Genomic DNA, 115,343 nt, shown 5'->3' with positions numbered 1-115,343 from the left:
CAATTATTTTTAAGACTTGCCCTTGCTGTGACCATGCTTTCTGCGGTGGCAGACAGATTAGGTTTCTGGGGCAAAAACTCTGCATGGGGAAACTGGGCAAATTTTGAGACCTATACAAGGAAACTCACATTTTTTCTTCCGGAAATTTTAAGCACATTTTCTGCTTATACTGCGACATTTTTTGAAATACTTTTTCCTCTGATGCTGATTTTAGGCTGGAAAACCAGAATCGCAGCTTACGGAGCTGCATTTCTGCTGCTCATATTTGCTTTGTCGATGACTCTGGCATTAGGATTTAAAGCTCCTCTGGATTACTCTGTCTGGGTAGGTTGTGCAGGAGCTTTTTTACTGGCGGTTCAGCCGAAGTATTTATTAAGTATAGATCATTTAACCAACAAATTATAATATTATGAGCGCAAGATTAAACATCGCCAACGTAGATTCGGCAGCTTACAAAGCCATGCTTGGACTGGAAGGATACCTTCAGACCATTTCTTTAAACCACATTCAGAAGGAATTAATCAAGATCAGAGCTTCACAGATCAACAAATGTGCTTTCTGCCTTGATATGCATACCAAAGATGCCCTTAAATACGGTGAAACCACTCAGAGAATTTTCATCCTTAACGGCTGGAGAGAAGCGAAAGATTTCTTCACAGAAGAAGAGCAGATGCTTTTGGCTATGACAGAAGAAATTACCCTGATCAGCGATAAAGGTCTGACAGAAGAAACATTCCAGAAAGCAAAACAGTATTTTGATAATGCAAAGATTGCACAGATCATTATGGCTATTGTAACGATCAATGCATGGAACAGGATTGCAGTAAGCACTCACTTAGAAGTTCCAAAATAGTTTTTGCTTATAAAATTACACAACAAAAAATCCGTCTCACAATAATAAAAGTGAAACGGATTTTTTATTTAGGGCTTCAGCATAATTAATTTTATGCATTCAAGATTAATAAACTAAATCTGATTATTGATTAAGTTCCTTCAAAATTGCTTCACCTACACTTTTTGCAGACTGAGGATTTTGTCCTGTGATCACTCTCTGATCGGTCACTACATGATTCTGCCAAAGTCCTGATTTTTCAAATTTTGCTCCTCTTTCTTTCAGTTTATCTTCCAGAAGGAAAGGAACTACATTTGTTAATTTCACTTCAGATTCCTCCTCGTTAGTAAAAGCATTGATTTTTTTGCCGTCTACTAAATACTTCCCATTGTTGAGTTTAATATTGACAAGACCGGCCGGGCCGTGGCAAACACCTGCTACAATGCCGCCGTTCTCATAAATCTTTGAGGCAATACCTGCTAACTCAACATTGTCTGCAAAATCCCACATGGCACCATGGCCTCCAGCATAGAATATAGCACCGTAATTGTTTGGATCTACCTGGGAAGGCTGTAAAGAATGATCGATCTTATTTTTGTATTTCTTGTTTTCCCAGAATTCCTTATTTACAGGATCCTTTAAATCAAAGCCGTCTACCGGAGGGGTTCCGCCTTTAGGGCTTACAAAATCAATTTCATATCCTGCTTTGTGAAGGACTTCCCATGGATGAGAAACTTCGCCAAGATAATATCCGGTATCTTCACCGGTACTTCCTTTTTTGTCATGACTGGTCACGACAAATAAAATTTTCTTTTTCATATGTTTAGATTTTTGATGTTGTGCCTGAATGAATACTATTGTAAACAGGGCTAAAAACAGAAATGCTAATTTTTTCATAGAATATAGGAGGTATAAATTTGTGGTTTTTCCTGTAATTTTTTTTCAGCGATGGCTCCGAAAGCCTGAATATAGGGCTGCTGGTTATGCTGTGCAAGTCCTTCCTCACTTTTCCAGATCTCGTAGAAGATAAACTGGTTTTTGTTTTCAATTCCCTGATGAAGACTGTACAGTTCGCAGGCTTCTTCTTTTCTGGTTTCTTTTACCATATTCTGAAGAACTTCCAATACTTCAGTCTGGTACTGCTCTTTAGATTTTATAACTGCTGTAAGATAAATTTTCATAATTAAATAAAATTTTCAATGGATTGATATTGGGGACTCCAACCCAGTTCTGTTTTTGCCTTGTCAGAATTACACACACTGTTGGACGCAAACCCGAAATATCCGCCTGCGGGACCAAATGTATTGACTGCTTCCTGTACGCTGACAGACTGGGCAGGCTGTAAATGATATTGTCTGCTTATGTTTTCTGCCAGATTCTTGATTGTTGAGGATCCGTTTTCTGCATAATAAAGGGAACCTGCCTTTGCTTTTTCCAATGCAAGCACATACAGATCTGCTAAATCTTCAATGTGAAGGTTGGACCATACATTTTCACCTTTTCCAAAATAAACTCCAAATCCTTTTTCCTTAGAGAAATTAATTAAAGCCGGAAGTTGGATACTGTCTTTTTTCAAGCCCAGCCCATCACCATAAACCATGGTAGGAACAATAACAATGCTTCTTATATTTTTTTGGGCAGACTGAAGAATATAATTATTGATCAGTACCCTGGAAGCCATTTCCAGCCTTGGGTTCAGGGGAATATCTTCTGTGTACACAAAATCATTTTTTTCTCCGTTTTCTTTTCCTCCAAAAATAGCGGATCCTGAGGTGAAAATAAAAGTTTTGCTGCTTCCCTCCAGTGCATTGATAAAACTGTCTGCAGCATAGGGGTCATCTGCAGAATCAGCAGTATGGATAACGGCATCTGCATTAGAAATGGCAGCATTCAAAACAGTTTCATCATGTATATTTCCTATGATGGATTCAATTCCTAATTGCTTCAGTTTTTCTGCTGCATCTGCATTGCGGACCAATCCTGCTACACTGTAGTTCCTTTCTAATAGTTTCCGGGCAACGGTCCCCCCGATATAACCGGTAATTCCTGTGATCAGTATTTTTTTCATTAGACTAAATGAGGTTTAAGTTCTTTTTCGAAAACATGTTCAAGGTGCTCTCTGTAAAGTTTCATATCACGCTCTATATTGGCATTTTTCTCTACATCATGGAAGTGAAAGCTTTCCATTTTTTCTAAAGAAACAAAGGCATTCATTCTATGGAATCCAAATAATGGTCCATTATCTACACTGGTTTCATTGAAAAATTCTCCCGGAAGTGTAAAAGCTGTTTCCGGAGCATTCCAGCTTGTAGTTACCATATATTTTCTTCCTCCCAGCATTCCTCCCGTACCATAATTGATTTCAGGGTTTTCAGCTTTTCTTCCGTCACTCATATAGATTCCTTTGGCATGCCCGGCTGTAAAAACTTCGTCAATGTATTTCTTGAAACCGTTTGGAAGCTGGAACCACCAGATAGGGGTGTGGTAGATGATAAAATCTGCCCAAACAAATTTCTTTACTTCCTCGTCCTTATCGAAACCCTCAGAAATCTGAGTCGTTTTTATTTCTATATTTCCAATTTTTTTAAGTGTTTCTAATGTATTTTCTGCAATAGTATCATTATATTTTCCTCCTGAATGTCCGAAATTTTGTCCTCCGTTGATGATCAATACTTTTTTCATTTTATGATTGTTTAAATTTTATGATGCAAAGTTACTTTGCAGTATTGTATAATAAAAATAGTATAAATTATAATCATCTATCAGAATAATAATAGATTAAATTGTCATTCATGGTTAAATGTCATATAGGCTATAGACCAAGTTGTCAAACTTCTCCAGTAATTTTGTTATTGAAATAGTGAAAATGATACAGATTGCGGTTTTTAGTGACGTGCACGGAAATCTTCCTGCATTGGAAGCAGCACTTGCAGATATTGAGAAAAGGGGGATTCAGCAGAAGTTCTGCCTGGGAGATCTGGTGGATTTTGCTCCGTGGGGAAACGAAGTGATCGAAAGGATCAGAACCCTGAATATTCCCTGTCTCATGGGAAACCATGACGAAAGACTTGCTTTTGATATTCCTGTTATTCCTCTGTCCAAACACTCAGAAGAAGAAACCGAAGCAAGATTCATAGCCATTGATCATTCTAAAAAAGACATTACGGAAGTAAACAAACGATTTTTATCAGAGCTTCCTTTTCATTTAAAATTAAACTATAAAGTAGGAAAGAAGCACTGGAATGTTCAACTTATGCATTCAAGTCTTGCCAGCAATGATATGTATCTTTATGAATCTGAAAATGATGACGTTTTCATCCATATGCTGGAAGAATCCCAATCTGATATTGTTGTAATGGGACATACCCATTTATCATTTAAAAAAGATTTCAAAACTAAAGGATGGGCGGTGAATTGTGGATCTGTAGGCCGTTCCAAGGAAGAAAACCGTCTGGCATCTTATCTCATTCTGACATTGGATGAGGAGCAGGCTATTCCGGAGATCGTTCAGATTGTTTACCCGATTGAAAAAACGGTCCGTGGAATTGAGGAAAGTGGGATTCCGGATTATTATGCTGCTTTTTTGAAAAATGAAAAAATATCAGCATTTTAAAATTGAACCTTGGTTTTATAGAAAGGCGGCTTGATTTTAAGCTATTAAAGTAAATATAAAAAAAGTTCTTTTTATATCAGTATTATAATTATTTTGTAATTTTGTATCAGAATATTTATAATAAAGCTATGGTCAATTTAGAATGGTACCGCACTTTTAAAGCGATATACAAAACCGGAACGCTTACCGGCGCTGCAGACTCTCTGTTTATTTCGCAGCCGGGTGTCAGTCTGCATTTAAGCTCGCTTGAAGCCTATGTCGGCTATAAGCTATTTGACAGGACCGGAAGAAAAATGATTCCGACTGAAAGAGGAAAAGTTTTATTTAATGCTGTTTCTGAACCAATTTCCAAGCTGGAAGATGTAGAGAAAAATTTTCAGAAATCTACGGAAAAACTAACCCCTACGATCAGCGTGGGAATGTGTTTTGAGACCTTTCAGACTACACTGGAGCAGTATGTTTCTACTTTGCCTTTCAACCTGATCATCAGCTTCGGAGAATATCCTGAAATGCTGGACCAGCTGGATAAAGGAATTTTAGACCTGATTATTACGCCTAAAAAAGGAGTTTCACCCAATATCGAGCATGAGGCATTTTCTTCTGAACAGATCATTCTTGTAGGCGGAAAAGATATAGACACGGAAAGTTTCCGTAAAACGCTTGAAACAAAAGGTATCGAACATGCCGAAGAATGGCTGAAACAGGAAAAATGGTATGGAACGACCGGCGATATGGAGCATCTTTTTCAGTTCTGGATCATGAATTTCGGGCATAAGCCAAATTTCCGTCCCAATTATATTGTCCCGAATTTAAACTCGATCATCCGTTGTCTGAAAGGTGGAACCGGATTGGCTGTTATTCCTAATTTCCTCTGCAAAAATGAAATAGAGAGCGGTGAAGTGAAACTGATCTGGGAAGGCGAGAAAAAACTGGAAAATACCCTGTATTTCGGCTGCCGGAAAAAAACAAATTACCAGTCAGAGATTGATCATATTAAAGGATTATTCAGAAAGGTCATGGGAAAGAACAACCATGTCGCGCATCTGTAATCCGTTTTCATAAATAGGGAATGGGTAATGGTTTATAAAAAAGTCCTTACGTATTCCCTTCTTTACAAAACCGTTATTTTCGTAAAATCTGATTTGCTGGAAACCTGTATCTGAAGTTCCTACAGTCAGGGTTGTATAGTTATTTTCCTTGGCTATTTCTTTTACTTTATCAATAAGAATACTGCCGATTCCCTGGTTTCTGCAGCTTTCAATAACTGCTATGTTCTTGATCTCCAATTCTGTATTTCCGTTTGGGTGCAGGGCCATTACGGCAACATTCTGAAGACTGTCATTCAAAAGGTAGACAGAACAGTCAAAAATATATTGGTTGATGGCTTCAACGGTTTCATCAGCAAGCAACAGTAATTCATACGGAATATCCGTTCCCGGCTCTATTTTATTAAAAACAAGATTTTTCATTACAGACTCATATGGATAAGAGGATAATCTTTTCCTGAACCATCCTTCTCCGATCTTCCAATCCTTTTGAACCCCATTTTTTCATAAAACCCGATAGCTTGTGGGTTCTGTTCGTTAACATCCACTGTGGTCAGTCCTGTGGTCTGCTGCATAAATTCGTAAAGTTTCCTGCCGTATCCTTTTCCCCGCCTCTCATTATGAATAAAAAGCATTTCCAGATTACCCTCAACTGCAGAAGCAAAACCTGCTGCTTCTCCTTTTTCCAAAATCAAATAAACTTCCATATTCGGGAGGTAGTCTTTTGGAATAGCTTCTTTAAAATAGTTAAAATCTTCAGCAGAAAGAAAATCATGGGTTGCTCTTACAGCAGATTCCCAGATCTCCATAATTCCTGGATAATCTTCAGCTTTAGCCAGCCTGATTTGATGGGACATTGTTATGAATTTACTGCAAAAATAAGGAAATTAGGTTATAAGTTAGAAAGAGTTGTGAAATAGTAATTTTCTTGCTTCAAAGGGGTGAATTTTTGCGGAGCAAAAAGGCGGGATGGTTTGAAATATTTTTCAACAGTCTCTAATTAGTTTAAAAACAGTAAAAATGGTAAGCAGGATTTCCAAATTTTTATTGCAAATTTGTTAGGCTTTACCTTAATATTAAAAAATTAAATTACAGAATTATGCAAAAGAAAATATATGCAGGGCAGCCTGTAGTGACCTTAAATAATGGAGTGGATATTCCGGCTCTGGGCTTTGGAGTATGGCAGATGGAAAATCTGGACGAATGTGAAAATGCAGTCGTAAAAGCCATTCATACAGGATATAGAATGATTGATACGGCGGCTATATACCAGAATGAAACAGCAGTGGGACAAGCGGTGAAGGACAGCGGTGTAAGCAGAGACGAGCTGTTTATCACTTCAAAAGTATGGGTTCAGGATCATGGTTATGAAAAAGCTAAAAAAGCGTTTCAGCGAACACTGGACAGACTGCAGATGGATTATCTGGATATGTACCTTATTCACTGGCCATATGGAGATTTCTTGGGTACCTGGAAAGCTTTGGAGGAATTATATACAGAAGGAAGGATCAAAGCTATCGGAGTATGTAATTTTACTGTAGAGAAATTAGAAGAACTGAAAGCCAATTCAGCAGTTCATCCGGTGATCAACCAGATCGAGCTTCATCCGGTTTTTCAACAAAAGGAGCTTCAGGTATATGACAGGGAGAACAATATCGTAACGCAGCCATGGAGTCCTCTTGGAAACGGAAATGCAGATCTTTTAAATAATTCCCAGCTAAAAGCGGTTGCTGAAAGATATGGCAAAACAGTAGCACAGGTGATCCTGAGATGGCATCTTCAGGAAGGCTTTGTTGTCATTCCAAAATCGGTAACGCCTTCCAGAATCGAAGAAAACTTTAATGTTTTTGATTTCGAAATTACTGAAGAAGAAATGAATATTGTCCGTTCTTTAGATACAGGAAAAAGGCTATTTTTTGATCCTAAAGATCCTGAGTGGGAAGAAAAGATGCTGAAATCCGTAGCGGATATTTAATATAATATTTCTCCATTATCTCCCGCAGATCAAACGGAACACAGATTTAATATAATAGTCTGCTGGATCAGTTGATCTGCGGGAGTTTTTTAATAGATAAAAATTATGACTGCAGCAAAATTCATAGAAAAACTGTCTACTTTCAGAAATGAGAAGGAAACAGACAAGGTTGAAAAATTTTTCAAAGGAAATGATGGTAGTACAAAGCATTTTAGGGTAAAGTTCGGAGATATTTTCAAAACGGCAGAAGAATTTTCTGCTTTATCGCTGGAAGAAATTAATAAGCTTCTGGATAATGATTTCTATGAAGTGAGAATGGGTGCAGTGAGTATCATGAGCTTTCAGGCCGGGAATAAAAAAACATCTGAAGAAAAGAAGAAAGAACTCTTCGATCTGTATTTACAGCGTCACGACCGTTTAAACAACTGGGATTTTGTAGACCGTGGGGCCAGGAATATTATCGGGAATTATCTGATTGATAAGCCAAGAAATATTTTGTACCAGCTGGCCGAATCTGAAGATCCATGGGAAAGAAGGACAGCCGTTGTCAGTACACATGCTTTTATCAGGAAAAATGATATTGAAGATACTTTTAAGATTGCGGAAATCCTTGTTCATGATCCTCATGAGCTGGTAAATAAAGCCGTTGGAAGCTGGATCAGGGAAGCTGGAAAGAAAAATTCCAAAAGACTGTATGATTTTCTTGATCAGTATGCGAAGACAATGCCCGCTGCTACTTTTTCCTATGCTATAGAAAAGCTCGATCCTGAAATGAAAAAGCAGTTTAAGGAACTGCGGAAGGAAAAATAAACGAATCACCTGTAGATGTTTGTGAGCAATATCATGCTTTATAAACTTAGCATATCAACAGATTTTTGTAAATTTTAAATAAAATAATTCCTATGTTCTGGCCGGATACAATCAGTAAAATCTTAGATGTAAAATATCCTGTAATTCAGGCTCCGATGTTTGGAGTAAGTACTCCTCGGATGACTGCAGCAGCTGCAAAAGCCGGATGTATGGGGTCACTGGCATTAGCAGATCTTTCTGCAGCTCAATCTGCTGAACTTATCAGAGAGACCAAAAAACTCACTGATCAGCCGTTTGCTGTCAATATTTTTGTCCACCATATTCCTGAGCTAACAGATTCTTTGAGAGAAAAATTTGTTAAAACCAAACAATTTATTACCCTATTTGCAAAAGAAAATAATATAGAAGTTAACCTTCCTGATCCTGAAGAGATCAAAGTGAACGGTTACCATGAGCAGATAGAGGCTATTATTGAAGAAGGCTGTAAGATTCTGAGCTTTACTTTCGGAAACCTGGATGATAAGAGCATTCAGAAGCTAAAAGATAATGAAATAACGCTTATCGGAACCTGTACTTCTGTAGAAGAAGCATTAATCCTGGAGAAATCGGGAATTGATATCATCTGCGTGCAGGGAATTGAAGCCGGAGGACACAGAGGAACGTTTGATGCCGATACTATTCCTGAGATCGGAGGTATGTCTTTATTTTCTAAGGTTTATGATCATGTGAAAGTTCCGTTGATTTATGCAGGCGGTGTTTACAATGGAAAAACTTTAAGGGCTGCAAAAGAACTTGGAGCCCAGGGATTTCAGGTTGGAAGTATTTTACTGGCATCATATGAGAGCGCTTTACAGCCGTTTGAAAAAGAAAGACTGAAAAATGTATCCGAAAAGGACATTGTCCTGACAAGAAGCTTTTCGGGACGGTATGCGCGAGGGATTAAAAATAAATACATCGAAACGCTGGAAAACTCAGCATATATTCTGCCTTATCCTTATCAGAATAAGCTGACGAATGAATTGCGAAGGGTTTCAAAAACATTGAAGAATACTGATTTTGTGGGCATCTGGGCTGGACAGTCAATTCATGATTACAGTGAACTTTCTACAGAGGATATATTGGAAAAGCTTATTCATCAAGCTGAAATTATTTACATATTTTAAACACTGTAAATAATGAAGGAATACCCTGAATTGCTTTAAAAAAACCACCTTTAGGAATGTTCCAAAGATGGTTTTTGTATTTCTGATCAATCATAAGAGGTGATAGATGCAAAAAGAACTCTACATTCTGCTAAAATGTTAATATTCTACTGAAGCGGTAAGAATCTGTCCAACATCTATGCTTTTTTTTACCAAAACTCCATTTACATAAATCTCCACATTCAAAGTGGAAGTGTCATTAAGACCTATTGCCTTTGCTTTAATTTTGGTAGGGAGGCTAACGTTACCAGGTGCCGGGGCCATTGTCTTATACTCAAATTCTGAACTCGTCCATGAAGTACTGTTAATTCCTGTAACTGAAATAGGCTCGACACCATTAGGGTTAGGATTCTGATAAATAATATTAGTTATAACAGAACCAGGAGATGCTTCTACTTTGTAATACCATTTAAAATTAAATTCTTTAAGCTCTGGGTCATCATCTTGATGACATGAAGAAAGGATTGAAAATAACCCCATTATTATAAAAAAAATAATTCCTTTGCTCTGTCTTTGTGTGTTGTTTGTCATTTATATTTTCTTTGCATAATTGTGATGCAAGAATACTTGTTTTAAACAAGATAGTAATAAAAATAAAGTATCACATAGATATGACATCTACTTAGTAATATAATAATATTCTGTAATTATTTTATTTTGAGGATGATATAAAATAAGTAGATTGTTTCCAAAGATAGGGAATACTAATAAAAATTAAAATAAAAAAACGTTCTTCAAATAAAGAACGTTTTTAATTGATGTGGAAGATATTATTTTGTAAGATCTAATCCTCCGAAGTTACCGGAGCTCATCATCAGGAAAACACCGTCAGTTTTATCCAGTGTTTCCCAATAGGCATGAAGTTCCTCAGCATTGGTAAATACCCTCAAGGCATCATTTTTGAACTTTTCTTTAATAAATTCCGGGGAAATAGGTTCCATCCTTTTGATCTTTAAAGCATCTTCAGAATAGAAAACTATGGCTTCATCCAAGCCATCCATAGCATGATCATATTGCTCAAGGAATAACGGATTTAAGCTTGAATACGTGTGAAGTTCCAGGAAACCGTATTTTTTCTCTTTTTTAAACTGCTCGCAGAAAGCTTTTACCGCAGCTTTTACTTTGCTCGGCGCATGGGCAAAATCTTTGTATAGAATTCCCTGATCTTCTCTTTCTACTTTTTCAAGGCGTTTGGAAGCTCCTTTGAAGCTCATAATGGCCTCGTAGAAATCTTCATCCATAATACCCAGCTGGCGGCAGATATGCCTAGCCCCTTCCATGTTCAGGAGATTGTGAGCGCCAAAAACAGAAAGAGGAACGTCACCCATTTCCGTTTTTAAATATACTTTTCCATTGCTGATCTCATATTCAGGTGTTTTGTAAGGGATTTTTCTGAAATAATTTTCAGCCGCTTCCACTACTTTTACCACTTCTGCATCTTCTTCATTGTATACCAGAACACCGCCGGGAGTAATGCTTGCAACGAATTTTCTAAACTGCTCTATATAATCGTCAAACGTTTTGAATACATTAATATGATCCCATGCAATACCGCTCATTAAAGCAATATTAGGCTGGTACAGAAGAAACTTTGAACGGAGATCAATAGGAGAGGAAAGGTACTCATCACCTTCCAGCACCATAAAATCATTCTCCTGGGTTAGCTTTACCATACAGTCAAAACCTTCCAGCTGGGCCCCCACCATAAAATCCACTTCTTTCCGGTGAAAGTTCAGCACATGAAGAATCATAGAGGTGATCGTTGTTTTACCGTGTGATCCGGCAATGACTACTCTTGTCTTGTTTTTTGACTGTTCGTAAAGAAATTCAGGATATGAATAAATTTTTAAACCCAGTTCTTTTGCTTTTGCCAGCTCAGGATTATCCTGATGTGCGTGCATTCCAAGGATAACTGCGTCAATCTCCGCAGTGACCTTTTCCGGAAACCAGCCCATTTCCTGAGGCAGAATTCCTTTCTTTTCCAGTCTGGATCTTGAAGGCTCAAAAATAGCATCATCTGAACCTGTTACCTGATATCCTTTGTCCTTTAACGCAATAGCAAGATTATGCATGGCGCTTCCGCCGATAGCAATGAAGTGGGTTTTCAACTTTATTTATTATTTTTTTTTACATTGTTATTAATAACTTCCTGGAAAACATTCAGAATATTGTTCCAATTCGTCGTAAAGTTTGGCATCATCATGCTGGCATCAGACTTGCTGCCTTCATTTGGGCCTTTCTTTACATTGATGGAAGTAGTCACATGATCATACAGCTTTTTGTGATCTTCCTGTATCCTTCTGAAATTATTCTGGGAAAGTGTCTGATCCAGTTTCTTTAAATCTTCATCGGAAATTTTAAAGTCCTGTTTATGCTTTTTTCCCTCTTTCTCCAAAGAATAATGGGCATTATTACCTTTGATAAGTAAATTTTCGTATATAGGAGCATAACCTCCGCTTCTGGAATAGCTTATATCAAAATCTGAATATACTTTCTGGCTGTTACACGAAACTAATACTAAGACCGTGAATAAGATCCCTAATATTTTGTTCATAATTTTCTACTTACTTTAATTATTTGAATCCTTTTGTTCTAATTTTTTAGCTTTAAGTTCTTCATCATAATTGTGTAGTACGTTGAAATCTTCAGTCTGCTCAATGGCAGTCATGATTTTCAATAAAATTTCAGGTGCCTTTTCATTGTCATAATCAATATCCAAAGGTGCTTTGAACTCCATGGTAGGTTTTACGCCTGTAACCTTTACCCGAAGCCCTTTCTTGTCAAACGCTCTTCTGAAACCGTTGATTTTGATAGGAATCACAATCGGGCGCTGATTTTTGACCAGCTTGGCTGTACCTCTTCGTCCTTGGGCAAAAGCAGATGTAGTACCCTGAGGGAAAGTAGCTACCCAGCCATTGTCCAAAGCTTTCATAATATTGTCAACTTCTGTAAGATCTACCATTCTGTTGACCGTTTTACCCTCTGCTCTCCAGGTTCTTTTTACCGTTACAGCCCCCGCAATTTTGAAAATTTTAGGAAGAATCCCTTTATTCATGGTTTCTTCTGCTGCTACATAATAAAAGTCGATCTTTGGATTGAGCAGGTAGATAGGATTTTTAATCGTGTCCAGATATCCGTTGTTCACAGCACAGAATGCGTGATACATTGCTGCTACATCTGCGAAATAGGTTTGATGGTTAGATACAAAAAGCACGTTGGAATCGGGAAGATCCACAAGGTGTTCCGTACCGGTTATCCTTAATTTATTAAAGCCGTTGAACCTTCTGTAGGATACAACTCCTAAAATAAAAATGATAAACCTTTTTAAAAAATAAGGTGTTCCGAATGCATCGGTGAAAATATTTTTCTTCGCCATCTCTCAATTAAACACGGTAGTGCAAAGTTACATTTTTTTCAACAACTGGCTAAACTCGCTCAATATCATTGCTGTAGCGCCCCAGATAATATATCCGTTGAAATTAATAACCGGAACTTCATGTCCGGCAGCACTTGGAAGCGCCATAATTTCTGGGTTATCCGGAAGGCTGAGAAAAGAAGTGATAGGAAATTCTATAGTTTCTACTGCTTCACTCTGCTGAAGAACGAAAAGAGGATTCTTTTTAGTATATGAAATGTAAGGATAAACATAAAAATTACTCGGCGGAATATAAATAGGAGACATCTCCCTGATTACTCTTATATAGTGCTTGTCTATTCCAATCTCTTCTGAGGTTTCACGTACTGCAGTTTCAGAAAAGTCCCTATCCATCTCTTCACGCTTACCGCCAGGCAGTGAGATCTGCCCGCTGTGTCTGTCATGTTCGTTAATAGTTCTTTGAATCAGCGGAAAATACCATTCATTATCTTTTAGATAGAGAACAATATTAACGGCTGCAAATTTTGGATTTTTCGCCAACACTTCATCATACGTGAATATTGGTCGAGAAGGAGGCGAAAATACTCCATGGGCATTTATTCCCGGGAGCTCTACATTTGTAATTTTCCTCAATAAATCTTTACCAAAACTTTCCATACCTCAAATTTAGCAATATATACTGAAGAAAAGAATAGGCATTAACATTAATTAACCATTGGAAAAAATTAAAAGATTTAAAAATTCAAGAATTTAAAAATTCCGGGATTGATGAAATGAGTATTTTTATTATTCTGTAAAATTAGAGTTATTTAGTTTATTTATATGAAAATCAATATATTATAATATTTATTTTTATATAACTGAAATACGTTACACAGCGAAAACGGTAAACAGTTACATCGGGAACGGTAAACCGTGATTTTTAAAATTTACACTTTAGCAGTGGTTTTTCGCTTGGGTTTAGAATATACCTTTGTCATACTATTAACCAATTAATTTTTATCAAAATGAAAAACTTTATTACTGGTGTATTTACACTAATGGCCATGAGTTTCAGCTTCGCACAGTCAAATATTGATGTTACTGCTCAGATCGGAAACTTGAATATTGCTACTGTTGATCAGACAGGTTTTTTGAATATCAACTCTCTTGCACAGGATGGAAACCGTAATACGGCAGACATTGACCAGATCGGCGCTCTGAATGTTAACACTGCTGAAAGTATAGGTAACAGAAACTCAATTGAAGTAGACCAAACAGGGCTAGGTAATACCAATGATGTAAGCCAATTGGGAAACAGAAATGCTGCAGTAACCTGGCAGCTTGGTGCATTTAACTCTACAGAACAGACTCAGATCGGAAGAAGAAATGAAACATCCTCTATACAGCTGGGTGTAGGGAATGCTGTAGTACAGTATCAGGACGGAAGACGAAATGATGCTTCTGCTATTCAGCTAGGTAATGATAATGATGCTTACCAGATTCAGCTTGGAAGAAGGAATATGGCAATTGGTCTTCAGGTAGGAAGTGATAACCTTTTAGCACAGTATCAGGACGGTAACGATAACAGTGCAGTACATGATCAGGTAGGCAATGATAATATTGCTGCTTCTGCTCAGATCGGTGACAGTAATATGGCTTTGGGAGTACAGGTTGGAAACAGCAACCAGTTATACCAACTACAATTAGGAGATTCCAATACAGCGATTGATGTTCAGATGGGTAACAATAACTTTACCTGGGTAGCTCAAAGCGGAGATTCCCACATCCATGTAGGAACTCAGATGGGTAACGGAAACTCAATGGTTATAAATCAGTCCAATTAAAATATGTACTGTAATTTAAAATAAAAGGAGAGGCCGCGGTTCTCTCCTTTTTTAAGCTAACGTACCCGGAAACTGTGATTTTCCAGATACTCTGTTCATATATCTTTTTAAAAATTAATGCCATGTTTAAACCGGGGTGGGGTGCCTTTACACTTTTCTCAGTACTGTATATGCAGGCACAGCAATTAGACTGGGATAAGCTCAACAGCAATACGGTTCTTAGTCTTATGGCAATACAACAGACGGAACAGCAGAGACTTTACGGTTCCAGTATTATTCAGATTGGAGATTACAACAATGCCGAACTTTCTCTTAATGCCAGAACAAATATTGCCATACAGCAGCTAGGAGACTTCAATACACTTTATTTTATCAATTCTTTTACAGATAAGGAAACTAAAACAGCTGTTACTGCACAGGGAAATAACAATATCATTGATATTACCGGAAGCAACAGCGTCTCAGACGGAATGCAGGTCAATATAAAGGGTGACAACAAAACCATTTTCATGAGAAATTATTAAAACACAAGTGATGAAATTTTTATATTCTTTAAGACTGTACACTTTATTTATCTTCCTGTCTGCAATGGTTGATGGGCAGGAAGATAAAAAAGTAAATGCAAAGATCGAAAGCAGTATCCTTGAAAATCAGATCAGACTCAAAGCCGTGGTCACCAATAATACGGCAGTTTACAAAGAATTGAATTACCTGTTGATCTCCATTAAAAAAGGAAGTGTGGGAAACCTTTCCAATAACCAACAGAGCGGAAAATTTTCCATTAATCCCAATGATGTAAAAGTATTATCCGAGATCAATGTTAATCTTCAACAGAAAGATGCTCTGAAAGCCTTTCTTTATATAAAAGATGAAGAAACTCAGAAACTGATTGCAAAAGATAGTCTTGAAATTAATACTGATCTGTTTAAAAAGAAAACAGCAAAGGTGGAAGAAGATGCCGTCTTTGAACTGAAAGGTCTGACCATAGATGAGACCAAGACAAAAATTGGAAAAGATTTTTACGATCTTTTCTATCTCCAGTACAGCCAGATTCCTGACAAAAGCAGCAGTGCAGTTACCATTTCAGAGCTTCCTCTTCGCGGCACCAGCGGTCAGATAAATATCCAGATCGATGATAAAGTGATTTACAGTTTTATGACCAACCCAAGCGAAGATTATCTGAAGGATCATCTGGCAGCCAGCTTAAGATACATCAAAGAATTTAATGCAAAGAAAAATCTAATTAAAAATGAATTTATCTACTAAAAACGTCCGCCATGAAAACTTTTATCATTATTTTAATCTTTATTGCAGATATTTTCTCCGGAAAATCCCAGCAGCTCGTTTATAAGCCAGTTAATCCGGCATTCGGAGGTGATACTTTTAATTATCAGTGGCTTTTAAGTTCAGCAAACGCTCAGAATCAGTTTGACGAAAAAGACGATTACGGCAGTTTGCTCGATGATATTAATTCTCTAGACAGCTTTAGCCAGAGCCTTAATAGGCAGGTAATGAGTGAGCTGTCCAGAAAATTATTTGAAGATCAGTTCGGGGAAGGCAGTATAAAGCCCGGAAATTATCTTTTTGGTTCGCTTTATCTGCAGATCACTACTACAGCCCAGGGACTTTTGATTAATATTTTGGATACCAGTACAGGTGATCAGTCCGAGATCGTAATTCCAAAATAAAAATAACTAAAAACCAAACTTACCATGAAAACATACACTTACACCAGAATTTTTTTCTGTATGTTCCTGCTGTGCTTAATGCAGGCCTGCAGCTCGATCCTGGGCCTTTCTTCTGATCCTGAAAGATCCACAATGGGAGAACTCACTCCCTCTACTACGGAATTGAGGAGTCTTCCTCTTCCCAAAGAAAAGATCGTCATAGGTGTTTACAAATTCAGAGACCAGACAGGCCAGTATAAACCCTCAGAAAATGGGAACAACTGGAGTACGGCCGTTCCGCAGGGAACCACAACCATACTGATCAAAGCACTGGAAGACAGCCGGTGGTTTATCCCTATTGAAAGAGAAAATATCGCCAATCTTTTAAATGAAAGACAGATCATCCGGTCCACAAGGCAGGAATACAGCAAAGATGCCGATAAAAACAGCCAGTCACTTCCCCCTCTTCTGTATGCAGGAATTCTCCTTGAAGGTGGCGTCATTTCTTATGACAGCAACGTCATGACCGGAGGTTTGGGAGCAAGATATTTCGGAATAGGAGCTTCTACACAGTACCGTCAGGATAGAATTACCATTTATCTGCGTGCTGTTTCTACCCTTAACGGAGAGATCCTCAAAACCGTTTATATTTCCAAAACAATTCTTTCCACCAGCATAAATGGTAGCTTTTTCAGATATATTGATACAGAAAGGCTGCTGGAAGCGGAAGTTGGACTTACCCAAAATGAACCGGTACAGCTAGCTGTGACCGAAGCAATAGAAAAAGCAGTACGATCTCTGATTGTTGAAGGAGTCAGGGATAAAATATGGGGGAAATCATCCGAAAACTTAACAGGCTATCAGGCTCTGATCAATGATTACAATAAAGAACAGGAAGAAAATATAGGCAGAACAGTTGGCAATAAATTTCCTGAGAATTACAGACAGAAAATGTCCGTTTTTGCCAATGTAGAAGCTCAGAAAATTAAAGACGATTATGTAAATCCTAAAATGAATGTCGGTGGAAAACTGGGCGTCAAATATTTTATAAGCCCCAATTTTAATATTGAAACCAGTGCCAGCTATTTTACTTTAGAGAATCAAAATATTATTAAAAGAAATTATATCGTTCCAGAGCTTAATCTTGAATTTCTTCTGTTCCCGAAATACAGGTTCAGTCCATACGTTTACGGCGGAATAGGAGCTATGCTTTCAAAATATAAGCCTCAATACAAGGGCCAGGTTGGCGGCGGACTGGAATATATGATAGGAAATAACACTGCAGTCCGTGCTTCATCACAATATGATATTGGCTTTAAAGATGACTGGGAAGGAATGGTGAACGGGAAAAGAAAAGATCAGGCACTCCGGTTTGCTCTTGGAATCAATTTTTACCTTGGAAACAAATAAAAACATGAACTATGAAAACTCTAATTAAAATACTCAGCATATTCATCCTTACTTTTTGTCTGTTTTCATGTGATGAAGATCTTATAGAACAGGCTAAGACAGGATCATTAACAGGAAAAGTTGTAAAAAGAGGTACCAATGTACCTATTCCTAATGTGAAAATTTTTACAGCGCCCACCACGCAGACGGTTTTCAGTAAGACAGACGGCACATTTGAAATTGCTGCCATGCCGATAGGAAATTACTCTGTGAAGGCCGAACTATCGGGCTATGTTACCAATTTTCAGGGTGTTAATATACAAAATGAAAACCAGGTTATAACTGTGGTTTTTGAAATGGATGATGATGAATCGCTTAATTCTCCTCCTTCTGCACCGCAGCTGCTAAGTCCGGTAGACAATGCAGTAAACCAACCTTTAAACGTTGAGCTGACCTGGACTGCTACTGATCCTGACACAGCTGATGTTTTAAAATATAGTTTAACAATTAAAAATAACCTTGATACGAACGTGATCCAGGTTGATGATTTGGCGGCGAAGCATTATTCGTTGTCCAATTTGAAGTTTGGTGTTAGTTACTTCTGGCAGGTGTCTGTTTCGGACGGCATTCACCCGCCAGTTTTAAGTTCCATCAGTAAGTTTACTACCAATACTGTTCCGGCCAACCGGTATCATTATGTACAGAAGCAGAGCGGAAACTTTGTGATCATGTCAAGTGATGCGCAGGGAAATAGCTTCCAGTTTACCAATTCATCCTACAACAGCTGGAGGCCAAGGAAAAATAATAATGCAGGACTGATCGCGTTTCTGCGGACTGAAAGCGGAAGTACCCATGTTTACACGGCAAATCCAGACGGATCTAATCCTTTTAAAGTAACTACGGTAGCAGCAGGAGGATTTAATAATTATGAACTGGATTTTGCCTGGAGTACCAACGGTCAGGAAATTCTTTATTCAAATTTTAATAAATTATACAGGATCAATAAAGACGGAAGCGGGCTGGCTCTGGTGTACACAACGCCGGACGGAAACATGATCTCTGAATGCGACTGGAGCTATGACGGAAGCAGGATTGCCCTGAAAACGAATGACTACAGTGGCTACAATACAAAAATATTTGTGATTGATATGACAGGAAGTGTTTTGAAAACTATTGTTTCAGGACTATCCGGGGCCGCAGGCGGACTGAATTTCTCTGTGGACGGACAAATGCTTGTATACACCAGGGATATGTCAGGATATCAGGACGGAAGTGGAAATTACCGCCAGCTGGATTCTCATATTTTTATCTATAACCTGGTAAACGATACAGCTTATGATATTTCTGTGGAAAGCGAAAAACCACTGGGAACTAATGATCTTGATCCTAGATTTTCTCCGAATAATGCCCAGATTATCTTTATGAATACCTCCAATGACAATATTTCACAGAAGAATGTAATGGCCATTGATCTCAACAGTTCTATGACAGATCTTTCCAGAGCAGCTCTTTTTATCAATGCTGAAATGCCGGATTATGAGTAGGAAAGATGTGAGTTGTGGATGGTCAGTTGTCAATTATAGTAATTGGCCATTCATTGGTGAAGAAAAATTCACTTTTTGAATGTGAGGTTGGGGATAGAGTTTCAGACTGTTAGGGATGTTGAGAACTCTTTACTCTTTATTCATAAGGTATATTCATCCTTTATTTGCAGAAAAGCCATAACTGCTGTATTTTAAAATTCACTATTCAATTGCAATGTAAAGTGACCATTCACTTCGATTAACTCCAAAAAAATTCCAAACCTGAAGGTTTGGAATTTTTTTGGAGTTAATCGAATAGGTTTTCATCAGTCGATAATGTGATTTTCTAAGGCATATTTTACAATTCCTACGGAATTTTTTGCGTTTAATTTTAAGAGAATCCTTTTGCGGTGGGTTTCTACAGTATTGATACTTATAAAAAGCTTTTCAGAAATATCTTTACTGCTGAATCCGTCGCATATCAGTTTAAGGATTTCCATTTCTCTACGTGTAAGGGGTTCTTTCATGTGCAGGTTCGGCTTCCCTTCGTCGCTGCTGATAAAGTTGATCATTCTTTCCTTTGCATTGTCACAGATGTAGATTTCGTTCAAAAGCAGAACATTGATAGATTTCAGGAATTCATTGTATGTGCTGTTTTTGTCAAGGTAGCTTTTTATGCCTTTGTTAAAAAGCTTCCGGATGTCTGTCATATCATAACTATTGCCTATGACAATAATTTTGATTTTTTTGTTTGTGGAGGTAATGTCTTCTACAAGTCTGAAAATATCTGTAAGCATCAGCATATTGGAACTGATAACCAGAATTTCCGGTGGATCATTTTTTAATTGTTCAAATAAGGGTTCATAAGAATTACAAATGTCAATCGTGTTAAAAATTTTGCTCTGAGAGAGCAGTTTTGACAAACCTTCTGTATACAGTAGCGGTTCATCAAAAATGATTAATCTAGGTTTCATCATGGTTAGTTTTTATTTATATAAAAATATAAAAAAAACTTCATATTTTAAATAAAAATAATAGATAATTGTATTTTTTTACGAAAAAAATGATTATAAAACATAAATTTTATTGATTATTTGATAAATAAATCTCTTATTGTGGAGTTTTGAATCCTAATTTTAGAGTTATTATAGTTAAAACTCAATGTTAATGATGATTTTAATTAAATTGAAATTGCAATAAAAATTATTTAATTAACACGGTAGGGATATGTTGTACCGGAAAATTTACCGACCTAGCAATAAAGCAAAATTGTCCTGCCTTGTGATGAAGCTCCTTTGCTTTTTCAATCATTGATTCTTCCTCTATCATCACTGTGGGATGCAAAATAACTGACGTAAAGTGTCCGCTTCCATCTGCTGTTTCGGTCATAGTTCCTGTAGCTTCATCCGTGTAGTGCGTCACGGTAATGCCTTCCTCGGAACAGAAATGAAGATACCATAACATATGGCAGGAAGAAAGTGAGGAAAGAAAAAGGTCTTCGGGATTGTGCCTGGTTTTGTCTCCGCGGAATGCAGGATCAGAAGAGCCTTCAATGAGAGTCTTGTTTTCAATTTGAATTGTATGGCTTCTTTCGTAATCTCTGTAGTTGCTGGTTCCTGTTCCCTTGTTGCCTGTCCAGTTAATTGTTGCTTTGTAGTGATGTTCTTTGCTCATTTTTAGTTTGGAAATAAAAAAAAGTATCTGCTAAAATTAAGCAAATACTTTTTTAAAAGAAATTGATATTTTTTTCTTTAATTCTTTATTAGTTTTTTCGCAATCATTCTTCCGTTTTCGAATGTAACTTTTGCTATGTAAGTTCCTTTTAACAATCCTGCAAGATTGGTATTGTTATCTTTTAGAGTTTTTACGATTTTTCCATCTGTGGAATAGATTTCTATTTTGCTTACTTTTTCTTTTGTGATGAACACTAAGTTTTGTTTAACAGGATTTTCAAAAGAAATATCAGGATTGGATTTTATCGTCTCTGTTGTTGACAACACATTGTTAATTAAATACTTTACAACGTAACCACCCCCGCTAGCCATAATATTATTATCATTCACGATCATATCTTCAATTCCTGTTAAAGCGATATCCGTTTCTATAAAATAGTTAAAAACAGGATCTACCGAACCATTTTGAGTAAGTCTAGAAATAAAATATGTACGGTCAAAGTCTTCATTCGTTCCTCCAATGTAATAATAACCATTTTTCTCAATAATATTTACAATCCATGTAGAGGAAGGGAGTAAGGCCGGATCGAAATTAAAAGTATTATCCAATGTTCCGTTTGGCTTGATTCTATTAATTTCAGCATTGAAATTAGAATAGACGATATTATTATTACTATCCATAAATGCAGTACCAACAAAGTCGCTTAAGGTAAAGGACATTTGTAAGACACCATTATTACCAAAATTTATTAATGGTTGGCCATTTAAATCAAACTTTTCCATAATGCCACTATTAGTAAGATTGATTATATTAGATTGATTATCTATTAGTACAAATGACCCGATTGACCCAGTACCTTGTGTTAATACAGAACCATTATTTCCAAAGGTGCTATCGATACTTCCTGTAGCATTTAGTCTATAAATTTTATGACGGATTTGGCCGGCTGGGCCGCTCACGCCATGAACAAGTATTTTTTCATTTTGCAGGATAAGTCCATAAGAACGATCATTTACATCGGAACCAAGTTCCGGTATTGTTGAGGAACCATTAACGCCAAAAGCATTATCTAATTGTCCATTTGGAAGAATTCTGGTGGTGGCAGCTCCTCCATTATAAAAACCAAAAGCTAAAAGTTTACCATCAGGTTGTTTTTTTAACTGGCTATCGGCAGAAATATAGGGTAATTCCAGTTCTCCGTTGGTTCCAAAAGATGTATCTATAATTCCGTTTGCAGTAAGTTTTGATAAGAAAGATTTTTCAATTCCGGAACTATTAATTTTATTATAGATAAAATAGATGCTTCCGTCTGAATTTTGGATCATTCTAGACCAGTAATTATTGTTACCTGAGATTGTAAATTTTCCACTTGAAGCAAAACTGTTGTCTTTGGAGATAACCTGTGCAGATACACTTTGAATTACCATGAGTAATCCAAGTAATAAAATTTTTTTCATTATTTATGATTTAAAGATTGTTTATATTAAATCTCCCATAACTAAAATTACTTTTTATAGTTCTTAAAGTTTGGTTGTTTAGTTTTGCAATTTTACGAAGAAGGTTTACTTGATACCAAAATAAGAGCTATTACATAATTATTACATGTTTTATAACTTACATATAATCAGTTTGTTACTTTGTTTGGATACTTTGAGTATTAAATCTGTTTAATCGATTGTCCAAAATGAATTTAAGATTATATATCATGCTTAAATATAATTATCCTAATAGGATCAGGGGGTATTTGCATAATTTCGGACAAAAAAAATAAAAAAAACCTCCAGAGAATCTGAAGGCTTAAATTTTGTTTTAATTAGAATATCCAACCAATTCTTCTTTTTTCGAATTGTAAATCTTGTATTCTAAATATTTGAAAGAATCCCGTGGGATGATGGTTACCCATTTTTTATACTTCATAAACCATTTCATCTGGATGCTTTTGATTCCTTTGGTAAGGTAAGCTTCAACGAAAGGGTGTACATGCAGGTAAAGTTTACCTTTATCCTTTTGTATAATATTCCTTATGGTTTCCTCCATTCTTTCCACGATTACGATCGGAGCTATAATTTCTCCATCTTTGTTCGGGTTTTCTTCTTTGGTTTCGATCTGCTTTTCCGGGCGGTTCCTTTGTCTGGTAATTTGGATCAGTCCAAATTTGCTCGGTGGAAGAATTTTGTGTCGTGCTTTGTCACGTTTCATTTCTTCTTTCAGGTGTTCGTACAGATCTCTTCTGTGTTCAGGATTCTGCATATCGATGAAGTCGATTACAATGATACCTCCCATATCTCGGAGACGAAGCTGTCTGGCAATCTCGGTAGCTGCCATTTTGTTTACTTTCAGAGCGTGCTCCTTGTTTACGGCGGCTCCGGTTGTAATATTATTTCCGGAGTTTACATCAATCACGTGAAGTGCTTCTGTATGCTCTATAACAAGGTAGGCACCTTTTGAACTTGGAATATTAACGTGCTTTCCAAAACTCTGTTTGAGCTGTTTTTCAACGTTGTAATATTCGAGAAGAGGAATGTGGGAATTGTAAAACTGGACAATATTCTTTTTTTCAGGAGCTATAACCTCCACATAGTTGGTCATTTCGTCTACCATCTGTTCATCGTCGCAGATGATACTCACGAAATCCTGGTTGAAATTGTCTCTTAAAATAGCTGAAGCTTTGTCTTCTTCGCTTAAAACCCTGGCCGGAACTTTACTTTTTTGAATGTTTTTGAAAGTGCTTTCCCATTTTTGGATCAGCTGATTCATGTCATTGTGAAGGTCTGCTACTTTTTTTCCTTCCGCTACAGTTCTTATGATAACACCGAAACCTTCAGGCTTAATGCTGTCAATAAGCGTTTTCAGTCTTTCTTTCTCCTCAGTGGTCCTGATTTTTTTGGAAATGGAAACTTTATTATCGAAAGGGATCAGAACGAGAAAACGTCCTGTTAAAGAAACCTGGGTAGAGATCCTCGGACCTTTAGTAGAAATAGGTTCTTTAGTAATTTGAAGCAGGACAAGATCATCTTTTGCAATGACTTTGTCTACGGTTCCGTTTTTGTCTATTTCGGGCTGTATCTCGAAATTTTTTAAGCTTGAAGTGCTCTGTTTTTTAGAAATAGTATCTTTTAAAAACTTCCTGTAGGTGAGATACTGTGGCCCCAGATCCTGATAATGCAGAAAAGCATCCTTATCGTACCCGATATTTACGAATGCAGCATTCAGGTTGGGTGCAAGCTTTTTTACTCTTCCTACAAACAGATCTCCAACTATAAATTCGCTTTTGTCCTCTTGCTCATGAAGTTCACATAGTCTTCCGTCTTCCAGCAGTGCAATCTTTGTAAGATCATCTTCATGCGAAACTATTAGTTCTTTCTTCATTTTGTATAAGATAAAAATTTATTAAGATTATAGGAAACTGGCGTATTTTTTTGCGAATAAATAGTTTTAAATATAAGAATTTAGAATGAAATTGCTGTATATTTTAAAAAAAATATCTGCAAAAGCCTTTTTTCCTTAGGAATCTTATAGTTGCAAACAAAAATATAGTCGGTGAACTCTAAATAATTAAAACCACCAACTATATTATTATATTGTAAACCTCGAAAAAAAGAGATTATTTTTTCTTATGTCTGTTTGCTCTTCTTCTTTTCTTTCTTTTGTGAGTTGCAACCTTGTGTCTTTTTCTTTTCTTTCCGCTTGGCATAATTTTAATTTTTTAGTAACTAGTTAATATTCAGTTAATTTTTATTTTACTGCGACTTTTGTTTTTACTTTCTCTACAAAAGATTTTGAAGGTTTGAAAGCAGGAATATTATGAGCAGGAATCTCAATTGCAGTGTTCTTAGAAATATTTCTTCCTGTTTTAGCAGCTCTTGTTTTAATGATAAAAGATCCAAAACCTCTCAGATAAACGTTATCCCCATTATACATAGAAGTCCTGATCTCCTGCATAAAAGCTTCTACAACTTTCTGTGTTTCATTCTTTTCTGTTCCCAACTTATTTGAGATGGTGTTTACCAATTCTGCCTTTGTCATTTCCTTTTTTAATTTTAAATTTTAGGTGTGCAAATTTAGTTAAAAAAATTGAATACTAGCAAATTAGTGGCAAAATATTTTTGTTTAAAGAGTTGGAGTTTTTATGTTTAGTCTATATTAATATTACGTTAAATCTCTCTACATGCTGGAATTGTAGTAGCCATTCTCCACACAGAAACGGATGAGGTGCAGCTTTGTTTTCAGCCCCAGTTTTTCCGTAAGCCTGTTAATATAGGTGTCAATCGTACGCGTGCTAAGATTCAGTTTTTCAGCAATTTCCTTGTTGCTGTAGCCTTCGTAGCAGAATTTCATGAGCTGTATTTCAGTTGGGCTCAGCTCTTCTTGGCCTTTCTTCTGCCTTTCCATATAATTCTGTACTGCCAGCGGCTGCTGTTCCCATTCCTTAGAATATTTTCCGTAATCGAAGCCGTCAGAAGCAATACTTCCTTTGATGATATCTTTTATAATGGTGCTCTTTTTCTGGCAATAGTAGATATTCGGGATTTTTGAAAGAATTTCTGCCATATCTTCCTGATAGGTGCTGGAATAAGTTACAATGGGAGTTTCCGTATTGTTTTTCCTGATGTATTTGATAGCCTCTATTCCGCTTAATACCGGCATGAACAGTTCTATGATAAACACATCTTCCTGTCTCCTGTAAATCCTGTTCACAAGTTCATGGCCATTATTACAGTCATTCAGAAGCATATAGAAGGGGTTTTCCATAAGTGTTTTGATCATGATCTTCTTAAAGTAGAAGTCACTGTCAGCTATAGAAAACCGGACTGTGTTTGATAATAATTTACTCACTTTTAATATCGATTTGGTATTTGATATTTAAAATTCAGAGGCCTAATTTATGAAAAACTTATGAAAGGTAAAATTAATCTTAGCTTAATTAGGGTTTTCACGAAATTACATTAGGGAAAATACGTATTGTGCATAAATTTTTTTTTTTATATTTTCACAGGCCAAACAAATCACAAACATATGTCTTCTAACAGAGAAAAAAAACTAAACAAATCTGATGTCAGAGCAGGCATTTGGAAGTTTATTCTGTCTTTCACCGTTTTGTCGGTGGTGTCTTTTCTGTGTTTATTCTTCTTTTTTAAAAGCTACAGTATACAACGGGAAGGAATTGTACGGGAAGCTGATGCTTACAAAGAGCTTATGATGCGGGGTGATGTTCTCAGGACTCATGTAGATAAAATATATGACCAGATGAACCAGCTTAACATCAATAAGGTAGAAAATGATGTTTTCCTCAGAACCAGAATTATGGATGATGTGACGGAAGCGAAAAACATTATGGGCAAAGACAGTGCTGATAATTTTAAGCATTATGCCGTTCTGATGAAACAGATAGAGCCTATGCTGAAATTGAAGAATGACATCATAGGGGTGGAATCCCAGAAAAAGATAGTTCTCAGGGATCTTGAGGAATGTATAGCAAAAGTAGGAAGGGCTAACGGCCAGCTTAAAAAAGATCCTACAAGGAATTTTACAGGAGGAAGAAGAAGATAATAAAAAATAAGTATATGCAGGGATCTATTATACTATCTAAGAAAGAAAGGCATTATCAGTTTTTTTATTTAATACTGATGCTTTTAGCAGCTATGATATTCTTCGGAATCATCTTTTTAAAAGGTTACGATTCTCCATTCTCCGAAGAAGATGTAAGAGGAATACAAAGTCTTGAGCAGAAAGAAGCATTCGAAAGCCAGCAAAAGATCTTACAGCCCGAAATGGACAGTACGTATGTTCTCATCAGCAGAATTGCAGACAAATCTCCGGAACCTTTTGCCGAAAACAATATTTTTAATGGAATTAATGGTCTTGCCAGTCATTTTCAGGGTAATAGCAATGTCATGGATATCCGTAAAGATGCCTATCCGCAGATCGCTAAATTCTACAAAATGTATTTTGAAGACAAAAAAGTTATTTCTACCACTACAGAAGATGTAAAAAGATTCGAAAAAGAAGTGGAAGACTGCAGAATCGGTTTTAAAGATAAGCAAAACCGGCTTTATGAAAGAGAAAATGCATTAAGAGCAAGAACCCAGTAGAAGAAATAAACATTATAGGAATAAACACATCACAATCACTTAACTATGAATTATTTTCAAAAAAACAAAAAGAACATTATTATTGGTGTTATCGCAACGCTGCTTATTGCGGCACTCATTGCGTTATGGCTGCAGAAAAAGGTAATCCATTCTGCCGATGATATTGTAGGAGTAGTCTATCCTTCCTCACTATCCGTAGGAGATACCCTTTTATTTGAGGATAAGACCCAGTTTGCAAAAACCAAGAGATGGAATTTTGGAGATGGAACAACTTCAGACAAAAGTACCGGAATACACTTTTATAATAAACCGGGCTATTATTCGGTAAGCTTGATTATTGATAACAAATATAGCAAGACTTTCCCTGTGATGGTTTCGGCCAGATATCAGAAGCCAAAAGACAGTGCGAAAATCAGTACCGTTATTGAGGCCCCTACACAGGCGATGCAGAATGAAAATGTACAGTTCCGTGCAGTTTCGGAAGCTACACAGTTTGCGTGGAAGTTCGGTGAAACAGGCAATATAGATGCTAAAGAGAAAATGGCCATTTATTCTTATAAAAAACCGGGAGATTACCGCGTGGCACTATTCACGGAGGAAAGCCAGGAGCCTATTTATCACCTTATCAAGATTCTTCCGGCTTACAACTCTTTGCAGGAAGATGAAATACCTGTAGAAGATTCCTATAAAAAGGTTGATGATGACTTCAAATATCACCTACAGCAGATTGCCAACGGAAACAGCTTTAATATGCATTATAACTACCTGTTGAGAACTTATCTGTGCAACAACGAGAATACGGTAGTAAAAGTAAGTGACAGTAAGGCAAATAACTTCTACATGTACTGCGCAGGGCTTCAGTTTGACAAAAACGTTGTGATCCAGAGTGTAAAGGTGAACTTAGACGATAAGCAGAACTGTGTAACGAAGGTAGATATAAACCAAAGCAAATAATAAAGTCCGGCATCACGGATACACCAATCATTAAAATAAAATAGGATGAAAAATAAATTTCCTCTAGCAGCATATTATATAGGATTATCAGTATTGTTAGCAAGCTGTCAGGTGAAGCTGCCGTCTAAAAGAACTCCTGAGCCGTCTCAGTACGGTCAGGTAGATAATTCGCCGGTAGTGAACGGGTACCCCAAAAAATCCGTCCCGTGGATCGTTATTTCAGACAGATCCAGAAATACGGCCTATCTTGATAAAAGTGACGAAAAATCTTACAAAGAAGTTAAATTCCTGGAACCTTTGATGGTTTTGAAACATAGGGATGGAATGGTAAAAGTTGCAGAATACGTTCCGGATGCTCTGATGAAAAAGGTTTCGTCAAAATCTATTAAAACCTATGGCTGGATCCCGGAATCTGATCTGCTTTTATGGAACAATTCTTTAAAAAGCGAAAAAACAGGTTTCCCCGTAAGAGTCGCTGTAGTTCCGAATCACAGTGAAGTGATCCGAAGTGCAGAAAGATACTATAAGAATGATTCCATCATGGTATTCAACTCACCAAGCCTTATAGAAGCTGCCAATGTCAAAATTCCAAACGGACAGATGGTATATGTTTACAAACAGGCAGAAAATAATAAACGTTTTCTGGTAGGTAAAAAGCCTTCTATTGATATAGACAGCATCAGCACTAACCTTTACGGATGGGTAAATGCCAACGTGATCTCTGCATGGGGTGAGCGTTCTGCCGTAAAACTGAAAAATGATACACAAGTTACAGAATCAGCGCTTGGAGTACATGAAGGATATCCTGGTGCAGCAGACGCAGAAAGCAGAACTGCAATTCTTCTTACAGACACAAACAAGAGAACACCTCTTGAGAATATTTATCCGGTAAATTTAGCATTGAATGAAGCTCCAACACCGGACTCCAAAACAAAATACTTCACCAATATTTTAGATTACAGTAAAAATTATGTATTTAATGTTTTAGGGGAAGAGATTTATTTTGACCGTTACAGGGAAATCACGGAAAGAGATAAAAATATCAACATTGTTTTTGCTCTGGATGTAAGTGCTCCGAATGCCCCGTATACCCCGATCGTTAAGTCCCTTCTTCAGGATCTGCAGCTCAGATTTGAAAAACCTTCTTATTTCAATGGCGTAAAATATGGCGTTGTTTTATATAAGAACAATCCGTGTGGAGAAAATGTCATGGCATCCAATTTAAGTACAGATTACAGTAAGATCACCAAATTCATTGATGAGAAAACCAATGAAATGAACTGTGCAAGCAACAGTGGATACCAGCCGGTTGGCGAAGCGCTTTCTGCTGCAGGAAACCTGCTTTCTAATGTTCCGGATGAAACCAATATTGTCGTAACCGTAGGTACTTCAGCCAATCAGAGCGGAAATATGTACAGTGTAATCAGCTCCCTTACGCAGGCACAGGCCAGGGTGATTATGTTCCAGACCAGCGCAAGATCATCCGATACTTACAACGATTTTGTATTAATGGCTGAAAATGTGGTAACCAATACTGCCAAAAATATTGCCGAACTGAAAAAACAGAAGATCATTAACCAGAGTGATGTTCTTACCAAGAATAACTTTAACCTTGTGGAAGGCGATGCCGGATTCTTCTCACTGGATTATCCAAAACAGAGTATGTCCCAGGGATTTGTTATCTTCCCTAAAAAAGGTGATGTTGCAACCCCTGGATACCTGAAAAAATCTGTAGACAGCCTTATTGCACAGGTGACTTTAGACAATGAAACGATTGATAAATCACTGAATGAGTATTTCCATTCCTCGGTAGGAGCCGGAAGAACAGATGTAGATCTGAAATATAAATATCTCTTCCCTGGTCTTACCAATCCGGTTTCTGCAGGAATTGCAGCACAGTTGATCAACTACGGAAATCCATTCCTTGTAAAAGGATATATCCCGAAAAGTCTGAAAGATTACAAGCCGGGTATAGAAAAAGGGATCCTTATTTCTGAAACGGAATACGATAACTTAAAGAACTTCTATACCGAAGTTTATCATAAGACCGAGCCTGAAAGAGCAGATTTTAACCAATCCAGAGCAGTTAAGGAGTATATCAAACTTCTGAAAAAATATAACCCTACCTTAAAATTCCTGGATAAGTCTGAACTGTATGAAAAACCAATGGCTTACGCAGTAGGATTAAGTACCGGTTTTGATAATTCTGAAGATGAGCTGATGTCGAAATACAAACTGAAAGGCTGGAAAAAATCTAAAATTGTTTTAAAAGAAACAGCAAGAGCATATTTTAAGAACTATAAGAATCTGGCAGAACATATGCTTTCCCACAGAAACAATCCGGCTGTGAAGATCCAGCAGAACGGGCAAACCTTCTACTGGCTTAATGAATACTTTATGCCGACCACTCAGACCGTTGATGAACCGGAATACACAAAGCATTAACCATTAATGATCTCATAACAAAAGCAGGAGTATAACTTCTGCTTTTTTTGTGTTTAAAAAATTTAAGGATAAGAATAATTTTTAAACAACAAGATTTACAAACCTGCATTCCGGAGCTCAAAAAAGAACGCCAAAACTTTCCTATTTCTCAATTAAGTGTAAAATTCCTCTTTTTTCTATATATTCCAATAAATTGTGACCCTTGTTCTAATGACGTATGACGGCGATTTTTAAATCCAAAGTCGTAGAATTACTACAAAATATGAAATTTATATCAAAATACTTTTAGAATAGAAATAAGCTCTATATATTTGTTAAACAAACACCACATCACAAAATATTAATAGTGAATAAAATTTACTGTTATGGCAGAAAATTAAGGGAAATCATAACATTCAATGGCGGGAATAACAGAAGTTATTGAAGTTTAGAATATAGATGATCATCAGATTGCGGCCATATAACTAAAGATGCACTATTACACATCAACATTCATAAGAAAAGATCGTCCCCTAAAGACGGTCTTTTTGCTTAAATATTTAAATAAATGCTCTTTAGGCACACAGAAATATGCAACTAAAACCACAGAATACCACGGAAATTCTTCATTTCAGCCATCCAAAAATATCGGAGGAATTTCAGAAACATTTGATTTCATCACCCGAAAACTTATTACTTCTCTAATCAAAGAATTAACTATCTTTATCTTACACACATTTTGCATAAAAAAGATATATTTGTAAAAAGTATATTTTGACAGATTGCACCAAATAATCTGATAAAAAAGAAACACAAACATATTAATATTAGAAAATTATAATGGGAGTACTAGTAACCAACGAAACAGTAAAACAGCTATTTCATATTGCTCAGTCGATAGCGAAGGAAAACTATAATGCCACATACGGTGGCCCGCATATTCTGCAGGCCTTAATGCATAAAGATATTGGCCTCAGTGAATTTCTCAAAAGTATTGATAAAGATCCCGGCTACTTTTATGAATGGGCAGACGTCCGCATTGAAGACTATCCAAAGACAGCACATCTTCCGGATGAGGTACGTCAGGATGAAGCTGTGGACACCCTTACAGAAGAAGCGGACGACATTCGCTTAAAATTGGGGCTGGATGAGATCACACCCATCTGTATTCTTACCGCTATTGTCAAGCCTCAGGTGATTTTTTCATTGCAGCAGCTGAAATCGCTTCCCCTGAGAGAACATGAAATATTCAACTTATATAGAAAAGATACCCCTTTTGCTGTATCTGAAGACGGTGACTTTTCATCACTTTTTTCGAACGGTTCAGATTTCACAGATTCATCATTTCCGTCAATAAAAAGTTACTGTGTAGACAGAACTGCACAGGCCAGAAAAGGTGACCTTGAAAACATTATAGGAAGAGATAAAGAACTGAGAATGCTCGTTGAGATCCTTTGCCGCAGAAGCAAGCCGAACGTCATCATCATTGGTGAGCCCGGTGTAGGAAAAACAGCACTAGTAGAGGGCTTTGCTACAGAAATTACCAAAGGAAATGTTCCTGAAATGCTGAAAAATGCAACCCTTCTCGAATTGGACACCGGAGCATTATTAGCCGGAACTTCTTATAAAGGCGAAATTGAAGACCGTCTGAAAAAAGTCATCACTGAATGTAAAAAAATCGAAAAGGCAGTTCTTTTCATTGATGAAATTCATACCCTTCTTGATCCGAAAGGAAGCATCGGAAATGTAGCCAACCTTCTTAAACCCGAGCTGGCAAGAGGTGAAATTACAGTGATTGGAGCCACAACACAGGAAGAATACAGAAAAATCATTGAGCCGGAACAGGCTTTCAACCGTCGTTTTGAAGTATTGACAGTCAATGAGCCGGATGAGCAGACCTGTGTGAAAATGATCGATGTGCTTCTTGACGGCTACAAAAAGCACCATGGCATCGAAGTAGAAAAAAACTCCATTCCCGAATGCGTACGCCTTGCAAAAAGATATGCAAAAGGCAAAAAGCTACCTGATGCAGCAATTGACCTGCTGGACCGAACTATGGCAGCCATTAAAATGCTGGATGAGCTTTCGGAAAAAGAATTGGCAAGCTGGAAAGAAACTTATGAGGCCATTTTAAAAGAAGAATTTACCGACAGCAAAGACCAGGCTAATGAACTCATCTGGAACTATAATCTCCTGAGAGATAAAATAAGTCCTATTCTTTGGGGATCATTAAACGAACAGCCGGTTATCGACAATTCCATGCCTGTTGACCAGATCCACAAGATCATTGATGATACCTATGCAGAGCTTTTAAAGCATGCCGCTGTAAAAAGAGAAAAAGTAGACCGTTTAGAGCTGGCAGCAGTAATGGCGGCAAAAACAAATATTCCGATCGGGAAGATCCAGGCTCAGGAAAAAGAAAAGCTTCTGAATATGGAATCCCTTTTACTGAACAGAGTGGTGGGGCAGGATCACGCTTTAAAAATCCTGTCAGATGCTATTGTTGAAAACCGAAGCGGATTGAATAAGCCAGGTCAGCCTATCGGATCATTTTTCCTCCTGGGACCTACCGGAACAGGGAAAACCGAGTTGGCAAAATCTATGGCAGAGCTTCTCTTCAATGACGAAAAAGCCATGGTACGTTTTGATATGTCCGAATTTAAAGAAGAACATTCTGCAGCATTACTGTATGGAGCGCCTCCGGGTTATGTAGGGTATGAAGAAGGAGGAATGCTGGTTAATAAAATCAGACAGCAGCCCTATACCGTTGTTTTATTTGATGAAATCGAAAAAGCCCATCATTCCGTTTTTGATGTTTTCCTGCAGATTATGGATGAAGGAAAAGTTCATGACAAACTGGGAAAAGAAGGTGATTTCAGTAATGCCATCATACTATTTACTTCAAATATCGGAAGTGAAGAAATTGTAAAACAGTTTGAAGAAGGAAAAGTTCCGGAATCATCTTCACTGATGCAGATTATGTCCAATTCAGGAAGATTCAGGCCGGAGTTTCTAGCCAGGATTACAGAGATCATTCCTTTTGCCCCGATCACAGAATCTATTGCAGAAAGAATTTTCAATATCCAGCTCAAATCACTTCATACTTCACTGACAAGATTGGGAATGACCTTAAAGATCAATGATGAAGCCGTGAAAAACCTTGCATTAGGAGGATTCAGCAGCAAATACGGAGCAAGACAGATCTCCGGCGTAATCCGTGCACAGCTGGCAAGACCAATCTCTAAAATGATCGTAAGGGAAGAAGTGAAATCCGGGCAGACCATCCATGTAGACTGGAATAATGAAGAAGAAAAACTAAGCTGGGAAGTAGATTAAAAATAATATTAAGAAAGCTCCTGTTAAGAAAGCTTTCTTGCCAATAACCATAAGAAATTAAAATGAAAACTGTATTCAAAAATATCTTTACAGGACTGTTGCTTGCAGGAACTTTTGTAATGGTGAACGGACAGTTTCTTGCGGCTTCCGATACTTCGGAAAGCAGCGTGAAAAAGTATAACAGCATTATAAATGCCAATAAGGAAATCGTTGAATTTATTGAATATTCATTGGTACAGAAAGGGCTGCCCAGACATTTGAGAAACCTGGCCCTGATTGAGTCACATTTCAACAGAAATATAACCTCAGGTGCCGGAGCAGTGGGAATATGGCAGTTTATGACCTCCCATGCCAACCAGTATGGGCTTACAGAGCAAAACCGAACGGATGTGTATAAAAGTACAAAGACCGCCGTAGTTTCCCTGGCAAATCTCTATAGGAAGTATGGCGATTGGATTACCGTTGTAGCAGCCTACAACTGTGGTGAGGGAAATATTGCCAAAGCTATGCAGAATGCAGGTTCAACGCAATATCATATATTTTCTAAATACCTTCCCGGTGAAACGATTAATCATGTTAAGAAATACCTGAATGCATGCTATGCAACCGGCGAACTGGAAAGCGTATTGAACAACTACAATTCTTCAAGGCTTAATAAAATTTTCTTTACAGAAGGCGGAAGCGGTAAAAATAATGCTGCACCGCTTCAGGAAACAGAAATTAATGCCGGATTTAATCTGGATGTCATTGCTGATGAACTGGATGTAGAAATGAATGAAATTCTAGCCTGGAACCCTGGAATCGTTGAGGAACTGCAGAAAAAAGGGGAGAGCCCTCTGTATCTTCCTACCGATCTCATGCCGGATTTTCTTTTGAAAAAAAATAAAATTCTTTCCCGTTCTATCAAAGAAGGAAGCCGTATGCAGCAGCAGTAAATCTGAATAGAAGATAATATTAAACCGTAATCTTAGTACGGTTTTTTTTGTTTCAATGGGTTATTGTTAAGGACCAGCTAACTATTCTAAAATTCTTAATATTTCTCTTTTAAGTGTGAAATTTCTGCTGCGGATGCTGTTGTGGATTTAATTTTAAGATGTTTTAAATCAATGTATTATATATGATTTTAAATCTATTATCGTAGAATTACTACATCAAATCGTAGAATTACTACAAAATTTCAAATTTATATTCAAAAGCTTTTTTATCAAAATACGACGTTATATATTTGTTCCACAATCAATCACCAAATCACAAAATATTAACGATTAAAATTTACGAATCATGGCAGCAAATTCAAGAGGAATCTTAAAATTCAACGGAGGAGAAGGTCAGAAGCTATTAAAGCTTAACTACAGCGTGTCAAGATCTACAGACGTTTCAGGGCGCGTAGCATCAGATCCTTCCAATGCTCTTATCAAAATTACAGTAGAAGCTACTGAAAAATCTGATATCCTTGAGAGCTTATTGAACGGAAAATATAAGCCGACGACAGGAGAAGTTACTTTCAACAAATCCCATGAAGAAGGAACATTGATTACTTTAAACTGGAACAATGGATACGTAATTCAGCACCAGGTAGAATTCAATGCGGTAGACGAAAACAGTATGCTGATCAATTTTGTAGTGAGCGCAGAAACAATTGACTACGGGACTTCTAAATTTAACGGGCTTTGGCCTATAGAAGGCAAATAATCCAAACAATCATCTTAGTAAAAATAAATTGGTACAGAATAGTGTATTCGAAAGAATGCACTATTCTTTTTTGTCGTTTTGGGACGATCGGATCTAAAATAATCCAGCCGAAGTTCTCAATAATCCATCCATCTGTCATAGAAAATAAGGGATGGTCAAAACAGCCACCAGATACATTAAAAGCTACATATCTTAGCTGCCTTATTTCTTTGTATAGTGTTTAATTTTGTCTTTTTTAATCTTTTAAAATCCCTTATAAATAAACCATTTCAACATTATGTTAAGTCAAAAATCGTAGAATTACTACATCAAATCGTAGAATTACTACAATATTTCAGATTTATATTCGAAAACTTTTTCTTTATGCATATCGATTCTATCTTTGCTCTGTAATCAATCACTATCCACATCATATATAACAATTAAATTCACAAATCATGGCAGCAAATTCAAGAGGAATCTTAAAATTCAACGGAGGAGAAGGTCAGAAACTATTAAAGCTTAACTACAGCGTATCAAGATCTACAGACGTTTCAGGACGTGTAGCTTCAGATCCTTCCAATGCTCTTATCAAAATTACAGTAGAAGCAACTGAAAAATCTGATATCCTTGAAAGCTTATTGAACGGAAAATATAAGCCGACGACGGGAGAGGTTACTTTCAACAAATCTCACGAAGAAGGTACACTGACTACTTTGAAATGGGAGAACGGATACGTGATCCAGCATGAAGTAGATTTCGATGCGGTTGACAGCAATAGTATGCTGATCAGCTTTGTAGTGAGCGCAGAAGTTATCACTCTTGGTAACTCTGAGTTCCACGGAATGTGGCCTTTAGGTAATTAACAAGACCCAAGTCTTTTAGTAAAAAAATAACATCAGAACAGAGCAGCAAAAATGTTGCTCTGTTTTTTTATGGACATCATAAACACTTTTGGAAGGCATATCCTGAAAACTTATCACTACACAATTCATAATTATAACTCGATAAAATATTCCTATTTTCTTATATTTGTTCATTATAGACATTATGGACGCAACACAAGATAAAAGACTCTTTCTCATCGATGCTTATGCGATGATATTCAGAGGATATTACGCATTGATCAGGAATCCCAGGCTGACCAGCAAAGGTGTAGATACCTCTGCTATTTTCGGTTTTACCAATTCCCTGATCGAACTGATCAGAAGAGAAAAGCCAACCCATCTCGCAGTAGTTTTTGACGTAGGCCAGGCAAGTGTAAGAACTGATGACTATTCAGACTACAAAGCAAACAGAAGCGAAACTCCTGAAGCAATTAAAATAGCTGTTCCATACATTCACAGAATTTTGGAGGCAATGCATATCCCTATCTTAGGAGTAGAAGGTTATGAAGCAGATGACGTAATAGGAACCATTGCCTGCAAAGCAGAAAAAGAAGGTTATACCACTTTCATGGTAACGCCGGATAAAGATTTTGCCCAGCTGGTTACAGATAAAATTAAAATCTATAAACCAGGTTTAAAAGGAGGCGATATAGAAATTCTTGGAGTAGAAGAAGTAAAGGCAAAATATGAAATAGAGGACCCAAAACAGGTCATCGATTTCCTTGCAATGATGGGAGATGCGGTGGACAATATCCCCGGATTGGACGGTGTAGGAGAGAAAACTGCTATGAAATTCCTTAAAGAATTTGGCAGTATAGAAAACCTTTTGGCCAATACAGATCAACTGAAAGGAAAACTGAAAGAAAAAGTAGAAGCCTCTGCAGAACGTGGAATTTTATCAAAAAAATTAGCAACCATCATCTGTGATGCACCCGTAGAATTCCATCAGGAACAATATGATCTTGATACCCCGGATTTCGAAAAAGTAAAAGAAGTTTTTGACGAAATTGAATTCAGAAGATTATACGAAAATCTGTACCGGGCATTTGCTTCTGCACCTGCAGAAACGGTGATCGTAAGTGAAGTTGAAGTGACACAGACCTCTGCCGGCACCGAAATAAAAGGACAGGTGATGCAGCTTGACCTGTTTGCCAATTTTGAAGAATTGGATCAGGCGACTTCTACCAAAACATCCATTGACAAGAACGACCATTTATATCAGTTTGTAAATAATCCGAAAGCACAAAAAGTACTGGTCAGTAACTTATTAAAGCAAAAAGCAGTCTGCTTTGATACAGAAACCACTTCACTGAATGAATTGGAGGCAGAACTTGTAGGGATGAGCTTTTCCTATAAAAAAGGGCTGGCTTACTATGTTCCTTTATCTGAAGACAAAGGGGAAGTACTCCAGACACTGGAAATTTTCAGACCGTTCTTTGAGAAAGAAGACCTGTTGAAAATTGCCCACAATTTAAAATTCGATTATAAAATATTAAAGCAGTATGATATTACGGTAAAAGGTGCCATGTTTGATACCATGATTGCCCATTATCTGCTGAACCCGGACGGAAGACACGGCATGGATTATCTTTCTGAAGTTTACCTTAACTACAAACCCGTTTCCATTGAAACCATTATCGGGAAAAAAGGTAAAAATCAGGGGACTTTCAGAGATGCAGATCTGAGAACACAAACCGACTATGCTGCGGAAGATGCTGATGTAACTTTCCAGCTGTACGAGCTGTTTGCCCCACAATTGAAAAAAGAGAACCTGGAAGACCTTTTCTTTAAAATAGAAATGCCTCTGATGGAAGTTCTTGCCAAAATGGAGCTGGCGGGAATTTCACTCGATGAAAAATGGCTGGCACAGGAAAGTATTGATCTTGAAAATGACCTGAGACAGCTGGAAACCAAAATTTTTGAACTTTCAGGTGAAGAATTCAACATGAATTCACCTAAACAGCTTGGAGAAATCCTGTTCGAAAAAATGCAGCTGGATCCCAAAGCAAAGAAAACAAAAACCGGACAGTACGCAACTTCAGAAGATGTTCTTCAGAAACTGAGCTCAAAACATGAGATCATCAAGCATATCCTGGAATACAGAACCTATCAGAAATTAAAATCTACCTATGTAGATGCTTTGCCTTCACAGATCGATAAACTGGACAGCAGGGTACATACCAATTTTTCCCAGACTACGGCTGCTACAGGACGTTTGGCAAGTGTAAATCCTAACCTTCAGAATATTCCGATCAGGACACTGCGCGGACAGCAGATCAGAGGAGCTTTTGTTTCAGGAGAAGGGAAAAAGATCATCTCCGCCGATTACTCTCAGATCGAGCTTCGTCTGATTGCCGAGATCTCGGGAGAAGAGAATATGATCAAAGCTTTTCAGGACGGAGAAGATATCCACGCTTCAACAGCTGCAAAACTGTTTAAAATTCCTTTGGAAGAGGTTTCCAAAACCCAGCGAAGCCAGGCAAAGACCGTGAATTTCGGAATCATCTACGGACAGGGAGCCTTTGCGCTGGCCGAGCAGACCGGGCTTTCAAGAACAGAAGCCAAACATATGATCGAAGCTTACTTTGAAACCTATCCGAAATTAAAAGAATATATGGCAGAGCAGGTCAGCAAAGCCCGCCAGATAGGATATGTAGAAACGATATTAGGAAGAAAACGTCACTTAAAAGATATCAATTCCAATAATTTCGTAGTGAGAGGCCATGCAGAAAGGAATGCCGTCAATGCGCCGGTTCAGGGAAGCGCAGCAGATGTTGTAAAGCTGGCGATGATTAAAATTGATCACGAGCTTAAAGCACAGCAGCTGCAGACGAAAATGCTTCTTCAGGTACATGACGAACTCATATTTGAAGCTCCGATAGATGAGGTTGAAGCAGCTTCAAAACTGATCAAAACTGAGATGGAAAGTGCTTTGGAGACAAAGGTTCCTTTATTGGTAGAAGTGGGAGTCGGGAATAACTGGCTGGAAGCACATTGATAGAATATAAAAAGGTGGGTTTTTAAAACCCACCTTTTATTTTGCTTTTATCTGAACCCGGGATTACTCAATCTGATTATCCGGAAAAGAACATAAAATAAAAAGAAGACTAAAGCTTAGTCTTCTCAACTTTCTGTATCATACAGAAAGTTTGTGTAATCATTTTTCACCTCATCGATTTTACCTTCGTCTCTGGTTTTTTAAGGCCTGTATTTAAAAAGAATGGCAATTCATTCAGATTCAATACAAGGATAAAGATATGAAGTATAAATTTCCTGTGAAATACTACTTTTGTATTAGTTTTAAGAAAGTCTCAATTATTTCAGGATTCTTCATTTACATCCTTTAGTTTAGTCAGGTTTTCAAGAATATTGGGAACGAATCTTTCGGCAAAACCTGCAAGGAAGGACCAGACGAGAAGCTTGGCCAGTGCTGCGGGAATATAAACGATATAATAAAATTCATCAGCATTGGGGAATAATGTGCCGCCGATCATTTCGCCCATAAAGATGAGAGAAAGAATAAAGGCAAAAACAGCACCTATTGTCTGTATAGAAACTAATTCTCTGATGGTTATTTTATGATTAAAAGCATTCGATCTTCGCGCCCGTGTGATAAGGCTGACTGCTGCACCGAGTGCTCCAAAAGATAAAGCAGCACTGAAAATTGCAGCTCTTGTAAGCAGTTTAAACTGTCTGGATTCCGCATCATTTCGCCAGTCTTTTACGGTAATAGTTTTTCCATCCTCATTACTATTTTCAAAATTAGAGTAATGAGGCTGTCCCTTCAGATATAAAAAATAAATAAAAGGCAGACATAAAATGATGCTGTACAGGATGGCCGTAATGATAAAGGGACCCGTATTTTCCTTTCCTAAAAGTCCGAAATTTAGAGTTTTCATGGTATTGTTGTCTTTAATTCTGGTTGTTTTTTTATTGAATAGGCTTTTTAAACCTGATACAACGAAATTCGAATTATTACAGACAAATATCAATTACCCTTTTTCGCTATTTTTATTTACGGGATTTTCAAATGAAGAGCCGTTTATTCATCATTTACAGATCCGTAAACCTTTCGTATAATATCTTCAGGAGAAGTTTTGTCAAATACATACTTTTCTTTTTTGAGGTGAAAAGTTTTAGATTCTGAAGGCATTTCTTCTTTCATCGTATTCACGGTCTCAAGGACCAGTTTACCATTCATCGGTTCATAATAAAGAGCAGAGTGGGAGCCGGCTCCCATATTGTAGGTCTCAATATAAGTAAGAATAAGATCACTATTCATATACTTAAACCTGCTGAACTGATTTCCATTGGGACCGGTATCATATAAATGGATAGAAAGTTCTCCTTTTTCTATAGAAATATCTTCCGGATCATACATTTTGTAGCCGGCCTCATTGTATTCATCTGGAAGAACAGTATCTGAGGTCTTATCCAAACGGTAAGTTTTATCCGTGTTCTTCAACAGGATTATCATTTTTCTGCCGGCCAGCGTATCTTCTTTTTTTCTGATGACAAGGGCAATATCGGAAAGCCCATCCTGGTTAAGATCTCCTTCCGTATCATATTGGATTTCATAACCGTCAGGGACCAGATCGGATGGTTTTTCGCTTTTAAAGGAAACAGTTTGCTCCTCGGTAAGAAAACTATTTGCGGTATCTTTTTTTGTAGCTTTTGCTACAGGATCATTTTTCTGATCAATTGCTGACTTTTTATCTTTTCTGCAGGAACAGAGATACAGAAGGCAAAAAGCAAGTAGAGGGATAATTTTTTTCAAGGCTTTTGTTTTGTGGATTTTTGTACACCTCTGTCGTTTTTGGTTAATGAATTATATCTTTCTGATATTTATATACTTCTAGGATAAAAACTTTATTCACGGTTTGTTTTTGTATAAACAACTTCGTTATCCGTCGGACCATAGATATTGCAGTTTTCAGGAGTAAGGTCAATAAGGTCAAAAAACAAATGGAAACTGTATGTTCTGCCGTTGAGCAGCTTAGCATATTGAAGGGTTTCTTTTATAGGAATAGTGTATATGTAGCTTTTTCCAACCCTTAATTTTACTGTATTTTTTATGCAGTCAGTAAAGCAGTCTACATCAGCTGTATAGCCTATTTTGTTTTCCTTGCTTTGCGTATTTTCCTGGATTTTGATAAGTTGAAGTCGGTAAGTTGAAAAATCTTTATTAATCTTAGTTTTCTTGTTTCCTGTATTAGTTACGGAGAGCTCTATAATCCCTTTTTCCTGCAGCTGGGTAGTATTGGATTCCAGTTTTAAGGTGCACTTATTCTGTCCAAATGCAGTTGATGCATAAAATATCAGCAAAATAAACAGAATCTGTTTCATAAAGTATTTTATTAAGTCTAAAATAATTAAATAGACAAATATGTCATGATCTTAATTTCAATAAGGTCAATTTTTCTTGACTGCTTCAATCTGAAGGATCACAAAAACCTTCATCAGATTCTCATGATCCTTTATGGATGCCCTTCTCACAGAAGGCTAGATATTGTATTCAATCTCGCCGATATAGTATAATGCATACTCCTCATCATTCACCGAAACCGGGTTGGGAATTGCATGTTTGTTCGCAAAAATGATAGCATTCACCGGAGTTTCCAGACCGAGCTGGTTGATCTTTTGTTCCACAACAGGAAGCCATTGATCAGCATAAGAATAATCAGTGAATTTTTCATAAATGCCTAAACTTTCATCTTCAAAGCCATATTCCAGGAAATCATAATCAAACCATTGGATATCCTGTGATTCAGCAAATTTTGAGACATAAAGATCATCCGTTTCCTCTTCTGTGTAATATCTCTCATCTTCTTCTGCAAAATCATTAAAGTCTTCCTCATTTTTAAAATATCCTAACCAAAAGTGTGAAATCTCTTTCTCCATAAATTATTTTTTTAAGTATACTGTATATTTATTTTAACCTTTTTAACTGCTGGCTTTCACCAATGACTTTTTCCAGCCGGGAGAGTCTTGTTTTTTCCTGTTTTGCGCTCATCAGCCAGTGAATAATCGTTCTTTTATAAGAAGGAGCCTGTTTTTCAAAAAAAGCCCATGCATTTTTATGGATTTTAAACCGTTTTTCATACACAGGGTCCAGGATAATATCCTCTCTCTCATGGGAATAGATTCCCGTTTTATCTTCTTTTCTTGCTTCAAATGCCCTTTTTCCCTCCAAAGTCATGAGCCCGGCTTTCGTAAGCTCTTCCACTTTTTTTATATTGATGATGCTCCAGATGCTATTCGGTTTTCTTGGTGTAAACCGGTTGGAATAGCTCTCTGAATCTAAGGACCTTCTTACACTGTCTATCCATCCGAAACACAATGCCTGATCCACAGATTCAGACCAGCTCATAGAAGGTTTTCCGCTGTCTTTTTTATAGAAGCCCACCAGGATTTCCTTTTCTTTTGTATGATTTTCCTCCAGCCACTTCCTGAATTCTTCCTTTGTTGCAAAAAAGGTAGGTTTCATCGTGAATCTTTTTATTGGTATTAAAGTGTAATATTACAAAACTTTTCTTTTACACTAGAATTTATACAGTACAAAGTCGCAATGTCAAAAAATATTGAGATCAGTTTTTTTATTGTAATTTTATTCAGGTAAAACTGCGTACAATGGAATTTCTTCAGGATCATTATGTTATACAAAACGAACTGCTGCTGATATTGATCTCCGTATTTTTGGGGCTGCTGATTGGTGCAGAACGCGAATACCGGAACAGATCAGCGGGTCTCCGGACTTTTATTCTGGTGTGTTTCGGCTCCTGCATTTTTACCATCCTCTCCATTAAGATAGGAGTGGAAAATCCGGACCGTCTGGCAGCCAATATCATTACCGGAATAGGTTTCCTGGGAGCCGGTGTGATTTTTAAAGGCGATAATAAGATCGATGGAATTACCACTGCAACCACTATATGGGCTACCGCTTCAATAGGAATGGCTGTGGGCTCAGGCTATGTTTATCTTTCACTGTTGGGAACAGCTTTGGTGCTTTTGATCCTCAGTGCACTGATTTACCTCCAGAATTTTATAGACAGCAGCCATAAAATAAGGGAATATAAAATAACGGTGACCAGATCAGAGGATATTAAACACTGTGAAAAGATCTTTGAAGAACATCATCTGAAACATCTTATGCTGAAAATGCAGTATACACAGGGAAACCTTTCTATAACATGGATGCTTACCGGAAAACACACGAAACATGATGAGGTGGTGAAAAGCCTTATTAATGATCCTAAAATCACAGCCTACCAATTCTAGGATAAAACAAAAAAATAAAAGACTGTGCCCTTATTTTTTCTTGAAAACGTATAGGTCTTTGTTCGGACCGGTAATTTCCTTGCCGTCCATATTCATCTGTATGAGGATGTTTTCCCCTACCTTGTATTTATAATTGGCACTTTTCCCTTTTAACGCAATTACACTTCCTGCAGCATCCCATTCAAAAGTTCCTTGATCTTGGTTTTTTGAATTTCTGTCGATGTATTCTTCCGTGATGCTGAACGTTTTATCATTATTAATGGTAAGGGAGGTTTTAATTCCCGGACAGTCTGCGCACGGAACCACAGCTTCATAAGTTCCCGGCCAGTCAAGAGCGTTTTCCGAAGTATCACCCAGAGCAGAAGGAGTTGCTTTTGCAATGCTGTCGGAAGGAGAAGTCTGTACAGTTACAGAATCCGTGGACGTATCAATAGTTTCAGGAGTTTTTTCTTTAGGATTGCACGATATTAAAAAAGCGGCAGATGTAATTCCCAAAATGAATATTTTACGATTTACCATGATAAAATAATTTTGATATAATTAATATTTTAAGCCCTTTATTACAACAAAAACTAAGCCATTGACGCGTCATAGAGTTGAGAGTTAATGAGTGTTTTTAAGGGAGAATATGAAGAGGGAAGAGGGAGGTTCCGGAGATCTGTAAAGAAAAAATATAAATCCGGCATCTGAAATCGTGGTTCATGGCTCTTGTTTCTGAATCTGTAAAATTCGCCATTCACTTGCTCAGCAAAATTCACTATTCACAATCTATCCCTTCCCATCCATGAACACCAATTTTCGCTTTCATTTCATAAGGCATATGTATAATATTCTTTGTAAATTGGGAAAAAATTTTGATTATGACAAAAAAGATACTTTTATCTGTATTTCTTTTGCCGGCTGCAATGGCATTTGCACAACAATATGGAGGAATGTGGATTCCTACAGAGCTGAATGAAAAGGAAATGAAGGATTTGGGAATGAAAATCTCCGCCAAAGACATTTTCAATACTCAGAAGCCAAGCATAAAGGATGCAGTAGTACAGTTTAATGGTGGATGTACTGCAGAGATCATTTCACCTAAAGGTCTGTTACTGACCAACCACCACTGTGGGTACGGGCAGATCCAGGCTCATTCCACAGTTCAGAATGATCTTCTTTCCAATGGTTTCTGGGCTAAAAATCCGGACGGGGAACTTCCGAATCCGGGTGTAAAAGTAGATTTCATTGTAGATATCAAAGAAGTAACAGATCAGATTCTGGAAGGTACGGACAACCTTGTGGAGCCTGAACTGACTAAAAAAGTTAATAAAAATATTGAGGTTTACAAAAATTCTCAGAAAATAGAATCTTACCAGTCGATCATTGTAAAATCAATGTATTACGGTAACAAATATTATGCTTTTACCACAGAAACGTACAATGATATCCGTCTGGTTGGGGCACCGCCTCAGAGCATAGGGAAATTCGGCAGCGATACGGATAACTGGGTTTGGCCCAGACACACCGGAGATTTTTCGATGTTCAGGATCTATGCAGGAAAAGACAATAAGCCTGCAGAATATTCAAAAGACAACGTTCCTTATGTTCCGAAACACTATCTTCCTGTTTCTATAAAAGATAAGGCTGAAAACGATTTTACATTTGTATTCGGTTTTCCTGGAAAAACAACAGAATATCTTCCTGCAGTGGCTGTGGAGAAGATCATGACAGATATAGATCCTGCAAGAATTGCCGTGCGTGAGGTAGCTCTGAAAACATTGGACGAAAAAATGCGTACAGACAGTGAAACACGCATCAAATATGCTTCAAAATATGCATCGGTAGCCAATTACTGGAAAAAATGGATTGGTGAAGTAGAAGGTTTGAAAAAGTCCAATGCAGTGGAGAAAAAAGTGATGTACGAAGGCTCTTTGGTGGCTAAAAACCATGAGATCAAAGCCACTCTGGACCAGCTGAATAAACTGTATAACGACCAGGCTCCTTACGCACTCAACAATGCTTACTATACGGAGGTGGTGAAAAATGCTGAAACGCTGAAGCTTGCAGGAGATTACTACGACTATATCGCTTCTGTAGAAGCAGGAAAAGTCGATGAAAAAGAGCTTACCAAATTAAAGAAAAAGGTAACTTCATTCTACAAAGATTACAGCGCAGAGCTTGATGCTAAGGTGACGGCAAAATTACTGGCTTTATATGCCAATAAAACCGCTCCTCAGTTCCTGCCTGCCGGATTTAGCAAATATAAAGACGAGAACCAGAACATTCCGGTGGTGGAAGAGATGTCTAAAAACTCAATCATCACAGGAAGAGAGCAGGTGAATGGAGCAACCCTTACCGGAGATATTGAGAAAGCATTTTCCAATCAGGACAAACTGATCAAGACTTTGAAAAAAGATCCTGTTTACCAGCTGTATGTTTCTATGAAAGAAACGTATATGAAAAATGCTGATCCACAATTTACTTCTCTTCAGGGGAAAATTGATGATCTTCAGAAGAAATTCATGGCACAGCAAATGGCAACGGATAAAGACAGAAAATTCTTCCCGGATGCTAATTCTACTCTTCGGGTAACCTACGGAAAAGTAAAAGGTTCTACGCCTAGGGATGCTGTTTCTTACGGTTATCAGACGCACTTGGCTGGAGTGATGGAAAAATATATTCCGGGAGATTATGAATTTGATGTTCCTAAAAAACTGATCGATCTTTACAATAAAAAAGACTACAGCATCTATAAAGACAAAACAGGAGATGTTCCTGTAGGATTCACTGCGACCAACCATACAACGGGAGGAAACTCAGGAAGCCCTGCTCTTGATGCCAACGGAAATCTTGTAGGACTTAACTTCGACAGACAGTGGGAAGGAACGATGAGTGATATCAATTATGACCCACGTTTCAGCCGAAACATCATGGTAGATACCAAATATATCCTGTTCATTATCGATAAATTTGCTGACTCCAAATGGCTTATCGACGAAATGAAGGTGATAAAATAATACACAAAAGTGATACCTTTAAGAATCTATTTGAATCCAATTTGAATAGATTCTTTTTATTTAATAGAGATGAAAGATAAGATCATCAATATACTCGCCGCCTTTGAAACGGAAAATATCGGGAATTCTTTTCCGATGGATTACTGTTTGCCCGTCTATCATTGTGTTTCTGATGAAAATCTACCACATATCAGACACATTATTCAATATAAGAATACCAGGCAGTTTGAAGAAGATCTGGACTGTCTTTCAAAGCATTTTCAGTTTGTCAGCTGGGCAGAATTCAAGGACTTTGTCAATGGTAACTTTAAACCTAAAAAAAAGATTGCTCTGCTGACTTTTGATGACGGTTTCAGAGAGTTTTATGATACTGTACTTCCTGTTCTGGAACGAAAAGGAATATATGCCTGTAATTTTATAAATCCGGTTTTTATTGATAATCAGGAGCTGATGTTCAGATGTAAGGCGAGCTTAATCATTGATGCAGCTGAAAAAGCAAAAACAGTAGATACTAAAGTCTATCGAATGCTTTCGCTGGAAAACCCGTCAAAAGAAAGTTTAAAACAGCAGGTTTTAAAGATCAGTTATCATAAAAGAGATCTTCTCGACAGGCTTACTGAAAAATTGGAAATTGACTGCAATGCTTACCTAAAAGAGCATATTCCATATCTTACAACAGACCAGTTAAAAGTACTGACACAAAAAGGCTATGGGATTTCCTCTCACAGCTGGGACCATCCAAAATATGGTGAGCTGTCCTTAAAAGAACAGATGGAAAGTACCAATCGGACTTTTAATTATTTAAAGGAGAATGGTTTTATGTATGAAAGTTTTGCATTTCCGTTTACTGACTTTGGAGTGAAAAAAGATTTCTTTGATGAGCTGTTTAAAAATAAAGACTTATTCTGCTGCTTTGGAAGTGCAGGTGCAAAATTAGACAGTATAGAAAGGCTTTTCCATAGAATTCCGATGGAAATGGGTGAAAGTTGTGAAATCATCTTAAAAAAAGAAATTGCTTATTTTAGATTGAAAAAAATAATCAACAAAAATAAAATAGTGAGAAGATGACCGAGCTGAAGACGTTTAACAAAAAAGAACTTGAAGATTTCGTTTCATCAGGAGATTTCATCAGCTTTGATTTTCTTCCCATTTCGGAACACCGGGCGAAATCCCAGATCAGAAACCTGAAGGCTCTGGATCATCAGACGCTTTTGGTTCTGGCTTTTTATGATGGAAAACTGGCTGGGTATGTAGGCTGTTTTCCTGATAATTATTTGATAGACGGAAAAATATTTCATTATGCATGGCTGAGTACCCTTTTTGTAAGCGAAGAATTCCGGGGAAAAAGAATTGCCAAAACATTGCTGAATAAAATGTTTGAGGAATACGACGGCAATATCATCGCAACAGAATTTACCAAAGAGGCAGAAGCTCTTTACAATATGCTGGGGGTTTTCGAGTATGTTTACCCAAAGACCGGAAAAAGATATTATTTCCGGTCAGATGCAGCTTTAATTATTCCTGAGAAAAAGCCTGAAACAAAAACCTTGAAACCTCTTTTTCAAGTGGCTGATGCTATGGCTAATTCTTTAATTGCTATAAAAAATTCGGTCATCAAAAAGCCGGAATTCAGATTCGAAATCCTTGATCATATTGATGCTGAAAGCTCTGAATTCATGTTGAAATTCCGGAGCAGGCGGAATGCCGATGAAATCAATGTATTTATAAAAAATCCATGGGTACTGGAAAGTAAGAAGAAAGAAGAGAAATATCTGTTTTCAAGCTATGCCGAGGTTTTTAAATATGTCTGGGTGAAAATCTATGATGAGCATAATCATTTAGCAGCGTGTTCACTGCTACAGCTCAGGGACGGAAATCTTAAGATCCCATATCTGTTTTCAGAAGCTTCGGATCTGGATCGTTTTATTGATTTCTTAAGCTATTATATTGCCAGCAATAAAGTAAAAACCTTAACCAGCTATCAGAAGCAGCTCAATACCAAAATAGAGCAGTCAAAAACATTTCCTAAAATCTATGAAAGGAATTTTGAAAGAAGATACCTGTTTCATAAAGAACTTATTCAGCATCTCCCGGAAGGATTTGATCCACAATATCAGGACGGGGACGGAGATTGTATGATGACGTAGATTTGCTTACTTATAAATGAAACGGTTTTGCTTAAATTAAAAATGAACTGAATACTTTATAAAATCTTTGTTTATTGTGTTTATTTTTAGGAGTCTGCTTGAATTTTATTCAGTAAAAATTATATGCAGAAATAATTTCCTAAAGAATAATATTCCTCTTGCAGATTACGCAGATTTATTTCAGTTATAATATAAAACCGCCTCAGTAATGAAGCGGTTTGATTTTTTTAATGTCCGAAGATTTCTTCCAACGTTAATTCTTTAAAGGTTCCCATCTGGTTTACAGCGTCCATATCCAGATTTTCTTTCTTACCAATAATTGCCGTATTAAAATGTATTGGCTTGATCTTCGTCTGGTAAAAATCCTTCAGATCTTCAAATTTCAGATTTTCGATCTGTCCGTAGATATCTTTTCTGAAATCATGGTAGACCCCGAGTTTTTTAAGCCTTAACGTATTAAAAAATATATTGTTCCGGGTAATTCTGGTTGAAGCGATCTGTTTCAGGGCAGCATTTTTGGCATTTTCAAACTGAATTGGCACTTCAGGAAGCTCATTCATCAGCTCACTCATTGTGCTTACGGCAGTCTGAAGCTTATCCGGCTGCGTTCCGATATATGTGGTGATATAATCAGGATGACCCAAATCAGAATTGGCTGCATAAGAAACATATGCTGAATATGCTAAGCTTTTACTTTCACGGATCTCCTGGAAAACGATAGATGAAAGTCCCCTTCCGAAATATTCATTGAAAACGTTGATCTTTCCGAAATTTGAAGTATCCACCTGATAGCCTCTTCCCACTTTGCTCATCTCCATCTGTACCATATCATAACCTGTGAAATAGACGTTTCCGTTGGTTTCAGGCTCAGGATATTGTTTAGGTTCCGGAATCCGGAAGCTTTCATTTTCAACATACTTTCCAATGTACTGTTGGAACTTTTCAAAATCCTTTCCATAGAAAAATATCTCGTAAGGATATTTGAAAAGTTTTTTCATTCTGTCCGTAAATACTTCCGTACTGCTGCTTTCAAGCTCTTCTTTCGAGATAATATCCGTGTAACGTGAAAAACTGCCCAGTTTTGTATAATTGGTTAGGGCGGTCATGATCCGGTTTTTATCTTTTTTTGTAGCCTGGCGGTTTTCGAGTACTGTTTCTACAAACTGTCTGTAGATCTCCTGATTCGGTTTTACGTCGTACATCCAGTGCTGCAGAAGGGCAATTCCTTTTTCAATATTTTCCTCCAGCCCGCTCAGTGAGATCAAAAGCTGGTCATTCGTTGTCTTAAAATCATTGCTGATCCCAATCTTAAAGAATTCCTTCTTCAGATCCTCGGGTGAAAGATCCTCAGTTCCAAGATACTGCAATAACTGTGTGGAAATCCCAAGATCCCTGTCATGATCGCTTCCGAAAGGGAAAATAAAGTGTGCCTGCGCAATATCATTGTATTTATTACGAACGAAGCTTAGTTTTTTATCCTTTACCGTATCTGTAACGATTTCTTTTTCATAATCAATAAATTCCGGTTGTATATCCTCTGTTTTTTCTGCAACAATATCCTTTAAAAACTCAGACTGTGCATCACGGTTTATTTTAATGGGAGTAATTCCTGGGTTTTCAACTCTTACCAATTGATCATTAACGCCCTTCTCCTTGTAAACAATTACATAATTGTCCTTAAAAAAAGTATTGACGAAATCTATAACCTCTTCTTTGGTGAAGTTTTCGTACTCATCCATTTCATTCAGTTCCTGTTCCCAGGTTCTGCCTTTGATGTACGTATCATAAAGATTGGTGGCCAGTCCATCTGCTGTTTCCAAGCCTTTCATCCTCTGAATTTTGAAATCATTAATGATTGCAGGAAGGATCCAGTCCGGAAAATCGCCTTTTTTGATCAGCTCAATTTGCTCCAGAACCATATTTCTCGCTTCATCCAAAGTCTGTGTTTCCTTAGGAACGGCTACGATAGAAAAATACCCGTATTGTTTGAGACCAACAGAGAAAGCCTGAGCCCATAGCATTCTTTGTGTCTGGTTGATATTAAGGTCAAGCAGTCCGGCTTCCCCTCTGTTGCTGAGAATATTGGCCGTGATATCTGCCAGCATTGCCTCTCGTGTGCCGTAGCTATCTGTTCTCCATGCCAGCTGGACTCTTGGCGTTGTAGGGCTTTTAACCGTTCTTTTTACAATTTCCGTTAATGGCTGTTCAGTAACAGGCGTTTTTTTCGGAAGTTCCCTGTAAGGAATCGTTCCAAAATACTGGTCCACCAGCTGAATTGTTTCCTCAAAATCCAGATCTCCCACCAAAACCATAGCATAATTATTCGGAACGTAATACTCGTCAAAATACTTATGAATAGCCTTCATAGAAGGATTTTTCAGGTGTTCAGGTTTTCCCAGCGTTGTTTGCTGGCCGTTTGGATGCGTAGGGAAAAGAGCAGCCATCAGCTCATAGTTTACAAGCCTTGAATCATTATCCTGGGCTCTGTTAAATTCCTCATAGACCGATTCCAGTTCCGTATGGAAAAGCCGCAGTACAACTTCTGAAAATCTTTCCTTCTCTATTTTAAGCCATTTTTCAAGCTCGTTATTCGGGACATTATTTTTATAAACGGTTTCATCGAACCATGTATGGGCATTCGTTCCACTGGCTCCCAGGGAAGAAATTGCCTTATCATATTCATTGGCAATTGCATACTGGCTGGCTTCCTGGGATATCTCGTCTATTTTTTTATAGATCTCTTTTTTCTTTTCAGAATCCTGTTCTGCTTTATGGTCCTCATAAAGGGAAGAGATCCGGTCAAGAAGTTCCTTTTCCTTTTTCCAGTTCTGGGTTCCTATCTTTGAAGTGCCTTTAAACATCATATGCTCAAGATAATGCGCCAGACCGGTATTATCAGCTGGATCATTATTGCTTCCTGTTCTCACGGGAATGTACGTCTGTATTCTGGGAGCATCAAAATTCTGCGCAAGAAAAACTTTTAAGCCATTTTTTAAAGTATAAATTCTTACTTTGTTTTCATCATTGGGAATTGTGATATATTCGTAGTTGTTTTTATCTGTATGAACCGTTTCTTTGTATCTTTTGTCAATCATAAGCTAACTCATTTCATTCCTATAAATCAGAATGCATTACAAATGTAAGGAATCAGGAAAGAACAAATCAGAATTTCCTTATTATTGCATCTATGGTTTTAATTTATATTAGATAAAAACATTATTTACATGATCAGATACTAAAACTATCCCGTAATTACTATTTTACAAATTGAGATGACAATGAATATTCAATACCGAAAACTTTTACCCGAAAGTTGCACCAAAAAAGTAGCCATGATCAGTCTTCTTTACTTTCTGTACGTCTTTCCAAAATAAATTCAATAAGTTTGCAATAGTTTTCCAAAAAACCACACCATGCACGGAAACATTCTGATCATCGATGACGAGATCAAGCTCCTGAAATTATTAGGAATGATTCTTTCCCAAGAAGATTTTGACGTAAAAGAAGCTTCAACGGCACGTTCTGCAATGACCATGCTTGAGCAGCATGAATTTGATGTCGTTCTCTGCGATGTCCGCCTTCCTGATGCTTTTGGGGTGGAACTTGTGCGGTCCATCAAGACCAAATATCCACATCTCGAAATTATTCTGATGACCGCTTTCGGAAATATTACCGATGCCGTTCAGGCCATGAAAAACGGGGCTTATGATTATCTGGTGAAAGGGGACGACAATGAGAAGATTATTCCGCTGGTATATAAAGCACTGGAAAAAGTAAAGGATAACCGCTCTAAAATGGGACGAAAATCCGCAATATCAAAAGGATTCGGGCAAATTATAGGAATTTCTCCTCTGATCCTTCAGTCTAAAAAACTGGCTGAAAAGGTAGCTTTAACGGACGCCGCTGTTCTTCTGACCGGGGAAACCGGAACCGGAAAAGAGGTTTTTGCCAATGCCATCCATGATGGAAGCGACAGAAAGAAAAATAATTTTGTAGCGATCAACTGCTCTGCATTCAGCAAAGAAATACTGGAAAGTGAACTTTTCGGACACAAACAAGGTGCATTCACCGGTGCTGTAAAGGACAAGAAAGGACTGATAGAAGAAGCTAACGACGGAACCTTATTTTTAGACGAAATAGGAGAGATGCCTATAGAATTGCAGGCCAAACTTCTTCGTGTCCTCGAAACCGGAGAATTTATCAAAATGGGAGAGACCAAAGTTTCCCGCTCCGACTTCAGGCTGATCGCTGCAACCAACAGAGAGCTGGAAGACGAAATTAAGCAGGGACATTTCCGGGAGGATCTTTATTTCCGGTTGAATGTTTTCGAGATCCACCTTCCGCCATTGCGTGAAAGAAAAGAGGATCTTAAAATGCTGGCCAAAAATTTCATCGATATTTTTTCTCGTAAACTCCATCTTTCAGAACTGCAGGTGAATCCGGATTATTATAAAATGCTGGAAAAGAACGACTGGAAAGGAAACATCCGCGAACTCCGGAATGCTGTGGAAAGAAGTCTTATTTTAATGGAAAATAATATTCTGGATGCTGAAAGCTTACCGCATTATTCAGATAAAATAGTTCCTGAAAGTGATTCTTTAAGCATGAGGTCTCTTGAAAAAATACACATCCAAAAAGTCCTTCAATATACCAAAGGCAATAAAGCCGAAGCCGCCAGACTACTGGAAATCGGCATTGCCACACTATACCGGAAGCTGGAGGAATACGGGTTGAGGTAATTGATTTCCGGAGTTGACGTTTCTTGGTTCTTGAATCTTATCTCCAATAATTCACCATTTACATCTTCCAATCCCTATCATTTCAATAAACGGGCCTATCAAAATGATAGGCTTTTGTATTTCGATATAGTTGAATTATTTAACATAAGTATTTGGTATTTAGAATTTTAAATATTTTGTTTTCAGAATGGGCCTTCTTTTGGCCTATAGGACATGAATAAAATATTTTAAAAATGACAATTTCAAGAAAAACGTTCAAAAAACGTGAGCATGCAGGCTTCAGCCTGCTGTTGGTATCGTACGTACTACTGACCCTTTTAACCTTAATAATAACGATATGATGCTTATAAGTTTGATCCTGCTTTTTGCAGTGATGTTCTGGTTTCTTTACAAATCCGTTGAATTTTTTGATAAAATATAAAAATATGTGGAGTTTATTTTTCCTTTCAATTCTGGCCTTTGTGTACATCTGCTACGTTTTGCTGAAACCTGAAAAATTTTAACCGGTCATGAATACAGAAATTTTAGGCGTTATTGCCATGTTTGTCATTACGTTAGTTATTGGAATATTTCTTGGGAAATACATTGCTAATGTATACGGGTACAAAAAGACCTTTTTAGATCCTGTTTTTGAACCTGTTGAAAAATTAATTTATAAGATAGCGGGAATCAACCCGGCCCGTCAGATGACCTGGAAACAGAATATGTATGCCATGCTGACGATCAATCTGGTCTGGTTCGTTATAGGATTTCTGATCCTGATGACCCAGTCCTGGCTTCCTTTAAATCCTGACGGAAACCCGAATATGTCACCTGATCTTGCTTTTAATACAGCCATTTCCTTTCTGGTGAACTGTAACCTTCAGCATTATTCAGGAGAAACAGGCGTAAGTTATTTAAGCCAGCTTTATCTGATGTTCCTGCAGTTTGTGACCGCAGCTACCGGAATGGCAGCAATGGCAGTCCTTTTCAAAGCTTTTAAAGATAAAACCACTACGGAATTAGGGAATTTCTATGATTTCTTTACTAAATCCGTGGTCAGAATCCTCGTTCCGGTCAGTATCCTCGTTGCCTTGATTCTCTCTGCCAATGGAAGTCCGATGACTTTCGAAGGGAAAGACCATATAACAACGTTGGAAGGACAAAAAGTTGATGTTTCCAGAGGTCCTGTAGCTGCTTTTGTGGCGATCAAGCATTTGGGAACCAATGGGGGAGGTTTTTTTGGAGCCAACTCAGCGCACCCGCTTGAGAATCCGAACTATGTGACGAACATGACTGAAATGGTTACCCAAATGATCATTCCGTTCGCATTGGTTTTTGCCTTAGGGTTTTACCTGAAAAAGAGAAAACTGTCATGGGTGATCTTTACCGTAATGACGGTTGGTTTCTTGGCACTTGCTGTTCCGAACGTTGTGAATGAAACAAACGGAAACCCTCTCATCACGCAGATGGGTGCTGACAGCAGCCTTGGAGCTATGGAAGGTAAGGAGATCCGTTTCGGAAGTGCATCTTCAGGATATTGGAGTATCGCAACGACAGTGATCTCAACAGGCTCTGTGAATTCAATGCACGACAGTACGATGCCCCTTTCAGGAATGAATGAGCTGCTGGCCATGATGATCAACTGTTTCTATGGAGGCTGTGGAGTAGGAATTCTGAATTATTTCATCTTTATCATTCTTGCTGTATTCATCAGTGGTCTGATGGTGGGAAGGACCCCGGAATTCATGGGCAAAAAGATCGAAGCCAAAGAAATGAAGATCGCAATGATCGTCGCTCTGTTCCATCCGTTCTTAATACTGGTAGGAACGGCATTAACTGCCTATCTACCGGAATTCGGAGCAAAAACATTAAATAATCCGGGTTTTCATGGATTCAGTGAAATGTTATATGAATTCACCTCTTCTTCTGCAAACAACGGTTCCGGATTTGAAGGTCTTGGCGACAATACTCCTTGGTGGAATATCTCAACAGGAATCGTATTGCTCTTATCCAGATTTATTCCGATCATAGGACCGATAGCGATTGCAGGATTATTGGCACAGAAGAAATTCATCCCGGAAAGCTCAGGAACGCTGAAAACGGATACTGCTACTTTCGGCTTTATGACGTTGGCAGTGATCCTCCTTATTGCGGCATTGTCTTTCTTCCCGGCATTGACATTGGGGCCTATCGCAGAACAGATTCAGTATTTCTCTAAATAAACATTAAAATTAAAATCAATAGCCAGCCATCAAGAAGATTGAAATGTCGGGGAACCACTAAAAACTCATCGAACATTCACCTGAATATATTATCCATTTCTAATCCTTTCAGTTTTAGTCTCTCTTAATGGCGGCCATTGATTTACAATGATATAACTCTTTCAAAAAAATGAAAAATCAATCACAGACATTGTTTCAAAAAGATTTGGTAAACGAAGCGATCAAACAGTCCTTCATCAAACTGAATCCGAAAATCATGTTTAAAAATCCCGTGATGTTCCTGGTGGAGGTAGGAACTGTTGTGATGTTCATCGTAAGTCTTTTCAGCCTTACAGGAAACCAGTCACAGGGAAGTTTCGCTTATAACTTTACGGTGTTCATTATCTTATTTTTTACGGTTCTTTTTGCCAATTTTGCCGAAGCAATAGCCGAAGCAAGAGGAAAAGCGCAGGCGGATACCCTCAGAAAAACACGTGAAGAAACTCCTGCCAAAGTGGTGGTGGACAATAAACCTGGCTTTCAGGTAGAAACGGTTCTGAGAATGTCTGCCGAAATGAAACTTGGCGATATTTTCCTTTGTGAAACCGGAGATCAGATCCCAATGGACGGAGAAATCATCGAAGGGCTCGCAACCATTGATGAATCTGCGATCACCGGAGAAAGTGCACCTGTGATCCGTGAATCCGGAGGCGATAAAAGCTCGGTAACCGGAGGTACAAAAGTTCTTTCCGACAGAATAAAAGTAAAGGTGACCACCAAACCCGGGGAATCCTTCTTAGATAAAATGATTGCCCTTGTAGAAGGAGCGTCAAGACAGAAAACGCCTAATGAAATCGCATTAACTATACTTTTGGCAGGATTTACCCTGACCTTTATTATCGTCACACTCACTTTAAAACCTTTTGCAGACTACGCGCAGACTCCAATTACCATTGCGGCATTTATATCACTTTTCGTTTGTTTGATTCCCACAACCATTGGAGGTCTGCTTTCTGCAATCGGAATCGCAGGAATGGACAGAGCTTTGAGAGCGAATGTAATTACTAAAAGTGGGAAGGCAGTAGAAACTGCCGGAGATATTGATGTACTGCTTCTGGATAAAACAGGAACCATTACCATAGGAAACCGTAAGGCAACAGAATTTCATCCTGCAGACGGAATCAGACTGCAGGACTTCATTAAAGCTTCAGCATTAAGCTCAGTTGCTGATGAAACACCGGAAGGAAAATCCATTATAGAACTAAGCCGGTTGAAAACAGAAGACCTTCTTGTTCCCAATCCCACTTACATTGATTTTACAGCGGAAACAAGAACTTCAGGAATTGATTTTGAAGACACAAGGATCAGAAAAGGAGCCTATGACACCATAAAAAAACTGACTGAAAAAGCCGGGAACATCTTCCCGAAAGAAACTCAGGATGCCGTTACCAAAATTTCTGAAAACGGGGGAACTCCTCTTGTTGTAAGTGTTAATGAAAAAGTCTGGGGCGTTATTGAACTTCAGGATATCATTAAAACAGGAATTCAGGAACGTTTTCAGAGACTGAGAAAAATGGGGGTGAAAACAGTGATGGTAACCGGCGATAATCCATTGACTGCAAAATACATTGCTGAAAAAGCAGGTGTGGATGATTTCATTGCCGAAGCGAAGCCTGAGGACAAAATGAATTATATCAAAAAAGAACAGCAGGAAGGAAAACTGGTTGCCATGATGGGAGACGGAACGAATGATGCTCCGGCATTAGCTCAGGCCGATGTAGGGGTAGCGATGAACAGTGGAACACAGGCGGCTAAAGAAGCCGGTAATATGGTGGATCTTGACAATGACCCTACGAAACTGATTGAAATCGTGGAGATTGGAAAACAGCTGCTGATGACCCGCGGAACACTGACAACTTTCAGTATTGCAAATGACGTTGCTAAATATTTTGCCATTATTCCGGCTTTGTTTATCACCTTCATCCCATCACTTCAGAAGTTGAATATCATGAATCTTCACAGCCCTGAAACTGCAATATTATCAGCCGTTATTTTCAATGCCGTAATCATTCCTTTCCTTATTCCACTGGCGTTAAAAGGAGTTGCCTATAAGCCGATCGGCGCCAGTGCATTATTGAGAAGAAACCTTTTGATCTATGGTTTGGGTGGTGTTATTGTTCCGTTCATTGGTATCAAAATCATCGATTTAGTGATTAGTTTATTCTATTAAAATTTAAAAAATGAAAAATCATATTGTTACAGCATTCAGACTGACTTTTGTAATGCTGGCTGTCGTGGGAATTTATCTTCTTATCGTATACGGAGGTTCAAAAGTATTGCCTACAAAAGGAGATGCGGAAATCATTACCCACAACGGACAGAAGTTCTACGCTAATATCGGCCAGGAATTTAAATCTGAAAAATATTTCCACGGGCGTCCTTCATCTGTTAATTATAATGCAGCGGGAAGCGGAGGAAGTAATAAAGGTCCGAGTAATGAAGAATATCTGGAAACCGTGCAGAAAAGAATAGATACTTTAAAAATGAATCATCAGGCTATGGGGAATGCAAAAGTTCCCGTAGAGCTGGTTACAGCCAGTGGAAGTGGCCTTGATCCTGATATTTCTGAAGAGGGAGCTTTGTATCAGGTAAAGAAAATTGCAGAAGTAAGAAACCTTTCTGAGGAAAAAGTAAGAAATTTGGTTAAAAATCAAGCAGAGAAACCATTTTTAGGACTGTTTGGGACGTCAAAAGTAAACGTACTGAAGCTTAATATTGCTTTGGACCAATTAAAATAAAGTAGACATCACCGTGAAAAAATATATCATTACCAGTGCAGTATTATTCGGGATATTTTTCCCGAAAGCACAATCATCAGATTCATTGAAAACAGAAAATAAAGTGACATTTTCTGCCTATGCAGAACTTTTCTATACTTATGACTTTAATGAACCTGCCAATCATATCCGTCAGAACTTTTTATACTCTTACAACAGGCATAATGAGCTCAATCTGAACCTGGGATTGGTAAAAGCGAATTATCAGAGTGAGAATCTCCGCGCCAATGTTGCTTTAATGGCCGGGACTTATGCGCAGGATAATATGGCTGCAGAACAGGACGCATTGCGCTATGTCAATGAAGCAAATGTGGGAATTAAAATTTCTAAAACCAAAAATCTATGGATTGATGCCGGAATTATGCCTTCCCATATTGGGTGGGAGAGTGCTATAGGAAAAGATAATATCAACCTGACGAGGAGTTTTGCCGCTGAAAATTCTCCTTACTTTGAAACCGGAGCTAAGATTTCTTATACATCAGACAGCGGAAAATGGTTTTTGAGCGGATTAGTGCTTAATGGCTGGCAGCGTATTGCAAAACCGGAAGGAAACCAAAGCATTTCTTTCGGGCATCAGGTGACCTACAAACCAACCGAAAAGATCACTTTAAACAGCAGTTCTTTCATCGGAAACGACAAATCAAAAGAAGAAAAAAGGATGCGGTATTTCCATGATCTTTATGGAAATTTTCAGCTGACAGACCGATTTTCGGCTTTGCTGGGGTTTGATATCGGAGCAGAGCAGAAAGAGAAAGGCAGCAAAAGCTATAATATCTGGTATACACCCAATGTGTTAATGAAATACCAGCTTGACAGCAAATGGGCCCTGGCAGGAAGAGTTGAATACTACAATGATAAAAATGGAGTGATCATCAGTACCAAAACACCCAATGGTTTCCAAACTTTCGGATATTCCCTGAATGTAGATTATGCGATTCTGAAGAATGTCATTTTCCGTACAGAAGCCAGAGGGTTTACATCCAAAGACGCCATTTTCGTGAAGAATGATGAAATGAAACAGGGAAATTTCTTTATCACAACAAGTCTGGCTGCCTGGTTTTAGAAAGTGAAAATTAAATGTAATTAACCACAAAGGCACAAAAGCTTCTGATATTTAAGTCATTTGAAATGTAAATGCTTTGTGTAGAGAAGACCACATAAGTTTAAAAACAAATGGCATATTGAACCGGCGATAATTAAAAGAATTTTTGAAAGGATAGTTCAAAGAAAAATATCCAGAATAATCGTAACTTACTTATGCGCTGTAATATTCAAAAAACAAAAACTTCTGTGCCTTTTGTATTAAAAAAATAAAGCAAAAAAAATCAATGTCATCAGCAAAACATTTTTTAGAATTGATTCAGAAATCCCGGAAAGGAAAATTCAAGATCTATATCGGGATGAGCGCAGGCGTGGGGAAAACATTCCGTATGCTTCAGGAAGCGCAGTCTCTTCTGCGTAACGGCATTGATGTAAAGATAGGTTATATAGAAACCCACGGGAGGGAAGAAACGGCAGCGCTTACCGGTGGAATTCCTGAGATTCCAAGAAGATCGGTTTTCTATAAAGGTAAAAATCTGGAAGAAATGGATCTTCAGTCCATTATCAATGAGCATCCGGAGGTGGTTCTCGTGGATGAGTTGGCTCATACGAATGTGGAAGGTTCAAAAAATAAAAAAAGATGGCAGGACGTGCTGGAAATTCTTGATAACGGAATCAATGTCATCAGTGCCATGAACATTCAACATATCGAAAGCCTGAATGAAGAGGTAAAAAACATCACAGGAATAGAAGTGGCAGAACGTGTTCCCGATAAGATTTTGAGTCTTGCTGATGAGGTGGTCAATATAGATCTTACCGCAGATGAATTGCTGACCCGCCTGAAAGAAGGGAAAATTTATAAAAAAGAAAAGATCCAGACAGCACTTACGAATTTTTTTCAGAGCGGTCATATCCTGCAGCTAAGGGAACTGGCTTTAAAAGAAGTGGCTGCTCATGTTGAAAGAAAGGTAGAAACGGAGATCAAGACAGAGAATTTTAAACCGATAAAATTTCTCGCATGCATCAGCAGTAATGAAAAGATCGCCAAAAATATAATCCGGAAAACTGCCCGTCTGGCGAGTTATTACAACAGTCAGTGGACAGTTCTCTATGTGCAGAAGCCTTCGGAAAATCCTGAAAAAATTGCCCTTGACAAACAGCGATATCTGATTAATAATTTTAATTTAGCACAGGAATTGGGGGCAAAGGTGGTCCGGGTAAAGGAAAACAGTGTCCATAAAGGAATTCTGGATTATGTGATTGCCCATAATATCACGACGGTCTGCATCGGAAAACCCCATGCACAGCTCTGGCAGCGTCTTTCCGGCTACAGCTGGATCTATACGCTGATGAACAGGCTGAACGAAAGACAGATAGATATTATTATTTTATCTTAGAAGTAATGAAACTTAAAACAAAACTCACCTTAGGCGTAGGTCTTTTATTTTTACTGATCGTTCTCATGTCGGTCATCGGATCTGTCTATATCAATAAGCTGAAATCCGACACTGAAAAAATCCTTACTGCAAACTACAACAGTTTGGAGTTTTCCAAAAATATGTTGTTGGCCCTGGATAAAATAAACACAGACAGTGCTGTTGCAGTGAATGATTTTCAGAAAAACAATAAGCTGCAGGAGAAAAATCTTACCGAATTTGGTGAAAAAGAAGCTACCCAAAGCCTGAACCTTCATTTCAACAGCTATCTTAAGCAGCCTTCTCCGGAAAAAGAGAAGCTTATCCGGGAAGATCTGGCCAAAATCATGTCCCTGAATATGAAAGGCATTGAAAGGAAAAGTGACATTGCGATAATTACTGCTGAAAATGCTACTTTTTGGATTGTAAGTCTGGGAACCGTTTGTTTCCTGATCGCTTTTATCCTGCTTTTTAACCTGCCACAGACCATTGCGGAACCCATCAACCAGCTTACATTCAGTATCAGGCAGATTGCTGCTAAAAATTATAATGAAAGGGTACATTTCAAAGGCAGTGAAGAGTTCAACAGTCTTGCAGATTCCTTTAATACGATGGCAGAAAAACTTCAGGAATACGAAAGCAGCAGCCTTTCCAAACAGCTGATGGATAAAAAACGGATTGAAACGCTGGTGAATAATATGCACGATGCAGTGATTGGGCTGGATGAGAACCACTTTATCTATATGATCAATGATGAAGCCCTGAAGATCACCAATCTCCATAAAGAAGAAATCATCGGTAAAACAGCTCATGAAGTAGCGGTTAACAACGATTTAATGCGTGAATTGCTGAAGAACATTGATCATCCGGTAAAAGAGCCGATTAAGATCGTCCGTGATCATAAAGAAAATTATTTCGAGCAGGATATTGTTCCTATTAATATTGTAAAAACCGGGGAGAAGGAAACAAAATATATCGGGAAGGTGATTCTTTTGAGAAATATTACACCTTTTAAGGAACTTGACTTTGCTAAAACCAATTTCATTGCTACCATTTCCCATGAACTTAAAACACCAATATCTGCTATAAAAATGGGCGTACAGCTGCTCGGAAACCAGAAATTCGGAGAGCTGAATGACCAGCAGAAAGAATTACTGAAAAGCATCAATGACGATGGCCAGAGGTTATTAAATATCACCGGAGAACTGTTGAATTTGTCACAGGTGGAAACCGGAAACATTAGCCTGACCGTTGAAAAATGTTCCCCGAAAGAAATGGTGCAGGCTGCTGCAAAAAATGTTGAAAAGCTGGCCGAACAGAAGAATATTCTGATCAATACCGAATATCTTATCGGGGATAATGATTTTGCTAGTGCTGATTTTGACAAAACGGTCTGGGTGATCAATAATTTCCTGACCAATGCGGTTAAACATTCTTTTCAGGATGAAAATATTAGTATTAGGGTAGAAAAAGAGGATTCAATGATTCAGTTCAGTATTACTGATACCGGAAGAGGAATAGATGAAAAGTACCATCGCCAAATCTTCGACCGCTATTTCCAGGTTCCGGGAGAACAACAGAATGGAACAGGGCTGGGCCTGGCGATATCTAAAAATTTTATAGAAAAGCAAAACGGTGAGATAGGAGTGAAGAGTGCGCCAAATCAGGGAAGTACTTTTTATTTCAGATTGCCGATGGCATAAAAGATTTTAAATAAATTCTTTTAGATTTGTATAAAATAATAAGAAGAAAATCAATCATGAAAACATCTGTTAATCTGCTATTATTCCTGCTTTTCATTCTTTTTCAATCACACGTCTCCGGACAGGCATTTAAGCTGGAAGAACTCGCTGCGTTCAATACACTTGATATGGCAGCTTTTAAAACAGAAATTAAAAAACAGAAATATACTTTTTACGATAAAACAGAAAGTCCCGCATTTATTCTTTATGAATACGATAGCCCCGGCTATACTTACAAAATTGGAAAATTTGAATATACTGAGAATATATCTCAGGACAATATAGAGTTTCAGTTTAAAGACAAAAAAGAATATGATGCCTATTTAAAGGCAATTCATGCAGCAGGCTATAAACAGACAGGAAAAGGGAAAATCCTTACCGGCGAAAGCTATACTGATTACCTTAAAGATAAGGCGCAGATCAGAATGGTTCAGCCCAAAACTGCGAGAGATAACTACACGATTCTAGTCTTCAAATAAAACAGAGCTGCAAAAAAATTTCACAGCTCTGCAGATATAAATATGATTATTAGTTTAAATTTTGATAAACTTTTGGATCATTACTTTGTCCTTAATAAACAGTTTAATGATATAGTTTCCTTTGGCCAGCTCGGAAACATTTACAGAATTACTTTTTACGCTTCTCGTATTAAGAATTCTTCCTGATGCATCATAAATTTCAGCTTTGATGATCTCATCACCGGATTTGATATTAAGAATATCTTGTACCGGATTTGGATAAATGCTTATATTCTCGTTGCCAGATTTAATTTCTGCAGTTGCCAGTACACCTCTTACGGTAGTAGTATATGTATTGGTAACAATTGGTGCATTATAATCAAAATAGATATTCGCGGTATTGCTGAATGCCTCACCCACTGTCAAGGTAGACTTTGTTTTGATCTTGAAAGAAATATATCCGTCGTTGTTGGCATCATCAAACGGGAGCTGTATATTTTCGAAAATAAATTCAACCTTATTCGTTCCGGTCATTCTCGTTACAAAACTGTGGCTTCCACTTAATGGGGTCAAGGTAGAAATGTCAAATTTCGCAGTATCGATCTCATCTTTCACCACAATATTTCTGGCATTGGCAGTGCCTTTGTTTTCAAACCGGATGAGGTAATGAACGTAATCTCCCACCTGGGTCTGTGCGATCATTGTTCCTTCTAAACAGGTTTTATCATTCGGGTCCAGAGAATTCACAACCGTTTGGTTCAGGGTAAAGGTATTGTCTGCAGGTGTATCATCCGGAGCCCCGTTGATTTGTGCTGTATAATGCAGGATATCACCATCGTTTACAGGTGGAGTATCGGTCGGAGTATTCAATTCAAATTTAACTTTGATTTCTCTGGTTTCAAAGGGAAGAAGACCTGTAAAATTCCAGACAAGATTTCCTGTTGATTGTGAATCAGGAATTACAGTAGAGCTTACAAAATCCATAATATTGTCATTGTAGCTGAATCCAACAGTCCCGGCCTGCATGGTGGTTCCTTTATTTTTGAAAACGATTTTGTAATCTGAATTAAACCCTGGTACTGCAGAATCCAGCGGAATAATTACAATTTCAAGATCCGGATGGGAGCCATTGGGCGTGATGCAGAAATTTTGAGTCAATGGGCTCGTCATCATCGGGAAATTAGCGGTAAAAGAAGCGGGTGATATACTGAAGTACGTAGAATTTTCAAGAACAGGAGTTATTGTATGCGTTCCTGCCTGAACCGGAATAGAATAGTCTCCCGATTGATTGCTTATGATACTTCCTGTAGTTCCGCTGCCTGTAATATTGAATTTCTGTAATGCTTTATTGGGATCCGTCGGATCGCAGCCGCTTCCGTTAAGATCATATTTAGTATTACCTTTGATGGTGTAGAAAGTTCCGCCCGGGGTGAATGAGCAATAAGAGTTTACTATTACATTGTTATAGCCATATGAGCTATTTGAAGCAATAATTTGATTGATTTCCAAATCATCACAACAGATATAGCTTAAATTGGGATTGTTTTGATAAGATACGCTTGTAAGCCTTCCGTTTTTTATAAAGAGGGTTTGTAAATTGTTGTTGGGAACACTGAATGAATTCAGGATTGTATTATGACTGATATCAAGAGAAGTAAGCTGGTTGTTATTCAGGAAAAGCGTCTGCAGTAAAGGAACAGCTGAAAGATCAATACTTGTAAGCTGATTGTTGAACATTCTCAGATAATTTAAGATCGGACTCTGACTTAGATCAAGGGTTGGCAGATTGTTATAACTGGCTTCAAGTGATTTTAATTTAGGTGTATTCTGAAGATTGATCGAAGTAAGCTGATTGCTTGAGCATACCAGATCTTCAAGTTTCGTTAAATTACTTACATCAAGATTTGTCAATAAATTTCCGGAAATATTAAATCTATACAGGTCGGCGAGTGAGCTTACATTAATACTGGATATATTATTGTTGCTGCAAAGTAAGTATTTAATCGTTGTACTTCCTGTAAAATTAATGGTTTGCACTTTTCCTCCCGTACAGGTTAATACATTCATTTTCGGAAGGTTTGAAATATCCAGATTGACAATATTAGCATTTGATACATTGATGTTCTCCAGGACAGGGCAGCCTGTAAAATTGGCAGAAGTCATATTGATGTTATCCGTAAAGCTTACCAGTTTTACTTTTTGCATACCGCTAATGTCTACAGAAAGCAGGCTAGGACAGTCGGATACATCCAGATATTCCAGGTTAGTGAAAGATTTTACACCTTCAATGGAGGAAATCTGGAACTGGTTGCCATTTGGACTGTAGATTGTGATATCCCTGATATTGGCTGCTTCGGAAAGCTGTATTTCGCCGTCGTTATTAAGATCCATAGGTATCCAGTTGCCTGCAAGATCCTGGGTAATATGGTTGGTGGCAGTTCCGGAAAGCAGTTTAGCTTTAAATTGAGGGTCCGGAATGTTAACAATCTGGGCTACAACAGATAAATGTGCCAGAAAGAGCACAAAAAAGTAAAGTTTTTTCATAGTTACGTGATATTTGTTTTTATAAATATATAAAAAATTATATTACGAAAAATAATTACTTTTTGTTTTTTATTGTTTTATATAATGTTTGTTTTTATTGTTTTTGTTTAAATAATTTATTTAAATATTGGTTTTATAGTAATTTTATTTATTTTAAAATTGAACTGGTCATTTCTGGGACCATCACAAAAGCTTTTTGACACTTAAGTTATTTACTTTGTAAAGTTTACATAAGTTCTTAAAAGATTATATGCACATACATTTATATAAATAGCATACAAAAACCATTGAAACCCGGTTTCAATGGTTTTTGTATTATTTGCTGAAGAAATTAGTGTTTCTCTATCAAATCCAGAAACTCCTGTTCATCCAGAATTGTAATTGTACCAATGTCCTGGGCTTTTTTCAGCTTGCTTCCGGCTTTTTCACCTACCACAAGGAAGTTAAGATTTTTAGAAACTGCAGAAATATTTTTTCCGCCATGTTTTTCCACCATTTCCTCCGCCTGCTCTCTTGTGAACAGGGACAATTTCCCGGTAAAAAGGAAAGCTTTCCCTTCCAGAATATTGGACAGGACTTCATTCATGCTTTCTCCCTTTTCAAGCTGCACACCATATGATTTCAAACGCTCAATCATCAGGATATTCTCCGGGTTGTTGAAGAATTCTACAATGCTTACGGCGATCTTCGCACCAATATCCTCTACCTGGCAAAGCTCTTCTACGGTAGCATTCTTAAGCTCATCAATGGTAGCAAAATTTTTCACCAGCTTCTTGGCAACCGTTTCACCCACATGCTTGATCCCGATTCCGTACAGAACTTTTTCAAACGGAATTTCTTTTGACTTTTCTATTCCTGAAATAATATTCTGTGCCGATTTTTCAGCCATTCTTTCCAGCGGAAGAAGCTGTTCCTTCGTTAAAGCATAAAAGTCTGCAGGATTTTCAATCAGGCGTTCCCTGTATAGCTGCTCTATTGTTTCACTTCCCAAATTTTCAATATTCAAGGCCTTCCTGGATACATAATGGATCATTCTTCCCACAACCTGTGGCGGGCAGTGAAGCTCATTCGGGCAGAAGTGGATGGCCTGATCCACAATTTTCACCAGTTCGGTTCCACACTCAGGACAGTTTTTGATATATTCGATTTCCTTACTTTCAGAAGTTCTTTTTTCGGTATGTACGCCGACAATTTTCGGAATAATTTCACCGCCTTTTTCCACATATACAAAGTCATGCTCATGCAGATCAAGCTTTTTAATGATATCCTCATTGTGAAGAGAAGCTCTTTTAACAATGGTTCCGGCCAGTAAAACAGGCTTTAAGTTAGCCACCGGAGTGATCGCTCCCGTTCTCCCCACCTGATAAGATACGCTCTGAAGCTCAGTTTCAACCTTTTCAGCTTTAAATTTGTAGGCCATGGCCCATCTTGGTGATTTTGCTGTATAGCCCAGCTGTCTCTGCTGTTGTAGAGAATTCACTTTTAGAACAATTCCGTCAATTTCAAAAGGAAGATTATGCCGTTCCGTATCCCAGAAATTGATGAACTCCTTCACTTCATCCATTGTTTTGCATAGTTTTGCCTGCTGTGAAGTCTTAAACCCCCAGCTTTGTGCCTTCTGAAGCAGCTCCCAATGGCTCTGTGCAGGAACATCCTCAGAAATAAACTGATAAAGTACCGAAGACAGTCCGCGTTTTCTTACCTCTCCGCTGTCCTGCATTTTTAAGCTTCCGCTGGCCGTGTTTCTTGGGTTCATAAAAGGATCCAAACCTTCCTCCTCACGAAGTTTATTGATCTTGTCGAAGTTTTTCCGGGTCAGATAAATTTCGCCTCTCATGAAAAAATGAGCCGGGAAATCACCTTTCAGTGTCAAGGGAATATCAGAGATCGTGCGGACGTTTGATGTAATTTCATCGCCCTGGAAACCGTCACCACGCGTTACGGCCTGTGCCAGTTTTCCGTTTTCATACAATATGGAAATAGAAGCACCGTCATATTTCAGCTCTGCAACAAATTCCACCGGATCATTGATGGTTTTGATAATTCTTTTCTCCCAGTCTTCAAGATCGTCAAAATCATACGAATTGTCCAGGGAATACATTCTGAATTTATGCTGAATCGTTGGGAAAACTTTGGTAATACCGCCGCCTACACGAACCGTAGGAGAATTTTCATCATAAAATTCCGGATGTTTTGCTTCCAGATCCTGGAGCTGTTCCAGGAGCATATCAAACTCATAATCAGTAACTGTAGGAGTGTCCAGAAGGTAATAGTTTTCATTATGCTGATGAAGCTCTTTACGAAGCTGTTCTATTTTTTGCTGTATGTTTTCAGACATTGCTTTCTATCTTTTGAGCAAAAATAGCTAAACTAATTCCATTAAAAAATACCATAATTAAATATTCTGGAAATATTAAAAAGCTGTAATATTATTTAAAATACTGATAATGATTATCTTAAAACACTTGTTTAAATTAATTTAACAGAATGTTATGATTTAGTTGAAAATTTGTTAAAACTCCCTTAAACAGATGGTTCAGAAAGTCAAAATACCTTTGCACATCTAATTTGAAAAGATGAGAAAAGTAAAGATTGTACTAGGATTATTGTTTTTGGGATTTGGAACACTGGCTTATGCGCAGACTACGCAGGCTTCTATTGTGGGAAAAGTAACCGGACTGGGCAGTACTGCTCAGGAAAAAGTGAAAGTAACGATCGTGAACGAGTCAACAGGGTTCAGGACGGAAACGGAGACCAATTCGAAAGGGGAATATATTTTCAAAGAAATTCCTTTGGGTGGACCATATACGGTGATCGTGAACGAGGAGAAAAAAGAAGGATATAACGTCAACTTCGGAGATCAGGTTACTGTAAACATGAGTTTAGACGGAGAAAAGCAGATTGAAGAAGTAGTGATCACCGGAAACCTTAAAAACAAGATTGGAAACCTTGGAGCGGCTACTGCAATTTCAGCGAAGAACATCAGTATGCTTCCGGTAAACGGAAGAAACTTCACCAATCTTACGGAATTATCCCCATTAAGCGGAAAAGGCGGAAACCTTTCCGGGCAGCTTGGATCTTCAACCAACTTTACGATTGATGGGATGACGGCTAAAAATCCTACCTCTGCAGGATCTACCACCAGCCGAAGTGGGGCGCCTTTCTCTATTTCCATAGAAGCTGTTCGTGAATTTAAAATCACCACCAACCAGTATGATGTGACATTGGGGAGGAGCGGCGGCGGAACGGTAAGCGCTGTTACCAAGTCCGGGACGAATAAGTTTTCAGGAAGTGCCTGGGAATATTTAAGAACCAATTGGCTTTCCAGTCCGTATGACATCAGAGGAAACAAAAGGGAGAATGATTTCTCTACTTCCCAGTTCGGATTTTCATTAGGCGGACCGATCATTAAAAATAAATTACACTTCTTCGTGGCATGGGATCATCAGCTGGATTCAAGACCGTTGATCATTGCGGATATCAAATCGAAAGACGACGAGAAGAGATTTAATACAACAACCGAGACGCTGAACCAGTTCCTTGACATAGCAAGAAAAAAATACGGAGTGGGAAATTCACCTCAGTTCGGTTCATTTGATAAAGTAAGAAATTCTGATGCAGGGTTTTTACGTTTAGACTGGCAGATCAATGAAAAAAACTTATTGACGTTAAGGAATAATTTTACCTACGATCTTAATAAAAACGGATTGGGAGACAATACCGCGATCAATTTCTTCGAATCGTACGGAAATGATAAAAATATTGACAATAGCTTACTCTTAACTTTAAGATCAAACCTAAAGCCTAACCTTACGAATGAATTAAAAGCACAATATTTATATACTTTCCAGGACAGCTACCAAAACAATGAGTTGGGACATCCGGTTCCGAGAGCTGTTGTAGAAGGCGTTGCTTCCAGTGTTGGATCAACCAATATCCAAATTGGAGGGCATCGTTTTGCTCAGGAAGGTTTCCGGAATAATGTATTCCAGATTGTAGATAACTTATACTACAATACGGATAAGATTAAATATACTTTTGGGGCAGATTTGATGTATACCAGATCAAAATCTATTTACGGAAGCGAGGTAAACGGAAGATTCCAGTTCCAGGGAATGACGAATTTCGACAACCTCACTCCTTACAGATTCTATAGGGAAGTACCGTTGATGGACGACCCATCTGTAAAATCCAGTATCTGGAATGCAGGATTATACGGACAGATCCAGACCAAAATAGCAACAGGTCTTGATTTTATGGCAGGATTAAGATTTGATTACGGAGGGTATCCGAAAGCTGAATTCAATCAAAAGCTTTTTGATGAAATGGGAATCAGAACGGATAATCAGATCAAGTCTTTTGTTATTCAGCCAAGATTTCAGTTTGATTGGAATATCAATGAAGAGAATAAAGATTTCTTAAAATTTGGTGCGGGAATCTTCTCTTCCGATATCAACAACTATATGGTGATCAATAACCTTGTTTTTGACGGAAAACATTTGGCAACGGTAGATGTGAACCCCGGTACGATCGGTCTGACTCCTGATTTTCCAGGATATAGAAATGACTACGGAACGGTTCCTTCACTTTCACAGTATCAGATCCCAACAATCAATTACACCGGAGAAGATGCAAAGATTCCAATTGTTTATAAAGCAAATATCTCCTATACACACTTTTTTAACGAAAGATTCAGAGCAGGAATTGCCGGATATATGGCGCTGGGAAGAAACAATTACTTCTATTATGACAGAAACATGAAGGCTAACCCATTATTCACTCTAGCCAATGAAGGGGGAAGAGGAGTATATGTACCTGCATCTACTATCATCAATAATGATAATAAAAGTGTGAGTATCGACTGGAAAGAAGGAAGAATCAATAAAAACTTTGGAAGAGTGCTTGAGCTTGTAAGCGATGGAAAAGTGAACCAGTTCTCATTCGTGGTGGATACCAGTTACCGTTACTGGAAAGATGGCGAGATCACGGCAAGTTATACATGGTCGGACATCAAAGATAATACCTCATATAACGGAAATGTAGCAAATTCTGCAACACTGTCTACTCCGGTTCAGGGTGATCCGAGAGATTTAAGAATGGGCTATTCTGACAACCAGTTCAGAAACAAGATCGTGGTTTACGGTAACTCACCTACCATTGCAGGATTTACATTGGGAGTAAGATATTCAGGGATCGGAGGAACACGTTTCTCAGTAACTGCAGGAGGAAATATTAACGGTGATTTCGTGGATTCTAACGATCTTGCTTACATATTCCCGGAAATTATTACCCAGCCGCTTCTTAATGATCCGGAAGTTGGGCAGGCACTGAAAGATTATGTTGAAAAATATAACAATACTATTGCAGAACGTAACGGTGGTAAAAACGGCTTTTACGGAGTATGGGATGTTCGTGTTGCGAAGAAATTTAAATTTGAAAAGATCGGTGCATTTGAGCTTTCTGTAGATATCTTCAACCTGGCGAACCTTCTTAATAAAGAGTGGGGTGTGAATAAATCTTATGGTAATATGTCGCTGTACAGGGTAACCAAATTCAATCAGGCGACCAGACAGTTTGAATACGTTAAAAATACCAGCGGTTTGGCACCTCTTTCCGGAAATCCTTATCAGATCCAGATCGGAGCCAAATACAGCTTTTAACAATTAAACATTACCTTTATCAAACGTTTTTAAGTTTTTTATTTAATTATCCAATTGTATTATGAAAAAATTTATCTTAGGGTTAGCAGTTTTAAGCACAGTCATAATGAAGGCACAAACCCAGATTATCGCGCACAGAGGCTATTTCCAGGCGCAGCCGCCTACCACGGAAAATTCTATTAAATCTTTAGAAAATGCCCAGAAATTAAAGATATACGGATCGGAATTTGATGTAAGAATGACCAAAGACGGTGTTCTTGTGATCAATCATGACGAACATCATGGTCAAATGGAGATCTCTGAAACCACTTTCAAAGAGCTGGAAGCGTTGAAGCTGTCGAATGGTGAAAAGTTTCCTACATTAAAAGATTATCTGAAGCAGGGCAAAAAAGATCCTTCCTTAAAACTTATTGTTGAGATAAAGCCCGCTAAAACTCCGGAAATAGAAAATGAGATCACTCAGAAAACCCTTAAGATGATCAGGGATATGAAACTGGAAGGGCAGAGTGAATATATTTCCTTCAGTCTGAATATCTGCAAACAGATCAAAAAGCTGGAGCCGAAATTCAAAGTACAATACCTGAACGGAGAGCTTTCTCCTGAACAGATCAAAAAGGAAGGTCTTGACGGAATGGATTATCACTACAGTGTTTTCCAGAAAAACCCGACATGGATCTCTGAGGCGAAAGCATTGGGATTAATCACAAATGCCTGGACAGTAAATGATCCGGCAGTTTATCAGGATTTGAAAAATCAGGGAATAGGTTTTATTACCACCAATATTCCTGATCAGCTAAAGAATAAATAACAGATTTTGGCTGAAAGAAAAAGCCAATATTGAAATTTACAGCCTGTTTCTTTTTAGGAACAGGTTTTTTGTGTTTGAACTCTATGTGGCCTGGTAGTCGGTTGTTGATGTGTAATATTTTATTTTTTCGGAGAAAGGCAATAAAGGTATGCTAATAAAGATATAAAACGGTATTAAAAATCATTAATTATGTAAGTTTCTGTTTATCAGTCATATAATTGATCCGTTAAACTTATGTTCATAATTTGTTTAATAATATTTTAATAAATGTTAAAGTGGTGTTAAAACCATAGCCATAATGTCGTTTTAATTTTGCGCAAACAAAAAGGATATGCGTAAAGAGACACAAAAACTGCTGGTTTTGTCGCTGCTTGGATTAGTCAGCGTCAATCTGGCAGCTCAGCAGAAAGCGAAAAAAGATACTGTTAAAGGCATTGATGAGGTGGTGGTAACCGCTTTGGGGATCAAAAGACAGGATAAGTCTTTAGGATACTCTACCCAGACCGTCAAGTCAGAAGAAATCCTCAAAACCCAGAATAACAACTGGGCACAGGCATTGGAAGGAAAAGTGGCCGGTCTGAAAGTTCAGACAGCAGGGGCGGGACCACTGGGAACCAGCCGTATCACACTCCGGGGAGACGTTTCGATGAATATGGGTAATAACGGAGCCCTGATCGTTGTAGATGGCGTTCCTTTAAGCGACAGGAGAAACGGAACAGGAACTTCAGCTTACGGTGCAGGTTCAGGAGGCGACCTTCCAATCGATTATGGTGACAGCTACAACAGCATCAATCCGGATGATATTGAATCTGTTACCATCCTTAAAGGACCGAGTGCATCTGCACTGTACGGTTCCAGAGGTTCCAGAGGAGCCATTATGATCACCACGAAATCCGGAAAAACAAAAAAAGGAAAGGTCCAGATCACACTGAACTCATATACCAGTTTTGACAGTGTTCTTAAATGGCCGGATTACCAGTATGAATACGGGCAGGGAACCATGCAGAAAGACAAAGGCGGGAACTATTACTACTCTTACGGAGCTTCGGCAGACGGAGTGAATACCGGTTCTACCAGCAGTGCCTTCGGACCGAAATTTGACGGGCAGTATTACTTTCAGTACGATCCCTCGGTACAGGGGCAAAGTAAAGAAAGACAACTTTGGAAACCCTATAAAAATAACATCAAAGATTTCTGGCAGACAGGAACTACCTATTCAAACAGTTTATCATTAGAACATTCCAATGAAAACACTGCCTTCAGATCATCTCTTTCTTACCTTAAAAATGAATGGATGATGCCAAATACAGGTTTTGACAGACTGAATGCAGCAGTGTCTGTTGATCATAAAATGAGCAGTAAATTAAGGGTTGGAACCAAACTGAACTTCAGCCAGACCAAAAGTGATAACCTTCCGGCTACAGGGTACAACAATCAGTCGATTTCATATTTCATGATCTTTCAGAATCCAAACGTAGATCTTGCGTGGTACAGACCTATCTGGAAGAACGGACAGGAACAGGTAGACCAGATCCATCCTTTCAGTTCATATATCGATAACCCTTATGTTATTGCTTACGAAAACCTCAATTCCACAGATAAAAAGATCATTACCGGAAATATTAACGTAAACTATCAGTTTGCAAAAAACTTTGATGTAGCCTTCAAATCCGGGCTGGAATGGAGCAATGAGTTCCGTACACAAAGAAGGCCATGGAGCTCTGCCAACTACCTGAAAGGTTATTACAGGGAACAGTATATCAAATATTTAGATCTCAATAATGATATTTTGTTTACCTATAAAAATAAATTCGGAGACTTTGGCTTAACCGCATCAGCCGGAGGAAATATCAGGTATTACGAGCAGACCATGAATGATTACAGAGCGATAGGCCTCAATAAAGCCGGCGTATATCAGCTGACCAATGCAATAGCCTTAGACAATAAGCTTCCGAAGCCTAATGACAACCAGGTAAACAGTACCTATGCACTGGCGAACTTCAGTTATAAAGATCTTGTTTTTGTAGATGCGACGGCCAGAAACGACTGGAGCAGTACGCTTCCTAAACACAACAGATCTTATTTTTACCCATCGGTTTCTACATCATTTATCCTGTCTGATATATTCAAAATGAAGTCGGATCAGTTCAATTTCTGGAAACTCAGACTGTCATGGTCGAAAGTAGGGAACGATACCTACAACTACATGCTGGATAAATACTATGAAAACAGCTCTTTTGCAGGTTCCGTGGAATCTCCGCTGCTGTATCCCAATCCGGACTTGAGACCGGAAATGATCACGAATATTGAAGGAGGAATGGATTTCACAATTCTCAAGAACAGATTAACCTACAATATCACAGCGTATCAAAATAATTCCAAAGACCAGACCATTGTGATCCCGGTACTATATGAAGTAGGTTATAATAAAAGGATCATTAATGCAGGGGAAATCAGAAACAGAGGAATTGAAATGACCTTGAATGCTTACCCGGTAAAAAATAAAAGCTTCTCATGGAATGTCAGCGCCAACTGGTCTATGAACAGGAATAAAATTCTTTCCCTTCCTGAAGAATTCCACGGTGAACCTTATACCATTGGAAGTGTAGGCGGTGTGGTGTATTACAATGCTGTGGTGGGTGGTTCGCTGGGAGACATGTACGGTTACGGCCTGATGTATTCTCCGGACGGACAGGTGATTTATGGTAGTGACGGACTGACGGCTAAGCCTACAGAAATGAAAAAAATAGGAAATGCCTATCCGAAATGGAGAGCCGGTCTTCAGAATGAATTTAAATATAAGAATATTACCTTAAGCTTCTCATTTGACGGACAATATAAAGGAATAGCCTATTCCCAGTCCCATCACAAAATGTCCGAGCAGGGGAAACTGGAGCATACGCTCTGGGGAAGAGATAATCCGAATGGTCTGATCGTAGGTCAGGGCGTGGTTCAGAACCCAGATGGAAGCTTCTCGCCGAATACCAAAGGAGTTCCTGTTCCTACATATTACTCAGATTATTACAGGAGAGCCAATGTGGAAACGAACTCATTCGACACCTCATTCATCAAGCTTAGAGACGCCAGGATTTCTTATTCTTTCCCGAAATCAATTATTGATCCTTTGAAGGTTACCGATATAACGCTTGCCTTATTTGGAAGAAATCTTTGGATGTGGACAAAATTCCCATTGTTTGATCCGGAAGCAGCAACGCTGGATGATTCTACCATTACTCCGGGAATAGAAATGGGGCAGCTGCCTGCTTCAAGAACAGTCGGAATACAGTTAAATGTTAAATTTTAAAAATCAGAACAATGAAAAGACTTATCTATATATCTTCATTTCTCATGCTTTTAGGAACTGCCGTGTCATGTGACAGAAACCTTGATGAGATTAATAAAGACCAGAGCCGGATCAATAAACCGGTGGCAAGCTCTCTGCTGGCTCCTGTTCAGTATAATATGGCTGCAGTAGGCTATAACAGGGCTAATGATTTTACTTTCGACCTTATGCAGGTGTCTCTGGACTTTCCGAACGAAGGAAACTCGCTGAGCCGTTATTACATCACCGAAAATACAGGGGCAGGATTCTGGAATAATTCCTACAGGTGGCTGAAGCAGGTGGACGATCTGAAAAGAGCAGCTGTTGAAGAAGGAGATAAAAACTATGAAGCCATTGCTTTGGTTCTGAACGCATGGATCTATTCCAATCTGACTGATACCTATGGCGATATTCCCTTTTCTGAAGCTTCAAAACTTGATGAAGGAATTTTGCAGCCCAAATTTGACAGGCAAAAAGATATTTATGTAAAACTGCTGGATGATCTGAAAACGGCCAATTCTCTTTTTATCACCAATAAAGTGCTTGCAGGAAATGACCTGTTTTACAAAGCTGAATCTGATGCGAATGGAATCACGAATTGGAAAAAGTTCTGCAATTCTCTTTCCTTGAGGTTGCTGACAAGAATTTTAAGTAAGAATGGCGAGGTGAATGTTCATGCAAGAATTCAGGAGATCATCAGTAACCCTACTGTATACCCAATTTTTCAAAGCAATGCCGATGGAGCTAAACTGGACATCACAGGAGTTTCCCCTCTGATGCCGCCTATTGCCAGACCTCAGGACTTTACTACAGGAAGAGCTGCTTCCGAATTTTTTGTTACAACATTGAAAGCAAACAACGATCCGCGTTTGGCCATGTTTTTCTCGCAGGCAAAAGATCTGAACAATGTCAATATAGGATATAAGGGCGCACCTTCTGGCTATGCCTTTGGAACCACATTCGATTATCAGCCTTCAAATCTTAATCAGAACCTTGCCAAAGCTCCTCTGAAGATCCTTATGTATCCTTATGCTGAACTCCAGTTTATATTGTCTGAGCTTGCCTTTAAAGGAATTATTCAGGGGAGTGCACAGACTTATTATGAGAATGGGGTAAAAGCGGCAATAGAACAGTGGGGAGCAGTAGTTCCTGTCAATTACTTCAGCAATCCCAATGTTGCCTATAAGCCTGAAATGGAAAGAATCATGCTTCAGAAGTATGTAGCGCTTTTCTTTGTAGATCAGCAGCAATGGTTTGAAAAAAGAAGAACGGGCTATCCTGTACTTCCGAATAATGGAGGTCTTTTAAATGGCGGTGCCATGCCGCTTAGATTAATGTATCCGCCTAATCCTAAAGTTCTGAATACAGCTAATTACCAGGCTGCAGTTCAGCAGATGGGAGGAGATGATGTGAATGTGAAAATGTGGTGGAACAAGTAAAATTAATAAAGAATAAAAAAAAAAGAAAAAGAAATGAGTATTAATATAAAATTTTTAATGCCATGCGTGCTGATGTCAGCAATGGCGTTCTCTCAGGATTCTGTTTCAGGATATGTGTTTGAAGATAACAACAGGAACCAAAAGAAAGAAAACCGTGAAAAAGGGATTGAAGGTGTTGCGGTTTCCAATGGAGTTCAGGTTGTTCTCACCGATAAAAGCGGTAGGTACAGCTTACCTGTTCAGGAAAACCAAACCATCTTTGTGATCAAACCTTCAGGATATCAGACGGCTTTGAACAGCAATAATCTGCCTCAATTTTATCATCATCACAAGCCAAAAGGCTCACCTGCTGATTTTAAATACAAAGGAACGGCACCAACAGGAAATCTTCCAAAAGAGCTGAATTTCCCACTTTATAAAAAAGAGGAAAGCAGAAATTTTGATATTCTTGTTTTCGGAGATCCACAGCCTTATACAGAAAAAGAGCTGGATTATTTTAAAAGAGGGATCGTAAATGAAGTGAAAAATACCAAGAAAAATGCAGTATTGGGAATCAGTCTTGGAGATCTTGTGGGCGATAATCTGAGTCTTCAGAAACCTTATGCGGATGTGATGAAGGAGATTGGGCTTCCATGGTACAATGTGATGGGAAATCATGATATGAATTACGATGCCAAAGAAGATCAATTTTCGGATGAAACCTTTGAAAATAATTTCGGCCCGGCTAATTATTCTTTCAATCATGGAAATGTTCACTTTATTATTTTAGATGATATTCTGTATCCCGATCCGAGAGACGGAAAAGGCTATTGGGGCGGGTTCCGTGAAGACCAGCTGAAATTTATTGAAAACGATCTTAAACTGGTTGATAAAAACAAGCTGATCGTCATCTCTTTCCATATTCCATTGGAGCATAACAACGAAGATAATTTCAGAAATGCAGACCGTCAGAAATTATTTGATTTTCTGAACCCTTTTGAAAATGTTCTGCTTTTATCAGCACATACTCATATCCAGCAGCAGATCTTCTATACCAAAAAAGCGGGTTGGAACGGCGTAAAGGACCTTCATGAATACAATGTAGGAACTACTTGTGGAGACTGGTATTCCGGAACTCCTGACGATGCCGGACTTCCTACCTCAACCATGAGGGACGGAACAGCAAAAGGGTATTCTTTCATCAGCTTCAATGATAATCAATATAAAGTTAAGTACAAAACCGCAGGAAAACCAGAGGATTATCAGATCAAACTATATGTTCCGAAAGTGATTCCTTATCCGTCAAAAACTTCAGCAAAGATCCTTGCCAACTTCTTTATGGGAAGCAAAAAGGATAAAGTGGAATACAGGATAGATAACGGAGCCTGGGAAGAGATGGTTTACGATGAAGCGGTAGACCCCAATTTTGCCCTTTCCGTATTCAAGTGGGATTCTACACAGAATTTATTTCCGGGAAGAAGACCTTCCAATCCTGAAATGGCAAAACATATCTGGACCATAGGTTTTCCTAAAAAGCTTACATTGGGAAAACACAAACTTGATGTGAGAGCTGCAGATATGTATGGGAATCAGTTTACTGCTTCCGAAGACTTCGAGGTACAGAACCCTGTTCTTATTCCATAGTTTTTCATTTTCTTACTATACTTTCAATAAGAAACCGGCTTAATAATAAGCCGGTTTTGTTTTTATTTTTGTGAGATTTTACAGTTTAAAGCAGATTTCTGGATCTTGTGTGAAATTCTTTCTTGCAAAGCATTTCACTTCAGAAAACTTAATTGGCCAAAAGCTTTTGTGCCTTTTGTGGTTTAAAATATATAAGCTTAATTCCGCTATTAAAATTCCGTTAAATCCATATTCTGCCGGCCTTTTAAAAATGTTCTTTCGTAAATTTGTCTCACGAAACAATAATATTATGAATATAAACGGAAAAAATGCCATTGTAACAGGTGGTGGAAGAGGTTTGGGAAAAGCGGTTGCTTTAGCTTTGGCTAATGAAGGAGTGAATGTTGCTGTTACCGGTAGAAATGCAGAGAATCTTAAAAGTACGGTTGAAGAGATTAAAGCGCTCGGAGTAAACTCGGCCTATGCTGTTTTCAGTATTGATAATGAATCCGAAGTGAAAACAGGTATTGAATCTCTTGCGAAACAGCTGGGAAGCGTAGATATTCTGATTAATAATGCCGGAATCGGAGATTTTGGAAGTATTGAAGATATGTCTTCCGAGACCTGGGAACAGGTAATCAGGACCAACTTATTCGGAGTATATTATGCGGCTAAAGCGGTTTATCCTTTCTTAAAAGCTAACGGTGAAGGAGATATCGTCAATGTTGCTTCTACGGCAGGTTTAAAAGGCGGTCCAAACATGTCAGCTTATGCAGCATCCAAAGCCGCAGTAGTCTCTCTGTCGCAGTCGATGATGGCAGAATGGAGGAAGCAGAACATCCGTGTCATTACTTTGACGCCAAGCACGATTGCTTCCGATATGAGTATTCAGGGAGGACTTACAGATGGAAATCCGGATAAAGTGCTTCAGCCGGAAGACTTTGCAGAATGGGTAAGGGATATTTTGAAGATGAACAGAAGAGCATTGATTGCCAACGGTTCTATTTTTTCCACAAATCCATAAGAATTTGATGGTTGCATGGAATACTGTATTACTTTAACAATAAATATTCAATAGAAGCGGGCTAAAGCCCGCTTCTATTATTTAATACACAAATGTCCGGCTTTAGCCAAACATAAAATTGCACCAGCCTTTGCCATTAAAACAAAAGGTATTATCCTCAAAATATACAATACTCATAGCACTTCAATTTTTTTAACAATAATAACATCCCTATTTTTGCACTAAATTATTGACTCACATGCAAAATTATTTAGAATTCAATTTCAAGATTTCTCCATTACAGCCATGGAACGAGATATTAATGGCAGAGCTTATCGAAATAGGTTTTGACAGCTTTACAGAAGAAATTGACGGAATTTTAGGATATATCCAGAAAGAACAGTTTAAAGAAGAAGAACTTAAGGCACTTCCGCTTTTTGAAAATGAAAATGTACAGATCACCTATTCTTTCGAAGAAATGCCGAATATCAACTGGAATGAAGAATGGGAAAAGAATTTTTCACCGATCAATATTGATGATAAAGTGCTCATCAGGGCAGAATTCCACGACTCTGTACCGGGAATGCATGAAATTATCATTCAGCCTAAAATGTCTTTCGGAACAGGACATCACCCTACGACACACCTGATGATCCAGCAAATGATGGATATCGATTTCAACGGTAAAAAAGTGCTTGATATGGGATGTGGAACCTCGGTATTGGCTATTTATGCAAAGCAGCAGGGGGCCGGAGATGTAAAGGCAATCGATATTGATGAATGGTCTGTGGAAAATTCAAAAGAAAACGCTGCCAGAAACGGTGTGGAACTGGATATCGAATTGGGGACTGCAGATAATTTAGGAAAAGAGAATTTTGATATTATTCTTGCCAATATCAACAGGAATATTCTGATCTCTGATATTCCGACCTATGTTTCTGTAATGAATAAAGGTGGGCAGCTGCTGTTGTCCGGATTGTGTTTCTTTGATGTAGATGATATCCTTGAAGTTTGTAAAGAAAGCGGACTCGAGCTGAAAAAGAAGCTGCAGCGTGAAGAATGGGTAAGTTTATTGTTGGAAAAATAATGAAACAAATAGGAATATGAGATTTTTACTCAGCCTTTTATTTTTGGTGATGGTGCAGCTTTTTTCGGCGCAGGATAACGAAATGGTGTATCCTGATGGAATTTTCGGATTTGAAGAAAATAAAGCCCAGAAAATTTTTACAGACTGGACCAGAGTAAGAAAGGAGCCAGATGTAACCGCTGAAATAACGGATTCATTGCAGACCAATCAGCAGGTAATGATCCTTAAAAAGGAAGAAACAGTGCTCAGGCTGGGCGAAAGAGGAGCCAACTGGTATAAGGTGTCTTATCAGAAGGGAGATTTGGTTTCAGAAGGGTATATCTGGGGCGGAAATTTATGTGCCGGCTACCGAAACAAAAACGGCTACGATTTCCTTTTTGGATTGTCGAAAACAGTAGACCGGAAAAATAAAGAATATAATCAACTCGTAAAGCAGAATATCGCAGGCATAAAAGTGATGGAAGGAAATACTTTGATTGATGAAGTATATTTTGATACAGGAAGCGGGGAGGAGCTAAGCTATGCCACATTTACCATTGAAAGCGGCCATAAGCTCCAGAATGTAGAGCTAACTCTTAAAGCGATGGTTTCCGGCGAAGCCTGCGGTATTGCGAGCTATGACCAGTATGTTCTTTTTAAAGATAAAAAACTGGTTGCCCTGCCACAGCTGACCAATGTGGGTGATGCCGATGTATACTATCATTCCGAGGAATTTGTATTTCCAAACGATAAAAATGGAATTCCTAATGCTTTTATTTTTAAAATGGAGGAAATGGAAAAAGATGAGAAGGGTAGAGAAAAGAAAAAGCGTTCTTCCAAAACATATCTCTGGAATGGAAGCTCTTATAAGCTTAAATAAATCCAAAACTGATTAATAAAACCAGCTGCCGTATAAAATTACGGTGGCTTTTTTATAGTCATTGGTTATTCACTGCAATTTTTTGTCGTGATTATTGTGTATCTAAAGGAGAATCTGAAGCAGAGATGAAAAGTCGTGATCAAATGGTGGAATATTACGAAGGCTGTAGATTAGGAAGGGATTTGAACCATCTTTTAGCAAATAATTCAAATATTTTAATAACTCTATGATTCTGCCATTTTATAATGACCCAAAGAACAACGGATTTATTCGTTAGAAACATGAACGTTACAGCATTATGAAATTGGACGTATGAAGAAGACTGATAGGTTTAATTTACCTGTACCTTGCGATAGTACTTAACATTATTAGGTATGTAACATAATTAATCACATTTAAACGAAAAAAGATGAACAAGACAATTTTAATTACAGGGGCTTCAAGTGGGTTTGGAAAGATAGCTGCTTTTGATTTGGCTAAAAAAGGGCACAAAGTTATTGCTACCTCACAAGTTTATCCTCAAATGAGTGATCTGATAAGAGAAGCTAAAGAACAGGGCGTAGACCTTATTGTTGACAAATTAGATGTTACCAATTCCCGGGATATTGCCTATATCTTGGGAAAATATGATATTGATATCTTGATCAGTAATGCAGGAATCATGGAAGGCGGACCTATTGCTGAACAACCAATAGATCTTATCCGCTCCATGTTTGATGTAAATGTCTTCGGCGGTCTGGAACTGGCGCAAGGTTTTATTAAAAAATTTATTGACCAAAAAAAGCCGGGTAAAATTGTATTTACCACATCAATGGGAGGATTGTGGACCGTACCTTACGTTGCTGCTTATTGCGCCTCAAAGCACGCCATGGAAGCAATTGCCGAAGGTTTGAAAACAGAACTGGCCCAATTCAATATCAAGATTGCCACATGTAATCCCGGAGTATTTGGTACTGGATTTAATGATCGTGGTGTCGATACTATTTTCCGTTGGTACAATCCAGAAACTAATTTCACACCACCTTCGGTTTTTGATGGTACGGCAGAATCATTGGCGAATCAACTAGATCCGCAATCAATGGCAGACGTGATCGTGAATGTTGCCCTGGATGACAACAGCAATTTCAGAAATCTGCATCCCAAAGAAACAGAAGATTTTGTAAAACAGCTTCAAATAGAGGCCTGGACTGCAAAAAGTTAATACGGAACATCTTCAATGCGCAAATGTTAAACAATTTGCGCATTTTTATACATTAATTAAAAAACAAAACTATGATGAATATTACATATAATGAAGCCACAAAAGCTTTGGATACTTCTATAGAAAAAGCGAAATCCTTAAAAACCCCTGTAAGTCTTGCTGTTGTTGACACAGGTGGTCATCTGGTAGCTTTTGCCAGGCTCGGCAGTGTTTACGGTGTCATCGATTTTGCGGTTAAAAAAGCGAGAACAGCTGTAATGTTCGGCGTTGATAGTGATATTATGGGTACTATTGTTTCCGGTGCAGGCGTGCATGGATATGGAATGTTAAATTCCAATGATGGACTTTTGACGATTGCTGGAGGAGTAGTGATCAAAAATAAGGATGGGAAGATAATTGGGGCAATTGCTTCCTCAGGGGGAACCACAGAGCAGGATAAAGAAATTGCAATGGCCGGAGCTGATTCTATTTCCTGAAATTAAATTTTGAAATATGGAAGGTACAAGGGAGATAATATTTGACAGGCTGGTATATTCTTGCCAGTTCAGCAAGCAAAGAGGGGATGAAGAGTTTATCCCGGAACACTTATTGGGGTTTCAGCTATCAGGAGAGACAAATGCGGTATATCCGGGCGGATCAATAGTAGTTCCCGAAAATACAATTGTATTGATCAGGAAAAATCAGCTGATCCGTACTACAAAATATCCTTCAAAGTCAGGAGAGTATAAATTTGTTTCTATCACGCTAGATAGAGAGGTTCTGAATAAATATGCGCTGGAAAATAAAATCGAGGTAGAAGGTGGATATACCGGGACACAAAGATTGTTTTTTGAGCCTGACAATTTCCTCCGGAGCTATTTTATCTCGCTTGCACCATACATCAATAAGAAAAAAGAAGCAACACCAAGGTTGGCAGATCTGAAAATCAGGGAAGCTATAGAACTGTTGTTGCAATCCAACCCTGATTTTAAACAGGTTTTGTTTGATTTTTCATCGCCGTACAAAATAGATCTCGGGGATTTTATGGAGCAGAATTACATGTTTAATGTTTCTGTTGAGACATTTGCAAAACTAACAGGCAGAAGTCTTTCTGGATTTAAACGCGATTTCAGGAAGGTATTTAATGCAACACCTAAACAGTGGCTTCAAGAACGACGGCTTGAGGAAGCATACTATCAGATTAAATATCTCGAGCGAAAACCTGTGGATTTCTATTTAGATCTTGGATTTGAAAACCTTTCACATTTTTATTATTCATTTAAGAAAAAATATGGCGTTACCACTTCTGATCTTAAAAAAAATGATAAATTTTAAAATAACAGCCGTCAACCGTTTTAATCAAAATAACATGAATTTCATTGAGCATGTAACAGTGTGGGCTAAGGGAGATGCTTTACAGGGAAAATGGATGATGGGAATCTCCCTATTAGTTGTTGTACCGGTCTTGTTTTCACTTATAAAAAATGGAAACTATCTGCAGAAAGGAATGATCCTGCCGCTTGGCCTTTTGGTTGTCCTGAATTTGGCGTATGGAGGATTTCTGCTGTCATCAAAGCCTAAATATCCTGCCGAAATGGAAAAACTGTATCATCAGAATCCTTCCCTGATCTTTAAACAGGAATACGAAAAAGTTAAAGGCTTTGATAAGAGTTATACCCTAACCAAATATTTATGGACAGCCTTACTTACATTGTCGATATTAGGTTATTTCGGCTTTTCTCAGGAATACTTCCAGGGCTTATTCATTGGTTTTGCTCTGATGTTCTTCGGCTTGCTGATCGTTGACGTTTTCTTGCATAGCCGGTTAAAGCTTTATTTAGAGGCCTTATCTCAAAGTAATTTATTGGGTTAAACATATAAAAAGTAATGTAAAGCTACAGATCATGACAATATAACTAAAGATTTTATATTCTTTAATTAAAGGATGAAAATGCACTAATTAACCTATTTCCTATATATGAATTTGTATGATATTCGTTTGATGAGCAATCCCAATGATGATTGGGAAGTAATGGTTAAAGAAAAACTTCAATACTTCGATTTAAAGAAATTGAAGTTTTTTTCCACAATTAATATGATTGTAATATATTTCAATGGTATTAAGAAATCCTGGTGATAAGAGAGGGTATTTCATGTAGCTGTAATAACATATCATAAAAAGATCCGGATATACCACACCTGGTTGTCAATAACAACTATAAATAGCGTCAATACAACTATAAGTTTGATGTTTTTTTTGATTCTGTAAATACATCTACTATACCTTTGTAATACCAAAAAAGAAATATAGTAGTTATGTTAAATACAAAAATAATTGGCAATAGAATTGCCGCAGCTCGAAAGAAAATGAATATGTCTCAGGCTCAGCTTGCACAGCGTCTGTTCATAAGTCCTCAGGCGGTCGGAAAGTGGGAACGTGGAGAATCAATGCCCGACATCATTACTTTAAACCGTCTCGCTGAAATTCTGACTGTTGATCTTAATTATTTTTCAGAAGGATTAGAACCTATGGCTGATGAAATACCCGTTGAACTTTCAGAAAAAGAGCCAGCTGAATTGACGTCATCTGTCGCTGTCCAGTCATCTCCAGAAGTGAAGGAGAAAAAACTTAACTGGGATATGTCGCATGGAAGCTGGGTTGATGCTGACTTTTCCGGATTGAAAAATCTGCATGAAAAATTCAGTTCTGCCAATATGCAACGATGTAAGTTTATCGGTTCAAACCTATCTGGTCTTCTTTTAAAAAATAATCATGTTGATAACTGTGATTTCTCAAGTTCTGATATCAGCAACAGCCAGTTTCAGAACTCCCACTTAATGAGCAATTTGTTTAACGATACCTTACTTAAAGAAGCTGAATTTTCGAGAAGCTATATAAAAGGTTGTGATTTCTCGGATGCCAATCTTATCGGGATGAGACTTCAAAAAAGCAGCCATGTTGAAAGCTGTGGATTTTCAAATTCCGATATCAGTAACGGACATATTCAGAATTCCAGTTTAGCCAACAATATATTTAATGACTGCTGCCTGGAAGAAACTGATTTTTCAGAAAGTCATATCAAAGGCTGCGATTTCTCCGGAGCGAATTTTACCGGAGCGAAATTTAAATCAGGATCCTTTGTGGATAATACCATAGAAGATGCAGTGTGGAGCCACACTTCTTTTATTGGAATACAGCTTGAGGATATAATTTTCGAAGGTTCTTTGGAGGACTGTTATTTTGAAAACTGCACCTTTAAAAGGATCACATTCCAGAATTCAACTCTTATCAACACATTCTTTAAAAACAATAGTCTGAAACGCATTCAATTTATTGGCTGTAAGGTGGATAAGATAACCTATGCTTTTTTGAAAAATGGGAAAGCAGATATGGCTGATATCACATTGGCGACACCTTAAAATGGAATAATTATACTTTATTCTTAAGTGGAATGATCCAAATACTATAGCTATCGGAATATTTTTAAGATCGTTTTCAGCGCCATATTAACACAAAGAGACTATGCTATTTAGCTATATTGGAAGTACAATCTACTACAACGCTAACGATATTGAGCGAAGGATGAGAAAAGACGTTAAAACAAATGACATAATGGGAAAAGTATCCCATCTAAAAAAGACTGCACCTGCAGTCTTTTTTTAATGTATAATAATTGTTAGATTTGGATGTTGGATTTGGTATGTATCCATAGACGATTAAAAAGAAAATAAAAGGATGAAAAGACTGCAAAATGACTGGTGTATTTGAAAATTACCTATCCTCAACAGGAGGGCTATCGGCTGATGAAATCAACTTTTCTGCGCAGTTCTTCAAACCGATCCGCTTAAAAAAGGGTGATTTTTTTATTCGTGAAGATGAATCCTGCCGTTATATTGGATTTATCGCTAGTGGCGCTGTAAAGGCATATGGTGTTGACAAAGAAGGAAAAGAAAATATAACCTGCTTTAAGTTTGAAAATGAATTTGTCACCTCGTTTCCTGAGTTTGTGGCGCAGGAAAAATCAAGAAGGAGTATCAGGGCTATAGAAGACAGCATAATCTATAGGATCAGCTACCCGGACTATCAGCATCTGCTTGGTCAGGTGACTGCTTGGAACGGAGTTATAAAATCGGTGATGGAACACGAGTATAACCAAAAGGAAAGTTATCTGCTGAATTACAATAATAGGTCGGCTGTAGATAAATACCGTCATGTCCTGTCTAGCGAGCCGATGCTCGTCCAGCGCATAACGACACAGGATCTGGCATCGTACCTGGGTATCACGCAGCGATCGCTTACACGGGCGAAGGGACAAATACATAGACCCAATGCATTATAGGACAAATGTCCTTATGCAGTCCTGGTCAGCGATGTAGATTTGCACAAAAAAACTATGTTACGTCAAATTGCTCCCGAAGTATTCCAGATTTCACTGATGCCACGAAACAGTATCAACTGCTATATTATCGAGGGTGTATTGGTAGACTCCGGAATACGGAGTTCGTATACCACTGTAAAGAAAGCTATTCAGAATATCCCCGTTTATCAACATATACTGACCCATGCACATGCAGACCACCAGGGCTGTAGCGATCAGATATGTGATGAGTTTGCAATACCCCTGCTCTGTCATTCCGACGAAGTTTTTAGGACCGAAACGGGTATGGTAACCAACGGCTATCCAACTCCACAACATTGGGTAGCAATGCTTCAACAAAAGTACTGGGCAGGTCAGGGGCATAAAGTTGAACAGACAATCGTTGAAAATGATAGGATCGGAAACTTTCGGGTAATAGAGACACCCGGACATTCAGCGGGTCATATTTCTTTATTCCGTGAGCAAGATGGCGTACTGATAATCGGAGATGTGGCTACAAATATGAATCTGCTCACGACAGCGACCGGCCTGCGGCTTCCGCCAAGCATATTCACCTCGGATCAGCAGCTCAACATCAAATCGCTCCAGAAATTAGCAAACCTGGCCCCTGCCATTATTTGCTTCGGTCATGGACCGATCTTGCGAAATACAGATCGGAAGTTTGAGCGATTTGTGGCTAAATGCAGCGCGGCTATTTAAAGATTAAATCATGCTGTTATATTGGACTCATCTTTTATGTGCTGATATGAGCTTTATTTAGCTGCTCAGAAACTTTTAGTTTTTCAATAAAATAAGAGGGAGTTACGCCATATTCATTTTTAAACGCAGCTAGAAAAACCTTGTGAGTAACAAATCCGCTTTCTTCAACGAGGTAGTTTATTTTGTATTCTCTATATTTGGGATCGTTGTAAGCTTATCAACAATAAAAATTGATCCGCAATCCGTTGATGTAATTTGAGAAATTTTTACCCTTTTCAATCTTGATAATTTCAGAAAGGTATTTTGTATTGGTATTGAGATTATTGGCAAGCCATGTTAAACTAGCATCTTTTCTTAGATATTTTTCAGATGCTTCAAACTTTTCAAGTTTCTCAAGCAGTGATTTTACGGTATCTTCCGGAATTCTTATGGAACCTTTAGTTTCATTGTTTCTTATGATTTCTAAAGATTTTATAGATGAATTTTCTTTCCTGCTATTTATTTTAGAGATCATTTCTTCGTATTTCTTGTGAAGATTCTTATTTTTTCTTCTCCAAAAAATGAGGGTAATAATAGATATTACTACTGCCAAAACGCCTGTGATGATCCATTGCTTTTTAGAATTTTTCTGATGTTCCTTATCTGACTGCTTAATCCTAAGATCTGCGCATTATTTTATTAATTCCAAAATGTTTGAATTATTTTTATTTTAAGTTGTTGATAATGATATATTTTTATTTGTAAAATAAAAACAATTTTTTTTATTGTTTTGGAATAATTCAGAAATCGTCAAGTATAACTTTTGCAGGGTATATCTGTTCACCCTAATATTGCGCTAATATATTTGCTTATAAAGTTGGTGAATCGTTTTGCTAAAAATGTTCCATATATAAGACAAATGTATCTGGGAGATTAATCGGCACAGATTAGCAATTGATGATGGAATTATTTTTAACAACCAATCGATATCCAAAAGCTTGAAAAAACTGATAACTATAAAAAAGGCGAGAACATCTTCCTCTTACTTAATGAGAAAGTGTTACTTTTTTATATTATCTGTCATATTGCATTTTTTTTATCCATCTGCTAAAGCTGCTGAAATTACAGATGACAATCTCAACAAGATTTACATTTCCGGTGATGCAAAATTTATAAATTCTGAAGGCACTATAATATACGGTGATGTAGTAAATATCCCTGCACAGGAAAAGCAAAAGCAATTAAGAAAGCAAAAGTCTAAACCGGTAAAAATAAAATCAACCGAGAAGAAAATAAGAAAGATTGAAAACCTGTCTTATTATGATACAGCTAAAATTATTTCTTCCCGCAGTGCAGAAGATTTCAATCCCGGATCTTCAGGGATTAAAAAGCTTTCTGTAATAACCCGTTATGGTTTCAAATTATATGCTGTTATTATTAACAGTATTGTTATACTTATTCTTTACTTTTTTGCCATCATAGGTATTCGCCTATATAAATGCAGGGTAATTCCAGTACTCGATATGGGTTACAATTTCCAGCGTCCTCCACCGGCTCTATAGACCTCCACAATTCTCTTTTATCATCTATTTTATACTGTCAATAAGCTAAAGAATAGACTGAATACTAATTCCTATTGTTAATAGGGAAAAGATGTTTTTTGATGCAGATTTAGAATTTTCTATTAGTAAAAGAATTACTGATTTTAATGTAAAAGTTGCAGGGTAACCCTAAGATATTCAGTACTTAGAGTACACGCCAGGAGCGCTTAGAGTAGCAATCCTTGAAGATTTGAGAATGATAGATGCATAAAAAGAAAAACCACACAAATGACAATTTTACATAAATCAATGCTATCTCTACGATAATTTCCTTGCAAAACACTACCCCAACAATTTTATAGCGCGTGCAGCCAGCGAGCAATCTCTAAATGTGAAAAAGATATGCGACGCTGCTGTTAATTATGACAGTGCCGATGTAAAAAGCGGAACCGAAGGATCTATTGACAGATAAAAACATATAAAAAAGAATATGAAATGACACAAAAAATGAAAACAATGATGAAACAAACAAAAACGATTGTAAAAACAAAACTATGAAAAAACAAAACCTCTTTTTATTCCTATTGCTCTTTTTGGGTAATATGATACTTTATGCACAGTGTAGTGTGAACGCGGGGGGAAACCAAACCATCTGCGGCACTTCCTACACTTTGCAGGGCTCGTCTGGCAGTACGGGAACCCCAACCTGGACGCTTGTCTCCAAGCCCTCTGGAGCACCCGATCCGGTGATCAGTAATGTGAATTCCCTTACACCAAACGTTACGGGAATGACTTCACCGGGAAATTATGTATTTCAGGTGGAACAAGATTGCGGTCCGTCCGGCTCGGCAACTTCTCAGGTGACCATTACGGCGCCCGGGGGAACCTCTACATTTACGGCAGGTCCGGATATTACCAATGTGAATGCAACTACGGGTACCGTTACACTGAATGGTGTTGTACCTGCCGGATACACCGCATCATGGACTGCCTATAATATTTACAGATGGGAGCGAAGCAGTATAAAAACAAACCAGAACTCACAGTTTAGCTCTACAACATCGGCAACAACAACATTCAGCCTTATTAATAAAGCAAACCATGATATTGATCCGGCTTATGTGGTGACACTGAGAATAACCTCTACGATCAATCCGAGCTGTTGGTATGAAGATACGGCTATTGTACGCTTTATTCCGAATCCGCAGATACTGCCTACAGTGTCAACGAGCAAATGTAATTCCAGCGGTGGAAGTCATTTCATTTCACTTCAAAGTACATCTCCTAAGTTTTCTAAGGGATATCCTACCTCACCTGGTTCATCTGGGAACTTTGGCACAACAGTTACGATGAATGTTATCAGCCAACCGTCAGGGGGAAATATTGCCTATTCGAATATTTATGATGATAATATATTTTTTAACGGGGTCAATGTTACCGGTGTTTACAAATTTACTTTAACGATAACTAATGCCAGTGGGACATTTACAACACCGGAATTAACCTACACTTATAATGGTGTACAGCCTAATCCGGTAAATTTTCTGGTATCCTCAAGACCGGAGCAGATGATGATTTATGATAATGGTAATTCAGGAGGTGAAGTTCATTGCGGGTATGCGGGGCAATCTACACCCATTACTTTTTATTATTCCATTAATCCTGCTGATAATCCTGCTACAATTGACACAAGTGTAGCTTCTTCAGGTATTATTCCTCCGGGAGGAGCACCTGTTGTAACAAACGGCGGAGCCGGTACGGCAACGAGGTCGGCTACCGTAACACCACCTGCAGGAGGCTGGCGTGTAGGAACATATAAATTTGTGGTCACAAGAAATAATGCCGGAGCTTGCTCAGCTATACAATTTTATTTTATCCATATCTCAGATGGCAGCCGTCCGAATGTAACGGTGCCTAATACCACTGTATGTTATCCGGGTTCTGGGGTTGTAACAGCTACCATTCCATTACCTGCAGTATATAAAGGAGTAGTAAACACAAGCTATTTTCAGGAATTTGACGGCCGTTACAGGTTAACATTGGTTTCAAAACCTGCTGGGGCGGCAGATCCTATATTCGAGCCTTATGCTAATACATTATTTACCAATACATCCACTACGATTTCCAACCTTAATATGCCGGGTGAATATGTATTTAAAATAAAAGCAGATACATACAATCCAAGTGTTGGAGCATTCCTAAATCAAGAGTATGCCTGTTCGGGAGCTTCCTTAGAAAGTAATTTTTCAGTGTTCGTTGCAGCGCAGGTAGGTGCTAATGCCGGATCTACTCAAACTTTAATTGGAACTTCCCAAACAACTTTCAATGCCAATAATCCGGGTGTTGCTACCGGTGCGTGGACACTGTTGACAAAACCTGTGGGGGCAACCGATCCGGTTATTGCAGCTCCAACTGCATACAATACCAATGTTACAGGATTTAATACTCCGGGTACCTATACATTTAGATGGACAGTGACAACAGGTGGTACATGCTCCAGTACAAGTGACTTGACGGTAAACGTGATAAATGCCGCGGCAGGAGGTGTATCCGGAGCAGATTTCTGGGTAAAATCCGATGATGCAGGTACTATTGCCACAGCGTGGAAAGATCATTCCATAAATGCGAACGACATTCCTGCAGTAGGAACATGGACACTTTCTGCAGCAGATAGAAATCATAATTTTAATCCATACACCACAGGATATTCTGCTTCCAAATTCTTCTATAATTCTACTTCAGTAATGAACTCTACCAATGGAGAGCTGGCCAACACCAATACCTCTATTTTCTCTGCGGTAAGACCTACGACAAACGGAACAGGACGTATTACAGGGATTGATGATGATGCAACATATGCTTCAGAACCAGGAGTCTCTATTGCAAACGGAGACCCAAGACAGTATGAATATTTTAATACCATTACATCAACGGATTTTTCAACCACATTCAATATTGGTATTTCCAATATTTTCTCTGCAATAGCTAATAACTCTGTTGCGAACGGAGGAACTTCAGCTTCCCCGGGTGGAGAAAAAATATTGGGTTTAAATGGTTCTTATCAAACAACTCCATTTACAGGCACCAATAAATTCCAGATTTATGGACGTAACTTAAGAATAGGCCATGCGGGCTGGGATGCTCCGGGTGCATTCCCTGGAGATATTATGGAAGTGGTCTGGTACAAGCGTACATTAACAGCGAACGAACAGTCAAGAGTAAACTCATACCTTGCGGTGAAGAACGGTGTTACTTTAAATACAAATTATCTTTCTACTAATAGCAATGTAGTATGGGACAGAACGGTTAATACAGGTTATAACAACAATATCTTTGGTATTGCAAGAGATAATATTACTGTATTACACCAGAAACAATCAGGAAGTATCAATAACGGGCAAAAGCTTGTCATTTCTACCACAGGGTTTGCCGATAACAATATTGCGAACGCTACAGGCTTAGCCAATGACCTTCAATACCTGATGACAGGGGATAACGGTCTTAAGCAAAGTTTTACAGTACCCTTGAGTTATACGGCAGGTTCTAACGGTGCAACCAACTACCGTTTTGAATCTATCTGGAAAGTACAGAATTCAGGAAATGTAGGAAACGTAACGGTTGCATGGCCCAAAGGAGCGAAGAATCTGTATCTGGTACAATCTTCGGATGCTGTTTTCGACGGAACAGATACTTTTACACCAATGACTACAGAAGTAACCGTAAATGGGGTAGTATATAACACTGTAAACGTTACGTTAAGTAATGGACAATTCTTCACCTTTGCAGGTTTCGGAAACGCTCCGGGAGGTGTTGCTACAGGCTTGTCTTACTGGTACAGAGCTGATGTAGATGCGGCGAATACAGGTGTGGGAACAGACGTAACCGCCTGGAAAGATGTGTGGAACGGAACTACAGTTGCTCAACTGGGAACCAATGCGTTACCAAAGTATGCAATAGGTACATCTTCATACTTCAACTATAACCCTGGAATTAATTTTACGGCAGTAAGTCAGACATTGGGGAATATCAATGTACAAACCGTATCTGCATTGGAATTTGATATTTTCACGCTGACAAAAGAAAATATCCTTGGAAATGGAGCCAATAATAGGCTTTTTAGTTCACTGGTTAACAATAGTTTACCTGCCGGTAGTATTGAGAGATGGGATGGTATTGGGTTGATGACTGATCAGGGGTATCCCAATTTTATCGAAAGGGTAAATAATGCTTACGGTGCCAGATATCTGGCAAATCCCGGGAATATCAGCCGCTCGACCACAATACCTAGTATTATGTATCACAGATTTACTGATCTTGCAATATCAAAAGGGCTGAACGGTGCTGCAAGTGGTAGCAATGGTACACATACTGCAAGAGGTTTAATGAATGGGGGACACGCTTTCGGAGATACCCGATTTTCAAGTAACGGAAGCGACAATGGCGGCTTCACAGGACACATCGGAGAGACTATCATCTACGGTGCAGGTAATTTATCATCTACCGAACGTAGAAAAGTAGATTCTTACCTTGCTATCAAGTATGGTATTACATTAGGTCAGTTAAATACAGATCACTACCTCGGTGCTGACGGAACATTTGTGTGGAACGGAGGAACCAATACGGCTTTTAACAACAACATTTTTGGTGTAGCTAGGGAAGACATCGGACTTTTTGAACAGAAAGTTTCTACATCTGTAAACGCAGGAACGATACTTACCGTTGCTACTGTTAATGATTTTGTAAACCCGAACAATACCGCTTCACGTACCGGCTTTACTAATGACAAAACGTATTTCCTACTGGGAGATAACAATATTACGACAACAGCGTTAAGCAGCATTACGATAAACGGTTTTACAGGAGGTTCGCGTATCCCAAAAATATGGCTGGCGCAGCGTACCAATACCAGCGGTACGATGTACTTCGGGGCAGACCTTTCCTCCTACGGGGCTGGTTTTGGAAGTGGAGATCATGTAAAAATGATCATAGCAGATGACGCAGCGTTTACAACTAATGTAGAATACGTTGACGGAACCTATGACGCCACCATCGGTAAATGGGTACACAGTCATAATTTTGATTCAGAAAATGTAAAAAGGTATATTACCTATGCAGTGGTGGATGAAGTGTCTTGTACAACAGGTTGTAATGACAATGCCTACCTTAATGCAACAAACCCTAATACCATAGAGTATGATAATTTGGTTGCTGGAAGCTCTGCTATTCTAGCTAAAGAAAAAGACGGTACGTTTAAAATTTGGGGATATAGAACAGGACCTACGAGCACTCCGTCTAATGCAAATGTACCAATAGATCTTTTAGTGCCAACGGCTATTACACCTGCCAATGGTTTTAACTATACCGGAACCCCTCTAAAAGCAACACTTGTTAGTGCGAGTGCTCTTACGAATTCTGCTTTATTAACCACAGATGGACTTTATACTTGGGGTGATGGAGGCTATGTAATTAGTAACGTTCACAAAGATACTAACACAGGCTTACCTGCATTTAGTAAGGTAACTGTTAATGGCAAAGCAGACGGTTTACCTCCGGGAGTAAGTCCCATTAATGTAAAAATGATGTTCGGTGTTTATACCTCATTGGTTATTGTAACTTGTAGTGGTGAAGCTTGGGTATTAACAAGTACAGTTAATCAAAATTATTACGGAGACGGCATGCCTGCAACTACAGCTAATACTAGAATCTGGCACCGAGTAAAAATTTCTGCAACTGAAACTCTTGATAATGTAGTTGCGGTACGTGGTAATGATAGAGCTAAATTCGCATTAACTTCAGACGGTAAGCTTTACACTTGGGGTCTAAATACTTTCATTGGAGATGGTACTGATGTTACTAATGGAACTCCACGAGCTTTTGCAACAGAAGTTACTGTACCAAATGGAATAACCCCTAAAATGATAGGGATGACAGGCGACGGAAGTTCAGCTTGGAGCACCTATTTCCTTTTGGCTACCAACGGTAAGCTTTTTACTATGGGAAGTAATAATAATAGAATGTTAGGTGATGGCACTACAACCAATAACAATGTATGGAAAGAAGTAACGGCTACTTCAGGTGGTCATACACTGGGTGGAAATATCGTATGGATATCACCATCAGAAGCAGGCTATACTTTGTCTCCAGCAATCAATGTACTTACTAATGATAAAAAACAGTGGGGCTGGGGAAGCAATCTGGATTATAAATTAGGTTTGGCTAGTTCATCCAGTAACTACGATCCTACTTATATGCCGGGTAATACAACTAATATAAACGGTATGGGATTGAGTGATGAAATCATTGCCCTAGAGACAGGAGGAAGATTCACGATGAATTATAAAAATAGTAATTCTTATTTTGGTATTGTTGGATCAACTGATTATGGGACGATGGGAAATGGTTCTACTGGTATCCAATCTCAACAGAAATATACCTATAATACAGCTATTTTAGATGTGTGTATGCTGGCACCAGCAGCATCAGTTTGCTACAAACCAGGCATTACAGCGGGGACAACATTAGACACCAAAGCAGGTATAACAGCACTTAACAGAGCCGGAGTAAATGCCGACAACTGGCCAATGGTAAGAAAAGGCGGCTGGCTGGCTTTGGAATCCAAAACCAAAGGATTTGTGCCAAACAGAGTCGCTTTCAGCGGAGGAAATCCTGTAGGTATTGCTCCTGCCAACTTTGTAGAAGGTATGATGGTATATGATACGACCAATAAATGCATGAAGATGTACACCCTTAAAGATGGTGATACTTCTATGGCTTGGCATTGTATCACTACACAGACCTGTCCTGATTAATCATTTGATTTAACAAACCTAACAGGTTTTCAAAAACCTGTTAGGTTTTAAAAAAGAACAAAAGTATCAACTTAATCGCCCAGTAGAAATGGATTGCTTAAGAATCTTTAGAGAAAAGGAGTTAACTTCTTTATAAGCACCACAAATACTGTTGGTATTACTAATTAGTAAAAATATTCAAAAAATGAAATCAATAATTATCACAACTTTTATATTAACATTAGCTTGTTTACCGGCTAAGTCACAAGTGGCAATAGGTAAGCAATCGGTAACTAATATATCGGTTTCTCTGGAATTTGCCAATACCGAGAACAGAGGGCTTATTCTTCCTTACATTACAGACAGAAGCAGTATTACTGAAGAGGGAAGTATCATTTATGATACAACCGACCATAAAGTAAAATATCTAAAAGATAGTGGCATGTGGGTTAATTTTAGCGAAGACGACGGAACAGTAGCCACGATAGGTACAGCAGATCTGTCCATACAAGGACCTGATAAGGCAGAAAAACCTACGGCAAAAACTGCTATCGGAACAAATGGAGCAACGGATACTACAAACGGGATCCTGGTTTTAACAGATGCGGATAAAGCAATGATTCTTCCAAATGTTGCAAGCCCACATCTAAATATCATCAATCCTGCACCAGGTATGCTGGTGTATGATACCACAAAAAAACAGCTAGCTGTTTACAATGGAAAAGTATGGTCTTTCTGGAAACCATGAAATACTTATTCTAAAATATGAATCAATCCTTGTATAAAGGTTCGAAACATGACAGGTTTTATCTAAAATCATGAATCAACACCAAGATAGCTTAATTCTTTATTCAGGAAGCTGGTAAAAATGTAAGTGAAGGAGGTAAAATACGTACGATTCCAATATCAAATGCTACAGCAACTCTAATGAGATGACTGTGTAATGACAAATGGGATGGTTTGAGAATGGATTTGCAAGGACGTGGAGGGATTATGAACTCATAGGTTATAATACAATTGCCGAGCTAAAGCGGAAAGTTATTAAAACTTTTGCACCCAGGTCAATTGGAATAAGGATAAAAATAATAACACAAATTAATATATTATATATAATGGATTTTAAGAATATCCATATTGGTCAATTGATCGAAAAAACAGTTGCAGAAAGCGGGATAGAAATGTCCCGTATTTGTAACTTTTTGAAATGTAGTAATGAAGATATCCGGGAAATGTACCAATCAGAGGGCTTACCCACCAATATCTTATTACGATGGAGCAAACTTTTGGAATATGATTTTTTCCGATTATATTCTCAGCATATGATTTTATATGCTCCTGGGTTGAGAGGGGAAGAAAAAGCAAAGGATAAAAAATATTCACTCCCGAAGTTCCGAAAAAGCTTGTATACGAAAGAAATCATTGATTTTATATTGGAACAGATTGAGTCAGAAAAAATGACAAGAGAGCAGGTCATACTGAAATATAAGATACCTAAAACCACCTTATACAAATGGATCACCAAATACAAAGGTTAAAAATATCAGAGGATGATTTCCCCCCATAAATCAATAGAAAAGGGCTTTTACCTTAAATGTAATAACAACTAAATTCTTATTAGGAAAGTGGAGAGATGTGTATAGCTCCCAATGGTAAGGATATTGGTCTTATTTTTTTGAACTAAGACTAAAATTTCCATAATCGTTATAAAAAAAAATCTTCCAAATTGACTACTTGCAGGATTTGTCTATTCTTAATTCACAGAATTAACTATTAAAATGTCGTTGAATACTAATGGATAACAGTTTTGTGATAGGAGATTAAAACTCGTTAAAGCCATATTTTTCTTCTCGCTTTTTAAATGCTTCCTTGCCCACTTTCAACTATATCAGCAATATGTTCTCTAGATGTACTTAACCCAACGATCAGCATCAGAATTACAAAACTTGCTTTACCCGTAGACATTCTCTTCTATGTTGTAATGTGTATTTTCCTCTACAAATTGGTGCCAGAAAAATTTATCATGACATTGATGCCGGCAAAACCGCCTCCAATGATGATTTTTCTTTATTCATCATTTAAACTTTTTAAATTTTTAAAAGAACCGACTGTCTACAAACAGCCGGTTCAAGGGAAAAAAATCTTTTTCCTTCTAAAAACACTTAATACTTACTATTTATCGCTGATGCTTTTCTATACTTAGCTTCATTAATCTTATATTCTGCCTTAAGAACCATGTAAGCTATTTATCTTGCAAATTTTTCTGTGTGTATTTAGTTTTACAATTGTGCGGTAATACCCCCATCAATTATAAACTCTGATCCTGTAGAATAACTTGACTCATCAGAAGCAAGATAAACTACTAGGGAGGATACTTCCTTCGCATCGGCAGCTCTTCCTAAAGGGATGCTGATTTTTGACAACTCTTCCTTCGGCACCGAGCTGGTCATTGGCGTATCAATCAATCCCGGATGTACAGAGTTAACCCTGATATTATACTTCGCCAATTCCACCGCTGCTGATTTGGTCATTCCTCTAACTGCAAATTTAGATGCAGAATAGGCAAGCCTGTATGGTGCTGCAACAAAGCCTGCGATCGACGATATATTGACTATCGAGCCTGTCGATCCTTTTTTCATTGAAGGAATTACTGCTTTCATGCCTAAAAAAACAGATACCTGGTTGATCTCTATCACCTGTCGGTATAAAGCTTCTGGCATCTCTTCCAATAAGGCGGGCTTATCAATACCTGCGTTATTAACCAGTATATCGACCGGGCCAAAAGTTTTTTCAGTGGCTTCAATTACTTTATCCCAGTCCTCTTTGCTCGAAACATCATGTTTGACAAATAGTGCGCTGTGATCTCCCAGAGATTTGGCGACTTCCAGGCCTTTCTCTTCGTTAATATCCGTGAGTACAACTTTTGCACCCTCTGCAACAAATGCAACTGCGTGGGCTGCACCCATTCCTGATGCTGCACCCGTAATAATCGCTACTTTACCTTTTAATCTGTTCATGTTTTATAAATTTTAGTATTAAATCTTCTTATTAATATTACTCTGTCATAAATTCTGCATCTGCAACGACTCCTACATTACAATAGATTGATTTATCGCTTGCAAGATCAAACAGAACAGTTAGCTCTTCTTTCTTTGTGAGTCTTTTTTAGTATTAAGGAAAAGATTATTCTTCCTTTCTAAAAACACTTAATGCTCACCATCCATCCCTGAAGCTTTTTTATACTTAGCTTCATTGATCTTATATTCTGCCTTGGCATCAAGAATCTCCGATTTGGCTTCCTGCCAGAGAACCTGAGCTTTCAGTACTTCTTCTGCTACCACGGTTCCAGCGTCGTATCTGTCCTGGTTCAGCCTGAGATTTTCCGTGGCCTGAACAAAAGATTTTTCAGCAAGCTCGATACGTTTAACAGATTGGTTGAGCTGCATCACGGCATTCTGGACTTCCAGCACCAGAAGCTCCTTCGTTTCTTCCAGTTCAAGCTTTTGAGCATTGGTTTTATACCGCTGCTCTTTTACTTTCTGCTCTCTTACTCCCCAGTCATAAATCGGAATGTTTACAGACAGCATTCCCACAAATCCCTGCATATTATTTTTCATATTGATAGGATTAACATTTTTACCAAAACTGGAAAAGCCGATTCCTGAAAGAGCTACCGTTGGCTTGCGGTCACCATCAAGCAGCTTTTCCTGAAGCTCATTTATTTCTACTGCTTTGGCAAGAATGGATAGCTCAGGCCGGTTCGTCGGCTGTAGCTGACTGTCTGCCAAAATACCAGCAAAGCTGCCGCTTACAGCATCCTCCACATCAAAATCGGAATTGGGAAGTCCTGCGATCTGAGCAAGGTTTAACTTGGCTATGCTAAGACCATCTTCTGCACGTTTCAGATTGAGTTGTGCCTCATTCTGCTGAACTTCTATTTTCAGGAGGTCATTTTTATATGTCAGCCCTGCGTCAAAGGAATTCTTAACATTGGTATGCAGCTGATCCAAAAGCTTTATATACTCTTTTGCCAGTGCTATTTTCTCCTTGGCATTTACAATTTGCCAGTACATGGTTTCCGCAGAGAGTTTTACTTCCTCTTTGGTAAGGTCTTTCTGTGCCATCTGCAGATCTACTGCCTTTGAAGAAAGCTTTTTTCCGGTTTCTACTTTTCCACCGGCATACAAAATCTGGGTAACATTCACATTGGCGCTTCCCAATACTTCCGGTATCAGGTTGGAAAGTGGTTTCGAGAAATAATATCCTCCCACACTTCCGTCCACTGTAGGTTTTCCTCCTGCTTCTGCAGCCGTTCTTGCAGCCTTGGCAGCTTCTATATTCTGTTGCGCTTTTTTGATCTTTTTGTTGTTCTCTAATGCCAGATTTCTGACTTCATCCAAAGAAACTACACGTTCCTGGGCCTGAGCACTTATTGCCGCTGTAAACAACAGCACCAGAACTATTTTTGATATCGTATCGTATATTATTTTCATTTTTTTTACATAATGGTTGCCCTGCAGAACTAAACAAATGAGTTTATTAACAAGGAATCAACGCAGAGCAACCGGTTAAAAAATTGATATTATAAATATTAATGATGAGGTTTTGGTTTATATAAAATAACCTCGTCGTCCAATTGATCTTCAGGTGTTTCATCTTTAGATACGGGATCTTTCAGAAGCTTGTAATACATCACCGGAACAATGAAAAGTGTAAAGATCATTGAGAAGATAAGCCCAAAGGCCAATACACTTCCTAAAGGTGCCCACATCGGGGATTTACCCAGGATCATTGGAACTACTCCTACGGCAGCAGCGGCAGATGTAAGGAATATAGGACGCATTCTTCGCTTAGCCGCCGCCATAGCCGCCGCCTTGTGTGAGTACCCATGTTCCCGAATTAGCTCATCTGCATAATCTACCAGGATGATTCCGTTTCTTACCACGATACCAATCAAACTGATGATTCCCATAAAGCCTGTCATTCCTAATGGATTTCCGGTAATAAAAAGCCCGAAGAAGGCTCCGAAAAGACTCAGTAGGAACGTGCACAGGATAATGAGCGCTTTTCCCAGACTTTTGAACTGGAACAGCAATGTCAGGAAGATCAGGATAAGGCTCACAGAAAGTGAAAGCATCATTCCCGGAGTATTTTCAGCCGTTGATTCCGCATCTCCTCCATATTGGATTGTTGTGCCTGCCGGGAGCGTAAGCGCTTCAATTTTTGGCAGGGCTTCTTTCAGTATTCTTGATGGCTTAGGGCCAAGCTGTGCTTCTGCCAATACACTGGTGTACTTGATGCCATTCCTTCTTGAAATTACTCCTGTATGCCATTCCGGCTGCAATGTTGCCACTTCCTTCAACGGGATCTTTCCACCAAAATACGATTGTATGTGAAGATTTTCCAGGGCATTCATATCTTTCCTGCTTATGGAATCATATCTCAGGAAAATATCGACAGGTTTGTCTCCTTCCCATAATGTCGAAACAGAATATCCTTTCAGCCCAGCTCCAAGTGTTTGGGTAATGGCCTGATTCGTTATACCTAGCCGATTGGCCTTCACATCATCCACATTCAGCTTTACGCCCATATAATCATATTCGCTGCTCAGACGTACATTATTGGTTCCTGGTGTGTTTTCAAGGATATTTTTAATCTCCAGTGCTACGCTTCTCTGATTGGATTCATTATCACTTACCACACGGATATCAATTGGTGAACCTTCCTGAAAGCTGAGTTGCTTCAACTTAATGGAGCCATCAGGTATAAAATTTTTCAGTTTTTCAAGATATTCTTTGACCATTTCATTAGATGCATCATTACTGATTGTCGTAATGAAAACCTGTGCAAAATATTTTTTAGGAGATTCCGGCGCATAGGAAGTATGGAATCGTGGTGAACTCATTCCTACGAAGCTTGTGATATCCATTACGCGATTATCTTTTTTAAGGATCTTTTCAAGCTCTTTTACTTTAACTTCCGTTTTCTCCAGTGAGGTCCCGCTAGGCATCCAGACTTCCATATTGAATTGATTACGCTCAGTGAGCGGGAAAAACTCCGGATCTACTTTGGTAGCAATAAAGAGGGCACTAACAATAGATAGCACACCAATAAACATTGTTGTTTTTGGCCATTTGAAAGCCAATCCAATCCCATTATCAAATGCTGTCTGAAGATGATCCAGCATGTTTTTCTTCAGGGGCCTGTCACTTACTTTATGCTTTAATCCTTTCTTAATGAATACATAGCAGGTGTATGGTGTAAGGAACAGAGCGACTAGCATTGAGGTGATCAGTGCAATAGCTACAGTAATCGGGAGTGAAAACATAAAATCTTTTGCAATGCCATCCATAAATAAAGCTAATGGAGCAAACGCAAATATAATGGCCATCGTTGCCGTAAAAATCGGAAGTGACAGCTGTTGGGCTGCCTGCCAGGCTGCCGTCCATGGTGTTATCCCTTCATCAAGCTTTTCAATATAATTATCGACTACCACAATGGCATTGTCCACTACCATTCCAAGGACGATGATCAAAGCGGCAAGGGTTACCTGGTGCAGTTCCAGACCCACAATCTGCATGAGCCCAAACGTAATAACGATAGAAATAGGCGCTGCCGCTGAAGCTACACCGGCTACCCGTATAGGAAGCAGTAACATTACAACAAGTACCACAGAACCTATCGCCATGGCGAACTCCACCATGAAATGACTGATACTTTCTCCAACGGCTTCTGGCTGATTCACGATCGTTTTCATATGAATATCCGGCGGGAAATCTTTCTGAATGTCCTCAATCTTTTTCTCCACTTCTTTCCCGAAGGCTACGATATTGTTTCCAGGCTGCATGTCAACGGTCAGTACCATTGCCTTTTCATCTCCTACTCTTACCAATGAAGAAGGTTCTTCAAAACGTCTTTCAAGGTCGGCGACATCTTTCAGCCGCACTACATTGCCTGCCGGTGTGGTATAGACGATCTGCTCGGCAATATCAGATATATTCTTGTAACGGCTATTGGTAAAGACTGGAATGATTGCATTGGAACCGGAGGATATTTCTCCATTATATCCGGTCACATTCTGCTGCTGTATGGCACTGACCAATGTGTTGATTCCAAAACCGTACTGCTGTAGTTTCTGGTCATTGATCTTAATGTAGATCTGCTGTTTCTGGCCTCCGGATCGGTTAATCTTGGAAACCGTAGGTATTACCTTCAGACCATCTTCCAGCTTATCAACATATCTTTCGATCTCAGCGTATGTTCTTTCTTTAGAAGATACGGAGATGATCATTGCCGTTACATTGGCAAAATTACTGTTGATAAACGGTCCAACAACTCCGGCAGGAAGCTTTGGGCGGAGATTCGCATCCATATCAAGCTGAAGCGTATGCCAGAATTTCTTACGGTCTTTGACATCAGTATTCATTTCCACGGTGAAAAATACCTGTCCTTCTTTCACTTCGGCTTTGACTTTTTTCTTTTTGATCTCTTCAAAGGAGAAGAGATACTGTTCTATCTTTTTTGCCACTTCTTCCTCAACCTGATGCTCATCGGCTCCCGGATAAAATGCATATACAGCAGCAGTCGGAATCTCGATTCGTGGATTTTCGCTTCGGGGCATATTGATAAGAGAATTGATCCCCATTACCATCAACAGGACTACCAGCACGATCACTACCTGCTTGTACTTCATCACAGCTTCCAGAAAATGCACTTTTTTGTTCGTCATTTCTTTTATTTCTTTTGAATTAAAATTTAACAGGCTGACCATCTTCCAGGCGCGTCTGCCCAGAAATAATTACCTGATCATCCGGAACCAGCCCACTTTTGATAACTACATCGCTGGCGCCTGCCATATTCTGCATTTCTATTCTCTTTTTAAATGCTATGGCCTTATTTTTAGCAGATTTTACGGTATACACATAGCTCGAACCATCAGGGTCTTTGAGGACTGCCTGAGCAGGAAGAATAATGACATCCTTACTTTTACCAGTATTGATGTTGATATCCGTAATCATCCCCGGCAGTATCTGACCTCCGGGATTGTCGAGACGTATCTTTACCGTATACGTCCTGGAATTGTCATCCGCCTGAGGATTGATGATGGTGATATTTCCATTAATCGTACGATTAAGACTTGGGATGGAAATCTCAGCAGGAGTTCCTATTTTCAGTGAACTAATCTCGTTCTCCGTGATAGATGCAACTGCATACACCTTATCTGTTTTCACAATAGTAAATGCTGGAACTCCGGGTGCTGCTGTAGCACCAGCTTCGGTGAGTTTTTGGGAAACGATCCCTGAAAAAGAAGCATAAAGCCTGGTATCCCTTAAATTTTTCATGGCAATGTCTCTATTGGCTTTAGATTGCGCCAGTGCTACCTTTGCAGCGATATAATCTCTTTCCGGTAAACTTTTTTTAAGATACAGCTGGTTGAGACGGTTGAAATTGTCCTGGGCCTGATCCATTCCTGCTCCGGCAACAGCCAAAGCATTCTGATAGGTACTGGTTTCTATGGTCGCTAAAGACTGACCTTTAGATACGCGCTGACCCTCCTGAACATATACTGCAGTAACACGGCCGGAAACTCCAAAGCCAATGTTCACACTGTTATCTGCCAGAATATTTCCACTGTAAGAAAATGTTTCAGGCTGGGAAACCATTTCTATTTTCTGCACGGCAACCTTTATAGGCTCAACTTTGACTGTAGGTTGCTCTTTTCCGCCACATGCTGAAAGCAGCAACAGACTTCCTAATAAAAAAAGACTTTTCTTTTTTTTGATTATCATAAAATAAATTTTTACCGTTAAAGGGAATCCAATCGTAAATTGGTTCACCATGCAAATTTGAGGTAAGGAAATACATGATAAAAGGTCTGTTTTTGGCTGATATTGGTCTAAAACGAAACCATTATTCTCCAGAAGATAGTCGCTTAATATGAAATAGCTATTCCGAGCCTATTAAAACAAACCATCTTATGCTGTGTAAGACCTTTGCAATGCAATGATTTTGAATGATACTGAGATCATTTATTTTCTTTTAAAGAATTTTCTTATCGACTATTTGAAAACAGATTGCACTAAAGATGCTCCTTTGAAAATAATGAGCATTCCAAAAAACAGCGCTTATATAAGGGCAATTCTAAAATATTTAGAGATGATTATTTGTTCAGATTTTGACCAGTTTACACCGAATTCAGACCTTTTTTATTACCATTTTACTGCAGAAATTTGTATTATCAACCAATATGAAAGAAAATTAATGAAGCGCCGGACCATATCTGTAGTCAGTGTACTGATTGGTAAAAACAAGTCTGGGTGAGCTATGGAATTTGTTGGTGGTAAAAAGAATTGAGCGATACTCCCAAAGATCTTACCATAATCGTTGAACAGATAAAAAATAGAAATGAAAAACAATGTGCTTTTTAAAACAAAATTCAAAAAAATTATAGATGCTTTCTGGCTTAGGGAAGATATCCTGGAAACAATTCCCAACTGCCAGTGCGAATATCTCGACAACAATTTCAGACTATTGAGTGTATCTTCTGAAACTTTATTTTCAGAAAATGAACTTAAACCTGTTTTTGAATTGTATAAAACGGAATTCTCCATTGTGGAAAGAAATATCTCAAGGGGCAGGTTGCATATCATATCCTGATAATGAATAATTCACCAACAAAAATCTTGAATACTGAAGAAAAAATAAAGGAGATTGCTAAATATGTGCTTTTCGTGGAGGGCAGGTTCTATGCCACAACACAGCAGATCGCACAAAGCGCAGGTATGGACAGAACGGCAATACATTATTATTTCCGCACAAAAGTCAACCTTGTTAACATCATCACTGGTGAAGTGATCAATGAATTTCCAGCTCCCGCTTGGAATGATATTAAGGCGCTCTCACTGAAGGAGAAACTGAAAAGATATATTGATTTCAATACTGAAAAAAGCAAAAAATATCCTTATCTGGATGTTTATATTATCACCCAGAATGAGTGTTCAGGATTCGGAGAGAAATTATTTTTCCCGTTGGCGGAAATGATACCTGAGATCTCAGTTTGTATCCGTGAAGAAAGGACAAGCTACAACAATCCCTTATTGTTTCTTACGGATCTTGTTTCCATGGTTTCAGGTTTTCATATCTCTGCCGACTTCTTTAGGAAAAGATCAGATATTATATTATCATCATCTTTCTACCATCAAAGAGCTGAAAGTATTATAAATTTATTTTTAAAGTAAGTTATCAAATTGAAAAATAAGCTGTACGATGAATTCTCGAGTATATATAGCATAATCCTGCTGCTTATTTATTAACTTTACTAATGTTCATATTAAAAGCTATGACTCATAAAGATATTGTTTTTCATAATCTCCACGATCTGTTTAAAATGATCGACAAAAACAGTGATAATCAAAAAGACAACAATGATTTTTTCATCATCCGGGAATCTCATGACCTGGACGAAAATTCTTACAAATATCCTTTCAGAACAGACAATGGCGTAATTATGCTGGTTACAGAAGGGGAAGGTAAAATACAGATTAATCTTGAAGAAATAAGCGTTAAAAAAGATGATATTGTTATTTTTACCCCAAATTCAATTATTTATCCAGCCCACAAAGATTCTTACATCAGGGCAAGGGGGATTGTCTTCAACAATTCTTTTGTTCAAAAAAATATCCGCCATATGCATTACATCAATGAGATCATTTTCTTTTCCGAAAGAAATACTCCGATTTTACATCCCGGCCTTAATGAAAGGGAAACCATAAGGTTCCTGCTTGATAAGATCAGTCTGGCGGATGAGCAGGAAAATTATTATTCGAAAGACATCATTAACCATTATTTTAATGCGTTGCTGCTTGAGCTGATGGTATTATACCGCTATAATGACACTAGGACGATTGATTCTAAAACATCAAGAAAGAAGGATCTTATCAATCAGTTTCTTATTCTGCTTTCCGAGCATTCCAAAAAAGAGAGAGCTGTTGAGTTTTACGCTGAGAAGCTATTTATGAGCCCAAGCTATCTGACACGAATCGTAAAAGAAGCCTCTGGTGAATCTACCCGTACCGTTATTACCAATTCTGTCATTATTGAGGCTCGTGATCTGCTCTTGAATTCTAATCTTTCCATTACACAGATTGCAGAAGAGCTTAATTTCAGTGATCAGTCTTTTTTTGGTAAATTCTTTAAAAAGAAAATGAAAATGTCTCCTAAAATGTTCAGGTCAAAAATGAAGTGAGGAACTATTACCGAATAATCTAAACTCCTAAAGCTTTTTTTATGAATATATTTACTGCTAACAAGAACCCGGAATGCAGCAAATTGGATTCGTCGGGCGAAACTAATGGGTAGGTAAGTATACTAATAAGGCGCCATTAGGATTTATTAATCTGACACTGTTAGATGGTGATCTTGAAGCTTGACGAAAGACACTATATCCCTAAGGAGATTTCGAATTTGCGGAAAAGTCCTATAGGAAATATATTGAGGCTCTTCTAGATAATTTCAAACAAGTAATAGAGGAATTCTAGCTTCAAAAATCGAACTCTAAATATCCCAGGTGTAAAAGTTTGGGTTATAGATTTTTATGGGTATAAAAAAGAGACAACTATCAAATAGTTGTCTCTTTAAGTGAGCGCGAAAGGATTCGAACCTTTGACCGTCTGCTTAGAAGGCAGATGCTCTATCCAGCTGAGCTACGCACCCATTAAATAATTTTGAGAAAAATTACTAAAACAGTCGGGGCGGCAGGATTCGAACCTGCGACCTCCTGGTCCCAAACCAGGCGCGATGACCGGACTACGCTACGCCCCGATTAATGATCATCTAAGCGAATTTTACTTCGTTTTAGCGAGTGCAAAGATAGTAACTTTTTTTAAATAAAAAAGAGAAATTTGAAAAAATATTGAATTATTAATCAGCCTTACAAAACACTAATAGACACAGAGAACAACTGTTTTCTGAAATCAAATGGTATTGTTTATTAAATATCAGTGTTTTATGTAATCGGTCTGTGTTTAAAATCTTTCAAATGTCCGATTTACAATCTTTTTGAATTAACTTTACTTCCTTCTCACAAACAAATAAAAGCTCATCACAATAAAAACAAATACTGCAGCTATATTGCAGTAATCCAGTTTTTCAAAATGAATATTTTCATTTAGGAAATTTTCTAAGGATTTATAACCTCCGGTGTACACTAAAAAATCTGAAAATTCCTTGTCTTTAACCATTGCTGTGAACAAAAGCATGAACATGCCGAATCCAATAGGATAAATAAAGTTTTTGAATACCAGACTTAGTGCAAACTGTACCATGGCAATAGCGGAAAGCGTGATATAAAACTTTAAGAAAACATAAAATATAACCTTCCTATAATCATAGTTCTGATAGCCCAGATCAGGAAAAAATTTTCCCAGAAAATAACCGCTTCCCAGAAATACAATATACGACAGTAATATGGATAACAGAACCGTAATCAGGATAAATAGAGCTTTAGAAAAAAAGATTTTCGACTTCGAAACGGGAATGGTAAATAAGATCTTATAATTATTATTCCGGTATTCCACATCACAGCAGGCATGCACAAAAAGACAAACCAAAATAGGGTACAGCAAATAAAAAAACATAAATACATACCTTCCCAGTGTGTATTTCCACGGATTGGCAGTGCTTTCTGTTGCTCCTGAACTGATAACATCATATGCAATGTAAAAGGTAATGGCTAAAATGACAAAAGCGGGAATCAGAAATACTCCAAAAATCTCTTTATTTTTAGAGAGTTTATACTGTTCGGATGAAAAAGCTTTATAGAAAGTATTAGTCATGGTTTTTCGAAATTAGGTTAATAAAGATCTGCTCAAGATTGGCACTTTGAGATTCTATATCATAAATTTCAATATCATTTCCGGTCATAGTTTTCAGAAGCATGCTGAATTCCAGATCGTCATTGATTTTTACTGAAATTTTATTCAGTTCATTATGGGAAGCAGAAAAAGTTCCCTGTAGTACGGATATAGCTTTTTCTCCATTGTTTACTTTTAAAATGATCTCTCTTTCAACCTGGCTCAAAAGTTGGTTTTTTGTGCCCTGAAAAATCATTTTTCCGCTTTCAATGATTCCGATGTGAGTAGCGGTTTTTTCCAGTTCACTCAGAATATGGCTCGAAAGGAAGATCGTTTTTCCCTGATCGTTCAGATTCTGAAAAAGTTTTCGCATCTCAAAAATACCCTGCGGATCAAGACCGTTTAAAGGCTCATCCAGAATCAGCAACTTTGGATCATGAAATATAGCCATGGCAATTCCAAGACGCTGTTTCATACCCATTGATAAAGCGCTGGCCTTCTTTTTTTTCTCTTTATGCAGATCTACGAGCTCCAGAACTTCATCAATTCTTTTAGTTCCCTTTCCGTAAATAATATCCAGGTATTTTAAATTTTCAAAAACTGTCAGCTTAGTGTAAAAACAGGGAGATTCTATCAGATTTCCAGTTGAGGCAAAAATCTCTGTACGACTCTGTTTTAAACTTTTATTCTGAATGAAAATTTTATCACCGGATTCCTCCAAAAGTCCTAAAAGAAGTTTTATTGTGGTCGATTTTCCTGCTCCGTTCCTTCCCAGGTAGCCATAAATGCTGCCTTCCGGAACATTCAGACTGATGTTGTTTAAAATGGTCTTAGAGCCTATCTTATAACTAAGGTCCTGCGTTTTTATGCTTTCCATTATTTATTGATTGGTGTTAATAAAGTATTGGTGTCTATATAAAATATTCCGTCAAAAGAGCGGCTCCAGGTCCTCTTCTGATCAATTCCCTGATTGGCAGTTGAGACAAATTCCTTTCTCAAAAGTGAGCTTTCCGGAATATCCCTCAGGTTTATAAAAAAGTAAGGCGTTTTGGTCCTATGAAATACATTTTCAATAGCAAATTTCCCTGGTTTATTAATAAGAATACCCTTATCACTCTTTTTAGCGTATGATGAAAAGCCGATCATATAAGAAGCTTTACCATATTTATTCTTGATATAGAATCCCAATGGAAGATAGCCTTTATCATACCTTTCTGCGAAAGTATGGATATTGGAAGACCATACGATGACCTTTTTACCCTTGTACACAGAATCAATCTGATAAATAAGATTTCTGGCCATCAGGGAATCTCTGAACTGCATGCTTGGCATTGATCCGGGTTTGTATTTCCATGACTTATGAAAATTATTTTTCATATCATGTAAATATTGAGCATATATTATGTTTTCTGGCGTTTTCTCCAGCTTTAAAACTGATTGTTCAAGCTTGCTGATTTCACGGAGGAACTCATTTTTTTGATTTCCTTTAAACACCTTATTGGTATAATAGTCAAAGGTGAGATTGTCAAGATCATTAATGTTTTTATTAAAAACTGGAAAGCTGTTAATATTGATCTTGTTCTTGCCCAGAAATTCTTTTAAAAGCTTACCACGTCTGCCGGAAAGGGCGTTTCCGGAAAACTGAATGTCAAAACCACCAAGTTCAATGGGAGTACCGGAGATTTTAGTCTTCTGATAATATTGGATAAGCGGTCTTGTTTCAGTGCTTGCCCACCAGAACCAGAAAAGACCGAGGCTCCCTATAGAATCTGTAGGAATCTTCATGCTGTGGCTATTCATTTCCCTGTTCATCATCCAGGTATCATATTGTCCTGCTTCATACAAAACTACATCATAGCCCAGGTTTTCATGAAGATATTTGATCAGCCTGCTTTTTGCCTCTGAAGTAGCACCGTCAAAATGCGTATTTTCTCCCAGCATCAAAACTTTATTGTCCTTTAGCACAGAATCAAGTACCTTCAGGTCACTGTTGTCACGGTATTCCATAGAAATACTCTTAATGGGATGCTGATAATGCTGAATTTCAGAAAGCAGCTTCTGTTGTTCTTTTTGGGGAACCTCCTGATAAACCATTTTATTCAGAACAAAAATTGCAATAACAGAAAGTATGAAAGCATATAGTATTTTCTTCATGAATTGAATTACATAGTTATCGATTGTGTCAGTTTCCTTTAATAGGTATTGATTTGGTAAGTAATGTTACTATTTAGTGTGAACTATTTGTATAAATAATGAAAATGATGCCATGAGAAATTCGGCAGTGCTTCTTTGCAGGATATGTTATATCACATTCATTATATTTGCTATGAGGAGTGATTGACTCTTATTGTCTTGGGTTGTCCTCTTAATATTTTAATTAAATTTAATTTTGTGCTGTCTTTTGAAAGCTGATTTGGAATATATCTCTTTGTCGCCGCATGAATGTCTAAGCCGCCTTATTGAAAGTATATGGATGGTAAGAAATCATTCTTTTGTGCGATAATCTTTCCGGAATTTCCGAAACTATTTTATGGTATTCAGCAAATGCAGTACAAAATATAAAGCACTCCATAAAATAAGGAAATTATAATAAGAGATTTCTATGTACTTGAAATCTTTGTTATATTTACAGTATCAAAATTGTTTCTTAAATATTATCAGACGTGTTCTACGTCATTATTGCCGGCCTTTTCCAAGACCGGTCAACAAACTCTATATTAATTTTAATGAAACAATATGAATCTTATAGATCCTTCAATCGATAGCTTTTACACTAAAAGGCAAGAAGAAAATAGACTTTCAACCGGCTTAGGTCCGTTGGAGTTTGAACGTACTAAAATATTAATCAACCGTTATCTCAATAAATCATCTCACATTGCAGATGTCGGCGGAGGCCCAGGTCATTATGCACAGTGGCTTGCGGGAATGGGACATGATGTAACTTTAATAGACCCGGTAAAAAAGCATATTGAGCAGGCCAAAAAACGCTCAGCGCGAAGTTTTCATTTCAAATGTTTACAAGGGGAGGCACGTAAATTACCATTAGCTGATTTAAGCCAAGAACTGGTAATTCTTCATGGACCTCTCTATCATTTACAAGAGCAGGACGAACGTTTGGCTGCACTTAAAGAAGCCAGAAGAATATTAAAAAAAGATGGTGTTCTTTTAGGGTTTGCCATAACTCATTCTGCATCCACAATAGCAACTCTGCAAAGTGGCCTTATCCATGATCAAAAGCTCTTTTCCATGTGCATTAGCGAACTACAGTCCGGTGATCACTTCCCTCCCGAAGAATATCCGTTAATGCTTCCTAAAGGTTTCTGCCACAGGCCCTCTGACTTAATTGCTGAGTTTAAAATGGCAGGATTTGAACAGTTTGATTTATTGCCTGTGGAAGGAATTGCCTGGATGGACAGTAAATTTTTTGAAAGCTGGGCAGAAATGGCGAAAAAAAATAAACTTCTGGAAATGATTCAATTAACAGAACGGGATCGGGAACTGCTATGTTTCAGTCCTCATATCATGCTGGCAGCAAAAAAATAAAAGTTAATAGGTATAAATCTCCAAAATTTATAAATATGAAAAGGCTTCATTTACAAAAGCAATTCTTTTACATTAAAGCACTTATAGTCTTGCTAATGTCCATAACTAACATTGCAGCTTTAGGACAAACAACTACTGTAAGACGTCTCGATGGATCTTCCTTATCCGTTTCACAAATTGATAGTACGGTTAGATATTTGATGTCACTCGCAAAAGTGGAAGGGCTAGAGCTTGCTGTAATAAACAATAACCGGGTAGCTTACCAAAAAGCCTATGGTTTCAAAGATAAAGAGAAGAACATCCCGTTGGATACAAGCACAGTAATGTACGGTGCTTCCTTTAGTAAGGCAGTTTTCGCCTATATAAACATGAGGTTGGTAGAAAAAGGTCTCATTGATCTGGATAAACCTTTGGTTTACTACTTAAAAAAGCCGCTGAGTGAGTATGGGAACTATGAGGAACTCGAAAAAGATGAACGTTGGAAGAAGATTACCCCAAGAATGTGCTTGAGCCACACCACAGGTCTGCCGAATGTTTGGTGGATGAATGTTAAGACCGGAATGCGGGATACAACCCTGGTAAACCGGTTGTATTTTGAGCCGGGAAGCCGCTATGCTTATTCCGGTGAAGGTTTCAAGCTGCTGCAGCGCATTGAGGAAGTATATCTGGGAAAAGATCTCGAAAAGATAGCCCGTGAGGAACTATTTGTACCAGCTAAAATGGACAGGACAAGTTATCTATGGCAAGCTGGATTTGAGGCAAACTCTGCAATTGGTTATGATGAAAATGGAAACGCTGGCGGCAAAGTCCGTTCGCGAAAGGCTGTGGGAGCAGGATCGATGCTTACAACCATAAGTGACTATTCTCGCTTTATTTCCTATGTTCTGCGCGGTAAAGGATTAAGTGCCAAAACTTTTAAAGAGATGTTAAGGCCACAGATTCGCATCCGTTCTTTATACGAATTTCCAACCATGCTCGATGAAACTACACACCGTGATGATAAAATTAAACTGTCATATGGCTTAGGCTGGGGCGTTATCAATACACCGTACGGAACTGCATTTTTTAAAGGTGGCCATGATGACTGCTGGCGCAATTACAGTATCAGTTTCCCAGATAAACGAACAGGTATCGTAATAATGTGTAACAGCGGAAATGGTGAACGAATATTTAAGGAATTGCTGGAAAAATTGATCGGCGATACCTTTACACCGTGGGAGTGGGACCGTTTTACTCCATATAATAAATCTAAAAAGTAAAATTGTATGAACGGCATCTTCAAAAGATGCCGTTTATACTTTGATATTTGAATATTTTTAAAACATAACAACGTCAAAAACTATGCTGTTTAAAAGACGCTGAAATTCCTTAGAATTTCAGCGTCTTTTGGTTCAGGATTTAGTGATGCATGTAGAACCAATTTTTCACCTTAAAAACCGTAATTAGGATACAACATGCAGAGAATTGGCTACGCTGACAGTTTTAAAGTTGGTGACCTTTGTATCATAATAAAAACAAAAAAAATGACAACAGACAACATCGCTTCAAAACATCGCAAAACGATTTTAATTACAGGAGCAAGCAGTGGCATTGGAAAAGAAACTGCAAAGTTATTTCAGTCAAAAGGCTGGAACGTAATCGCTACGATGAGAAAACCGGAAAACGAATCAGAATTAAAGCAATTGGAAAATGTTTTGGTTACCAAACTTGATGTTTTGGATTTAGATTCTATACAAAATGCATTTACGGAAGGCATTCAAAAATTTGGAGGTATTGATGTATTGCTTAACAATGCTGGTTATGGTGCATACGGACCATTGGAGGTTTTTAGCAGGGACCAGGTTTTGAGACAATTCAACACCAATGTTATCGGACTTTTGGATGTTACCAGGACCGTTCTTCCTCACTTTAGACAAAACAAAAAGGGTATTATCATTAATATTTCTTCCGTCGGAGGCAAAATGACCTTCCCGATGGGTTCATTGTACCACGGAACCAAATTTGCCATCGAAGGTATTTCAGAATCGCTTAATTATGAAGTAGCGCAGTTTGGCGGACAGGTAAAAATTGTTGAGCCGGGGATGATCGCAACCGATTTTTCCGGCAGGTCTTTAGTTTTCAGTAATGATGAAAGCATCCCTGAATACCAAAATCTTGTTAATGCCCTGATGGGAGCAATGCCGACAATGGCTGAAAACTCTTCCCCCGCAAGTTTGGTGGCCGAAGTAATCTTTAAAGCCGCAACAGATGGAACAGACCAATTAAGATATACAGCCGGTGAAGATGCCAAAATGCTTATGGCAAACCGTCAGCAATATGACGACGCAACATTTATCGGCGGCATAAAATCACAATTTGGCCTTTTATAGGAGAAATTTGGATGCAATGATAAACAAACTTTAAAACTTTGGATAGGATGCTTCATATATAGAATCGGCTACTCCTAAAGTTTTAAAGTTTTTAACCTTCCTAATAATCAAAAATATAAAATGACAACAAAAAGTTGGACAGCAGATGATATTCCTTCACAGCAAGGAAAAACAATTCTCATTACCGGTGCAAATAGTGGGCTTGGACTGGAAGCATCAAAGGTATTGAGCAGTAAGGGAGCTCACGTAATTATGACTGCCCGTAACCTGAAAAGTGGCAATGAAGCGATTTCCCTGATCAAGAAGAAAAACGCTAACGCAAAGCTGGACCTGATGCACCTTGACTTGTCTGACTTTACGTCAATACATCAATTCTCTCAAGAGTTTCATAATAAGTACAGGCAACTTGATGTGCTCATCAATAATGCCGGTGTGATGTTTCCGGCAAAGCGGGAACTTACCAAACAAAACTTTGAAATCCAGTTTGGAACGAATCATCTGGGGCATTTCCTGTTGACAGGTCTGCTTTTGGATGTATTAAAAAGCACCCCAAATTC

The 115,343-nt window shown here is 38.1% G+C and carries 94 protein-coding genes and 2 tRNA genes (2 of these 96 cut by a window edge); 60 read left to right on the top strand and 36 right to left on the bottom strand.

What is annotated here, in order from left to right; genetic code table 11:
• Both J2T03_RS08535 and J2T03_RS08530 read left to right on the top strand, forming a co-directional pair.
• Positions 1-405: the 3' portion of a DoxX family protein gene (locus J2T03_RS08535; protein WP_307210710.1), read on the top strand. It extends 27 nt beyond the left edge of the window; only the last 405 of its 432 coding nucleotides appear in the window; its start codon lies beyond the left edge, outside the window; the stop codon is at positions 403-405.
• A gap of 4 nt (positions 406-409) precedes the next feature.
• A complete protein-coding gene (locus J2T03_RS08530; protein WP_307210707.1) occupies positions 410-853 on the top strand; it encodes a carboxymuconolactone decarboxylase family protein in 444 nt (147 codons plus the stop codon).
• A gap of 123 nt (positions 854-976) precedes the next feature.
• On the opposite strand, the gene J2T03_RS08525 is transcribed toward J2T03_RS08530, so the two are convergent.
• The 4 genes from J2T03_RS08525 to J2T03_RS08510 form a co-directional block, all read right to left on the bottom strand.
• Complete coding sequence (locus J2T03_RS08525) at positions 977-1,651, bottom strand: type 1 glutamine amidotransferase domain-containing protein (RefSeq protein ID WP_307210704.1); 675 nt, start codon at positions 1,649-1,651, stop codon at positions 977-979.
• A gap of 74 nt (positions 1,652-1,725) precedes the next feature.
• Positions 1,726-2,013: a putative quinol monooxygenase gene (locus tag J2T03_RS08520; protein WP_307210700.1), complete on the bottom strand. Its 288-nt coding sequence runs from the start codon at positions 2,011-2,013 to the stop codon at positions 1,726-1,728.
• Positions 2,014-2,015: 2 nt separating this feature from the next.
• Positions 2,016-2,900 (bottom strand): NAD-dependent epimerase/dehydratase family protein, encoded by an 885-nt coding sequence (locus J2T03_RS08515; protein WP_307210698.1) that lies wholly within the window; start codon positions 2,898-2,900, stop codon positions 2,016-2,018.
• Positions 2,900-3,514, bottom strand: coding sequence for an NAD(P)H-dependent oxidoreductase (locus J2T03_RS08510; RefSeq protein ID WP_307210696.1), 615 nt, complete (start codon positions 3,512-3,514; stop codon positions 2,900-2,902). The genes J2T03_RS08515 and J2T03_RS08510 overlap by 1 nt, the downstream gene beginning before the upstream one ends.
• A gap of 184 nt (positions 3,515-3,698) precedes the next feature.
• Here J2T03_RS08510 and J2T03_RS08505 point away from each other — a divergent pair, with 184 nt between their 5' ends.
• Entirely contained in the window at positions 3,699-4,445 is a 747-nt protein-coding gene (locus J2T03_RS08505) for a metallophosphoesterase family protein (protein ID WP_307210693.1), read from the top strand.
• A 128-nt stretch (positions 4,446-4,573) separates the two neighbouring features.
• A complete protein-coding gene (locus tag J2T03_RS08500) occupies positions 4,574-5,494 on the top strand; it encodes a LysR family transcriptional regulator (protein WP_306844101.1) in 921 nt (306 codons plus the stop codon).
• Here J2T03_RS08500 and J2T03_RS08495 read toward each other — a convergent pair.
• Both J2T03_RS08495 and J2T03_RS08490 read right to left on the bottom strand, forming a co-directional pair.
• Complete coding sequence (locus tag J2T03_RS08495) at positions 5,447-5,914, bottom strand: GNAT family N-acetyltransferase (protein ID WP_307210691.1); 468 nt, start codon at positions 5,912-5,914, stop codon at positions 5,447-5,449. The genes J2T03_RS08500 and J2T03_RS08495 overlap by 48 nt on opposite strands.
• On the bottom strand, positions 5,914-6,348 hold the full coding sequence (locus J2T03_RS08490; protein ID WP_306844104.1) for a GNAT family N-acetyltransferase: 435 nt from the start codon (positions 6,346-6,348) through the stop codon (positions 5,914-5,916). The genes J2T03_RS08495 and J2T03_RS08490 overlap by 1 nt, the downstream gene beginning before the upstream one ends.
• 242 nt (positions 6,349-6,590) lie before the next feature.
• Between J2T03_RS08490 and J2T03_RS08485 the strand changes: the two genes are divergently transcribed.
• From J2T03_RS08485 to J2T03_RS08475, 3 genes are all read left to right on the top strand, one after another.
• On the top strand, positions 6,591-7,466 hold the full coding sequence (locus tag J2T03_RS08485; RefSeq protein WP_307210688.1) for an aldo/keto reductase: 876 nt from the start codon (positions 6,591-6,593) through the stop codon (positions 7,464-7,466).
• 105 nt (positions 7,467-7,571) lie between these two features.
• On the top strand, positions 7,572-8,276 hold the full coding sequence (locus J2T03_RS08480) for a DNA alkylation repair protein (RefSeq protein WP_307210685.1): 705 nt from the start codon (positions 7,572-7,574) through the stop codon (positions 8,274-8,276).
• A gap of 92 nt (positions 8,277-8,368) precedes the next feature.
• A complete protein-coding gene (locus tag J2T03_RS08475) occupies positions 8,369-9,439 on the top strand; it encodes an NAD(P)H-dependent flavin oxidoreductase (protein WP_307210682.1) in 1,071 nt (356 codons plus the stop codon).
• 138 nt (positions 9,440-9,577) lie between these two features.
• Here the strand turns inward: J2T03_RS08475 and J2T03_RS08470 are convergent, their stop codons facing one another.
• From J2T03_RS08470 to J2T03_RS08450, 5 genes are all read right to left on the bottom strand, one after another.
• Positions 9,578-9,958 (bottom strand): hypothetical protein, encoded by a 381-nt coding sequence (locus tag J2T03_RS08470; protein ID WP_307210680.1) that lies wholly within the window; start codon positions 9,956-9,958, stop codon positions 9,578-9,580.
• A 290-nt stretch (positions 9,959-10,248) separates the two neighbouring features.
• On the bottom strand, positions 10,249-11,586 hold the full coding sequence (locus tag J2T03_RS08465) for a UDP-N-acetylmuramate--L-alanine ligase (RefSeq protein WP_307210678.1): 1,338 nt from the start codon (positions 11,584-11,586) through the stop codon (positions 10,249-10,251).
• 2 nt (positions 11,587-11,588) lie between these two features.
• Positions 11,589-12,032, bottom strand: a complete 444-nt coding sequence (locus tag J2T03_RS08460; RefSeq protein WP_306844116.1) for a hypothetical protein — start codon at positions 12,030-12,032, stop codon at positions 11,589-11,591.
• 15 nt (positions 12,033-12,047) lie between these two features.
• Positions 12,048-12,854, bottom strand: a complete 807-nt coding sequence (locus J2T03_RS08455; RefSeq protein WP_306844118.1) for a lysophospholipid acyltransferase family protein — start codon at positions 12,852-12,854, stop codon at positions 12,048-12,050.
• Between the two features lie 27 nt (positions 12,855-12,881).
• Entirely contained in the window at positions 12,882-13,511 is a 630-nt protein-coding gene (locus J2T03_RS08450) for an NUDIX hydrolase (RefSeq protein ID WP_307210676.1), read from the bottom strand.
• A 350-nt stretch (positions 13,512-13,861) separates the two neighbouring features.
• Between J2T03_RS08450 and J2T03_RS08445 the strand changes: the two genes are divergently transcribed.
• The 6 genes from J2T03_RS08445 to J2T03_RS08420 all read left to right on the top strand — a co-directional run bounded on the left by J2T03_RS08445 (position 13,862) and on the right by J2T03_RS08420 (position 19,280).
• The gene (locus J2T03_RS08445; protein WP_306844121.1) at positions 13,862-14,680 is read left to right on the top strand and encodes a hypothetical protein; all 819 of its coding nucleotides are present in this window, start codon (positions 13,862-13,864) and stop codon (positions 14,678-14,680) included.
• Between the two features lie 122 nt (positions 14,681-14,802).
• Positions 14,803-15,204, top strand: coding sequence for a hypothetical protein (locus J2T03_RS08440; protein ID WP_306844122.1), 402 nt, complete (start codon positions 14,803-14,805; stop codon positions 15,202-15,204).
• A 10-nt stretch (positions 15,205-15,214) separates the two neighbouring features.
• A complete protein-coding gene (locus tag J2T03_RS08435) occupies positions 15,215-15,946 on the top strand; it encodes a CsgE family curli-type amyloid fiber assembly protein (RefSeq protein WP_307210673.1) in 732 nt (243 codons plus the stop codon).
• An 11-nt stretch (positions 15,947-15,957) separates the two neighbouring features.
• Complete coding sequence (locus tag J2T03_RS08430) at positions 15,958-16,368, top strand: curli production assembly/transport component CsgF (RefSeq protein ID WP_307210670.1); 411 nt, start codon at positions 15,958-15,960, stop codon at positions 16,366-16,368.
• 24 nt (positions 16,369-16,392) lie between these two features.
• A complete protein-coding gene (locus J2T03_RS08425; RefSeq protein ID WP_307210667.1) occupies positions 16,393-17,757 on the top strand; it encodes a CsgG/HfaB family protein in 1,365 nt (454 codons plus the stop codon).
• 11 nt (positions 17,758-17,768) lie between these two features.
• On the top strand, positions 17,769-19,280 hold the full coding sequence (locus J2T03_RS08420) for a carboxypeptidase-like regulatory domain-containing protein (protein ID WP_307210665.1): 1,512 nt from the start codon (positions 17,769-17,771) through the stop codon (positions 19,278-19,280).
• A gap of 305 nt (positions 19,281-19,585) precedes the next feature.
• Here J2T03_RS08420 and J2T03_RS08415 read toward each other — a convergent pair whose 3' ends face one another.
• From J2T03_RS08415 to J2T03_RS08390, 6 genes are all read right to left on the bottom strand, one after another.
• A complete protein-coding gene (locus tag J2T03_RS08415; protein ID WP_306844130.1) occupies positions 19,586-20,236 on the bottom strand; it encodes a response regulator transcription factor in 651 nt (216 codons plus the stop codon).
• A 226-nt stretch (positions 20,237-20,462) separates the two neighbouring features.
• On the bottom strand, positions 20,463-20,933 hold the full coding sequence (locus J2T03_RS08410) for an OsmC family protein (protein ID WP_307210662.1): 471 nt from the start codon (positions 20,931-20,933) through the stop codon (positions 20,463-20,465).
• A 77-nt stretch (positions 20,934-21,010) separates the two neighbouring features.
• Positions 21,011-22,390: a T9SS type A sorting domain-containing protein gene (locus tag J2T03_RS08405; RefSeq protein ID WP_307210659.1), complete on the bottom strand. Its 1,380-nt coding sequence runs from the start codon at positions 22,388-22,390 to the stop codon at positions 21,011-21,013.
• Between the two features lie 352 nt (positions 22,391-22,742).
• Positions 22,743-24,302 (bottom strand): ribonuclease E/G, encoded by a 1,560-nt coding sequence (locus tag J2T03_RS08400; RefSeq protein WP_306844134.1) that lies wholly within the window; start codon positions 24,300-24,302, stop codon positions 22,743-22,745.
• A gap of 366 nt (positions 24,303-24,668) precedes the next feature.
• The gene (locus tag J2T03_RS08395) at positions 24,669-24,959 is read right to left on the bottom strand and encodes an HU family DNA-binding protein (RefSeq protein WP_002984212.1); all 291 of its coding nucleotides are present in this window, start codon (positions 24,957-24,959) and stop codon (positions 24,669-24,671) included.
• Between the two features lie 138 nt (positions 24,960-25,097).
• Positions 25,098-25,769 carry a response regulator transcription factor gene (locus J2T03_RS08390; protein ID WP_306844179.1) on the bottom strand — a complete coding sequence of 224 codons (672 nt, stop codon included), beginning with the start codon at positions 25,767-25,769 and terminating at the stop codon, positions 25,098-25,100.
• A gap of 180 nt (positions 25,770-25,949) precedes the next feature.
• On the opposite strand from J2T03_RS08390, the gene tssO reads away from it, so the two are divergent.
• The 9 genes from tssO to polA all read left to right on the top strand — a co-directional run bounded on the left by tssO (position 25,950) and on the right by polA (position 39,295).
• Positions 25,950-26,483: a type VI secretion system TssO gene (gene tssO, locus J2T03_RS08385; RefSeq protein WP_306844181.1), complete on the top strand. Its 534-nt coding sequence runs from the start codon at positions 25,950-25,952 to the stop codon at positions 26,481-26,483.
• 14 nt (positions 26,484-26,497) lie between these two features.
• Positions 26,498-27,025 carry a type VI secretion system transmembrane protein TssO gene (locus J2T03_RS08380; protein WP_307210656.1) on the top strand — a complete coding sequence of 176 codons (528 nt, stop codon included), beginning with the start codon at positions 26,498-26,500 and terminating at the stop codon, positions 27,023-27,025.
• Positions 27,026-27,070: 45 nt separating this feature from the next.
• On the top strand, positions 27,071-27,979 hold the full coding sequence (locus J2T03_RS08375; protein ID WP_306844185.1) for a PKD domain-containing protein: 909 nt from the start codon (positions 27,071-27,073) through the stop codon (positions 27,977-27,979).
• Positions 27,980-28,024: 45 nt separating this feature from the next.
• Positions 28,025-30,424 (top strand): type VI secretion system protein TssR domain-containing protein, encoded by a 2,400-nt coding sequence (gene tssR / locus J2T03_RS08370; protein ID WP_306844187.1) that lies wholly within the window; start codon positions 28,025-28,027, stop codon positions 30,422-30,424.
• 819 nt (positions 30,425-31,243) lie between these two features.
• Positions 31,244-33,739: an ATP-dependent Clp protease ATP-binding subunit gene (locus J2T03_RS08365; protein WP_307210654.1), complete on the top strand. Its 2,496-nt coding sequence runs from the start codon at positions 31,244-31,246 to the stop codon at positions 33,737-33,739.
• A gap of 62 nt (positions 33,740-33,801) precedes the next feature.
• Positions 33,802-34,674 (top strand): lytic transglycosylase domain-containing protein, encoded by an 873-nt coding sequence (locus J2T03_RS08360; protein WP_307210651.1) that lies wholly within the window; start codon positions 33,802-33,804, stop codon positions 34,672-34,674.
• A 346-nt stretch (positions 34,675-35,020) separates the two neighbouring features.
• On the top strand, positions 35,021-35,431 hold the full coding sequence (gene tssD / locus J2T03_RS08355) for a type VI secretion system tube protein TssD (RefSeq protein WP_307210649.1): 411 nt from the start codon (positions 35,021-35,023) through the stop codon (positions 35,429-35,431).
• A 437-nt stretch (positions 35,432-35,868) separates the two neighbouring features.
• Positions 35,869-36,276: a type VI secretion system tube protein TssD gene (gene tssD, locus J2T03_RS08350; protein WP_306844194.1), complete on the top strand. Its 408-nt coding sequence runs from the start codon at positions 35,869-35,871 to the stop codon at positions 36,274-36,276.
• Between the two features lie 184 nt (positions 36,277-36,460).
• The gene (gene polA, locus J2T03_RS08345; protein WP_306844196.1) at positions 36,461-39,295 is read left to right on the top strand and encodes a DNA polymerase I; all 2,835 of its coding nucleotides are present in this window, start codon (positions 36,461-36,463) and stop codon (positions 39,293-39,295) included.
• Positions 39,296-39,617: 322 nt separating this feature from the next.
• Here polA and J2T03_RS08340 read toward each other — a convergent pair whose 3' ends face one another.
• From J2T03_RS08340 to J2T03_RS08320, 5 genes are all read right to left on the bottom strand, one after another.
• Positions 39,618-40,196 (bottom strand): hypothetical protein, encoded by a 579-nt coding sequence (locus tag J2T03_RS08340; protein ID WP_306844199.1) that lies wholly within the window; start codon positions 40,194-40,196, stop codon positions 39,618-39,620.
• Between the two features lie 143 nt (positions 40,197-40,339).
• On the bottom strand, positions 40,340-41,074 hold the full coding sequence (locus J2T03_RS08335) for a hypothetical protein (RefSeq protein ID WP_307210646.1): 735 nt from the start codon (positions 41,072-41,074) through the stop codon (positions 40,340-40,342).
• A gap of 92 nt (positions 41,075-41,166) precedes the next feature.
• On the bottom strand, positions 41,167-41,643 hold the full coding sequence (locus tag J2T03_RS08330; RefSeq protein WP_307210643.1) for a hypothetical protein: 477 nt from the start codon (positions 41,641-41,643) through the stop codon (positions 41,167-41,169).
• Between the two features lie 156 nt (positions 41,644-41,799).
• A complete protein-coding gene (locus J2T03_RS08325) occupies positions 41,800-42,198 on the bottom strand; it encodes an immunity 22 family protein (RefSeq protein ID WP_306844203.1) in 399 nt (132 codons plus the stop codon).
• A 28-nt stretch (positions 42,199-42,226) separates the two neighbouring features.
• The gene (locus J2T03_RS08320) at positions 42,227-42,784 is read right to left on the bottom strand and encodes a YdeI/OmpD-associated family protein (RefSeq protein WP_307210640.1); all 558 of its coding nucleotides are present in this window, start codon (positions 42,782-42,784) and stop codon (positions 42,227-42,229) included.
• A gap of 143 nt (positions 42,785-42,927) precedes the next feature.
• On the opposite strand from J2T03_RS08320, the gene J2T03_RS08315 reads away from it, so the two are divergent.
• Positions 42,928-43,575 carry an MgtC/SapB family protein gene (locus J2T03_RS08315; protein ID WP_306844207.1) on the top strand — a complete coding sequence of 216 codons (648 nt, stop codon included), beginning with the start codon at positions 42,928-42,930 and terminating at the stop codon, positions 43,573-43,575.
• A gap of 30 nt (positions 43,576-43,605) precedes the next feature.
• On the opposite strand, the gene J2T03_RS08310 is transcribed toward J2T03_RS08315, so the two are convergent.
• Positions 43,606-44,094, bottom strand: a complete 489-nt coding sequence (locus J2T03_RS08310) for a copper resistance protein NlpE (RefSeq protein ID WP_307210638.1) — start codon at positions 44,092-44,094, stop codon at positions 43,606-43,608.
• Positions 44,095-44,435: 341 nt separating this feature from the next.
• Between J2T03_RS08310 and J2T03_RS08305 the strand changes: the two genes are divergently transcribed.
• The 3 genes from J2T03_RS08305 (at position 44,436) to J2T03_RS08295 (ending at position 48,721) form a co-directional block, all read left to right on the top strand.
• Positions 44,436-46,574 (top strand): S46 family peptidase, encoded by a 2,139-nt coding sequence (locus J2T03_RS08305; RefSeq protein WP_306844210.1) that lies wholly within the window; start codon positions 44,436-44,438, stop codon positions 46,572-46,574.
• A gap of 69 nt (positions 46,575-46,643) precedes the next feature.
• Positions 46,644-47,642, top strand: a complete 999-nt coding sequence (locus J2T03_RS08300; protein WP_307210635.1) for a polysaccharide deacetylase family protein — start codon at positions 46,644-46,646, stop codon at positions 47,640-47,642.
• Positions 47,639-48,721 (top strand): GNAT family N-acetyltransferase, encoded by a 1,083-nt coding sequence (locus tag J2T03_RS08295; protein WP_307210633.1) that lies wholly within the window; start codon positions 47,639-47,641, stop codon positions 48,719-48,721. The genes J2T03_RS08300 and J2T03_RS08295 overlap by 4 nt, the downstream gene beginning before the upstream one ends.
• Before the next feature lie 227 nt (positions 48,722-48,948).
• Here J2T03_RS08295 and J2T03_RS08290 read toward each other — a convergent pair whose 3' ends face one another.
• Entirely contained in the window at positions 48,949-51,816 is a 2,868-nt protein-coding gene (locus J2T03_RS08290; RefSeq protein WP_307210629.1) for a M16 family metallopeptidase, read from the bottom strand.
• Positions 51,817-52,134: 318 nt separating this feature from the next.
• Here J2T03_RS08290 and J2T03_RS08285 point away from each other — a divergent pair, with 318 nt between their 5' ends.
• The 8 genes from J2T03_RS08285 to J2T03_RS08250 all read left to right on the top strand — a co-directional run bounded on the left by J2T03_RS08285 (position 52,135) and on the right by J2T03_RS08250 (position 63,157).
• Positions 52,135-53,460 carry a sigma-54-dependent transcriptional regulator gene (locus J2T03_RS08285; protein WP_307210626.1) on the top strand — a complete coding sequence of 442 codons (1,326 nt, stop codon included), beginning with the start codon at positions 52,135-52,137 and terminating at the stop codon, positions 53,458-53,460.
• Between the two features lie 509 nt (positions 53,461-53,969).
• Complete coding sequence (kdpA, locus tag J2T03_RS08280) at positions 53,970-55,664, top strand: potassium-transporting ATPase subunit KdpA (protein ID WP_307210623.1); 1,695 nt, start codon at positions 53,970-53,972, stop codon at positions 55,662-55,664.
• Between the two features lie 169 nt (positions 55,665-55,833).
• Positions 55,834-57,873, top strand: a complete 2,040-nt coding sequence (gene kdpB / locus J2T03_RS08275; protein WP_307210621.1) for a potassium-transporting ATPase subunit KdpB — start codon at positions 55,834-55,836, stop codon at positions 57,871-57,873.
• A 10-nt stretch (positions 57,874-57,883) separates the two neighbouring features.
• A complete protein-coding gene (gene kdpC / locus J2T03_RS08270) occupies positions 57,884-58,441 on the top strand; it encodes a K(+)-transporting ATPase subunit C (RefSeq protein WP_307210618.1) in 558 nt (185 codons plus the stop codon).
• Between the two features lie 13 nt (positions 58,442-58,454).
• Positions 58,455-59,543, top strand: a complete 1,089-nt coding sequence (locus J2T03_RS08265; RefSeq protein ID WP_306844220.1) for a porin — start codon at positions 58,455-58,457, stop codon at positions 59,541-59,543.
• Between the two features lie 265 nt (positions 59,544-59,808).
• Positions 59,809-60,918 (top strand): sensor protein KdpD, encoded by a 1,110-nt coding sequence (locus tag J2T03_RS08260; protein ID WP_306844222.1) that lies wholly within the window; start codon positions 59,809-59,811, stop codon positions 60,916-60,918.
• Between the two features lie 5 nt (positions 60,919-60,923).
• A complete protein-coding gene (locus J2T03_RS08255) occupies positions 60,924-62,639 on the top strand; it encodes an ATP-binding protein (RefSeq protein ID WP_307210615.1) in 1,716 nt (571 codons plus the stop codon).
• Between the two features lie 56 nt (positions 62,640-62,695).
• Positions 62,696-63,157, top strand: coding sequence for a hypothetical protein (locus J2T03_RS08250; RefSeq protein ID WP_307210612.1), 462 nt, complete (start codon positions 62,696-62,698; stop codon positions 63,155-63,157).
• Positions 63,158-63,211: 54 nt separating this feature from the next.
• Here J2T03_RS08250 and J2T03_RS08245 read toward each other — a convergent pair whose 3' ends face one another.
• Together J2T03_RS08245 and ligA are read right to left on the bottom strand one after the other, a co-directional pair.
• A complete protein-coding gene (locus tag J2T03_RS08245) occupies positions 63,212-65,680 on the bottom strand; it encodes a DUF7619 domain-containing protein (RefSeq protein ID WP_307210609.1) in 2,469 nt (822 codons plus the stop codon).
• Between the two features lie 331 nt (positions 65,681-66,011).
• Complete coding sequence (gene ligA, locus J2T03_RS08240; protein WP_306844228.1) at positions 66,012-68,018, bottom strand: NAD-dependent DNA ligase LigA; 2,007 nt, start codon at positions 68,016-68,018, stop codon at positions 66,012-66,014.
• A 238-nt stretch (positions 68,019-68,256) separates the two neighbouring features.
• Here ligA and J2T03_RS08235 point away from each other — a divergent pair, with 238 nt between their 5' ends.
• The 15 genes from J2T03_RS08235 to J2T03_RS08165 all read left to right on the top strand — a co-directional run bounded on the left by J2T03_RS08235 (position 68,257) and on the right by J2T03_RS08165 (position 87,718).
• Entirely contained in the window at positions 68,257-71,340 is a 3,084-nt protein-coding gene (locus J2T03_RS08235; RefSeq protein WP_307210606.1) for a TonB-dependent receptor, read from the top strand.
• 61 nt (positions 71,341-71,401) lie between these two features.
• Complete coding sequence (locus J2T03_RS08230; protein WP_307210603.1) at positions 71,402-72,148, top strand: glycerophosphodiester phosphodiesterase family protein; 747 nt, start codon at positions 71,402-71,404, stop codon at positions 72,146-72,148.
• Between the two features lie 331 nt (positions 72,149-72,479).
• A complete protein-coding gene (locus J2T03_RS08225) occupies positions 72,480-75,452 on the top strand; it encodes a SusC/RagA family TonB-linked outer membrane protein (protein ID WP_307210600.1) in 2,973 nt (990 codons plus the stop codon).
• 11 nt (positions 75,453-75,463) lie between these two features.
• Positions 75,464-76,909, top strand: a complete 1,446-nt coding sequence (locus tag J2T03_RS08220; RefSeq protein ID WP_306844235.1) for a SusD/RagB family nutrient-binding outer membrane lipoprotein — start codon at positions 75,464-75,466, stop codon at positions 76,907-76,909.
• A gap of 57 nt (positions 76,910-76,966) precedes the next feature.
• Complete coding sequence (locus J2T03_RS08215) at positions 76,967-78,532, top strand: calcineurin-like phosphoesterase C-terminal domain-containing protein (protein ID WP_307211088.1); 1,566 nt, start codon at positions 76,967-76,969, stop codon at positions 78,530-78,532.
• A gap of 289 nt (positions 78,533-78,821) precedes the next feature.
• A complete protein-coding gene (locus J2T03_RS08210; protein ID WP_306844237.1) occupies positions 78,822-79,535 on the top strand; it encodes a 3-ketoacyl-ACP reductase in 714 nt (237 codons plus the stop codon).
• Positions 79,536-79,773: 238 nt separating this feature from the next.
• Positions 79,774-80,601, top strand: a complete 828-nt coding sequence (gene prmA / locus J2T03_RS08205; RefSeq protein ID WP_307210598.1) for a 50S ribosomal protein L11 methyltransferase — start codon at positions 79,774-79,776, stop codon at positions 80,599-80,601.
• A gap of 16 nt (positions 80,602-80,617) precedes the next feature.
• On the top strand, positions 80,618-81,460 hold the full coding sequence (locus tag J2T03_RS08200) for an SH3 domain-containing protein (RefSeq protein ID WP_307210596.1): 843 nt from the start codon (positions 80,618-80,620) through the stop codon (positions 81,458-81,460).
• Between the two features lie 409 nt (positions 81,461-81,869).
• A complete protein-coding gene (locus tag J2T03_RS08195) occupies positions 81,870-82,661 on the top strand; it encodes an SDR family oxidoreductase (RefSeq protein WP_307210592.1) in 792 nt (263 codons plus the stop codon).
• 71 nt (positions 82,662-82,732) lie between these two features.
• Entirely contained in the window at positions 82,733-83,137 is a 405-nt protein-coding gene (locus J2T03_RS08190) for a GlcG/HbpS family heme-binding protein (protein ID WP_307210589.1), read from the top strand.
• Positions 83,138-83,153: 16 nt separating this feature from the next.
• On the top strand, positions 83,154-83,975 hold the full coding sequence (locus J2T03_RS08185; RefSeq protein WP_306844242.1) for a helix-turn-helix domain-containing protein: 822 nt from the start codon (positions 83,154-83,156) through the stop codon (positions 83,973-83,975).
• 34 nt (positions 83,976-84,009) lie between these two features.
• Positions 84,010-84,513 carry a hypothetical protein gene (locus J2T03_RS08180; protein ID WP_307210586.1) on the top strand — a complete coding sequence of 168 codons (504 nt, stop codon included), beginning with the start codon at positions 84,010-84,012 and terminating at the stop codon, positions 84,511-84,513.
• Positions 84,514-84,956: 443 nt separating this feature from the next.
• A complete protein-coding gene (locus J2T03_RS08175; RefSeq protein WP_307210583.1) occupies positions 84,957-86,060 on the top strand; it encodes a pentapeptide repeat-containing protein in 1,104 nt (367 codons plus the stop codon).
• A 332-nt stretch (positions 86,061-86,392) separates the two neighbouring features.
• Positions 86,393-86,980, top strand: a complete 588-nt coding sequence (locus tag J2T03_RS08170; RefSeq protein ID WP_307210580.1) for a Crp/Fnr family transcriptional regulator — start codon at positions 86,393-86,395, stop codon at positions 86,978-86,980.
• A 54-nt stretch (positions 86,981-87,034) separates the two neighbouring features.
• Positions 87,035-87,718, top strand: a complete 684-nt coding sequence (locus J2T03_RS08165; protein WP_307210578.1) for an MBL fold metallo-hydrolase — start codon at positions 87,035-87,037, stop codon at positions 87,716-87,718.
• Between the two features lie 217 nt (positions 87,719-87,935).
• Here J2T03_RS08165 and J2T03_RS08160 read toward each other — a convergent pair whose 3' ends face one another.
• On the bottom strand, positions 87,936-88,232 hold the full coding sequence (locus J2T03_RS08160; RefSeq protein ID WP_307210575.1) for a hypothetical protein: 297 nt from the start codon (positions 88,230-88,232) through the stop codon (positions 87,936-87,938).
• Positions 88,233-88,746: 514 nt separating this feature from the next.
• On the opposite strand from J2T03_RS08160, the gene J2T03_RS08155 reads away from it, so the two are divergent.
• From J2T03_RS08155 to J2T03_RS08140, 4 genes are all read left to right on the top strand, one after another.
• Entirely contained in the window at positions 88,747-89,259 is a 513-nt protein-coding gene (locus J2T03_RS08155; protein WP_307210572.1) for a hypothetical protein, read from the top strand.
• Between the two features lie 533 nt (positions 89,260-89,792).
• Positions 89,793-96,047 carry a hypothetical protein gene (locus J2T03_RS08150; RefSeq protein ID WP_307210570.1) on the top strand — a complete coding sequence of 2,085 codons (6,255 nt, stop codon included), beginning with the start codon at positions 89,793-89,795 and terminating at the stop codon, positions 96,045-96,047.
• Between the two features lie 184 nt (positions 96,048-96,231).
• Entirely contained in the window at positions 96,232-96,774 is a 543-nt protein-coding gene (locus tag J2T03_RS08145; RefSeq protein WP_307210568.1) for a hypothetical protein, read from the top strand.
• A gap of 202 nt (positions 96,775-96,976) precedes the next feature.
• Entirely contained in the window at positions 96,977-97,561 is a 585-nt protein-coding gene (locus J2T03_RS08140; protein WP_307210566.1) for a transposase, read from the top strand.
• 741 nt (positions 97,562-98,302) lie between these two features.
• On the opposite strand, the gene J2T03_RS08135 is transcribed toward J2T03_RS08140, so the two are convergent.
• From J2T03_RS08135 to J2T03_RS08120, 4 genes are all read right to left on the bottom strand, one after another.
• The gene (locus J2T03_RS08135; RefSeq protein WP_307210564.1) at positions 98,303-99,040 is read right to left on the bottom strand and encodes a glucose 1-dehydrogenase; all 738 of its coding nucleotides are present in this window, start codon (positions 99,038-99,040) and stop codon (positions 98,303-98,305) included.
• Between the two features lie 189 nt (positions 99,041-99,229).
• Positions 99,230-100,516 (bottom strand): TolC family protein, encoded by a 1,287-nt coding sequence (locus J2T03_RS08130; protein WP_307210562.1) that lies wholly within the window; start codon positions 100,514-100,516, stop codon positions 99,230-99,232.
• A 98-nt stretch (positions 100,517-100,614) separates the two neighbouring features.
• Complete coding sequence (locus tag J2T03_RS08125; RefSeq protein WP_307210560.1) at positions 100,615-103,752, bottom strand: efflux RND transporter permease subunit; 3,138 nt, start codon at positions 103,750-103,752, stop codon at positions 100,615-100,617.
• 19 nt (positions 103,753-103,771) lie between these two features.
• The gene (locus tag J2T03_RS08120) at positions 103,772-104,812 is read right to left on the bottom strand and encodes an efflux RND transporter periplasmic adaptor subunit (RefSeq protein ID WP_307210558.1); all 1,041 of its coding nucleotides are present in this window, start codon (positions 104,810-104,812) and stop codon (positions 103,772-103,774) included.
• A gap of 616 nt (positions 104,813-105,428) precedes the next feature.
• Between J2T03_RS08120 and J2T03_RS08115 the strand changes: the two genes are divergently transcribed.
• The 3 genes from J2T03_RS08115 to J2T03_RS08105 all read left to right on the top strand — a co-directional run bounded on the left by J2T03_RS08115 (position 105,429) and on the right by J2T03_RS08105 (position 107,268).
• The gene (locus J2T03_RS08115) at positions 105,429-105,680 is read left to right on the top strand and encodes a hypothetical protein (protein ID WP_306844260.1); all 252 of its coding nucleotides are present in this window, start codon (positions 105,429-105,431) and stop codon (positions 105,678-105,680) included.
• Positions 105,681-105,706: 26 nt separating this feature from the next.
• A complete protein-coding gene (locus J2T03_RS08110; protein ID WP_307210556.1) occupies positions 105,707-106,261 on the top strand; it encodes a TetR/AcrR family transcriptional regulator in 555 nt (184 codons plus the stop codon).
• 83 nt (positions 106,262-106,344) lie between these two features.
• A complete protein-coding gene (locus J2T03_RS08105; protein WP_307210553.1) occupies positions 106,345-107,268 on the top strand; it encodes an AraC family transcriptional regulator in 924 nt (307 codons plus the stop codon).
• A 393-nt stretch (positions 107,269-107,661) separates the two neighbouring features.
• Here J2T03_RS08105 and J2T03_RS08100 read toward each other — a convergent pair.
• From J2T03_RS08100 to J2T03_RS08080, 5 genes are all read right to left on the bottom strand, one after another.
• Positions 107,662-107,735 (bottom strand) — tRNA-Arg (locus tag J2T03_RS08100).
• Between the two features lie 33 nt (positions 107,736-107,768).
• Positions 107,769-107,843: transfer RNA gene (locus J2T03_RS08095), tRNA-Pro, on the bottom strand.
• Positions 107,844-108,091: 248 nt separating this feature from the next.
• A complete protein-coding gene (locus J2T03_RS08090; protein ID WP_307210550.1) occupies positions 108,092-108,856 on the bottom strand; it encodes an ABC transporter permease in 765 nt (254 codons plus the stop codon).
• Positions 108,849-109,751 (bottom strand): ABC transporter ATP-binding protein, encoded by a 903-nt coding sequence (locus tag J2T03_RS08085; protein WP_307210547.1) that lies wholly within the window; start codon positions 109,749-109,751, stop codon positions 108,849-108,851. Before J2T03_RS08085 ends, J2T03_RS08090 begins: the two co-directional genes overlap by 8 nt.
• Positions 109,751-111,028, bottom strand: coding sequence for an erythromycin esterase family protein (locus J2T03_RS08080; protein ID WP_307210544.1), 1,278 nt, complete (start codon positions 111,026-111,028; stop codon positions 109,751-109,753). The genes J2T03_RS08085 and J2T03_RS08080 overlap by 1 nt, the downstream gene beginning before the upstream one ends.
• Before the next feature lie 582 nt (positions 111,029-111,610).
• On the opposite strand from J2T03_RS08080, the gene J2T03_RS08075 reads away from it, so the two are divergent.
• From J2T03_RS08075 to J2T03_RS08060, 4 genes are all read left to right on the top strand, one after another.
• Positions 111,611-112,417, top strand: coding sequence for a class I SAM-dependent methyltransferase (locus J2T03_RS08075; RefSeq protein ID WP_307210542.1), 807 nt, complete (start codon positions 111,611-111,613; stop codon positions 112,415-112,417).
• 35 nt (positions 112,418-112,452) lie between these two features.
• Positions 112,453-113,676: a serine hydrolase domain-containing protein gene (locus J2T03_RS08070; protein ID WP_307210539.1), complete on the top strand. Its 1,224-nt coding sequence runs from the start codon at positions 112,453-112,455 to the stop codon at positions 113,674-113,676.
• A 264-nt stretch (positions 113,677-113,940) separates the two neighbouring features.
• Entirely contained in the window at positions 113,941-114,786 is an 846-nt protein-coding gene (locus J2T03_RS08065; protein WP_307210537.1) for an SDR family oxidoreductase, read from the top strand.
• A 120-nt stretch (positions 114,787-114,906) separates the two neighbouring features.
• Positions 114,907-115,343, top strand: the 5' portion of a protein-coding gene (locus J2T03_RS08060) for an SDR family NAD(P)-dependent oxidoreductase (protein ID WP_307210534.1). It continues 148 nt past the right edge of the window; the window shows 437 of its 585 coding nt (coding positions 1-437); it begins with the start codon at positions 114,907-114,909; the stop codon falls past the right edge of the window.

The sequence above is a fragment of the Chryseobacterium lathyri genome, assembly GCF_030812195.1.
Taxonomy (GTDB): Bacteria; Bacteroidota; Bacteroidia; order Flavobacteriales; family Weeksellaceae; genus Chryseobacterium; species Chryseobacterium lathyri_A.
The sequence above is the reverse complement of the archived record's forward strand: the minus strand, read 5'-3'. Positions and strand labels throughout refer to the sequence as shown.

Bases quoted from the DNA above. Each gene is read 5' to 3' on its own strand.
- J2T03_RS08310 (WP_307210638.1), bottom strand. From the start codon at position 44,094: ATGGTAAATCGTAAAATATTCATTTTGGGAATTACATCTGCCGCTTTT.
- J2T03_RS08305 (WP_306844210.1), top strand. From the start codon at position 44,436: ATGACAAAAAAGATACTTTTATCTGTATTTCTTTTGCCGGCTGCAATG.
- J2T03_RS08415 (WP_306844130.1), bottom strand. From the start codon at position 20,236: ATGATGAAACCTAGATTAATCATTTTTGATGAACCGCTACTGTATACA.
- J2T03_RS08425 (WP_307210667.1), top strand. From the start codon at position 16,393: ATGAAAACATACACTTACACCAGAATTTTTTTCTGTATGTTCCTGCTG.
- J2T03_RS08200 (WP_307210596.1), top strand. From the start codon at position 80,618: ATGAGATTTTTACTCAGCCTTTTATTTTTGGTGATGGTGCAGCTTTTT.
- tssD (WP_307210649.1), top strand. From the start codon at position 35,021: ATGGCAGCAAATTCAAGAGGAATCTTAAAATTCAACGGAGGAGAAGGT.
- J2T03_RS08485 (WP_307210688.1), top strand. From the start codon at position 6,591: ATGCAAAAGAAAATATATGCAGGGCAGCCTGTAGTGACCTTAAATAAT.
- J2T03_RS08405 (WP_307210659.1), bottom strand. From the start codon at position 22,390: ATGAAAAAAATTTTATTACTTGGATTACTCATGGTAATTCAAAGTGTA.
- J2T03_RS08170 (WP_307210580.1), top strand. From the start codon at position 86,393: ATGACTGGTGTATTTGAAAATTACCTATCCTCAACAGGAGGGCTATCG.
- J2T03_RS08490 (WP_306844104.1), bottom strand. From the start codon at position 6,348: ATGTCCCATCAAATCAGGCTGGCTAAAGCTGAAGATTATCCAGGAATT.
- J2T03_RS08510 (WP_307210696.1), bottom strand. From the start codon at position 3,514: ATGAAAAAAGTATTGATCATCAACGGAGGACAAAATTTCGGACATTCA.
- polA (WP_306844196.1), top strand. From the start codon at position 36,461: ATGGACGCAACACAAGATAAAAGACTCTTTCTCATCGATGCTTATGCG.
- J2T03_RS08195 (WP_307210592.1), top strand. From the start codon at position 81,870: ATGAACAAGACAATTTTAATTACAGGGGCTTCAAGTGGGTTTGGAAAG.
- J2T03_RS08190 (WP_307210589.1), top strand. From the start codon at position 82,733: ATGATGAATATTACATATAATGAAGCCACAAAAGCTTTGGATACTTCT.
- J2T03_RS08185 (WP_306844242.1), top strand. From the start codon at position 83,154: ATGGAAGGTACAAGGGAGATAATATTTGACAGGCTGGTATATTCTTGC.
- J2T03_RS08085 (WP_307210547.1), bottom strand. From the start codon at position 109,751: ATGGAAAGCATAAAAACGCAGGACCTTAGTTATAAGATAGGCTCTAAG.
- J2T03_RS08450 (WP_307210676.1), bottom strand. From the start codon at position 13,511: ATGGAAAGTTTTGGTAAAGATTTATTGAGGAAAATTACAAATGTAGAG.
- J2T03_RS08460 (WP_306844116.1), bottom strand. From the start codon at position 12,032: ATGAACAAAATATTAGGGATCTTATTCACGGTCTTAGTATTAGTTTCG.
- tssR (WP_306844187.1), top strand. From the start codon at position 28,025: ATGAAAAATAAATTTCCTCTAGCAGCATATTATATAGGATTATCAGTA.
- J2T03_RS08255 (WP_307210615.1), top strand. From the start codon at position 60,924: ATGAAACTTAAAACAAAACTCACCTTAGGCGTAGGTCTTTTATTTTTA.
- J2T03_RS08135 (WP_307210564.1), bottom strand. From the start codon at position 99,040: ATGAACAGATTAAAAGGTAAAGTAGCGATTATTACGGGTGCAGCATCA.
- J2T03_RS08285 (WP_307210626.1), top strand. From the start codon at position 52,135: ATGCACGGAAACATTCTGATCATCGATGACGAGATCAAGCTCCTGAAA.
- J2T03_RS08495 (WP_307210691.1), bottom strand. From the start codon at position 5,914: ATGAAAAATCTTGTTTTTAATAAAATAGAGCCGGGAACGGATATTCCG.
- J2T03_RS08420 (WP_307210665.1), top strand. From the start codon at position 17,769: ATGAAAACTCTAATTAAAATACTCAGCATATTCATCCTTACTTTTTGT.
- J2T03_RS08445 (WP_306844121.1), top strand. From the start codon at position 13,862: ATGAAAAACTTTATTACTGGTGTATTTACACTAATGGCCATGAGTTTC.
- J2T03_RS08180 (WP_307210586.1), top strand. From the start codon at position 84,010: ATGAATTTCATTGAGCATGTAACAGTGTGGGCTAAGGGAGATGCTTTA.
- J2T03_RS08080 (WP_307210544.1), bottom strand. From the start codon at position 111,028: ATGAAGAAAATACTATATGCTTTCATACTTTCTGTTATTGCAATTTTT.
- J2T03_RS08500 (WP_306844101.1), top strand. From the start codon at position 4,574: ATGGTCAATTTAGAATGGTACCGCACTTTTAAAGCGATATACAAAACC.
- J2T03_RS08235 (WP_307210606.1), top strand. From the start codon at position 68,257: ATGAGAAAAGTAAAGATTGTACTAGGATTATTGTTTTTGGGATTTGGA.
- J2T03_RS08175 (WP_307210583.1), top strand. From the start codon at position 84,957: ATGTTAAATACAAAAATAATTGGCAATAGAATTGCCGCAGCTCGAAAG.
- J2T03_RS08320 (WP_307210640.1), bottom strand. From the start codon at position 42,784: ATGAAACCTACCTTTTTTGCAACAAAGGAAGAATTCAGGAAGTGGCTG.
- J2T03_RS08065 (WP_307210537.1), top strand. From the start codon at position 113,941: ATGACAACAGACAACATCGCTTCAAAACATCGCAAAACGATTTTAATT.
- J2T03_RS08515 (WP_307210698.1), bottom strand. From the start codon at position 2,900: ATGAAAAAAATACTGATCACAGGAATTACCGGTTATATCGGGGGGACC.
- J2T03_RS08410 (WP_307210662.1), bottom strand. From the start codon at position 20,933: ATGAGCAAAGAACATCACTACAAAGCAACAATTAACTGGACAGGCAAC.
- prmA (WP_307210598.1), top strand. From the start codon at position 79,774: ATGCAAAATTATTTAGAATTCAATTTCAAGATTTCTCCATTACAGCCA.
- J2T03_RS08165 (WP_307210578.1), top strand. From the start codon at position 87,035: ATGTTACGTCAAATTGCTCCCGAAGTATTCCAGATTTCACTGATGCCA.
- J2T03_RS08530 (WP_307210707.1), top strand. From the start codon at position 410: ATGAGCGCAAGATTAAACATCGCCAACGTAGATTCGGCAGCTTACAAA.
- tssD (WP_306844194.1), top strand. From the start codon at position 35,869: ATGGCAGCAAATTCAAGAGGAATCTTAAAATTCAACGGAGGAGAAGGT.
- J2T03_RS08300 (WP_307210635.1), top strand. From the start codon at position 46,644: ATGAAAGATAAGATCATCAATATACTCGCCGCCTTTGAAACGGAAAAT.
- J2T03_RS08340 (WP_306844199.1), bottom strand. From the start codon at position 40,196: ATGAAAACTCTAAATTTCGGACTTTTAGGAAAGGAAAATACGGGTCCC.
- ligA (WP_306844228.1), bottom strand. From the start codon at position 68,018: ATGTCTGAAAACATACAGCAAAAAATAGAACAGCTTCGTAAAGAGCTT.
- J2T03_RS08250 (WP_307210612.1), top strand. From the start codon at position 62,696: ATGAAAACATCTGTTAATCTGCTATTATTCCTGCTTTTCATTCTTTTT.
- J2T03_RS08125 (WP_307210560.1), bottom strand. From the start codon at position 103,752: ATGACGAACAAAAAAGTGCATTTTCTGGAAGCTGTGATGAAGTACAAG.
- J2T03_RS08090 (WP_307210550.1), bottom strand. From the start codon at position 108,856: ATGACTAATACTTTCTATAAAGCTTTTTCATCCGAACAGTATAAACTC.
- J2T03_RS08440 (WP_306844122.1), top strand. From the start codon at position 14,803: ATGTTTAAACCGGGGTGGGGTGCCTTTACACTTTTCTCAGTACTGTAT.
- J2T03_RS08150 (WP_307210570.1), top strand. From the start codon at position 89,793: ATGAAAAAACAAAACCTCTTTTTATTCCTATTGCTCTTTTTGGGTAAT.
- J2T03_RS08365 (WP_307210654.1), top strand. From the start codon at position 31,244: ATGGGAGTACTAGTAACCAACGAAACAGTAAAACAGCTATTTCATATT.
- J2T03_RS08430 (WP_307210670.1), top strand. From the start codon at position 15,958: ATGAAAACTTTTATCATTATTTTAATCTTTATTGCAGATATTTTCTCC.
- J2T03_RS08400 (WP_306844134.1), bottom strand. From the start codon at position 24,302: ATGAAGAAAGAACTAATAGTTTCGCATGAAGATGATCTTACAAAGATT.
- J2T03_RS08380 (WP_307210656.1), top strand. From the start codon at position 26,498: ATGCAGGGATCTATTATACTATCTAAGAAAGAAAGGCATTATCAGTTT.
- J2T03_RS08155 (WP_307210572.1), top strand. From the start codon at position 88,747: ATGAGAAAGTGTTACTTTTTTATATTATCTGTCATATTGCATTTTTTT.
- J2T03_RS08520 (WP_307210700.1), bottom strand. From the start codon at position 2,013: ATGAAAATTTATCTTACAGCAGTTATAAAATCTAAAGAGCAGTACCAG.
- J2T03_RS08075 (WP_307210542.1), top strand. From the start codon at position 111,611: ATGAATCTTATAGATCCTTCAATCGATAGCTTTTACACTAAAAGGCAA.
- J2T03_RS08260 (WP_306844222.1), top strand. From the start codon at position 59,809: ATGTCATCAGCAAAACATTTTTTAGAATTGATTCAGAAATCCCGGAAA.
- J2T03_RS08290 (WP_307210629.1), bottom strand. From the start codon at position 51,816: ATGATTGACAAAAGATACAAAGAAACGGTTCATACAGATAAAAACAAC.
- J2T03_RS08145 (WP_307210568.1), top strand. From the start codon at position 96,232: ATGAAATCAATAATTATCACAACTTTTATATTAACATTAGCTTGTTTA.
- J2T03_RS08130 (WP_307210562.1), bottom strand. From the start codon at position 100,516: ATGAAAATAATATACGATACGATATCAAAAATAGTTCTGGTGCTGTTG.
- J2T03_RS08115 (WP_306844260.1), top strand. From the start codon at position 105,429: ATGAAAAACAATGTGCTTTTTAAAACAAAATTCAAAAAAATTATAGAT.
- J2T03_RS08225 (WP_307210600.1), top strand. From the start codon at position 72,480: ATGCGTAAAGAGACACAAAAACTGCTGGTTTTGTCGCTGCTTGGATTA.
- kdpC (WP_307210618.1), top strand. From the start codon at position 57,884: ATGAAAAATCATATTGTTACAGCATTCAGACTGACTTTTGTAATGCTG.
- J2T03_RS08330 (WP_307210643.1), bottom strand. From the start codon at position 41,643: ATGAAACAGATTCTGTTTATTTTGCTGATATTTTATGCATCAACTGCA.
- J2T03_RS08325 (WP_306844203.1), bottom strand. From the start codon at position 42,198: ATGGAGAAAGAGATTTCACACTTTTGGTTAGGATATTTTAAAAATGAG.
- J2T03_RS08215 (WP_307211088.1), top strand. From the start codon at position 76,967: ATGCCATGCGTGCTGATGTCAGCAATGGCGTTCTCTCAGGATTCTGTT.
- J2T03_RS08245 (WP_307210609.1), bottom strand. From the start codon at position 65,680: ATGAAAAAACTTTACTTTTTTGTGCTCTTTCTGGCACATTTATCTGTT.
- J2T03_RS08395 (WP_002984212.1), bottom strand. From the start codon at position 24,959: ATGACAAAGGCAGAATTGGTAAACACCATCTCAAATAAGTTGGGAACA.
- J2T03_RS08375 (WP_306844185.1), top strand. From the start codon at position 27,071: ATGAATTATTTTCAAAAAAACAAAAAGAACATTATTATTGGTGTTATC.
- J2T03_RS08120 (WP_307210558.1), bottom strand. From the start codon at position 104,812: ATGATAATCAAAAAAAAGAAAAGTCTTTTTTTATTAGGAAGTCTGTTG.
- tssO (WP_306844181.1), top strand. From the start codon at position 25,950: ATGTCTTCTAACAGAGAAAAAAAACTAAACAAATCTGATGTCAGAGCA.
- J2T03_RS08360 (WP_307210651.1), top strand. From the start codon at position 33,802: ATGAAAACTGTATTCAAAAATATCTTTACAGGACTGTTGCTTGCAGGA.
- J2T03_RS08140 (WP_307210566.1), top strand. From the start codon at position 96,977: ATGGGATGGTTTGAGAATGGATTTGCAAGGACGTGGAGGGATTATGAA.
- J2T03_RS08105 (WP_307210553.1), top strand. From the start codon at position 106,345: ATGTTCATATTAAAAGCTATGACTCATAAAGATATTGTTTTTCATAAT.
- J2T03_RS08505 (WP_307210693.1), top strand. From the start codon at position 3,699: ATGATACAGATTGCGGTTTTTAGTGACGTGCACGGAAATCTTCCTGCA.
- J2T03_RS08210 (WP_306844237.1), top strand. From the start codon at position 78,822: ATGAATATAAACGGAAAAAATGCCATTGTAACAGGTGGTGGAAGAGGT.
- J2T03_RS08435 (WP_307210673.1), top strand. From the start codon at position 15,215: ATGAAATTTTTATATTCTTTAAGACTGTACACTTTATTTATCTTCCTG.
- J2T03_RS08295 (WP_307210633.1), top strand. From the start codon at position 47,639: ATGACCGAGCTGAAGACGTTTAACAAAAAAGAACTTGAAGATTTCGTT.
- J2T03_RS08230 (WP_307210603.1), top strand. From the start codon at position 71,402: ATGAAAAAATTTATCTTAGGGTTAGCAGTTTTAAGCACAGTCATAATG.
- J2T03_RS08070 (WP_307210539.1), top strand. From the start codon at position 112,453: ATGAAAAGGCTTCATTTACAAAAGCAATTCTTTTACATTAAAGCACTT.
- J2T03_RS08480 (WP_307210685.1), top strand. From the start codon at position 7,572: ATGACTGCAGCAAAATTCATAGAAAAACTGTCTACTTTCAGAAATGAG.
- J2T03_RS08475 (WP_307210682.1), top strand. From the start codon at position 8,369: ATGTTCTGGCCGGATACAATCAGTAAAATCTTAGATGTAAAATATCCT.
- J2T03_RS08455 (WP_306844118.1), bottom strand. From the start codon at position 12,854: ATGGCGAAGAAAAATATTTTCACCGATGCATTCGGAACACCTTATTTT.
- J2T03_RS08160 (WP_307210575.1), bottom strand. From the start codon at position 88,232: ATGATCTCTAAAATAAATAGCAGGAAAGAAAATTCATCTATAAAATCT.
- J2T03_RS08220 (WP_306844235.1), top strand. From the start codon at position 75,464: ATGAAAAGACTTATCTATATATCTTCATTTCTCATGCTTTTAGGAACT.
- J2T03_RS08525 (WP_307210704.1), bottom strand. From the start codon at position 1,651: ATGAAAAAGAAAATTTTATTTGTCGTGACCAGTCATGACAAAAAAGGA.
- kdpB (WP_307210621.1), top strand. From the start codon at position 55,834: ATGAAAAATCAATCACAGACATTGTTTCAAAAAGATTTGGTAAACGAA.
- kdpA (WP_307210623.1), top strand. From the start codon at position 53,970: ATGAATACAGAAATTTTAGGCGTTATTGCCATGTTTGTCATTACGTTA.
- J2T03_RS08470 (WP_307210680.1), bottom strand. From the start codon at position 9,958: ATGGGGTTATTTTCAATCCTTTCTTCATGTCATCAAGATGATGACCCA.
- J2T03_RS08315 (WP_306844207.1), top strand. From the start codon at position 42,928: ATGGAATTTCTTCAGGATCATTATGTTATACAAAACGAACTGCTGCTG.